This window comes from Pseudoalteromonas sp. 1_2015MBL_MicDiv (assembly GCF_002407505.1).
Taxonomy (GTDB): Bacteria; Pseudomonadota; Gammaproteobacteria; order Enterobacterales; family Alteromonadaceae; genus Pseudoalteromonas; species Pseudoalteromonas fuliginea.
The window spans coordinates 1,384,117-1,499,459 of record NZ_CP012737.1; the positions used below are offsets into that span (position 1 = coordinate 1,384,117).

103 protein-coding genes, 2 tRNA genes and 2 pseudogenes (2 of these 107 only partly in view) are annotated in these 115,343 nt (G+C 37.8%); 60 read left to right on the plus strand and 47 right to left on the minus strand.

Translation table 11 applies throughout. The features are described 5' to 3' along the window. Window positions 1–567, plus strand: the 3' portion of a protein-coding gene (locus AOR04_RS06355; protein WP_096792800.1) for an IS110 family transposase. It extends 471 nt beyond the left edge of the window; the window shows 567 of its 1,038 coding nt (coding positions 472–1,038); its start codon lies beyond the left edge, outside the window; the stop codon is at window positions 565–567. A gap of 448 nt (window positions 568–1,015) precedes the next feature. On the opposite strand, the gene AOR04_RS06360 is transcribed toward AOR04_RS06355, so the two are convergent. Beyond that, on the minus strand, window positions 1,016–1,642 hold the full coding sequence (locus tag AOR04_RS06360) for a hypothetical protein (protein ID WP_096792801.1): 627 nt from the start codon (window positions 1,640–1,642) through the stop codon (window positions 1,016–1,018). Between the two features lie 296 nt (window positions 1,643–1,938). Between AOR04_RS06360 and AOR04_RS06365 the strand changes: the two genes are divergently transcribed. Further along, window positions 1,939–2,457 carry a GNAT family N-acetyltransferase gene (locus AOR04_RS06365; RefSeq protein ID WP_096792802.1) on the plus strand — a complete coding sequence of 173 codons (519 nt, stop codon included), beginning with the start codon at window positions 1,939–1,941 and terminating at the stop codon, window positions 2,455–2,457. 346 nt (window positions 2,458–2,803) lie between these two features. Here AOR04_RS06365 and AOR04_RS06370 read toward each other — a convergent pair. Next, a pseudogene (locus AOR04_RS06370) lies at window positions 2,804–2,914 on the minus strand (thioredoxin-dependent thiol peroxidase); the annotation flags it as partial. Window positions 2,915–3,193: 279 nt separating this feature from the next. On the opposite strand from AOR04_RS06370, the gene AOR04_RS06375 reads away from it, so the two are divergent. From AOR04_RS06375 to AOR04_RS06385, 3 genes are read left to right on the plus strand one after another with little or no spacing between them, the layout of a single operon-like run. After that, the gene (locus AOR04_RS06375) at window positions 3,194–4,399 is read left to right on the plus strand and encodes an ABC-three component system protein (protein ID WP_096792803.1); all 1,206 of its coding nucleotides are present in this window, start codon (window positions 3,194–3,196) and stop codon (window positions 4,397–4,399) included. Next, a complete protein-coding gene (locus tag AOR04_RS06380) occupies window positions 4,389–4,865 on the plus strand; it encodes a three component ABC system middle component (protein WP_096792804.1) in 477 nt (158 codons plus the stop codon). The genes AOR04_RS06375 and AOR04_RS06380 overlap by 11 nt, the downstream gene beginning before the upstream one ends. After that, window positions 4,865–6,793: a DUF3732 domain-containing protein gene (locus tag AOR04_RS06385; RefSeq protein ID WP_096792805.1), complete on the plus strand. Its 1,929-nt coding sequence runs from the start codon at window positions 4,865–4,867 to the stop codon at window positions 6,791–6,793. The genes AOR04_RS06380 and AOR04_RS06385 overlap by 1 nt, the downstream gene beginning before the upstream one ends. A gap of 304 nt (window positions 6,794–7,097) precedes the next feature. Here AOR04_RS06385 and AOR04_RS06390 read toward each other — a convergent pair whose 3' ends face one another. Further along, window positions 7,098–7,400: a helix-turn-helix domain-containing protein gene (locus tag AOR04_RS06390; protein ID WP_096794094.1), complete on the minus strand. Its 303-nt coding sequence runs from the start codon at window positions 7,398–7,400 to the stop codon at window positions 7,098–7,100. 121 nt (window positions 7,401–7,521) lie between these two features. Between AOR04_RS06390 and AOR04_RS06395 the strand changes: the two genes are divergently transcribed. From AOR04_RS06395 to AOR04_RS06410, 3 genes are all read left to right on the plus strand, one after another. Continuing rightward, entirely contained in the window at window positions 7,522–8,061 is a 540-nt protein-coding gene (locus AOR04_RS06395) for a hypothetical protein (protein WP_096792806.1), read from the plus strand. Window positions 8,062–8,670: 609 nt separating this feature from the next. Beyond that, window positions 8,671–9,588: a hypothetical protein gene (locus tag AOR04_RS06405; protein WP_096792808.1), complete on the plus strand. Its 918-nt coding sequence runs from the start codon at window positions 8,671–8,673 to the stop codon at window positions 9,586–9,588. Window positions 9,589–9,659: 71 nt separating this feature from the next. Next, window positions 9,660–10,016 carry a hypothetical protein gene (locus tag AOR04_RS06410; RefSeq protein ID WP_096792809.1) on the plus strand — a complete coding sequence of 119 codons (357 nt, stop codon included), beginning with the start codon at window positions 9,660–9,662 and terminating at the stop codon, window positions 10,014–10,016. Window positions 10,017–10,591: 575 nt separating this feature from the next. Here the strand turns inward: AOR04_RS06410 and bcp (AOR04_RS06415) are convergent. From bcp (AOR04_RS06415) to AOR04_RS06460, 10 genes and pseudogenes are all read right to left on the minus strand, one after another. Beyond that, on the minus strand, window positions 10,592–11,050 hold the full coding sequence (bcp, locus tag AOR04_RS06415; RefSeq protein ID WP_096792810.1) for a thioredoxin-dependent thiol peroxidase: 459 nt from the start codon (window positions 11,048–11,050) through the stop codon (window positions 10,592–10,594). A gap of 54 nt (window positions 11,051–11,104) precedes the next feature. Further along, window positions 11,105–12,301, minus strand: a complete 1,197-nt coding sequence (locus AOR04_RS06420; protein ID WP_232525519.1) for a reverse transcriptase family protein — start codon at window positions 12,299–12,301, stop codon at window positions 11,105–11,107. A gap of 121 nt (window positions 12,302–12,422) precedes the next feature. Beyond that, complete coding sequence (locus tag AOR04_RS06425; RefSeq protein ID WP_096792811.1) at window positions 12,423–14,591, minus strand: retron Eco8 family effector endonuclease; 2,169 nt, start codon at window positions 14,589–14,591, stop codon at window positions 12,423–12,425. Window positions 14,592–14,611: 20 nt separating this feature from the next. Beyond that, entirely contained in the window at window positions 14,612–15,871 is a 1,260-nt protein-coding gene (locus tag AOR04_RS06430) for an IS4 family transposase (protein WP_157770536.1), read from the minus strand. A 244-nt stretch (window positions 15,872–16,115) separates the two neighbouring features. Beyond that, window positions 16,116–16,586 (minus strand): hypothetical protein, encoded by a 471-nt coding sequence (locus AOR04_RS06435; RefSeq protein WP_096792812.1) that lies wholly within the window; start codon window positions 16,584–16,586, stop codon window positions 16,116–16,118. After that, window positions 16,579–18,633, minus strand: coding sequence for a site-specific integrase (locus tag AOR04_RS06440; protein ID WP_096792813.1), 2,055 nt, complete (start codon window positions 18,631–18,633; stop codon window positions 16,579–16,581). The genes AOR04_RS06435 and AOR04_RS06440 overlap by 8 nt, the downstream gene beginning before the upstream one ends. A 9-nt stretch (window positions 18,634–18,642) precedes the next feature. Beyond that, complete coding sequence (locus AOR04_RS06445; RefSeq protein WP_096792814.1) at window positions 18,643–20,466, minus strand: tyrosine-type recombinase/integrase; 1,824 nt, start codon at window positions 20,464–20,466, stop codon at window positions 18,643–18,645. Beyond that, a complete protein-coding gene (locus AOR04_RS06450) occupies window positions 20,463–21,707 on the minus strand; it encodes a tyrosine-type recombinase/integrase (RefSeq protein WP_096792815.1) in 1,245 nt (414 codons plus the stop codon). The genes AOR04_RS06445 and AOR04_RS06450 overlap by 4 nt, the downstream gene beginning before the upstream one ends. A 120-nt stretch (window positions 21,708–21,827) precedes the next feature. Continuing rightward, window positions 21,828–22,199, minus strand: a pseudogene (gene bcp / locus AOR04_RS06455) (thioredoxin-dependent thiol peroxidase); the annotation flags it as partial. Between the two features lie 11 nt (window positions 22,200–22,210). After that, a complete protein-coding gene (locus tag AOR04_RS06460; protein ID WP_007375924.1) occupies window positions 22,211–22,744 on the minus strand; it encodes a glycine cleavage system protein R in 534 nt (177 codons plus the stop codon). A 360-nt stretch (window positions 22,745–23,104) separates the two neighbouring features. Here AOR04_RS06460 and bamC point away from each other — a divergent pair, with 360 nt between their 5' ends. Together bamC and AOR04_RS06475 are read left to right on the plus strand one after the other, a co-directional pair. Further along, window positions 23,105–24,163: an outer membrane protein assembly factor BamC gene (bamC, locus tag AOR04_RS06470; RefSeq protein ID WP_033038476.1), complete on the plus strand. Its 1,059-nt coding sequence runs from the start codon at window positions 23,105–23,107 to the stop codon at window positions 24,161–24,163. Window positions 24,164–24,229: 66 nt separating this feature from the next. Then, a complete protein-coding gene (locus AOR04_RS06475) occupies window positions 24,230–25,600 on the plus strand; it encodes a YjiH family protein (RefSeq protein WP_008136465.1) in 1,371 nt (456 codons plus the stop codon). 36 nt (window positions 25,601–25,636) lie between these two features. On the opposite strand, the gene AOR04_RS06480 is transcribed toward AOR04_RS06475, so the two are convergent. Together AOR04_RS06480 and AOR04_RS06485 are read right to left on the minus strand one after the other, a co-directional pair. Further along, complete coding sequence (locus AOR04_RS06480; RefSeq protein WP_081824590.1) at window positions 25,637–25,783, minus strand: DUF2897 family protein; 147 nt, start codon at window positions 25,781–25,783, stop codon at window positions 25,637–25,639. A gap of 94 nt (window positions 25,784–25,877) precedes the next feature. Beyond that, entirely contained in the window at window positions 25,878–26,414 is a 537-nt protein-coding gene (locus AOR04_RS06485; RefSeq protein ID WP_096792816.1) for an acyloxyacyl hydrolase, read from the minus strand. A gap of 243 nt (window positions 26,415–26,657) precedes the next feature. Between AOR04_RS06485 and AOR04_RS06490 the strand changes: the two genes are divergently transcribed. Then, window positions 26,658–27,251: an MlaC/ttg2D family ABC transporter substrate-binding protein gene (locus AOR04_RS06490; RefSeq protein ID WP_096792817.1), complete on the plus strand. Its 594-nt coding sequence runs from the start codon at window positions 26,658–26,660 to the stop codon at window positions 27,249–27,251. Window positions 27,252–27,469: 218 nt separating this feature from the next. Continuing rightward, the gene (locus tag AOR04_RS06495; RefSeq protein ID WP_096792818.1) at window positions 27,470–28,807 is read left to right on the plus strand and encodes an ankyrin repeat domain-containing protein; all 1,338 of its coding nucleotides are present in this window, start codon (window positions 27,470–27,472) and stop codon (window positions 28,805–28,807) included. Between the two features lie 140 nt (window positions 28,808–28,947). Here the strand turns inward: AOR04_RS06495 and AOR04_RS06500 are convergent, their stop codons facing one another. From AOR04_RS06500 to AOR04_RS06520, 5 genes are read right to left on the minus strand one after another with little or no spacing between them, the layout of a single operon-like run. Continuing rightward, on the minus strand, window positions 28,948–29,391 hold the full coding sequence (locus AOR04_RS06500; protein WP_007375917.1) for a DUF2069 domain-containing protein: 444 nt from the start codon (window positions 29,389–29,391) through the stop codon (window positions 28,948–28,950). Further along, window positions 29,388–29,942, minus strand: coding sequence for an NAD(P)H:quinone oxidoreductase (gene wrbA, locus AOR04_RS06505; RefSeq protein ID WP_033031320.1), 555 nt, complete (start codon window positions 29,940–29,942; stop codon window positions 29,388–29,390). Before wrbA ends, AOR04_RS06500 begins: the two co-directional genes overlap by 4 nt. Beyond that, window positions 29,942–30,289 (minus strand): arsenate reductase (glutaredoxin), encoded by a 348-nt coding sequence (arsC, locus tag AOR04_RS06510; protein WP_096792819.1) that lies wholly within the window; start codon window positions 30,287–30,289, stop codon window positions 29,942–29,944. Before arsC ends, wrbA begins: the two co-directional genes overlap by 1 nt. Before the next feature lie 53 nt (window positions 30,290–30,342). Next, a complete protein-coding gene (locus tag AOR04_RS06515) occupies window positions 30,343–31,800 on the minus strand; it encodes a M48 family metalloprotease (protein ID WP_096792820.1) in 1,458 nt (485 codons plus the stop codon). A 1-nt stretch (window position 31,801) separates the two neighbouring features. Then, window positions 31,802–32,467 (minus strand): hypothetical protein, encoded by a 666-nt coding sequence (locus AOR04_RS06520; protein WP_033031327.1) that lies wholly within the window; start codon window positions 32,465–32,467, stop codon window positions 31,802–31,804. A 147-nt stretch (window positions 32,468–32,614) separates the two neighbouring features. Here AOR04_RS06520 and AOR04_RS06525 point away from each other — a divergent pair, with 147 nt between their 5' ends. The 11 genes from AOR04_RS06525 to AOR04_RS06575 all read left to right on the plus strand — a co-directional run bounded on the left by AOR04_RS06525 (window position 32,615) and on the right by AOR04_RS06575 (window position 48,003). After that, complete coding sequence (locus AOR04_RS06525) at window positions 32,615–32,833, plus strand: hypothetical protein (protein WP_007375912.1); 219 nt, start codon at window positions 32,615–32,617, stop codon at window positions 32,831–32,833. Then, window positions 32,826–33,896 carry an AI-2E family transporter gene (locus tag AOR04_RS06530; RefSeq protein WP_008135569.1) on the plus strand — a complete coding sequence of 357 codons (1,071 nt, stop codon included), beginning with the start codon at window positions 32,826–32,828 and terminating at the stop codon, window positions 33,894–33,896. The genes AOR04_RS06525 and AOR04_RS06530 overlap by 8 nt, the downstream gene beginning before the upstream one ends. 137 nt (window positions 33,897–34,033) lie before the next feature. Beyond that, a complete protein-coding gene (locus AOR04_RS06535) occupies window positions 34,034–36,289 on the plus strand; it encodes an aminotransferase class V-fold PLP-dependent enzyme (RefSeq protein ID WP_096792821.1) in 2,256 nt (751 codons plus the stop codon). Window positions 36,290–36,689: 400 nt separating this feature from the next. Beyond that, window positions 36,690–38,336, plus strand: a complete 1,647-nt coding sequence (pgi, locus tag AOR04_RS06540; RefSeq protein WP_096792822.1) for a glucose-6-phosphate isomerase — start codon at window positions 36,690–36,692, stop codon at window positions 38,334–38,336. Window positions 38,337–38,608: 272 nt separating this feature from the next. Continuing rightward, entirely contained in the window at window positions 38,609–40,081 is a 1,473-nt protein-coding gene (zwf, locus tag AOR04_RS06545; protein ID WP_007375908.1) for a glucose-6-phosphate dehydrogenase, read from the plus strand. Window positions 40,082–40,083: 2 nt separating this feature from the next. After that, complete coding sequence (gene pgl / locus AOR04_RS06550) at window positions 40,084–40,794, plus strand: 6-phosphogluconolactonase (protein ID WP_096792823.1); 711 nt, start codon at window positions 40,084–40,086, stop codon at window positions 40,792–40,794. A 338-nt stretch (window positions 40,795–41,132) separates the two neighbouring features. Next, complete coding sequence (locus AOR04_RS06555) at window positions 41,133–41,837, plus strand: SapC family protein (RefSeq protein WP_007375906.1); 705 nt, start codon at window positions 41,133–41,135, stop codon at window positions 41,835–41,837. Between the two features lie 291 nt (window positions 41,838–42,128). Next, window positions 42,129–43,160, plus strand: a complete 1,032-nt coding sequence (locus AOR04_RS06560) for an isoaspartyl peptidase/L-asparaginase family protein (protein ID WP_033038482.1) — start codon at window positions 42,129–42,131, stop codon at window positions 43,158–43,160. Between the two features lie 194 nt (window positions 43,161–43,354). Continuing rightward, window positions 43,355–47,242, plus strand: coding sequence for an ATP-dependent RNA helicase HrpA (hrpA, locus tag AOR04_RS06565; RefSeq protein ID WP_198403010.1), 3,888 nt, complete (start codon window positions 43,355–43,357; stop codon window positions 47,240–47,242). Between the two features lie 75 nt (window positions 47,243–47,317). Further along, window positions 47,318–47,698: a response regulator gene (locus AOR04_RS06570; RefSeq protein WP_007375903.1), complete on the plus strand. Its 381-nt coding sequence runs from the start codon at window positions 47,318–47,320 to the stop codon at window positions 47,696–47,698. Window positions 47,699–47,706: 8 nt separating this feature from the next. Continuing rightward, on the plus strand, window positions 47,707–48,003 hold the full coding sequence (locus AOR04_RS06575) for a PilZ domain-containing protein (RefSeq protein ID WP_008135574.1): 297 nt from the start codon (window positions 47,707–47,709) through the stop codon (window positions 48,001–48,003). Between the two features lie 20 nt (window positions 48,004–48,023). Here AOR04_RS06575 and AOR04_RS06580 read toward each other — a convergent pair whose 3' ends face one another. After that, window positions 48,024–49,214 carry a class I SAM-dependent methyltransferase gene (locus AOR04_RS06580; protein WP_007375901.1) on the minus strand — a complete coding sequence of 397 codons (1,191 nt, stop codon included), beginning with the start codon at window positions 49,212–49,214 and terminating at the stop codon, window positions 48,024–48,026. Window positions 49,215–49,278: 64 nt separating this feature from the next. On the opposite strand from AOR04_RS06580, the gene AOR04_RS06585 reads away from it, so the two are divergent. The 3 genes from AOR04_RS06585 (at window position 49,279) to AOR04_RS06595 (ending at window position 51,692) form a co-directional block, all read left to right on the plus strand. Beyond that, entirely contained in the window at window positions 49,279–50,010 is a 732-nt protein-coding gene (locus AOR04_RS06585; RefSeq protein WP_442960146.1) for an HD domain-containing protein, read from the plus strand. 16 nt (window positions 50,011–50,026) lie between these two features. Further along, a complete protein-coding gene (locus AOR04_RS06590; RefSeq protein ID WP_442960152.1) occupies window positions 50,027–50,452 on the plus strand; it encodes a VOC family protein in 426 nt (141 codons plus the stop codon). Between the two features lie 541 nt (window positions 50,453–50,993). Continuing rightward, window positions 50,994–51,692 (plus strand): M48 family metallopeptidase, encoded by a 699-nt coding sequence (locus AOR04_RS06595; RefSeq protein WP_096792826.1) that lies wholly within the window; start codon window positions 50,994–50,996, stop codon window positions 51,690–51,692. A gap of 43 nt (window positions 51,693–51,735) precedes the next feature. On the opposite strand, the gene AOR04_RS06600 is transcribed toward AOR04_RS06595, so the two are convergent. Together AOR04_RS06600 and AOR04_RS06605 are read right to left on the minus strand one after the other, a co-directional pair. Beyond that, window positions 51,736–51,820, minus strand: a tRNA-Tyr gene (locus AOR04_RS06600). Between the two features lie 49 nt (window positions 51,821–51,869). Next, window positions 51,870–51,954: transfer RNA gene (locus AOR04_RS06605), tRNA-Tyr, on the minus strand. 112 nt (window positions 51,955–52,066) lie between these two features. Here AOR04_RS06605 and AOR04_RS06610 point away from each other — a divergent pair. Both AOR04_RS06610 and AOR04_RS06615 read left to right on the plus strand, forming a co-directional pair. Continuing rightward, window positions 52,067–52,594 carry a VC2046/SO_2500 family protein gene (locus AOR04_RS06610; RefSeq protein WP_033023203.1) on the plus strand — a complete coding sequence of 176 codons (528 nt, stop codon included), beginning with the start codon at window positions 52,067–52,069 and terminating at the stop codon, window positions 52,592–52,594. Window positions 52,595–52,852: 258 nt separating this feature from the next. Continuing rightward, window positions 52,853–53,155, plus strand: a complete 303-nt coding sequence (locus AOR04_RS06615; RefSeq protein WP_007375896.1) for a DUF6172 family protein — start codon at window positions 52,853–52,855, stop codon at window positions 53,153–53,155. Between the two features lie 605 nt (window positions 53,156–53,760). Here AOR04_RS06615 and AOR04_RS06620 read toward each other — a convergent pair. From AOR04_RS06620 to AOR04_RS06630, 3 genes are all read right to left on the minus strand, one after another. After that, entirely contained in the window at window positions 53,761–54,240 is a 480-nt protein-coding gene (locus AOR04_RS06620) for a YchJ family protein (protein ID WP_096792827.1), read from the minus strand. A gap of 37 nt (window positions 54,241–54,277) precedes the next feature. Next, window positions 54,278–54,712: a SulA-like leucine-rich domain-containing protein gene (locus AOR04_RS06625; RefSeq protein WP_007375894.1), complete on the minus strand. Its 435-nt coding sequence runs from the start codon at window positions 54,710–54,712 to the stop codon at window positions 54,278–54,280. Window positions 54,713–55,002: 290 nt separating this feature from the next. Further along, window positions 55,003–55,467, minus strand: a complete 465-nt coding sequence (locus AOR04_RS06630) for a tetratricopeptide repeat protein (protein WP_007375893.1) — start codon at window positions 55,465–55,467, stop codon at window positions 55,003–55,005. Between the two features lie 117 nt (window positions 55,468–55,584). Between AOR04_RS06630 and AOR04_RS06635 the strand changes: the two genes are divergently transcribed. After that, window positions 55,585–56,877, plus strand: a complete 1,293-nt coding sequence (locus AOR04_RS06635; protein ID WP_045984411.1) for an NCS2 family permease — start codon at window positions 55,585–55,587, stop codon at window positions 56,875–56,877. 58 nt (window positions 56,878–56,935) lie between these two features. Here AOR04_RS06635 and AOR04_RS06640 read toward each other — a convergent pair whose 3' ends face one another. From AOR04_RS06640 to pabB, 3 genes are all read right to left on the minus strand, one after another. Beyond that, a complete protein-coding gene (locus AOR04_RS06640) occupies window positions 56,936–58,312 on the minus strand; it encodes an L-serine ammonia-lyase (protein ID WP_007375891.1) in 1,377 nt (458 codons plus the stop codon). A gap of 101 nt (window positions 58,313–58,413) precedes the next feature. Then, window positions 58,414–58,989 carry an NUDIX hydrolase gene (locus tag AOR04_RS06645; RefSeq protein WP_033037769.1) on the minus strand — a complete coding sequence of 192 codons (576 nt, stop codon included), beginning with the start codon at window positions 58,987–58,989 and terminating at the stop codon, window positions 58,414–58,416. A gap of 6 nt (window positions 58,990–58,995) precedes the next feature. Next, on the minus strand, window positions 58,996–60,354 hold the full coding sequence (gene pabB, locus AOR04_RS06650) for an aminodeoxychorismate synthase component I (protein ID WP_096792828.1): 1,359 nt from the start codon (window positions 60,352–60,354) through the stop codon (window positions 58,996–58,998). 155 nt (window positions 60,355–60,509) lie between these two features. Between pabB and AOR04_RS06655 the strand changes: the two genes are divergently transcribed. From AOR04_RS06655 to AOR04_RS06675, 5 genes are all read left to right on the plus strand, one after another. Continuing rightward, window positions 60,510–62,036 carry a fumarate hydratase gene (locus AOR04_RS06655; protein ID WP_007375888.1) on the plus strand — a complete coding sequence of 509 codons (1,527 nt, stop codon included), beginning with the start codon at window positions 60,510–60,512 and terminating at the stop codon, window positions 62,034–62,036. 431 nt (window positions 62,037–62,467) lie between these two features. Beyond that, window positions 62,468–63,508, plus strand: coding sequence for a Leu/Phe/Val dehydrogenase (locus AOR04_RS06660; RefSeq protein ID WP_096792829.1), 1,041 nt, complete (start codon window positions 62,468–62,470; stop codon window positions 63,506–63,508). 185 nt (window positions 63,509–63,693) lie between these two features. Then, entirely contained in the window at window positions 63,694–64,332 is a 639-nt protein-coding gene (locus AOR04_RS06665; protein ID WP_096792830.1) for a CatA-like O-acetyltransferase, read from the plus strand. A 176-nt stretch (window positions 64,333–64,508) separates the two neighbouring features. Next, on the plus strand, window positions 64,509–65,333 hold the full coding sequence (locus AOR04_RS06670; RefSeq protein WP_096792831.1) for a M90 family metallopeptidase: 825 nt from the start codon (window positions 64,509–64,511) through the stop codon (window positions 65,331–65,333). Window positions 65,334–65,438: 105 nt separating this feature from the next. Further along, window positions 65,439–68,618, plus strand: coding sequence for an amidohydrolase family protein (locus tag AOR04_RS06675; protein ID WP_096792832.1), 3,180 nt, complete (start codon window positions 65,439–65,441; stop codon window positions 68,616–68,618). Window positions 68,619–68,658: 40 nt separating this feature from the next. Here AOR04_RS06675 and AOR04_RS06680 read toward each other — a convergent pair whose 3' ends face one another. Continuing rightward, window positions 68,659–69,231 (minus strand): TetR/AcrR family transcriptional regulator, encoded by a 573-nt coding sequence (locus AOR04_RS06680; protein WP_096792833.1) that lies wholly within the window; start codon window positions 69,229–69,231, stop codon window positions 68,659–68,661. 96 nt (window positions 69,232–69,327) lie between these two features. On the opposite strand from AOR04_RS06680, the gene AOR04_RS06685 reads away from it, so the two are divergent. Continuing rightward, window positions 69,328–69,804 carry an HPP family protein gene (locus AOR04_RS06685; protein WP_007375881.1) on the plus strand — a complete coding sequence of 159 codons (477 nt, stop codon included), beginning with the start codon at window positions 69,328–69,330 and terminating at the stop codon, window positions 69,802–69,804. 31 nt (window positions 69,805–69,835) lie between these two features. Here AOR04_RS06685 and AOR04_RS06690 read toward each other — a convergent pair whose 3' ends face one another. Further along, the gene (locus AOR04_RS06690) at window positions 69,836–70,192 is read right to left on the minus strand and encodes a hypothetical protein (RefSeq protein ID WP_096792834.1); all 357 of its coding nucleotides are present in this window, start codon (window positions 70,190–70,192) and stop codon (window positions 69,836–69,838) included. Between the two features lie 150 nt (window positions 70,193–70,342). Between AOR04_RS06690 and AOR04_RS06695 the strand changes: the two genes are divergently transcribed. Continuing rightward, window positions 70,343–71,095 carry a Nif3-like dinuclear metal center hexameric protein gene (locus AOR04_RS06695; protein WP_096792835.1) on the plus strand — a complete coding sequence of 251 codons (753 nt, stop codon included), beginning with the start codon at window positions 70,343–70,345 and terminating at the stop codon, window positions 71,093–71,095. Window positions 71,096–71,173: 78 nt separating this feature from the next. Here AOR04_RS06695 and AOR04_RS06700 read toward each other — a convergent pair whose 3' ends face one another. The 3 genes from AOR04_RS06700 to AOR04_RS06710 form a co-directional block, all read right to left on the minus strand. Further along, on the minus strand, window positions 71,174–71,938 hold the full coding sequence (locus AOR04_RS06700) for a YdcF family protein (protein ID WP_198403011.1): 765 nt from the start codon (window positions 71,936–71,938) through the stop codon (window positions 71,174–71,176). Between the two features lie 54 nt (window positions 71,939–71,992). Next, window positions 71,993–72,880: a LysR family transcriptional regulator gene (locus tag AOR04_RS06705; RefSeq protein WP_007375877.1), complete on the minus strand. Its 888-nt coding sequence runs from the start codon at window positions 72,878–72,880 to the stop codon at window positions 71,993–71,995. Window positions 72,881–73,302: 422 nt separating this feature from the next. Further along, window positions 73,303–75,672: a bifunctional diguanylate cyclase/phosphodiesterase gene (locus AOR04_RS06710; protein WP_096792837.1), complete on the minus strand. Its 2,370-nt coding sequence runs from the start codon at window positions 75,670–75,672 to the stop codon at window positions 73,303–73,305. Between the two features lie 207 nt (window positions 75,673–75,879). On the opposite strand from AOR04_RS06710, the gene pyrC reads away from it, so the two are divergent. From pyrC to AOR04_RS06755, 9 genes are all read left to right on the plus strand, one after another. Next, window positions 75,880–76,932 (plus strand): dihydroorotase, encoded by a 1,053-nt coding sequence (pyrC, locus tag AOR04_RS06715; protein ID WP_007375875.1) that lies wholly within the window; start codon window positions 75,880–75,882, stop codon window positions 76,930–76,932. A 423-nt stretch (window positions 76,933–77,355) separates the two neighbouring features. After that, a complete protein-coding gene (locus AOR04_RS06720) occupies window positions 77,356–77,559 on the plus strand; it encodes a cold-shock protein (RefSeq protein ID WP_002961702.1) in 204 nt (67 codons plus the stop codon). 1,627 nt (window positions 77,560–79,186) lie between these two features. Beyond that, a complete protein-coding gene (locus AOR04_RS06725) occupies window positions 79,187–79,957 on the plus strand; it encodes a DUF3450 domain-containing protein (RefSeq protein ID WP_033016274.1) in 771 nt (256 codons plus the stop codon). A 6-nt stretch (window positions 79,958–79,963) separates the two neighbouring features. Further along, window positions 79,964–81,328, plus strand: coding sequence for a MotA/TolQ/ExbB proton channel family protein (locus AOR04_RS06730; RefSeq protein WP_033037762.1), 1,365 nt, complete (start codon window positions 79,964–79,966; stop codon window positions 81,326–81,328). Further along, window positions 81,328–81,852 (plus strand): MotA/TolQ/ExbB proton channel family protein, encoded by a 525-nt coding sequence (locus AOR04_RS06735; RefSeq protein WP_002961709.1) that lies wholly within the window; start codon window positions 81,328–81,330, stop codon window positions 81,850–81,852. Before AOR04_RS06730 ends, AOR04_RS06735 begins: the two co-directional genes overlap by 1 nt. Before the next feature lie 14 nt (window positions 81,853–81,866). Continuing rightward, complete coding sequence (locus AOR04_RS06740) at window positions 81,867–82,271, plus strand: ExbD/TolR family protein (RefSeq protein WP_002961710.1); 405 nt, start codon at window positions 81,867–81,869, stop codon at window positions 82,269–82,271. Then, entirely contained in the window at window positions 82,271–82,888 is a 618-nt protein-coding gene (locus AOR04_RS06745) for an energy transducer TonB (protein WP_033016273.1), read from the plus strand. The genes AOR04_RS06740 and AOR04_RS06745 overlap by 1 nt, the downstream gene beginning before the upstream one ends. A gap of 11 nt (window positions 82,889–82,899) precedes the next feature. Next, entirely contained in the window at window positions 82,900–84,159 is a 1,260-nt protein-coding gene (locus AOR04_RS06750) for a tetratricopeptide repeat protein (protein WP_007375869.1), read from the plus strand. A 61-nt stretch (window positions 84,160–84,220) separates the two neighbouring features. Next, window positions 84,221–85,264, plus strand: a complete 1,044-nt coding sequence (locus AOR04_RS06755; RefSeq protein WP_096792838.1) for a hypothetical protein — start codon at window positions 84,221–84,223, stop codon at window positions 85,262–85,264. A 16-nt stretch (window positions 85,265–85,280) separates the two neighbouring features. Here AOR04_RS06755 and AOR04_RS06760 read toward each other — a convergent pair whose 3' ends face one another. Then, window positions 85,281–85,607 (minus strand): TraR/DksA family transcriptional regulator, encoded by a 327-nt coding sequence (locus tag AOR04_RS06760; protein WP_007375867.1) that lies wholly within the window; start codon window positions 85,605–85,607, stop codon window positions 85,281–85,283. A gap of 61 nt (window positions 85,608–85,668) precedes the next feature. Further along, window positions 85,669–86,649, minus strand: a complete 981-nt coding sequence (locus AOR04_RS06765) for a tRNA-dihydrouridine synthase (protein WP_008138430.1) — start codon at window positions 86,647–86,649, stop codon at window positions 85,669–85,671. Between the two features lie 225 nt (window positions 86,650–86,874). On the opposite strand from AOR04_RS06765, the gene AOR04_RS06770 reads away from it, so the two are divergent. The 12 genes from AOR04_RS06770 (at window position 86,875) to adk (ending at window position 99,323) form a co-directional block, all read left to right on the plus strand. Further along, window positions 86,875–87,309 carry an HvfA family oxazolone/thioamide-modified RiPP metallophore gene (locus AOR04_RS06770; RefSeq protein WP_007375865.1) on the plus strand — a complete coding sequence of 145 codons (435 nt, stop codon included), beginning with the start codon at window positions 86,875–86,877 and terminating at the stop codon, window positions 87,307–87,309. Between the two features lie 67 nt (window positions 87,310–87,376). Continuing rightward, window positions 87,377–88,234, plus strand: a complete 858-nt coding sequence (locus tag AOR04_RS06775; RefSeq protein ID WP_033016272.1) for an HvfB family MNIO-type RiPP peptide maturase — start codon at window positions 87,377–87,379, stop codon at window positions 88,232–88,234. A 36-nt stretch (window positions 88,235–88,270) separates the two neighbouring features. Continuing rightward, window positions 88,271–89,023 carry an HvfC family RiPP maturation protein gene (locus tag AOR04_RS06780; RefSeq protein WP_007375863.1) on the plus strand — a complete coding sequence of 251 codons (753 nt, stop codon included), beginning with the start codon at window positions 88,271–88,273 and terminating at the stop codon, window positions 89,021–89,023. Between the two features lie 72 nt (window positions 89,024–89,095). Beyond that, the gene (locus AOR04_RS22015) at window positions 89,096–89,218 is read left to right on the plus strand and encodes a hypothetical protein (RefSeq protein ID WP_007375862.1); all 123 of its coding nucleotides are present in this window, start codon (window positions 89,096–89,098) and stop codon (window positions 89,216–89,218) included. 159 nt (window positions 89,219–89,377) lie between these two features. Beyond that, window positions 89,378–89,923, plus strand: coding sequence for an adenine phosphoribosyltransferase (apt, locus tag AOR04_RS06785; RefSeq protein ID WP_007375861.1), 546 nt, complete (start codon window positions 89,378–89,380; stop codon window positions 89,921–89,923). A gap of 3 nt (window positions 89,924–89,926) precedes the next feature. Continuing rightward, a complete protein-coding gene (dnaX, locus tag AOR04_RS06790) occupies window positions 89,927–92,515 on the plus strand; it encodes a DNA polymerase III subunit gamma/tau (RefSeq protein ID WP_096792839.1) in 2,589 nt (862 codons plus the stop codon). Window positions 92,516–92,575: 60 nt separating this feature from the next. Then, window positions 92,576–92,902, plus strand: a complete 327-nt coding sequence (locus AOR04_RS06795; RefSeq protein ID WP_002962306.1) for a YbaB/EbfC family nucleoid-associated protein — start codon at window positions 92,576–92,578, stop codon at window positions 92,900–92,902. A gap of 7 nt (window positions 92,903–92,909) precedes the next feature. After that, the gene (gene recR, locus AOR04_RS06800) at window positions 92,910–93,518 is read left to right on the plus strand and encodes a recombination mediator RecR (protein ID WP_007375859.1); all 609 of its coding nucleotides are present in this window, start codon (window positions 92,910–92,912) and stop codon (window positions 93,516–93,518) included. A 293-nt stretch (window positions 93,519–93,811) separates the two neighbouring features. After that, window positions 93,812–95,713, plus strand: a complete 1,902-nt coding sequence (locus AOR04_RS06805; RefSeq protein WP_096792840.1) for an MFS transporter — start codon at window positions 93,812–93,814, stop codon at window positions 95,711–95,713. 4 nt (window positions 95,714–95,717) lie between these two features. Beyond that, complete coding sequence (locus AOR04_RS06810; RefSeq protein ID WP_096792841.1) at window positions 95,718–96,455, plus strand: RluA family pseudouridine synthase; 738 nt, start codon at window positions 95,718–95,720, stop codon at window positions 96,453–96,455. A gap of 118 nt (window positions 96,456–96,573) precedes the next feature. Continuing rightward, on the plus strand, window positions 96,574–98,487 hold the full coding sequence (gene htpG / locus AOR04_RS06815) for a molecular chaperone HtpG (protein WP_096792842.1): 1,914 nt from the start codon (window positions 96,574–96,576) through the stop codon (window positions 98,485–98,487). Between the two features lie 191 nt (window positions 98,488–98,678). Further along, window positions 98,679–99,323 carry an adenylate kinase gene (gene adk / locus AOR04_RS06820; protein WP_007375855.1) on the plus strand — a complete coding sequence of 215 codons (645 nt, stop codon included), beginning with the start codon at window positions 98,679–98,681 and terminating at the stop codon, window positions 99,321–99,323. An 88-nt stretch (window positions 99,324–99,411) separates the two neighbouring features. Here the strand turns inward: adk and tpx are convergent, their stop codons facing one another. Further along, complete coding sequence (gene tpx, locus AOR04_RS06825) at window positions 99,412–99,993, minus strand: thiol peroxidase (RefSeq protein WP_096792843.1); 582 nt, start codon at window positions 99,991–99,993, stop codon at window positions 99,412–99,414. Window positions 99,994–100,219: 226 nt separating this feature from the next. On the opposite strand from tpx, the gene AOR04_RS06830 reads away from it, so the two are divergent. Together AOR04_RS06830 and AOR04_RS06835 are read left to right on the plus strand one after the other, a co-directional pair. Then, a complete protein-coding gene (locus tag AOR04_RS06830; RefSeq protein ID WP_007375853.1) occupies window positions 100,220–101,224 on the plus strand; it encodes a response regulator in 1,005 nt (334 codons plus the stop codon). 3 nt (window positions 101,225–101,227) lie between these two features. Further along, window positions 101,228–102,199, plus strand: coding sequence for a sensor domain-containing diguanylate cyclase (locus AOR04_RS06835; RefSeq protein ID WP_033028617.1), 972 nt, complete (start codon window positions 101,228–101,230; stop codon window positions 102,197–102,199). 232 nt (window positions 102,200–102,431) lie between these two features. On the opposite strand, the gene AOR04_RS06840 is transcribed toward AOR04_RS06835, so the two are convergent. The 5 genes from AOR04_RS06840 to AOR04_RS06860 form a co-directional block, all read right to left on the minus strand. After that, the gene (locus tag AOR04_RS06840) at window positions 102,432–103,319 is read right to left on the minus strand and encodes a universal stress protein (protein ID WP_096792844.1); all 888 of its coding nucleotides are present in this window, start codon (window positions 103,317–103,319) and stop codon (window positions 102,432–102,434) included. Window positions 103,320–103,324: 5 nt separating this feature from the next. Beyond that, window positions 103,325–104,839 (minus strand): SpoVR family protein, encoded by a 1,515-nt coding sequence (locus AOR04_RS06845; RefSeq protein WP_096792845.1) that lies wholly within the window; start codon window positions 104,837–104,839, stop codon window positions 103,325–103,327. 19 nt (window positions 104,840–104,858) lie between these two features. Next, entirely contained in the window at window positions 104,859–106,142 is a 1,284-nt protein-coding gene (locus AOR04_RS06850; RefSeq protein ID WP_096792846.1) for a YeaH/YhbH family protein, read from the minus strand. Between the two features lie 31 nt (window positions 106,143–106,173). Next, window positions 106,174–108,096: a PrkA family serine protein kinase gene (locus tag AOR04_RS06855; protein ID WP_096792847.1), complete on the minus strand. Its 1,923-nt coding sequence runs from the start codon at window positions 108,094–108,096 to the stop codon at window positions 106,174–106,176. Between the two features lie 210 nt (window positions 108,097–108,306). Further along, complete coding sequence (locus AOR04_RS06860; protein ID WP_024611616.1) at window positions 108,307–108,888, minus strand: superoxide dismutase; 582 nt, start codon at window positions 108,886–108,888, stop codon at window positions 108,307–108,309. A 266-nt stretch (window positions 108,889–109,154) separates the two neighbouring features. Here AOR04_RS06860 and AOR04_RS06865 point away from each other — a divergent pair, with 266 nt between their 5' ends. Next, window positions 109,155–109,493 (plus strand): Grx4 family monothiol glutaredoxin, encoded by a 339-nt coding sequence (locus AOR04_RS06865; protein WP_004335359.1) that lies wholly within the window; start codon window positions 109,155–109,157, stop codon window positions 109,491–109,493. 89 nt (window positions 109,494–109,582) lie between these two features. Here AOR04_RS06865 and AOR04_RS06870 read toward each other — a convergent pair whose 3' ends face one another. The 5 genes from AOR04_RS06870 to AOR04_RS06890 form a co-directional block, all read right to left on the minus strand. Next, the gene (locus tag AOR04_RS06870) at window positions 109,583–110,896 is read right to left on the minus strand and encodes a sensor histidine kinase (RefSeq protein WP_096792848.1); all 1,314 of its coding nucleotides are present in this window, start codon (window positions 110,894–110,896) and stop codon (window positions 109,583–109,585) included. Continuing rightward, a complete protein-coding gene (locus AOR04_RS06875) occupies window positions 110,896–112,221 on the minus strand; it encodes a sigma-54-dependent transcriptional regulator (protein WP_096792849.1) in 1,326 nt (441 codons plus the stop codon). The genes AOR04_RS06870 and AOR04_RS06875 overlap by 1 nt, the downstream gene beginning before the upstream one ends. Before the next feature lie 71 nt (window positions 112,222–112,292). After that, entirely contained in the window at window positions 112,293–113,501 is a 1,209-nt protein-coding gene (locus tag AOR04_RS06880; RefSeq protein ID WP_096792850.1) for an ABC transporter permease, read from the minus strand. Window positions 113,502–113,512: 11 nt separating this feature from the next. Next, the gene (locus AOR04_RS06885) at window positions 113,513–114,826 is read right to left on the minus strand and encodes an ABC transporter permease (protein ID WP_096792851.1); all 1,314 of its coding nucleotides are present in this window, start codon (window positions 114,824–114,826) and stop codon (window positions 113,513–113,515) included. A gap of 3 nt (window positions 114,827–114,829) precedes the next feature. Beyond that, window positions 114,830–115,343, minus strand: partial view of an ABC transporter ATP-binding protein gene (locus AOR04_RS06890; protein ID WP_008138399.1) — the 3' portion only. 197 nt of this gene lie beyond the right edge of the window; 514 of the gene's 711 nt are visible here — the last part of the coding sequence; its start codon lies off the right edge, out of view; its stop codon occupies window positions 114,830–114,832.

A 115,343-nucleotide genomic window follows, 5' to 3' on the forward strand; every position in this document is an offset into this window, starting at 1 on the left:
AACAAAATAAAGCAAATGGCTGCTATCAGAAAAGGCGTTGATACTGAGCAGGTACATGCAGACTTTAGCTCAATGAATACAGCACTGTCAGTCATTTCTAACCTCTCATTAATACGCTGTGCTCAACAGCAAATTAATGCGATAGAGGGCGCTATTTTAAAACAAACATCACTCTCCCCTGAATTTATAAACCTATCCAGTATTGATGGAATTGGGAATACTTTAGCACTGACTATTATGTTAGAAACCGGCACGATTAAACGTTTTGATAGCCCAGGTAATTTCTCATCGTATTGTCGCTGTGTTAAAGGGGCAAGGTACAGTAATGGAAAGAAAAAAGGCGCGACGAATCAGAAGAATGGTAATCGTTATTTAGCGTGGGCCTTTACTGAGGCTGCTAATTTTGCAATTCGCTATAACCCAACAGTTAAAAAATATTATCAACGAAAACTGGCTAAAACAAACAAGGTAGTTGCGATTAAAACGGTTGCACATAAGCTCGCAAGAGCGTGTTATCACGTGCTTAAAGACAATGTACCATTCGATGAACACAAGGCGTTTGCTTAGCGCCTATTAAATAAATTAGGTTAACGTGTTGAGCTAGTAATATGGGGTTGGTAAAACCATTAGATTTGATTGAGCCTGTACGTTAACCGCTCATATTTTAAATACTGGATATGCCCAATGTTTGAGCCACACGGGGTTGGTTATGTGTAAGCATAAACCACAGACTTGTTATAGCGCAGTGTGTAAACACAGCTAGAAACTGGACTGACATTGGTACTAAACGATGACTGAGGCGAAAGCCAAGGGCCTTAATTAATCATCAATAATGCTTAATTAAACTGCCTAAATTCATATGGGTGACTGGTGCATATTCACACCAATCGACGTCATTACTAGGTGCGTACTCATATTTAAATTGAGTTTAAATAATAAGAACACTTGGTTTTTGAATAAAAAGATCAAGAAAACACAGCTGCCTGCTTGACCGGAATTTTCTAATGGGTGACCCCTATGGCTCTTTAGAAATATTATCTTCCTTAGCTACCCAAATTGAAACAAGCTCTTGAGCATTGACGTATTCTGGATTTTCAGCTAAAGAGGAAATAGCAATTTTAGCTTCTTCAATAGAAGTTAGCTTTAAATGGCTTCTGTTAAAATACGCAGTAAGTTTTTGTTCTTGTGTTTTAGTCATATTATCGTAGTTGTTTGCAACCCAATATACGATGTGAATCAATGCTTCTGTATGTTTATTTTCCATACGCAGTATATTAGCTAAATCTACATGCACTGTGGCATCTAGCGCAAGTACTTGTTTGGCAGTGAAACCTGCATTATTTGCATGTTTCATATATGACATTTTTTGTTTTTGAAGTAACTTCCATGCATCATCAAATAACTTGTTTTTTATAGCAACTTTTGCATTTTTTTTCAGTTCTGCGGCTTTGCCTAAATGATCCTCAGTAGTAGTGCTACCACTAAACAATTCCCCTGTATATTTAGATTCTCTTAGTCCACTACGAGAAACTATCTTTGTATCAGGTTTTCTTATCTGCTTATTAATATCTCTTTTTTGCTTTAAAGCTATGAAATACAACAATAGAAAAGCCCCGAGTAGAACTAAAATAAAAATCACCATAATCTATCTTCCTTATATAAATATTATGTTGTTATATTGAATATGAAATCAAAGCGGTCAAATATTGACCTCATAAATCAAAATTATTGTTTGCTTATTTATCCCTCGATCATGCTTTTATTTAATCAAAGTTTGAGTAAATAACATAAAAAAGCGTTGCTCTAGAGTAATGCCTTTCTGTATATTTTTAATAGCTCAAAGGCTATTCAGCCGTTAAATAAGTTTGGGGCTACTTAATAGTGATCTTTAGTTTTAAACTTACAACTATAAAAATCAATACTTACAAGGAAGAACACTTGCATATCCAAATTGCAGAACACATTAAGCTAGCTCCTTTAGTGGAAAGCGATGCTGCGGACATTTTAAAGACTGTTAATTTAAGTCGGGCAAGTTTAGGTAAGTTTTTGCCTTGGGTAGAAGGGGTAAAGAATATTGAATCAGCTAAAAAGTACATACTCGACAGAGTCAACAGCGGGCTAAATGGTTCGCGGTGGTTTAAAATTTATTATAAAGATAATCTGAGTGGTATTTTTGCAGTTAAGTCTATTTGTCCTGAGTTGAATGTAGCGGAGCTTGGTTACTGGTTAAGTAGTGACGCACAAGGAAATGGTATTATCAGTCAAGTAATCGCAAGAGTGCCAAGCATACTCAAAAATACAAGCGCTAAAGTAATTGAGTTTAGATGCTTAGAACAAAATGTAGCTAGTATTAAAATTGCTTTAAAATCAGGTGCAAGTTTAGTTGGTACTATTCCAAACTTTGTATCGGTTGATAATACAATACAACAACTTAATATATACCAAGTGGATTTGTGAATAACCCTGAATACCAGACCCTCAAGGAATAACTCCGTCTATTTAATGACTTTTCTCATCAATCTCTTTCCCACAATTATAACAATCGTTAGTGGGGAGCTTATAACTAGAAATAGAGCGCATTACTTGGTTTTTCTTACAGGCAGGGCAGGCGTAATTAATTACAGAAACCAAAGGGGCCAAACCTTGACTTCATACGTTAAAATTATTAATCATTTGTTTGTCGTTTGATCTAGCTCTTACTTAATCGAAATATTTAATAACTAGCATAAAAAAAGCGTTGCTCTTGAGCAACGCTTTTCTGTATTTGTCTAATAGCTGGTAGTTAACTTACTCAGCCGCTAGCTTATCCTGCTGCAAGATAATCCAACACTACTTGATGGTGATCTTTGGTTTTAAACTTATCAAATAGGTGTTTTATTTTACCGTCTTGGCCTACTAAAAACGTTAGGCGGTGTTGCTTTATACCCCAATTAAAGTGCACATTATCTTTAAAAACAAAAGGATGAGGGGCTTTTTTGAGTGTGCATTTTTATTTTTGCACAGTTATATGATACGTATACTCAGGTGAGTTATTTAAATTTGCGAGAGAACACCTGTTCAGTTTAAGTGGGCACCTTTAATCCATCTATACATTATTAAGTTAACAAATGTAGCGATTATACTTTTTATAATTTGAATGTTGATTAATATATAAGATAAGATAATTGAATTCGCGTGTTGAAGGACTATCAAGGTGAGTAACCATCAAGCAGGTTTTGCAAAACTGGGGTACCTTTATCAAATTAGGTACGCGCTGTATAGGGCAATTGAAGATACTGAGGCCTATTATGTAAAGCTAGAAGCTTTAGATGATGTCGAGGTTAAGAAAAAAGATGAGCATGAACTTTTTCAACTAAAGCATCATATTAATAAGGACAATCTAAACGATAAGTCAGTTGATCTCTGGAAAACAATTGGAATTTGGGCTGAGCAAATTTTGAAAGGTAATGTTAGCCATGAGGGACTAAAGTATTACCTCGCTACGACTTCAACAATAACAGAGAATTCGATCGCTAGTTTACTCACCAAAAACGGAAGAGATGAAGCTGAAGCATTAAGAATGTTGGATAAAGCAGCTGACGAAATAAAAAATAAAAAATTGCTCAAATCTATCTCTAATTATCTCAAGCTATCACCTAAACAAAAAAAAGTAATGTGTGAATCCATGATAATTATTGCCAATGAAGATAATAGTGAGGAGATCGTTGGAAAAATTAAAAATAGGTTAGAGCTAACTGTACAAAGTACTTTTATTGATAGCTTGTATGAAAAGCTAGAAGGGTGGTGGTTTAATAATGTCATAGCTTTTTTATTAGGTAGTAAAGACAAACTATGGCGGAATGAAGTAGTTCAAAAAGTCCTTGATCTTTCATATGAATATCACCCAGACACTCTCCCTATAGACTTCGAAGATTTGGAAATGTCAAATAATGAGAAGGAAGGGTTTTTAGGGTACCAATTTGTAAAACAGCTAGAGCTTGTCGGTGTAGGAACTGAAAGAATTCATAATGCAATTCTTGATTATTATCGAGCTTACAATCAACGTACTAAATGGGTAGTAGATGATCTGTCTATAGATTATGACATAAGTAATTATGAGCGGAGATTAAAGGATGATTGGACAAGGTTCAGACTCTCTGTAATTGATGAATTAGAAGATGCTGAAGAAAAAGAAATAAAAAAAGCTGGTAGAAAAATCTTTAATTGGGTAGAAACACAAGCTGATATTAGGATACGTAGAAAAGTGTCCCAACGATTTATTATGGTTGGAAGTTACCATATTCTAGCTAATAAAACTCCGCCCTCACTTGGGTGGCACCCTGACTTTGTTGAAAAACTCAAGGAAATAATAGAGCCCAAGGAAATAATAGAGCCCAAGGAAATAAAGCATGCAAAATAATGAAATAAGTGAGTTGTTGAATCCTGCTTTTTGCGCTTTGTTATATTCATCTATAGTTGATGGGTATAACTCTAAGGCTTTAAAAAAAATTCCGTTATATCTGCCTTATATACTTATACCTATAATATTACACAAAGAGTCAAGACTAGTATTACCAAAAACCGCAGCATCAAAGTTTCATTTATGGCTACAGAACGAACCTCAGATAGTTGTTGGGCTTACTGAGAGAGTAAACAGTCTTGAGCCTTATATTTCAAAATCAAGCTTGCTCTTACGTGGTCAAGGAATAATTGATTTAGATGAAGATTTTCGAGTTTCTCTAATTGATAATAAAAAAATTAATAAGATGATAAAAAATGCTGAGTATATATCCGAATATACCTTTGCAGCCAAAAAACTTGGAGCCATCTGTGGAAGGTTTAATTGTGAGTCTACAATGCTAGCACTGTTAGGGATTAAATTATAATGCAAGTATTAAATATTGTTTTATATAGTAACAAGGGTGAAACCCGAGAAGTTAAGTTCAAAACCAACTCATTAAACGTAATCACAGGTAAGTCTAGAACTGGTAAGTCAGCAATTATAAGTATAATTGATTACTGTATGGGTCGTTCTGATTTTGAGATATTTGATGGTGTGAATCGAGATGTTGTTAGTTGGTATGCAGTAACTTATCAATTGAAAGGGAAACAAATATTTGTAGCAAAACAACCTCCTAAAAATGGTAAAGCTTCAAATTCAGAAGTGTGCTTATTAATTGGCGCAAATCTTAAAATACCATGTAAGTCAGAGTTGGTTATAAACTCCAATGATGATGGGGTGCTTTACGAAATTGATAGAGAGCTAGGCTTAGATGATAACGTTACTTTTAGAAAAGAGAAAACAGATGGCGCTTACAGAGCAAACTTAAAGCATGCCAAAAGTTTTATTTTTCAAGAGCAAGGTGAAATAGCAAATAAAAAAACATTATTCCACAGACAAGATGAGCCATTCTTAGCACAATCAATAAAAGATACATTTCCTTACTTTTTAGGTGCGGTCACGAATAAAAGACTCCAAGATATGGAGTTATTAAAGAATGCAAAACGAACCTTAAAAGATAAATTATCGTTATTAAAGCAATATACTGACGTTAGCTCACAGAGTACAAAGGTAGCATTACAGTTATTATATGAAGCATCTACCGTAGGGTTAATAAGTAAAGAGTTGATTAATTCTGACTTATCATTTTTTGAGTGTATAAGTTTCCTTAAGAGCATATCTGCCTGGGAGCCCCACCATGAATTAAAAGAATCTAGTGATGAGTTATATAAATTACAAACTGAATTAATCGAAACTAAGAATGCACAAATCGAACTCCAGGAAAAGATATCTAAAACTAGGATATTTAAGCAACATCATAATTCTCATCTTGGGAATATGTTAGAGAGGAAAGCTCGCTTAAATGCGATAGATCTATTTGATTCATCTAAGGAACTAGAGTGCCCAGTATGTGGTACTAAGAGCCAAGATGATGAAACTATCAAAAGCCTACATTACTCATTAAATAGTGTTCGCGAAGAGATTAAAACAATTACACATAGCTCCCCAAAACTACAGGAATATATTCAGAAGCTTTCAAGTAAGGAAAATGATACTCAAATTATAATCGATGACCTCCAACAAAAAATTCGCTCTTTAATTACACAAAAGAAAGAAAGTAAATTACTAAAAGATAGAAATGCATACATATCTAAAATAATAGGTAGAATTTCTCTTTTTTTAGAAAGCGTCAAAGAAACTGCACCTAATTCAGATCTAACGGCCGAGATTGAAGAATTGCAACATAAGGTGTCCATACTGGAGGATGAGCTTGATGATGATACTGTGTTAGATCGGCTTTCATCATCTTTAAATATCGTTGGTAATTACATGTCTAATTATGCAAAGGATTTAAAACTTGAATATGCAGATAACCCCTATCGATTAGATATATCTAGATTAACGGTTTTTGCTGATAACCCTCACGGTTCAACACCAATGAAAAGACAAGGAAGTGCTGAGAATTGGTTGGGCTGTCATGTAATTACTTATTTGTCTCTTCACAAGTACTTTAGGATGAAGGATTTACCAGTACCCTCTATATTTGTACTTGATCAACCATCTCAAGTACATTTCCCAGATATCACTAGATATCAAAGTCTGGAAGGAGAACTTATGCAGTCTGGTGATGCTGATATCGAGGAAGTAACTAGACTATTCAAGTTATTTTATGATTACTGTCAGTTTGACAACCGTAGTTTTCAAATTATTGTTACTGAGCATGCTAATTTAGAGGAAGATTGGTTCCAAGACTCTTTAGTTGAGCCTCCCTGGAGAGGCGAGAGGGCTTTGATACCTAAATCTTGGATTTAAGTCTATTTTTGGAATATGGTAGTGTTTAAGTGCATCAGCTTTGTTCGTGAAATTTACATATTTGAAGGTGGGGACGTAGGCTGTGGTTAATAGCTTTATTTAGATTTGAGTTTTTGTATTGGTGGCTTATTCCCTTATAAATATAAGTCACTGTGTGACATAATTATATTAGAAGTTATTAGATAAACAATTACTCATTTAGAGCTAGATTAAAGACTTAAATTACCTATATAAACCCGCAGTTATTGGGTTCTGCTAATAAATTTATATCATGAGATTGCTTTTTAAATTTGGGCTAGTACAGCTATTGTTTATTTAGTTTTAGTATTAGTTCAGCTTTCTCTTTTTCACTCAAATTATCAATTAAGCAATTCAGCTTTGCTGATAGGTCTGATTCACAAAAAAAATAAGCTAAAGGGACTCCTAATTCATCCGCTACTCTTTTAAGAGTTGGAATGTCAGGGGTGTGCCTACCTTTCTCATAATGGTTCATACGACTACTCGCAGAACTTTGGTCAAGCCCAATTCTAATGCCGAGCTCTTTTTGAGAGATCCCCTTAGAAACTCGTGCCTGTTTAATTCGGACTGGGACTGGGTTAATCGCAATTTCCAAGAATTCATCTTAATTCACAATATCAATACTTAGATTCTCTAAGTTTATGCTAATGTTGTATACTTAGGAATACTAAGCTTAAAATTTTTAACTTTAATATCGGTCATCTTTAATTATGAAAAATTTAAATGAAGCCATGTACTTACTTTTAGTGGAAAAAAGAATTGATAATTTTTTGGTTTCTGAATTAGTCGAAACTTATATGCATTTATATAGTTCTTATAAAAATGAAATTAAAGCAAGAGTTTTTATACATCGACAGCTTTATCGACTTGTTAATCAAGGGTATTTACTAAAGAATGGAAAGAAAAACACGCAAAAAATTAGATATATTCATACGGCAAAGTTTAAACAACATTTTTATAATTTAAATAATCCGAAGACTGGAAATTACTTCATGCCTGAAGAGGAATTTAAGGCTATGCTAAATGACAGGCTTATAAAGTATAGATATAGCCTACTTATTAGCACATCTGAGATGGAAGAGTACCAAAGTTATATGGAGGAATACCCAGCAATTATTGTTTTACTCAAATCGAAATTTGATTTGGCCAAAGAGAAAAAGTATCGATGTTTAGGTCGTATAACAGCGGTACAGAATATTTTAGGGGAGTGTCATGATACTAGGGAAGGGGAAAATGCGGTTGGGTACTAATTTTTGCTGTCAGTTATTGGACTTCCCATAGTTTGCTAGACACCCAATGAGCCTTTGGTGAAAGCAACCGAAGTGAGTCCCCCAAGTGAGCAGTTATTGATTCCTTTATAGTATAAGCTCTGAGTGAACAGTATTTGCTCGCCAATTCTGAGTCTTACATGAAACTTATCGCCATTGATATTGAACTTTAATTGCTCTCCATGCTCATTGACAGCCCCCTTAATTTGATTATTAATTCCTTGATACAGTTTTTTAGTCGGTGTCATAACACGGTTATTGTAAGGTTCAACTCTGGTAATTGACTTTGAGAAACACACCGATTGTAAACATGCAGAGCACTTAATTTAAATAGGGGTTTACAAGTCGGGGGAAATAGTTAATTATTATATGGTCTTTAGAAAAACCGCATGCCTCATATGATGGCATGTCGTTTAAAGATAGGTAATGTTGATTTCCTGCGTATTATCTTGGGTCTATCTATCGGTAGATGTCGGTAAAATTCAACTCTTCAAATTAAAAAATTTTTCTTTTTGAGCATTATGTTTGAAATAAAACCAAGAAAATTCGAACATTAATCTACCCAATATATGGGTTAAACAGAGAGAAAAAATGAAATCAATATTTCCATCCTCTTACAGTGAGTTCAAGAGTTTTGTTACCAGACTAAACAGTAACTTACGCGAAAAATCAAATAACCAGTTCAGACAGAAAGATAATGTTTTGTCTCATTTAGTTGCTAAATCTTTGAAAGAAGGTTCTGAAGCAATGAATATTAATAGCTTGAAGGCTGCTTTAGAGCGTCAGAATATGAACGCAGATACAAAGCCATATGAAACATGTATTGTTAATGGCCTTTGGCTATATAGAATAGTGAATGAAGTATTTGACTCTTCTAATTTTAGAAGTGAAGAGGGGTACATCAGAAGCCAATTTTATAGCTTATGCGAAAAATACAGGATTACTAATCCTTCTGAGTATTATGATGCATCGAAAATACCCTCTACCCCTGACACTATAATGAGGATAGTAACCCAATCGTTAGTATTCGATATACATGTGATTGTAGGCTACTGCCTCGAAATAACTGGTTATAAGATGGACTCAGACTCAAAATATCATAAAGTTGGTTCGGTTGAGTTCGGTCGGAGCACATCTTTTATACTAGATAAAGAAAGCAATAAAATTTACCTCGGAAAGTATAACTCTGAAATTAGGATCCCCCTTGAATCTCTAAATGAAAGTGAAATCGAAATACTAAGGTATCTTTTGCTATTTGGTATTAATACAAGTAGAAACTGGCCAGGATTAGATAAAACAGATACATACCTTTTTAATTTTTTGCTTGAGTGGTCTTTGTTATGCCGCGAAGAAGCGAAAAAAACGTTTACGAGCTCATCAAATGGCTGGGGTGAAGTTTATGGGATGTTATTAGATGGACTCAGGGCTAATTCTATCTGCTCAAAAAGTGAGTTTTTTGACCGCTATCCAAAAAACATCTTACTAATGGATGATAAAGGCTTAGGTTAGGTTATTGAGCAAACCTAGCACCAACATCAATTTTCAACATTAGAAACTTTTATTTTATGGAAATAGCTATTATGAGTAAACAACTAACAACACCTAATAACCAAGCTTCAGATCTTAATAAATTTGTTGAGACGGCAAAATTAATGGATGAACACCTTAGGTCATTAAAATTAAAAAGTGCTACCTTTGAAACAGGAACAACTTTTGACATTGACCCATCAACAAATACTAGCAGGATCGTAAGTAACGGAGCAGTGATTGAATTCGCAGAGCACACAACATCTGTTACTATAAGAAATCGAGAAAGTTCCGTTGAAGCTGCCAGTAAAAGTTTACAAAGCAGAAAATTTATGACCCAGAGACAGTTAGGGTCTTTCGCTGGAAAATCCCAACCATGGGCATCAGATAAGTTAAACAATAAGTCTTAAAGTTCACAAGTATGCAATGTATACAAAAGTTCAATTAGTCTGGTAATATGTACTAGCTCAGACTTGATCTGACAGTTACCCTTTTTTTAATCGGTGACTGTCAGTCAAAGCTAGAACTCGAATATTTTCAACATACCTACTTATATTTGTACTTCGTTCAGAACCAAGCCTTTACCTTTTGTTGTCCATTTGTCACATCCAAACTAAGTTGGAAAGGAGCTATTTAGGTAAATGGTATCAAAAGCCTAAAAGTCATACCTATGTCTCATTACTGAAAGGCTTTGGCGGATCTTCTGAGTTATGGCAACGTTCCTCCTTAATAAGGATAGAGTTGCACTCACCTGTTGAGCTCACAGCACATGTGCGACTATCAGATTTGATTGAAATCTGTTAGTTGAATCTTACGAACCAAGTTATGACTTATTCAAATATATCTAAAGAAAGATAACTCTCATATTGCATTTAAAGTAAGTAACTTTGATGGCTTTTATCTTAAAGGTCAAACTCAGTGGTACTCTAGTTAGGTAAAGGAAATGTAGTGAGCCTTTTGAGCTCACTACATTGCTTTTTAAAATTTATTTTTTTAAATAGTTTAAAACTACTTCATGGTGATCTTTAGTTTTGAATTTATTGAAGATATGTTCTATTTCGCCATTTTCATTAACTAAAAATGAAGTACGAACTACGCCCATACTTTCACGGCCCATGAACTTCTTCAGTTGCCAAACACCGTAAGCCTCACAAACAACATGCTCTTCATCGGCAAGCAAAGTAAAGTTAAGATCTTGCTTGTTAGTGAAATTAGTAAGCTTCTTTGGTGTGTCAGGGCTAATTCCTAAAACCACAACGTTTAATTTGTCAAGCTCTGATTTAGAGTCTCTTAATGCACATGCTTGAACTGTGCAGCCAGGAGTCGATGCTCTTGGGTAAAAATACACTAATACCTTTTTGCCTTTAAAAGAGGCAAGTGATACTGATTCATCGTTTTGATCTTGTAACGTAAAATCAGGGGCTTTTTGACCTTCTTTTAACATTTTACAGTTCCTACTATTGTTTGTAAGGACATTATCCTACCATTTTAAGTTATGCTACTTAACTCTTTTAGAAATAATTGTACTGAGTTCATTTATAATTTTACTGTATTTATTAATAGACTCATTACTTAGACAGTTATGGTCATCGTGATAATAAATAATAGACTTTAGATATGATACGTAACCAATTAGCTTGTTGTTAATCTGGTTAATACAAAATGTTTCTATAAATTGCCCTGCATTTTTTTTATATTTGGGTTTTGGGAATTCGTGCCTAAAACAAAGCTTGAAAATCTCCACATCTGTTTTTGGTTCCTCAGAATTTAGCTCATGTATCAGCTGCGATATTAACTTAGTCTTTTTATTTGATATTCTAATTGTTCCATTTATATCAGGAAAGTTACTTCCAGAAATTGTATAGCCATTTAGGGATAAAGTGTTCACAGCTTTCGTTGTCTTTTTTCTGTTTAATTTGAACCCATCTAAATTTAAAAGTATGGATATTTCCTCTAAAAATCTTTCGGAATGAATAAAGTGAGGTTTATAGCTTTTTGTTACTGCTTTTAGACCCATGACTATGGGCTCAAATATTGGCTTTGGAAGCAAAGAGCCTTTAGAAGAGAAGAGCATATCATCAGCATATCGAGTATATTTGATGTGATGAATATCACAGAATTTTTCTATAAGAATATCTATTTTTCTGAATATGATATTTGATACCACCGGTGATAATGGAAAACCCATAGGTAGTATTTCTTCGTTCATGAAAGTTTTATTTTTGCTATTTTCATCAAGTTTCAATGTGATCAAATTATACACTAGTTTTGCGTGAGACTGAGGGCAAGACTCTGATATTGGGTCATCAGAAAAGTGATTTAGGAAATTAGATTTTATAATAGCTGGTGATATTGAATGAAAAAAGTTCTTTAGATCAATGCGTATAAAAAAGTAGTTATTCCTATGTGGCTCAATAAAATCAAAGTATGACTTTTTAGTTTGGTATGCGACAGAAGATTGGTTAAGAGGTATATGTGATAGATAGTTATTAAGAATAAAACGAGATAATTTTTGGTGGAGTGGTTTTAAATTGCTTTCTGGCGTGTATGTAAATTTCTTACCAATTTTAAATTCATTTACATTTTCGAAGCTAAGGGGCGTGAGCCCCTTAGCTTTATCGAAAAATGAATAATCATCTAATATATCAAATACAGTTTTAGATAAAGTAATCTTTTTCATTTCTATTTCTTCCATGACACAAAGAACATCTTTTCACGTTTACGTGCTTTAAAAGCGGCAACAGGAGATACAAGGCGCCAAGCAAGTAAATAAAGGAGCTAGAAAGCACTAGGCTTTATTCTAAATGTAGAATCCCCTAATCTATCGAAGAAGAAACATCTTCAATGATACGGGATATTTGAGGGAATGTAAAAGTGAATGCTTTTTCAAGCTCTGCTAGGCTTGTAGCAGTTCCTCTTAACTCCTCAATCGAAAAGTTAAGGAAGTTAGATACCCAACCACCAGTCTTCGAATTACATGAAGGAATAAACTTAATCACATTTTTATCTAAAAATTTGATTAATACTTTAGTCTCTTTACTAATATAGTTGTAATTATTGTTTTCAATACTACATAGTGTGTCAGATTTACCTTTTAATAACATTCTAAAAATAATTAAGCGTTCAGACTTTGTTATTTGGCTTTCTTTAAACTTACTGACGATATGATTTAGCATCATAGCTCTGATCTTATGAGCAAATATCATATTATCTTGGGATATTTCTTTGCTGCTGTTCCAACCAGTAAATATTGATAGGAAGCATCTTTCTAAGTTACTTTTATCTAAAATTGTGTTTTTATACTTCTCGATTATTACATTTACATCACCTTTGGAGCCAGGGGTTGAGTTTTTTAAAAACTCTATTTTTATCCACTTAATAAAAATTCTTTGGCTGCGAGAACTTATCAGAAACCCTTCGATTGTGTTAGGTGCTAAAAGAATACGTTCTTTTTCGAGAAGAATTGAATTTATTTTCTCAATAAGATCTGAAATATTCCTTTTCTTAAATGCTAATTTGTTATCGGTTAAGTGATTCTTAACTCCGTTAAGTTTTAATATGCTTCCCAACCTTTTATGTAAGTAAGCATTTTTTGAGCCCCAGAAGCTGTATTTAAGACTATTTCTTATTTTAAATATATCTACTTCTTTTGATAAAAAGTTTATGGCGCCATTTTTAAGGTCTATATTAATCATCTTGTCAGCATCATATAAAACTAGGAATGGTATTGCTACATTTGACTTTGTTGGGTTTATTGCTTTCAGCATCACTTCATTTGTTTTGTATACATCGATCTTATTTAATGCTGGGAAAATTCTTTTTAACGATAGGTTTCCAAAAAGCTCTAGTTCAGTCTCACCTTCTACAAATAGTATAAAATTACTAAAGAAAAGTTTAGCCTCATTATCGTCAAAAACATTTACAAATCTGTCATCTTCAAAGTATGAGTTCATTGTAGAACATGAAGTTACAGCATGGCGTTTATTTTTTTTGCATGTCAAATGGTAAACTTTATGTTCATCCTTTTTATTAAAAAGCTTAACAGTCGTTTTTAGTATTGAAGGGTTATGTGTACTAAATATGAATTTAGGGTTGGGGGTTTTATATTTACCTTTTTCCCATTTTTCACTAGTGCTTTTAAAATTTGAGTATATTATGTGTAGGCTATCAATTAGTTGTTCAGCTTTTTTTGGATGTAAACCTATTTCTGGTTCATCAATAAAGACTGTTGGGGTTATAAACTCACGCCTAGTTAACGAAATAACCAGATGAAGGAATATCTCAATGAATTTGTAAGAATTAGTTCCATCGGACTGTTTCGTGAGATCAAATCCATCAATAAGAAAAGTGTGGCCCTTTAAGCCTACTTTGATGTAATTAAGTAACATCTCTTGATAATCGTACTGGCTTGTATCAGTAATATCATTAATTTTTTCTACATACTCTTTATACGAATTACTCTTTGACGATATCTTACTATCAATAAAACTTATGAGCTCTTCTCTAGGTAGGTTTGATGTGTTAAGAAACTTTAGCTTAGTAATTATGTTCCATAGATACTTCCAGTCATATAGGTCTATTCTACGTGTATCAATAGAAAAGAATGGATAAATTCGATGAATAATTTCTCTAATATCTTTATCTTGGTTAGACCATGATATGGAATTATTTTTATGAATTTTAAGTGTCAGGGTATATTGTTTTTTATTGTCACTTTTTTTATACAAATATTCCCACTCGCTTAATTCACTCTTGAACATTGTCTTATACATATGTTTTTGGTAAGAACTATTTTCTTTTTTTGTCCTAATGACATCTTCCAGTCTATTTGTATCAAAAGTTATTTCTATCTCTCCATGATTCGAGTAGCTGGATAGTAAGTTTAAGTTGTTTACTGGTTCATCATTGAGAGATTTATAATAAAAATCTATAGCTTTTAATAAGTTGGATTTCCCTGAGTTGTTTTTCCCAATTAAACAGTTTATGTCTGCTCATAGCTTAGTTCTTAAGGAACACAGACCGTGTGACTTCCTATCTTAAAACGGCAAATATCATTGTTTTTCTCAATGCTTTGCCGCTTACAATTTACCGCTAGTAGCTCAAATACACGATGTATCTTATGGCTGCACCGTGTTTGTTCTATGCAATCCAGAATATCATCCAACCAAAGATAACTGCACTTACTCGCTCTAAATGTCGAGATCGCACACTTAAACATACCCGCTGCACTATGGCAGATAAAACGCTTGATAAGTGTTTGCAGTATGCTCAGCCAAACCAATGATTCGGCAATATGAGGATCTCGTGTGATGAACCCTTTAAGGTTATTCCATGACTTTAGTTCTTTGAAAAACAACTCAATTTGCCAACGAGTTGCATATATATCGAGTAGTTCGTCAAAGCTAAACTGTGCCTCTTTTAAATTAGTAACAAGGAAAACGGGGCGCTTTTCATTCGGTAAATAGATAAGCCTGTACTCGGGCCCATTTTTCTTCCAACGTACTGTTAATTCAAGTGGTTGGCTTGCGAATTTATCGAGTAACGTTTTGATTTTAATGTTCTTTTCTTTAAGTTCTATACCCGCGCAATAAGCTGATGTAACGATTGGGTTAATGTTTTTATTTGCTCTGATCAAAAAATATCCGCCATCTTGAGCTACTTGCTCAAAGTAATCTAAGTCAAAATACCCAGCATCAGCAAGTAATAACGTATCTTCAAGTGTGTGGCTACCTGGTAAAAAGGCGCGCTCAGTTTCAACATCAGGACGAATATCTATTTCGCAGGGTTGTTCATTAAATAGGTCATAGGTAACGTGCAACTCAATTGCGGCAGGACTTACAGCAGTAAAACGACCAGCAAAAACCTGCGCTAATTCATCATGTAGAGCAAATGAAGAACCATCTTGCAATAACACTCGCTGTACTCCTCGCTGGGTAAAAAAGGTTTTATCCAGCGTGTTTACAGTCAATTTAGACATCGCTTGAATAACGAGCTCACGGACAAGCTCAGTCAAGGCTGGTTTTCGAATTTGATTATGAAAGGGTTTATAACTTATCGTGCAATTAGCCTGCGTTCGCAAGTTTTGATGGATATCTGACAAGTTAGCGTCTTGCAGGCAAGATAAGCTTTTAAACACGGCTTTGAGCAGAGAAACGATCGACAGGCAACGGTGTCGAACTTGAAATCCAGAGGTTTTTGCAAGCTCAATGAGGTGTTTTTCTGAGATAAGGGCTTTTAATTGGTTTGAAACTTGGTTAATCTGCATGTGAACTCTGTTTTTAGTCATGTTTTTATTGGCGTAACTATTTGATCATTAACAGAGTTCAACTTCAAGTTTTCTTAAGATCCAACCTATGTATGTCTGCTAGGTTTTGAAGTTTAAAGTCTCTGAAAGAAAGTATGTTTTTTATTCTTATTGACTTGATGGCCATATTGCAATTTCAATCCGTAAAAGTGTAATCATTATAAAGGTATGGGAAACGATAAGTTATCGCTAGATTATTGGAGATTTATGATATTAAATTTTTTAGTTGTTCTAATTGTTTAGTTAGCTCCATACTTTTAATCCTCTCATTTTTAAGCATCGTTTCATAGTCATTACGCGCTAATGACATTCGCTCTAAATTTATTTCTAGTTGCTTAATTTGCTTCTCATTATCAAGGTTTCTATTGAACCAATACACAAGCTCATTTTTTGCATTGTCTAATCTTTCTTCCAAAACTTTTATAGGGTTTTTATTTATAGTTGGTTTGGTTTCAGCCTGTTTTTGGGCTTTTCTTTTTTCTTTTATAAGCTTAAGTTTTTGATTTGGCCAGCCTCTATTACTTATAGCATTCCGGTGAAGGCCTGTTAATCTCGAAAGCTCAGCTATAGTTGCAGGTAGGGAAGGCGTATTATTTATTTTATCTATTGCAGCAACTAGCTTTTGCGTATTTTCATCAAAGGTACGTTGATTTTTGATGTCAAAGGGATTACTCATCAGGCACTCCATGACCAAGTAATGCTAAAACACCTTTAGCTTCATTGATGACTTCTTTGATTTGCTCTTTATTGTCTGCAAAACTAGGGTTGTTAAGGTTAGCCAAATTGGTTGAATAAACCTCTCTCCAGTATGGTGCGTTTGCTTCACTGACTATGGCGTTTGAACACCTTATAGGGTTACATTTTAGTGAGCCTATACAGGGAAGGCTATCATTTGTACTTTCTGAACCATAACAGTAACCTAATCCAACATTTATTACACCGAGTCCTTGCTCAGCCATCGCTTCAAAAATTTCTTCTTTTGAATATCCGCTTGCCATGTAACCTTTAAATGCTAATTTTAATCGCTCTTTATGTTCATTAGCCTTACCACCAAGATAATTACCGTCTGGATCTGCTGTTGCTTTAATAACTTCAATCTCTGATTGTTTTCTAAGGCTTTGCGCCGTTTGGCTTTCCACAAGGATGTCAGCAATTCCACCATAACCCATTGTTACATCACTTGTTGAACCTCTAGACAAAAACTTGTCTACAGTATTGACTAAATGCTTAAGCTGAAATGAGATTAATGGTAAGCCAGCTTCTAATCTATAAAGTTGATATGCAAGCGTGTGACGCATCATATAATTGCTAAATTCAAGGTTATTATCTGGCAAAGCGAACTTTATAAATATTCTTAACTGATGACTTATCATAACCGAGGTTTGCTGGATTTCTTTCTCGTTTGTTTTCTTTGTATGAACAGAGCTAAACATTAAACTTCTTTGTGTTATTGAGCTTAAAATCTTTAATGCTCTTATTGCATCTTCAATTATTGGAATAGCGACCCACTTATCATCGAAAAGGCCTTTCGAAAAAGTACCTTTACCTTTGAAAACATGAGAGCGCAAAAGCTTTATGCCATTCTCTTCGATGAGACAAGTATTTAAATCTATCACTGATAATTCAGAAGGGCGCATTCCGGTATACTGACCTATTAAGTATTTAGCCGCATAACTTATAATTGCGGTTTGATTATTGATATTCGTCAGTGAGATTTTTTTGTCTTTTCCTTTATTGACGAATGCTGTCATGTCTTTTAGGTTATATTTATTTTTAGAGTTAATTAGTTCTTCTGGTATACCGTATTTGGATTCGATATATACTTCTGAATAATTTGCGCTTAAAAGACGGTGAGCTCTATAAAGTTCAAATGTATCTTTGGTAATCCCGGCTTTGCTACAGTATTGAGTTTCACTTTGTGATTCATATCTGCTCACATAAGAGTCCAATACTTCTTCTTCCATTGTTTTTAGGAAGTCGTGTACTAGCAAAGAAGCGGTTCTAATGAGTTTCTCAAAAGCCCAATTCGGCATTACTTGACTTGAGATTTTCTTTTCATAACGCTCTTTCCAACTAAACTGGTAGGGATCAAAGGCTGAAATATTTTCACCAAATATATGCTCTGAAGTATATGGGTTTTGGATATAGGAAAAAAATTGTTTCAAGTCATCATTATACGTATTGGTATGGACTTTTGCGGTTTCTTTGTAATCGATAGTTTGGATTTGAGTAAGGGACAAATATATTTTTTCAATATGCTCTTTCCCTAACTTAACTTCCAAAACAGTAAAAAGAGTGTCTAAAAATCGGAGTCCAGACTTAACATGGGCCAAGACTGTACTGGTAGCAAGCCTAGTAGTTGACTTTTTTTTTGCTTTTTTACGATTGTTAATGAATACCTCAGGAGTTAGCAGAATACTCAGGAGCAAACACTTTATTTCAATAATAACCTCTTCAGGAATGCTTTTATATTTTTTGAAATTTATTTTTAGTTTACTACCTCTGATATTTGCAGATACATTAGGATTTTCTGAGTTAAAATCCCATTCAGTGTCAGAAAAAACAGAGCTAATAGAGGCTGGAAGGCTTAGCAGTTTGGTCAAATATGTCGTGCTTTCATTAGTTGCCACCTTTTTGTGTTCAGCATTTGAGAGGTCTAACTTATATTTTTTGAGATCAGCAATAGTATTTAGCACACTGTAATGTTTTGGTAATCTTTCCATTTTATCTTCCTAAATAAGCTCAGTAGTTTCTATATAGAGAGATAACCCTTCAGCATCGTCAAGCTCACTGAAGCTGAACTCTGAGATTTCAGGATCTAGGATCGAGTTCAACAGCGTTAGGTTACTTTTTATAACATGTCCAAATGGAGTATCTAAGATCCTGCTATTTTGAATTTTGACGAGGTAATCACGTTTCATCGCAAAGAGTTTCGGTAAATCTGTTTTGGTTATGATCACATTTGGACAACTGAGACACATATTATAAGTACTACACGGCTTGCCTGACGTGTAGTTAGGGAGGGCTTTCACAGATTCTGGTGGATCAAAAATATTCTTACAAGTTGCTAATGGAGTTGATATGGGAAGTGATTCTTGGCTATTTACCTGGTTTACTTTTTTACGACTTTTTTTACCCACCGAAGAACTTAAATTGCTATGAATTTCTAGCAATTTATCTCTTATTTTTTTTCTTGCTGTCTGCCCAAAATCATGAATATCTAGGTAGCGCATTGTTGTATATAAATTTCTATGACCCATTAATAACTGTATTTCTCTAATTGAAACCCCTTCTTCTACTAGGTCGCTTACAAATGTAGGTCTAAACCTAGTTGTCTCTAATATTTTTTCGCCGTTTGTCTGGTCCAATAGTTGATGCTTTTCTCTAAAAGCCTTTAAAGCTTTTGTTACATGACCTTTATTAGGGAGGCTTTTTATTAGTCCATTGTAAGTTTCAAACAACCAAAGTTTGTTTTTATGTTCGGGAGTTGCTTTATCTCGAATTGTAGATGTAAGTTTAGTAACAGTACTAAAAATATCTTTTACATGAGTGCCTTGGCTATGGGTTAGCCATTGAAGATTAGCTTTAAAGATATCTAAGTGATATAAATTTTGACCATCAGAACGTTCTTTCCAATATCTAAGATAAGGTTTGCCAGTTGCGGGGTGCTTATCTACCAGATCATCCAGTTCAAGAGCATAAATTGACTCTACATTCATACCTGTTATTTGCATGAGTTTGAGCAAAAATGGAAGTAAGTGGTTCATCGTAATTTTGGGTAAAATACCCCAAGACTCATATACATCCTGATAATTTTCATCGTTACTATTGATTATTTTGTAGAGAATACTACCTGCACGCGTAAGGCGAAAATCATATGAGGTAGTTAGGGGGGTACAAGCCATCTTGTTTTCAAAAATCCAACGAGCATCTTCTAATGTAAGATTGTCGCAGTTCTCTACAAGAAGCTTATCGTTTTCATCAAGAATTTCTCTACCTTTTCCTGATTTTTTATAAGGTTGGAGAAAATTAGAAACTTGGTTAATTTCACTTTCTATTGCTTTTGTGATTTTTTCTTTATCACCTTTATTGTAGGGTTTGTAGCGTTCTGTGACTCTTGTGTAATAACAAAATGGGCTGGGTAAGTAAAACCTTTCAAAATTTGGAGTATTAATATCAATAGCTTTATTTAAAACGTTCTTGTATGTACTTTGTAAAACGTTTGCATAACGATTATGTATTTTTTCTTCTAACATGCAGTGTTTTAAATAAGCATGAAACTCATCTAATGAAAACTCATTCAACACTTTGGAAAGACATATAGGCTGTTCCCCCAGCTTTTCGCTAATCTGTTTTGAAACATGTTTAAAAGTGGACTTTATATCATTACGATAAGAGTCACTTATTTTAACTTTAAACACTGATGTGAATAAGTGCATTAATTGTCGGTGTGGAGAAGCTTTAGTTGGCTGAACTAAGTCATTAAAGCTATTTAATGGTATGGCGAGTAACTCATCCCACTCTTCGTTAAACCACAAATCATAGGCGCGGTTCATTTTTTGTCCTTAATAGATATTTTGAGTTGTGTTTTCTTTACTAGATGTTCCATTTTTTCCGCTTTCGTAAGTAATTCACCATCGCTATCGGTCATTGTCTTATAAAGCTCTAAAGGTATTTTTGTGTAAATCTCAGTACTGCTTAAGAACGCATGCCCAAGTGACTTTTGTACAACAGCAAGCCTGTCCACATAGGTCGGTCCAATGTCCGGTGATTGAAGCAAATCATAGGCATAACCATGCCTTAATTTGTGCGGCGACATAGCCTTCGATAGCATACCTCTTTTTAATGCGCGCTCTGATAGTCTATCCAATAGTTTAGACAGGCCTTTGGGTGTAATAGGGCGTCCTTCAGCATTAAAGAATGCAGGGGTTTCTGATAAGGATGAGTATTTTCTTGAATACTTTTTGTATAGGGGGGAGGCATGATACTTTATTATACGGTTTAAAACGGCTCGACTTACCAAGGTCATTCTTTGCTTTGTATTGTTATGCCGACCTTTCACACCTTGTATCGAAAGAGGGGCGTAGGGAGATAATACTGGCATATCAGTGGTGTGATATATCAATTTTTGACTATTAAATTCTATAGCATCTTCTATATCTTGTTTAGTTATGTTTTGTAATTCTGATCTTCTAATCCCAGAGTCAAAAATAAACTGAAGAATTAGTCTTTCACGCTCTGAGCTACTTTGTAAAATTAGTTTAGTTAACTCATCTAGCGAACATGATATAACAAGTTTTTGCTTTACGGGGCCACTGATCAACCCATTTTCATACGGGCTTTGTTCAATGTATGCGCCTCGAAATTCTTGTTCTTGGTATAGAAATTTGTGGATGAATGCTTGAAATGTTGCATCTCTATTTCTAATTGTTGCCGTAGACAAGTTATATGTAGTTCTTAATTCAGCTAAATATTCTTCAATAACAAATTTTGAAACTGAGAGGAATGCTTCATCAAGGGATGTATTTTGAAATTCTGGGCGTTTTTTCAGATAAGCCAAAAAGTAAGTCAGATTCTTAGCATATGTTTTTGCTGTGTGCCGGCTTATTTTGTTATTTCTCAGGCCATAAGACAGAAACTCAGAGATTAATGGGAGTATTCTCATTCGTTTATTTAATGCAACGACACCAGTATGAAGCTTGTTTATAGACAAACAAACACCTTCATCTTCATTTAACAAAGACTTTGATAGGTCAACGGTTTCGTCAGCAGAAACATAAGAACTGAATTGATCCATAAAAACATGCTTTACTTATTAGGGCTGTGCAGTTTTTAAGCGTAGTAGTAAAATGAGGTTTTGAAAAGGAGGGAGTAACTTATTTAAAATGTAGTGTGCAAAGTCTTAATGGGGGTATAAATGAATACCATCGTACTCTTTACCCATAAACTTTTTGTAGCCCCATACACCAAACGCTTCAGCAATGGCGCGATCTTCATCGGCTAATAAATCAAAGTTAAGCTCTTTTTTAGTTTCAAAGTTTTTAAGGCGCTTAATTGGATCTGGGCTAATACCTACAACACGGGTGTTAAATTTAGCAAGCTGGGCTTGCTCATCGCGTAGGTTTTCGGCTTGTACAGTACAGCCAGGCGTTGACGCTTTAGGGTAAAAGTACACAAGCACTTGTTGCTCTTTTAACAGCTCGCTTAATGTTACTGTTTCGTCGTTTTGGTTTTGTAGGCTAAAAGCGGGTGCTGTATCGCCAGCTTGTAATGGACTAATTGTGTTCATGTTTAGCATCCTTAACGAATTCGTTTAAAAATATAATCTACGTTTAGCGTGTGAGAAAGGCTCTCAAAACTAATTTTAAATTGATCTATATCTACATCAACCGGTATGTTGAATTCAAGTTCACAACGCATTTTAATGTCGTCCTCTTGAGAGTAGGTATCTGATTTTAGTGAGCAAATGCTAATGTTGCTGTCGGCAAAAAAGCGCGTTACTTTACTTAGAGTCCCCGGTGTGTCGATCCCTGTGTACTCGAGGGTATAACCGGCACAAAATTCACTGGGTGTATGACTGGCGGTGCGCTTCATCATGGTAAGCAGGCCAAGTTCCATGGCTTTAGTAGGGAGTACGTGTTCAATACGGCTAATAGCTGACATGTCGCCATTGAGTAACATTATAAAGGTAAATTCGCAGCCTAAAATAGCGATACGGCTATCTATAATATTACAGTGGCAGTCGCTAACTAATTGTGTAAGTTCGCTCACAATACCCGGCCTATCTTCGCCAATAGCAGTTAACACAATTTGATGATTTGAAAATGCAGTCATGGGTTAAAATACCTAAGTTACTTGGATTATAACAACGCAATGGGCAACGCAACTAAATACACTTGAGAAGTTGCACGGCGGCGAAGTTTAACACAAAACACTCTATAAACTACAATGCGGGCTAATTAAGCGCTTTTAAAGTGCGGTGTTTCTTGTTTTTACTGGCACAGGAAAGTACCATAGCTAAAATTTGCTTATTTGCACTTAGATTTTTTCTAAGTTGAAGTGCTGAACTTTATTGCAATTAGGCAGCCAAATAATAAATGTAAAGTTAATATTGATTTTACACTGAACCAAATCGGCATAACCCACTCATATACTTGTTAAAACAATTAAAGGGTATGCTAAGGAGAAATATCTGTGCAGTATTGGATCCCAAAAGCACTTGCTGTAAGTGTATTGGTAAGTTTATCAGGGTGTAGTGTATTTACTAACGATGCACATAATGAGCGTAATTACCGCACGCATGAGCCAGTTAAAGCGCCAGCGTCTCTATCGCAACCAGCCCAAGATCCCGTTTATAAAATGGATATAGGTCAATACGATAATAACCCTGTGGCTACAAACTATCGTCCACCTGCTCAGGTTCTTACGGTAGCTAAGGGCAGCTGGGTTGAAGAAACAGATAAACTGGCTCGTGTTTATTTTGATAAAAATGATGGCATTGACGATTTAGATGAATTTGTTTGGGATTCAATTAAAGCCGTTTTAGCTGACAATAACGTAAGTGCAACCAAAGAAGATAAACTGTTAGGTGTTATTGAAACTGATTGGTATTCAATTATTAAAACAGAAGAAAGCTGGCTTTGGGGCAGTGACGAGAATGCTGATTTAGAAAAATTCAAGTTTACTATTGAAGAAAAATCACATCAGCGAACTGCGTCTTTACGTGTTGATTTAATTGATTTTAAAGGTGATAACGCATTAACCGATTTACTTAAGCAGCAATTAGAAGTGCGCGCGCTTAACCAAGTAGTGAGTGAATTTGATTACCGTTACCGTCAGTTAGAAGTCGATTTACGTAAACGCCAAGGTATTATTTCACTTGAAATGGGCTTTGATAATAAAGGCAATGCGGCACTGGTTACTGAGCAATCTTACGATGCAGTATTTGACCGTTTCTCTGGCTTTTTAGAGCGTTTGTCATTCACTATTGTTGAAATTAACCAAGATACAGGTTTAATCACAGCTGATTATAAAACACCAGAGAGCAGCGTTTGGGATTCTATTTGGGGCGACGAAGTTACTCAATTACCTATTGATGAAGGGCAATACCAAATTTTAGTGAGTAAAACTAAAGAAGGTGGTACAAGCTTAACGTGGATGGATGATAAAGGCGAAACGCTTGAACCAGGTACTATGAACGGTTTACAACAAGCATTAGAAGCGGCACTCATTCAGCGCGGCATTAAAATTTAAATAAGAATAAATTTTTACTACAAAAAGAGCGCTAAGCTCTTTTTGTGGTTTTTATAGGTTAAAAATATGTCTCAATTACCGACTTCTACGCAGTACGATTGGCGTACTTGGTTTACGTTTTTAGTACCTTCACTAATTGGTGTTTTTTTGTTTATGACACCGGTTTCTACCGGTGAAGTAATGACCATTCCTATCGCTATGATGGCTAAAGCAATGCAAGTTTTTTTTGCAGATTCAGCACAGGCTATTATTACGCTAATTATTTGCGCTACAGGCTTACTTTCATTCGTTGTAAGTGTATTTAAACCGCAAGTTATTTGTAAAATTCCACTTTTAAATCATTTATTCAACGTTAGTTGGATTTGGCTGGTTACGCGTTTATTTGGTACTGTGTTTGTGTTAATGACGCATTTAAAAGTAGGGCCACATGCCGTTATTTCTGAAAATACAGGGGCATTGGTGTTAAACGATTTACTGCCTGTATTGTTTTCGGTATTTATACTTGCTGGCCTGTTACTGCCTTTATTACTTAATTTTGGTTTGCTTGAGCTAGTTGGGACTTTATTAACGAAAGTTATGCGACCTTTGTTCGGTGTACCAGGGCGCAGCGCTGTTAACTGTGTGGCATCGTGGTTAGGTGATGGTAGCGTAGGTATTTTAATGACGGCTCGCCAATACGAAGATAAGTACTACACACAGCGCGAAGCCGCTATTATCGGCACTACTTTTTCCGCTGTATCTATTACTTTTTGTTTAGTAGTTATTGGCCAAGTTAAACTTGAGTACTTATTTGCACCGTTTTATTTAACGGTATGTTTAGCGGGTGTTGTGGCTGCTATTATTGTGCCTCGTTTACCTCCATTACGCTTTAAAAAGGATGTATTAATTGATGGCTCAAAGCCTGATGCTAACGCGGAGTTAGTTCCAACGGGTAAAACACTGTTTGGCCATTCTTTAGATGTTGCACTCGCTAAAGCAGATAAAGCCCCAGGTTTTGTCGGTACTGTTAAAGAGGGCGTACATAATGCACTGGATATGGTTTTTGCTGTGTTGCCAGTGGTTATGGCTGTGGGTACTTTTGCGTTAATTATTGCTGAATACACGCCAATTTTTCAGTATTTGGGGATGCCATTCATTCCGTTTTTAGAATTACTGCAAGTGCCAGAGGCTGAAGCAGCTGCACAAACTATTATGGTCGGTTTTGCTGATATGTTTATTCCGTCAATATTAGCAGCTGGTACTATTGAGAGCGATGTAACGCGTTTTATTATTGCAGCTATGAGTGTTACTCAACTTATTTATATGTCTGAAGTTGGTGCGTTGCTGTTAGGCAGCAAAATACCGGTTAATATATTTGAATTGTTTGTGATATTTATTTTGAGAACGTTAATTACTCTACCAATTATTGCTTTTATGGCGCATTGGTTAGTTGGTTAAATAGAACGATTTAATGAATTAAAAAGCCCTGATTAATCAGGGCTTTTTTGTATCTGTTGTATTTTTTATATTGGCGTTGGGCTTTTTAAACTCCTGTTTTGCAGAGAGTCTAATCAGCGCAATATTACCAATGATAATGGTAAAAACAACGGCGACAATAATTACAATATGCCAAGTTTGCATCGCAGTATCACTTAATATTTAGTACGTTTAAGTGTGACCGTTTCACGCTATAACATCAATAAAATAACTAAAAAATACAACCAATAAATTGCTTTTAAAAACGCCTAGCGATCGAAAGCGTTAAAAAATTAAGGCCTGGGTTTGGCTCTTTAAATCCTGCGTTTGAATAGTGAATAACTCTAAGTGCCACGTTGGTTTTTCCAAGGTCGGCAACAAGGCCAATACGGTCTTCAAACTGGTAGTGGGTGCTGATGTTTTTACCTGCAAATTGAGTTTCATCAATCAATGACACACCAATACCAGCTTCAACGTAAAATGGTGTGTTATTGAAACTAAACGCCGGAAACTGTAATACAGGCGACATGGCTAAAACTATGTTCGATTGTGTTTCATCGCCGTGCCGATATTCCCACATATTTACACTTGTCTCAAAATAAAATCGCGCATCACCAATGAGGCTTTGCATACTAGGCGCATGGTATTGGTAGGCTATTTTTACGCCATTGACATTACCTTCGCCTTTAAGAAAGTCTACAGCGAAACCGTGATCCGATTGGGCAAAAGCAAGTTTGCCAAAAAACGAAATTACTAATAAAAAAGAGATAAAAAATATTTTAAGTGACGTTTTCATAGATACCAATTCTGTTTAATTCAAAGTGATATCCAAATGATAAGGGCGAGCAGTTAACAAATTCAATGAGGACAAAATGCCGGTTGTTTATGAGGTGTTAATATAAAATAGTAACTACTTGAATTATATTTAGTTATTTTATTGGTGCTGTTTAGGCACTAATAAGTTGCTTATTTGCTTCTTTTTTATTGCGTATAGTTCGCGTAAATTACAATCATCTTAAGCACACAGACAAAACTTATTATGAAACTAATTAAACTATTACTGCTAGGCACTGCATTTTTAAGCAGTTCTCTTTTTGCACAAGAACAGCAATCCCCAGATCGACTTTTAGAATCAGTTGCTAATACGTTATTCGCCGATATAGGCAAAGTAAATGCAAAAGGGAATGCAAGTAAAGAAGCAATGTCTGAGGTTGTTGAAAAACGTTTAATGCCACATATTGATGTTAAGTTTGTCTCGTTTAAATTATTAGGTAAACACATTAAAGGGATTGAGCGCGAGCAAGCAGTTCAATTTATAGATGCAGTAGAGCATTATTTAACGGGTACTTATGCTGGTGCATTGATGAAATACACGGGTCAAAAGGTTGTATTTGAACGTAATAATGCAATAAGCGATTCTGAGTATGCAACGGTTAATACACAAATTATAGAGCCTAATGCACCAACAATAGATTTAAGCTTTAAGCTTCGATTAGGTAAAAACAATGAGTGGAAAGTATACGATATTGTTGCTGAGGGTATTTCGTTATTAAGCGCTAAGCAAAAAGAGATTATCCAACGTATTTCAGATGTAGGTTTAGAGCAAGTTACTAAAGAGTTAAAAAATAAATAACGATTTTGTCTGGCTCTGATTAAGCCCAACTCCAACCTCAAAAACAGCCAAGTACTTATGTACTTGGTTGTTTTTATAATTTCATTTATTCATCGACTTTGCTCTAGCGTGGCGATCAAGGTGTGGTAGAATATCAGTTCTTTGATTAAGCGTGGTGTCAGCTAAAAACTGTTATAACTGACCACTTACCCGAGCTACACTGGAGTTGTGTTGTTTTAATGGAAAATGTACTGATTTGGCCAAAGGAATACCCGTTACTGATTAAAGGACTTGTAGAACAAAACGGTGCCTTTATTTTAGATGCGTTAGAAGCTTGGCCTGCTTGTCGTTCTACTAATGAAGATGATGGTGTTTGCACCACTGTTTTGCCGCCTATTTATTATTTGGCGTGGCTAACTCCACTTGAACCTTTTGAAGAGTGCTTTTTTCAACATATTTCTGAATATGACGAAGATGCGCAAGCGTATATTAGTGCAGTTAAAAGCCACTACTACGATAATGAATATACCCCTGAAAGTTTAGTGCTAATGCTTTGCGAGCGATTAGAGCAGTACGCAAGTATTGCCACGCAAAATGATATTAGTACGCCTCTGTCGTTACTCGGTTTGTTTTTTAGTAAGCGTTATTTTACGTTAATTGAACATGCCTTAAATAATGGCAGTAAACTCTCTGCTGTTGACACGCTATCACTCTGGGAAGAAGTTGATTTTAGAGAACGCTTAAGTGCATTTATTCCAGAGTCTATTGCTGATTTAAATGTGCTTTGTGAACTTGCTAGCGAAAAAGTGGCAACGGGTAAAGACTATTTTACGTTGCTTACGCAGGTATCTCCTGACGTTGATTCTGTTGTTCTTTTAGAGAAAGCTTTATTAACTCACTTGCGTAAAAAAACAGCCAAACAAACCATGGCTATGCGCTTTATTGAACAAGGCGCTACAGGTGTTCTTGCCGATGAAAATAATAAAACAGCATTTATGTGGGCAGCTGAAAAAGGCTTTGTAAATGTTGTTGAAACATTACTTTCAAAGCAAGATAAAAAAGCGGCTGACAATTTAGGGAATACAGCATTACATTATGCTGTACTTGCTAAAAATGAATCATTAATGGTGTTGTTACTTAAAAGTGGCTACGACTTTAGAGCGCGTAACAACGAAGGGTTAAGCTGCTACCGTTTGGCCGTTAATATTAAGGCTAATAACTTAGTTAAATGCTTAGAACGTGACTTTGGAATTAAAGAGTTGTCGCCTGAAGGTCAATTTGATCGTATTAAAAAGGTGCATGCTTTACATGCTATTGTGACGTTGTTTTTACCGTTACAATTGTTTTTCTTTTTTGATGAAACAATTACTATAAAAAGCGAACTAACGCTTACGTTAACCATGATTGCAGTGGTGTGTTTTTTCTTTGCAACCACTCTAAAGCGTTGTGCTTTATATCCTCATATAAAACACCCTTGGGGTTTGTTTATACTTAGGGTATTTTCTTTGGTTAGTTTAGTTGCTCAGCTGGGTTTAGCTGGTATTGTGACCCTCACTGCTTTGAGTGATTTAGTTTAGCTAATGCCAACCTATAAAATATTTGAATAAATTGACCTTATATAAGCAGGTTTTTGTAAGTGTAAAAACAGTCAAATTATTTATAAAAAAAACCGTGTTTAATTAACTTTAAACACGGTTTTTTTTGCTTATGGTTTACGCTATTTATTGTGCTCGTTTGCCGCTTTTTCTTCTGCAAGTTCTTCTTTAAGTTTACGGATTTTTAAACCAAGTTCTTGACCGCGATGCCGTGCATAATATGTACAACCAATAAACATGGCGGATGCAAATACAAGCTCCAATAATACCCATATCAGTTCAGCTGGCGCTGCCCAGAGCATGGTAAGCCCGTGAATAAAATACAGCATTACAATAAAGTTAGCCCACGCATAGGTGTAAGTGTTGTCTTTAATAATGCCTCTTAGTGGCAGCAGTAACGGAATGATGGGCAAAAATAAAGATACTAAGCTCGCATTACCGTTTAGAGGGGGTACAAAATACATCCACAATGGAATTAGAACAAGCAAACCTACATAGCCAAATAGTGCGGCACGTTGAAATTTTATTGTAATTGGCTTTTTAGCTGGGTTGTCAGCTGTATTCATTTAAGTTTTCTCGCAATGTGAGTAAGGCGTTTACCAACGCTTTGGCATATTTTAATTTCGTCTTTGCTTAGCTGTGCACTGTTAGCGCTGCCAGCGACGTGTGTTGCACCGTATGGTGTTCCACCGGTTTGTGTTGCAAGTAGTTCGGGCACATCGTATGGCACGCCCAGTAGCATCATGCCGTGGTGTAATAATGGCAGAGATAAGTTAAGTAAGGTTGCTTCATTTCCACCATGCATACTACTTGATGACGAAAATACACACGCTGGCTTATCGATTAGTTGGCCTTTTAGCCACAAGTCGCTGGTGGTTTCCCAAAAGCTTTTTGCTTGAGAGGCCATCATGCCAAATCGGGTTGGCGTGCCAAATGCAAGGCCATCGCAATTAATTAAATCATCTTTGGTTATTACGATATCGTGTGTGTTTTTAGCTACAAACGTGCGAAGCAGTGCAGTTGCGCCTTGTTGCTCTACTGACTCCGCTATTTCATGTGCCATAGCTTCAACTGAACCGTGGCTAGAGTGATAAAGTACCACTATGGTTGTGCTCATTATAAAACGCTTAATACGTTTTCGGGTGGACGACCAATAGCAGCTTTACCGTTGTTAACAACAATAGGGCGCTCAATCAGTTTAGGGTTTTTTACCATGGCATCAATAAGTGCATTTTCGCGCGTTTCATCTTTTAGGTTAAGCGCTTTGTAGTCATCTTCTTTGGTACGCATTAGTTCACGTGCCGATGAAAAACCAAGTTGGCTTACAAGGGTTGAAATTTGCTCGTGAGTCAGTGGTGTTTTTAGGTATTCGACAATAGTTGGCTCTACAGATTTACTTTGTAATAAGGCAAGTGTTTCGCGTGATTTAGAACAGCGCGAATTATGGTAAAGAGTAACAGACATAAAATGTATCCAAATATTAAGTTTCGCCTATTTTAGGGCAAGCGCTTGCAGACTTAAAGCCTTGCAAGCTCTTTTTGTAAACGACGATATTGGGTAAGCAAGGCTTTTAATCGTTGCTGCTTTACAAGTTCTGTTGATTCTACGAAGTTAAGTGCTTTTTGGATTTCGTCAGCGGCTTTTAAATAAGCACCATATTGCGATAATACATCGGCATTAGCCTCGTGGTAGGCTGCTAGTTTATCTTGTTTTTTATAAGTGTCGGCAAGTAATTGTTTACCTAGGCTATGATCTGGCTTTTCAAGTAAAAAACTCTTAAGTATGGTCTCTGCTAATTCATATTGTTTAGCTTCCAGTGCCGAATTAGCATAATTAAGGGTAATTACTTGGTTATTAGGGCGGTAATTGTTTAACTCGGCTAAAAATTTAACCGCTTCATCGGCTTTTTCTTGCGCGATGAGTAAGTCGGTCTTTGTATCTATGTAAAATAGGTTTTTAGGATCACTTTGTAACAGTTCATCTAATATAGGTTGTGCTTCATCAAGTTTTTTCTGATCGAGCAAACTTATAGCTAGGCCATATTTTAATGCTGTATTATCGTAATTTTTTTCACGCATTAATTTTCTAAACAGTGCTTCAGCGTTTTCAGGCTTATTGTCGTAGCGAGCTAGTACTCTGCTTTTTGCTAAGTTAAAATTAAGACTCGGTGTTAGGTAACGCACCGGAAATTGCTCAGCACGCAAGCGCACATCAGATACTCGACTTTCAGGCAATGGGTGAGTTAATAAAAATGCAGGTGGCTTATATTTGTAACGAATTTGCGCGGCTAGCTTGGTTAAAAATTCACTTGATGCACGGGCATCAAAGCCTGCATTGTTTAGTGTTTGCATGCCTATACGATCAGCTTCTTGCTCGGCTGAGCGGCTATGGGTTAGCTGGCTAAAAGCTGATTGTGTTTGGCTCGCTGAAATAATAGCAATACCTGCATCAGGTGCAACAACCGTTGCCAATATACCGGCAATCATACCAGCAATGGTCAAGGCACTGTTATCTTGTTGCTGCTGTATTCTACGTGCTAAGTGGCGCTGTGTTACGTGAGCAATTTCGTGCCCGAGTACCGAGGCAAACTGGCTCTCGTTATCGGCTTGAGCAATTAAGCCTGTGTGTACGCCAACGTGTCCGCCATAAAATGCAAACGCATTAATTTCAGGGTTGTTTATCCAAAAAAATGAAAATGGAAAGCGTACGCCATTAGCATTTGCTACAAGTTTGCGGCCAATCGTAGTTAGGTACTCATCAAGTACAGGATCGTTAATTACTGGCGATGAGCCTCTTATTTGCATCATCATTACTTCGCCAATCGCTTGTTCTTTTTCGAGTGGAAGTGCTTGTAATGCTGACGTTCCTAAATCAGGAAGTGTAAAGTTGGTTTGCGCCTTTAAAGGCTCACCTACTAATAGGCCAAATGTAAGTGCGGCACTGCATAAAGTCATAAAGGCTGATTTTAGCTGCATTTTATTCCTTGTTTATTGGTTCACCAATAGCAATTTTGGCAATGTCTATTTCGTCACTACTTGCACGGCTGTCTTTTTCGCACAATTGGTATAGTTCTTTTATTGTGACTCCATCAAGCTTTACAACGTTCAATTCGCGCTGCAAAAAAGTAATAATTTTATGAACTACTTTGTGTGCATGTAATATAAGTGCTTTATCAGCTTTGTCGCCACTTTCAAAATAAAAGCCAACAAATTTATGTAATTGGTTTATTCTGATCAGGCTTTTCATTGAAATAGGATCCCATACTTTAAATTCAACAAAGCGGTTTCCTTTTATATACTGATCTATGACTACGTCTTTTGCATAAGGTTGCGCCCAAAGTTCAAAACCGCGGTCGGTAAACACTTGATGAAGTGCTATTCGAGGCTTATTCTTGGTATGGATTTCACCTAAGTTATCTTCATAGCCTTCTAATAAGTCTAAATTCCAGTTGCGTTTATTAATAAGCTGTTTAACAGCGTTGTCAAAACCATGCTCTAATATCCCCTCAGATTCGCTGACTGAGGAAGCAACTAAATGATAAAAAGGAGGTAACTCCCCCCAATTTATTTGCTTTTTAAACCAATTAATCTCTTTGAGTGTTGGATTACTTGGTAGTTGCGCTTTATTATGCGTGCCAGACATTAACTTATCCTTACTACTAACTATGGTATACAGGATAAACCATTGCAGGGGTTGTTTTAAGAAAAAGTTACATTTGTTCACGTGTTAGAAAAATAAGACCGTGATTATGTGACTTATTATTCATTTTAATAAATTGGTAAAGCGAGTATGTTACAACAAGATTTGCGAATTTATAGGTGTCCTCAACAGTTTATTCAGTTTAAATTGGGCTTGCGTAAAGCATCATCATTACAACAAAGTATCACTTTTAGTTTAAATAACGATGAAAACGTTGATGATATAGAACGATTTTTGAAAAAATATGCTTATAGTTACAATTTAAATAAACAACAAGGGTTGTTATTAGTGGAGCCATTACGTGTTTGAATATGTAAAAACATGGTACGAAAGAAAGTTTTCGGATCCTCATTCGGTTACCTTATTATTTTTATTATTGGCATCGGTTGCCTTACTTTATTTTTTTGGCTCTTTAATAGTGCCAGTACTGGTTGCTCTTGTAATCGCTTATTTACTTGACTGGCCTGTACTTCATTTAGAGCGCTTTGGTTTAAAGCGTTTTACAGCAACGGTTATTGTGATGTTGGTATTTACCGGCATTATGCTGACGCTTATTTTAGTTATAGGTCCGGTACTTTGGCAACAAACAAGTAATTTAGTACAAGAAACCCCACACATGGTAGAGCAGGGGAAGTCTTACTTGTTGGCTTTACCCGAACAATACCCTAGTTTGATTAATACTGAGCAAGTACAAGCAATTGTTGCAACAGTAGAGGCTAAAGTTATTGAGTTTGGCCAAGTGGTGTTGTCGTTTTCGCTTACTTCTTTAAAAGATGTGGTCGCTTGGTTAATTTATTTGGTACTTGTACCGTTACTTGTATTTTTTATGCTTAAAGATAAGTTAGAGCTTACAGGAAGCGTAGCTAAACTCATTCCCCAACAACGACGCTTAATTTTGCAAGTATGGAACGAAATGAATCAGCAAATCATGAATTATATTCGCGGTAAAGTGTTTGAAATTTTGATTGTTGGTGGTGTGTCGTTTATTGCATTTACCGTTTTAGATTTACGTTATGCGGCGTTACTAGGTGTGTTAGTTGGTTTTTCTGTGTTAATTCCGTTTGTGGGTGCTGCTCTTGTGACTATACCCGTAGCGGCCGTGGCGCTATTTCAATTTGGCCTAGAAACGCAGTTTTGGACTATTTTAATTATTTACGGAATTATTCAGGCGCTTGATGGCAACGTACTTGTGCCACTGTTATTTTCTGAGGCGGTTGATTTGAATCCGGTGTTTATAATTGTCGCAGTATTATTTTTTGGTGGCTTATGGGGATTTTGGGGAGTGTTTTTTGCCATCCCATTGGCTTCATTAGTAAAAGCGCTAATAACAGCCTGGTCGTCAACCCATGAAGAGTTAAGTAACCAGAGTTAAGGTTAGGTAAACAGACTTTTAGTTTAAAAAAGAATAGTAAACGCACCTCTAGTGCTAATTGATTATTACTCATTACCTGTAAAGTTATGTACTATTGGTAATAAGATATATTTTTTAGTAATAAGGTGCGTTTTTTAATGTCTGATTTTTTATTGCACGATGAGCCAGTAAAACAAGTTTACCTTGATGCAAACGCAACCACTCCTGTGTTGCCTTGTATTGCTGATGTTGTTTCTCATACTATGCAAATTTGTTTTGGTAATCCTTCAAGTCCCCATATTACAGGCATTCAAGCCAAGCATTTATTAGAACAAACACGTCAAAAAGCACGCACTGTTATCGGCGCAAGTAATGGCGATATTTTATTTACGTCTGGCGCGACAGAAGGCATTCAAACAGCAGTAGTTTCTACGCTTATTAATGCTAAAAAATACCCAGTTAAAAACCCAGTATTATTATATGGCGCAACTGAGCATAAAGCGGTGCCAAATACACTTAAACATTGGAATAGCGTACTTGACATTAACGCTGAAGTGCTTGCTATTCCAGTGGATAGTAACGGTATTTTAGACTTAGATTTTATTGCAGAGCATATTAATAATGCATTGATGATTTGCACCATGGCCGTTAATAACGAGACCGGTGTATATCAAGATTTACCCGCTATTGAGCAGGTAATTCGTAGCCGCAATAAAAATGTATCGTGGATGGTGGATTGCGTGCAAGCGCTTGGTAAACAGGCACTCGCGCTGAGTGACACAACAATAGATTACGCCCCTTTTTCGGGGCATAAGCTTTATGCACCCAAGGGTATTGGCTTTTTATATATTCGTAGTGACAGTGCGTATACACCTTTTATAGCGGGTGGCGGTCAAGAGAGTGGAATGCGTTCAGGCACCGAAAATCTACCCGGTATTGCAGGGCTAAATAAGCTATTTAGTCTGTTGCTCGATAAATCAGACGGTACATTTAAATCAGTTGATGTACTTAATTCCTATCGCAGTCAATTACAAAGTGCAATTGTAGATACCTTTGGCAATATTACATTTAATCACGACTTTGCTTATAGCGTGCCCACTACACTTAATTTTGCTGTTAACGATTTAACAAGCAAAGAGGTGATTGATTTATTTGATGCGGCGGGCATACGCGTAAGTGGAGGCTCGGCTTGTAGTACGGGGGCATCAACAAGTTTTGTTTTAGATGCAATGGGTGCAAGCAAGTGGCAAAGCGAAAACGCAATTAGACTTTCGTTTGGACCTGCGGCAACACAGCAAGATATTGATAATGCTTGTGGTCGTATTCGCGCTCTAAGAACAATATTACAAGCAAACTGTTTAATCGTGTCTGACAGTACGACACCACAGCAAGAAGTGTGCGCACTGGGCCTTACTCAATTTAGGCACCAAGGTGCATGTAGTTGGCTTTATGTGAGCGATGATAAACACGCAGTTATAATAGACCCGATTATTGAGCTTATTCCGCGTTTTGAAAAAATAGCCAATACACAAAACTTAACTATTTCAGCGGTGCTTAATACTCATCTTCATCAAGAGCGAGAGTCAGCGACTAATTTGTTAACCAGCGTTCTTGCATCAAGAGTTGTAAAAGGTGAGGTTGATTCGCTAGGTTGGCCCGTAGGCGCAGCAAATATTAGCTTAGCAAATGACGCACTTGAAAAAGTTGCTACACCTGGGCATAGCAAAGATAGCGTAAGTTATTTATTAAAAAACAGTAGTGGCGAAACGCGTTATTGTTTTTGTGGTGATTTAATTCTGCCTGCAGGACTTGGCAATACTTCCCTTATGGGTGGGGATGCAAAAGCTATGGCTCGCTCTATTTTAGCAATAAGCGAGCAACTAAATAACATTAGTATTATTTGCTCAGGGCACGACTACCAACAATGTTTTGCTATGAACTGGGCCGTTCAGCAAAGCCAAACGCCATTACTCAATGCGTTAGTGAGCGGCAGTATTTCAGTTGATGAATTTGTAATTGAAAAGCAGCAGTACGATGCTTCAAAACAAGTGAATAACACACAACTGTGCGGTTATGTAAATGCGCTACCTGAAGTAGATACACTGCAATTAAATTTTGATGACGCTAAAATAATGTTAAACACCAGCGATGTATATTTAATTGATACACGCGAGCCATACGAACACGGCGCAAATAATGTTGCCCAGTTATTTAATATACTCGATGAAAAAACATTAAATATACCGCTTAGCAGAATGGCGAATGCGGTATTTGAAGGACAGTTGAATAAAAATAACAAATACATTTTATTATGCCGCAGTGGTAACCGCTCAAAAATTGCTGCGAGTAATTTAATGCAGCTGGGTTATAAAGCTGTTTATAATTTAAATGGTGGGTTAGCGCTTAGCAATTAAACAAAGATTGTAATTTATACAAAATCGGCTTTATGGCCGATTTTTTGTTTTTAAGGTCGATTTGATCGCAAGGCAAGCAAGTACAGTACTTAGTGAATAACTATATAAAGTAATTATTGTGCTTATGAAAATTCATCAATATTTCATTTTAATCAATTAAGCTATGGCAGGTGCCTTTAAAATTACAGGTAAATTAATTTATAAAATCTTTATGATACCGGTGTCAAAAGCTAAAAATTGCGTTATCATCTGCATCTAAAATTATAAAAACAGCACCTTTTTTGCATTTTTAGTTATACTATCGGCGTTTTATTTTAGTGTGAATAAGCAAATTTTATCGTTTTTATTTTATAAAAAGCATTTTTAAATCAATTGGTTGAAAAATTTAGAGGGTATTCTCATGTCTAACCGAACGCAACTAGCAAGTTGGCAAGCACTCGAACAAAGTGCAGCTAAGATGAAACAAACACATCTGAAAACGTTATTTGCACAAGATGACACGCGTTTTTCTCAGTTTTCTACTCAAGTACCTGGCGTATTATTCGACTATTCTAAGCAACTTATTGATAACGATGTTTTTGCTAACTTAATGTCGCTTGCTAAAGATTGCGATATTGCATCGTGGCGCGATAAAATGTTCAGTGGTGAAAAAATTAATATCACTGAAAATCGCTCAGTACTGCATACGGCACTTCGCAATCGTGCTCATACACCACTCATTGTTGATGGTGAAAACGTGACACAAGCAGTAGATAACGAATTAGCTAAAATTAAAGTGTTTGTTGAAAAAGTTCGTAGCGGAAAATGGCTAGGCTATACCGGCAAAGCGGTAAAAGATGTTGTAAGTATTGGTGTTGGTGGCTCTAACCTTGGTCCGCAAATGGCAACCGAGGCATTAAAAGCACTGGCAGATGATACATTGAATGTTCATTACGTATCTAATGCTGACGGTGTACAAATTTCGTCTGTTTTAAAAGCCATTGATCCTGAAACAACATTATTTGTTATTTCGTCAAAAACATTTACTACGTCAGAAACCATGACAAACGCTAAAACAGCCGTTGATTGGTTTTTACAAACAGCAAAAGATGAAAGTACAATTGCAAAGCATTTTGTTGCAGTAAGTACAAATTTAGAGAAAACGGCAGCCTTTGGTATCAGCGACGAAAACGTATTCACTATGTGGGATTGGGTTGGCGGTCGCTTTTCACTTTGGAGTGCGATAGGCTTACCCATTGCTTTATATTTAGGCTACGACGCCTTTGAAGCAATTTTAGAAGGTGCGTTTGAAATAGATGAACATTTTAAGTCTGCGCCGTTTGAGCAAAATATACCATTAATTATGGCATTACTTAGTGTATGGAATACCAGCTTTTTGGGCTACACAGCGCAAGCTATATTACCGTACGACCAAGCTCTGCATATGTTACCAGCTTATTTACAGCAAGGCGAAATGGAAAGTAATGGTAAGCACGTTAACTTTGCGGGCGAAACGGTACCTTACAGCACGGTTCCAATTATTTGGGGCATGACGGGTATTAATGGTCAGCATGCCTTTTATCAGTGCTTACACCAAGGTAATGTAATTGTACCTGCAGATTTTATTGCATCAGTTAAACCACAAGTGAATGTTGATAAACATCACGATATTTTATTATCGAACTTCTTTGCACAAACAGAAGCGATGATGAGTGGTGTAGATGCAGCGCAAGTGACAGCTGATTTAACCGCTAAGGGTAAATCGCAAGCAGAGATTGATGAGTTATTAAATCATAAAATTCATCAAGGCAATCGTCCTACAACATCTATGTTATTAGATACTGTAGATGCTAAAACAGTGGGTCGTTTAATTGCACTGTATGAACATAAGATATTCTGCCAAGGCATTATTTTAGAAATATGCTCGTTTGATCAATGGGGTGTAGAGCTAGGTAAAGGGTTAGCATCTAAAATTGAAAGTGAACTCACTGATGAAAGCGTAAAACACGCCCATGATAGTTCGACAAACGGCTTAATGGCGTACTACAAGCAAAACCGTACGCAGTAAAAAATTCGCTTACGTAAGTAAGTAAACCGAGTACCTTTGAACGGGTAGCGCTGGAGTGCTTAGGGTCTGTATTTTTGTGAGAGGAGATACAGGGCCCCTAAGGCTCATTTAATAAGCGTAAATGATAAAATAAATAATAATAAATCATCAATACAGAACAATTCAGCAGGCTTTTATTTGAATACAGTTATAAAAGCCATCTAATCTAGCAATAAATAGGCATACCCGCGCATTTATAAAATGTACTGGGTATCACAACGTAGAGAGTAACTATGCTTAATCCTTTTGATATTATAATTTTTGGGGGCGGTGGTGATCTTGCGTTACGCAAATTACTACCTGCAATGTACAGAGCATATCAAGAAGGTAATTTACCTGAAGGCTCACGTATCCTACCAACAGTGCGCGAAGAATCTAAACGTGCTGAATACGTAGAAACAGCGCATAAAGCATTACAAGAATTTTTAAGCAAAGGTGAGTTTAACGCTAAAGATTGGAAAGCGTTTTCTACTTTTTTAGTGCCAGTAGTAAGTAATGTTACAGAAGCGGATGATAATTGGGATGTGCTAAAAGGCATTTTAGATGAGCACGAAAGCACTAAATCGCGTGTGTTTTATTTATCTCTTCCGCCAGCTGTATACGGCACTTGCTGTGAAATACTTTCTACGAAAGGTTTAATTACCCCTACATCACGTGTTGTTGTTGAAAAACCAATTGGCTATTGCGGTGATTCTGCTGAAGCAATTAACGGAAAAATTGCAGAGTTTTTTAATGAAGAGCAAATTTTCCGAATTGATCATTACTTAGGTAAAGAAACAGTACAAAACTTAATGGCGCTGCGTTTTTCAAACTCATTGTTTGAAAATATGTGGGATGCTAAATCTATTGATAACATCCAAATTAGCTTATCAGAAACGGTTGGCCTTGAAAGCCGCGCTGGTTTTTATGATAAAGCCGGTGCACTTCGTGACATGGTTCAAAACCACTTGTTACAGCTACTGTGTTTAGTTGCAATGGAAGCGCCCAATAAACTTAACGCCAGCAGTATCCGAAATGAAAAGCTAAAGGTATTAGAAGCACTTCGCCCATTGAATGGTAGCGATGTTGATGAAAATATTGTGCGCGGTCAATATGTGCCTGGTGACTTAAATGGTAAAATTGTACCCGGTTATCTTGAAGAACTAAAAGAAGGCTCTAGCAAAACAGAAACCTTTGTTGCGATTCGTGCACACATTGATAACTGGCGTTGGGCTGGTGTTCCATTTTATCTTCGTACAGGTAAACGTATGGCTAAGCGCTGTGCAGAAATTGTGGTTGAATACAAAAAAGTATCTCATAATATTTACGAAGATAACGTAGGTAATATTGAGCCAAATCGCCTTGTTATTCGCTTGCAACCAGAGGAAACAATTCAACTAACGCTTATGTCTAAGCGCCTCGATAATTTGGAAATGCAACTTGAACCAGTAACGATGAATATTGAGCTTTCACAAGCTTACAGTAACGGTTTTCACTCAGATGCATACAAGCGTTTAATGCTTGATGCGGCTGCCGATAACCCATCGTTATTTATTCATCGTGATGAAGTACGTCAAGCGTGGAAATGGATTGATCCAATTATTGACAGATGGCAAGAAAAAGGCAAACCGGCACTTTATCGTGCAGGTAGCTGGGGTCCTGATGATGCCGATGAGTTATTGGCAGAGAAGAGCCATGTATGGTTTAACGCGGGCGATAAGGCATAAATATGGCAACATTAGTTGAGAAATTTTTTGATAATAAAGATGCGTTGACGAAAGAGCTTTCAGCAACGCTTGAGCAATCACTGCGTGATGGTATTAAAAATGATGGACGTGCTGTATTGATGGTATCAGGCGGTTCATCACCAGCACCTGCTTATAAGCATTTATCAACCCTTGATTTAGATTGGCAACATGTTGATGTTGCTATGGTTGATGAGCGTTGGGTAGACTCAAGCCATGAAAAAAGTAATGAAGCATTTATTAAAAGTACATTATTACAAAATCATGGTAGTGCTGCTAACTTTATTACTATGAAGAACACTGCTGCAACGGCCCAACAGGGCACACAAGAGTGTGAAACGGCTTATAGCGAACTAAAAATACCATATGATGTGACTATTTTAGGTATGGGCCCTGATGGCCATACAGCGTCGTTATTCCCAAATGCAAACGGTTTAAAGCATGGTTTAACAACCACACAATCAGTGTGTGCTATTAACGCGATTGAAAGTGAAGTAACAGGTAGTATTACTGAGAGAATGACACTAACTTTAAATGCCATTGCGCAATCTAAAGTAGTTAAGCTTTTAATTAGCGGTGAAGAAAAACTCGCTGTTTATAAGCAAGCAAAAGCGGGGGGCGATGTTAATGATATGCCACTTCGCGCTGTACTTAACCACCCAAGCATAAATATTGAAGTGTATTGGGCGCCTTAAATTAAAGTACCAATGTGATTTTTAAAGGCAGCTTATATAAGCTGCCTTTTTTATTTGCTCAAATTTAAGTCTAAACACTATAAATAAACGCACTCTGACTGTTAATCAATGTGAATGAGTATCCGTAACTTGTATTAAAAACAATCATTAAGTGTATTGTTTTTAATCTGATTTTATGTGTTTTGGTTGTGTGTTTTTTAGCAACGCTTGGATTTAGTTAAATTTTATTTTTTGATGACGACTGTCATAAAAGTTTCCCTTCCTTTTTGGTTTCAAAAGCATTAGCCTTAAGGTATTAAAAATGAAACACATAAACTAAAAATAAACGGAGCAGTAACATGGCGGAGCAACAAGTACAGCCTTTACACAACGAAAAACATGCCAACATTAAAATTAAAAATGGCATCAATGTAGAATTCATGAAAACTCAACATTTAGTGCCAGTAGTTGCACATGAGTTTGCACGTGTAGCAAACGAGTTTCCAATGTCATTCGTTAAAAATAACGAAAATGACACTTACCAAGCTGTCGCTATGTTTGGTCTTGAGCCAGGCGAAAACCTTTTTGTAGAAGATGGTAAATGGACAGCAGCATTTGCACCAATGGCATCTACTCGTTACCCACTGGGTCTAGTTAAGCACCCAGAGCAAGATCAATTCGGCATTGTAATTGATGAAGCAAGTGCGCTTGTTGGTGAAGATGAAGGCAACGCATTATTCGAAAATGGCGAAGAGACTGATTACCTAAAACGTCGTAAAGAAGCGCTTGTATCTTTTATTGAGTTTTCTCAAGTAACTGAAGCGTTCACTAAATTCCTTGCTGATAAAGAGCTACTCATTGCGCAAACGCTTACAGTAGACATTAAAGGCGAGAAAAAAGACATCAACGGTATTTACCTTATCGATGAGAAAAAGCTAAACGAGCTAAGCGATGCTGATTTCCTAGAGCTTCGTAAACGTGGTTACTTAGCACCAATTTATTCTTTCTTAACGTCTACTCATCAAGTAGCACGTTTAGCGCGTTTAAAAGCTCAACAAGCTTAATTATACCAATTGCATTAAATTAGTGTTCTATTATAGCGATAAGAAAATAGCTCAATAACAAGGCTAAAATTATGATACATAGTTGTTCTATATAAATAATTTTCAACGTAGTTAGTGAGCTATTTAATACGCTAGAATAATCATGTTTTTAATAAAATTGGTATTACAAACACGTTAAATTTTGAAAAAGCGCCTTAAGGCGCTTTTTTTATGTCATTAAACTCACTTTGGTTGAAATTAAGCCCGCAACCATTCACATTGGTTTATAACTTCCCCATAAAAGAATTCATTATGAAAACACCATTATTAGCATTTTTTGCGAGCAGCTTTTTTGCTTTAAGTAATAGCGTAGTAGCTGCAGAGACTCCTTTTGCCATTGCGATTCATGGTGGGGCAGGGACAATAGAAAAAGCACGATTTACACCCGCTCAAGAAAAAGAGTATCGGGCAAAATTAACGCAAGCAGTAGAGACAGGTTATAAAGTATTACATCAAGGCGGCGAAAGCTTAGATGCGGTGACTGCAGCAATTGCAGTATTAGAGCAATCCCCTTATTTTAATGCAGGGCGTGGAGCGGTATACACTTACGATGGCGGACATGAGCTTGATGCATCAATAATGGATGGTCGAAACCGTGAAGCAGGTGCAGTTGCGGGTGTAAAGCATATTGAGAGCCCAATTAATTTAGCGCGTTTGGTAATGGATAACTCTGTACACGTAATGCTCAGTGGGCAAGGCGCTGAGGAGTTTGCTAAAGAGCAAGGTGTTGAGCTTATCGAAAATAACTTGTTTGATACCGAATCTCGTTACAAAGCACTTTTAAAAGCAAAACAAAAATTAGATAAAGCCAAAGCAACCAGTAAAGAGTACCAAGCCGCGCACAAAGCATTACCTAACTCTTACAAAATGGGCACGGTTGGCGCAGTGGCGCTTGATAAAAATGGTAATTTAGCAGCAGGTACATCAACCGGTGGTATGACGGCAAAACGTTATGGCCGCGTGGGGGATGCGCCGGTAATTGGGGCCGGAACATTTGCTGAAAATGAATCGTGCGCGGTATCAGCAACAGGACACGGTGAATACTTTATTCGCTATAACGTAGCGAGCGATATATGTGCGCGCGTTAAGTACCAAGGTAAAACCATAGCCGAAGCAGGGGATGAAGTTATAAACGGTGTGCTTAAGCCCATTGGTGGCACTGGCGGCGTCATTATTATTGATACTAAGGGTAATATTAGCTTGCCGTTTAATACCTCTGGCATGTATCGAGCTAGTAAATCGAATACGCAAGCGACCTACGTGGGCATTTTTAACGACGAATAAGCCAACGTCATTTAATTTATTCAATGTAGTTAGCGCTGAAAATAACTGCTTAAAATAAATTTATTATTCACCGTTTAGTTCAATAACAGCGTTTATATAACAAACAACCCCGCGTTATGCATTTTGTAGGATTAACCCCAGCCGTTTAATTTGATACAATTACGGCTCTTTAACTAATTTTATAAGGTATGCGGGTGGTAAACCTAGGTCAGTTGTTTGGCGAGCTAAAAACGTGCTTAAAAAAAGATCAATTCATTTTCAAAAAACGCTTACATGGCGTAAAAAAAATAACCGATGAAAACAAGCATGCCAACGCGCTTGAAAAAATAGCGGCTGATATAACCCGTAGCCAAGAATTACGCGATAAGCGCTTAGCTGGCCTCCCTAAAGTGACTTACCCTGAGCAATTGCCAGTAAGTCAAAAAAAGGAATTAATTAAAGACGCCATTGTAAATAACCAAGTGGTTATTATTGCCGGTGAGACGGGCTCAGGTAAAACAACTCAAATACCTAAAATGTGTTTAGAGCTTGGTCGTGGTGTTGATGGTTTAATAGGGCATACGCAACCACGCCGATTAGCAGCGCGTACCGTGGCTAATCGTATTGCTGAAGAAATGAAGTGTGAACTTGGTCAGCAAGTTGGCTTTAAAATACGTTTTAGCGATCAGGTTTCTAATAATACGTATGTAAAACTGATGACTGACGGTATTTTACTGGCAGAAATTCAGCAAGACCGCTTTTTAAATCAATACGACACTATTATTATTGATGAAGCGCATGAGCGTAGTTTAAACATCGACTTTATTCTAGGCTACTTAAAAAACCTACTTCCAAAACGCCCTGATTTAAAAATAATAATTACTTCAGCGACTATTGATCCTGAGCGTTTTTCAAAGCATTTTGATGATGCGCCTATTATAGAAGTATCGGGTCGTACTTTCCCAGTTGATGTGCGCTACAACCCTATTACTGATATTAATAAAGATGATATGGAAGCGGAGGGCGATCAGCTACAAGGTATTTTTGATGCCGTTGATGAGCTGTGCGCTGAAGGTCCAGGCGATATTCTTATATTTTTAAATGGTGAGCGTGAAATACGCGATACCGCTGATGCACTTAGCAAGCGTAATTTAAAACACACCGATGTATTGCCACTTTATTCGCGTTTATCTAACGCAGAGCAAAACCGTATATTTGCGCCGCATTCTCGTCGCCATATTATTTTATCGACTAACGTAGCCGAAACATCGCTCACTGTGCCGGGTATTCGTTATGTAATAGACCCAGGTACTGCGCGTATAAGTCGCTATAGTTATCGTACAAAAGTACAGCGCTTACCAATAGAGCCTATATCACAAGCAAGCGCTAATCAGCGTATGGGTCGTTGTGGACGTATTGAAGCGGGTATTTGTATTAGGTTGTACTCTGAGGATGATTTTTTATCACGTCCAGAGTTTACCGACCCTGAAATACTGCGTACTAATCTTGCTTCAGTTATTTTGCAAATGTTGGCACTCGGGCTTGGTGATATGGCGCAATTTCCGTTTGTGCAAGCGCCAGATAGCCGTAATATAAGTGATGGTTTATCGTTATTAGAAGAACTACAAGCAGTAAAACCAGACAAACGTGATAACAAAACAAGTTTAACCGCTTCAGGTAGAGAGCTCAGCCGATTACCCGTTGACCCACGTTTAGCAAAAATGGTGCTAACAGCCCATAAACTTGGCGCATTGCGTGAAGTGATTATTATTGTAGCGGCGCTTTCTATTCAAGACCCACGTGAACGCCCACAGGAAAAACGTGCTGCGGCCAATGAAAAGCACGGTCGTTTTGACGACCCAGATTCAGATTTTATTGCTTTTTTAAACTTATGGAATTACCTAGAAGAGCAGCAAAGCGAGCTGACTAACGGCCAATTTAGAAAGCTGTGTCAAAAAGACTTTTTGGCCTATATGCGTCTGCGTGAATGGCAAGATATTGTTTATCAAATAAGTACTGTGTGTAACGAAATGGGCATGAAAGCAACCAGCCAAGCGGCTGATGGCGAGCTTGTGCACAAGGCGTTATTAAGCGGGATGCTAAGCCACATTGGCTTTAAAGATGAAAAACAAATATACAAAGGCGCACGTAATAGTCAGTTTCATATTTTTCCGGGTTCAGGTTTATTTAAAAAGAGCCCTAAATGGATCATGTCAGCAGAGCTGGTAGAAACCAGTAAATTATATGCCCGCACAAATGCAAAAATAGACATTAACTGGGTAGAGCCATTAGCACAACACCTAGTAAAACGTAGTTACACAGAACCTCATTGGGAGAAAAAGCCAGGTGCGGTAATTGCGTTTGAGCAGCAAACTTTGTACGGCCTACTCGTTGTAAACAAACGCCGCTGTGTTTATAGCAACATTGATCCTAAAGTGAGTCGAGAGCTTTTTGTACGCACTGCATTAGTTGAGCAAGAACTGGGCTTAAACGAGCGCTTTTTAGCATTTAACAGTGAGCTAATAGAAGATATTCAAGTTCTGGAAAATAAGTCACGTCGTCGTGATATTTTAGTTGATGAGCAAACGTTATTTGAATTTTACGATAAAAAAATACCCAAAGAAATTAATAACCGCGCTGCATTTTTAAAATGGTATAAAACACAAAAACAACAAAATAAGCATTACTTACACATGACTCGTGAAGAGTTAATGCAGCATGGTGCAAGTAATATAACCGAGTTTGACTACCCTGATACATGGCAGCAAGGCAATATTATATTGCCGCTTGCTTATCATTTTGATCCAGGCCAAGCAGTTGATGGCGTTGCGGTACAAATACCGGTCGCGCTGTTGAATCAAGTACAAGAAAGTGGTTTTGACTGGCACATACCAGCATTTAGGCATGAGCTAATAAGTGGACTTATAAAGTCATTGCCTAAATCGCTTCGTCGTAATTTTGTGCCAGCACCAAACTATGCTGATGCAGTGCTGGCAGCTATTGAGCCAATGCAAGGGAGCTTAATTGATGCATTAACGACGCGTTTATTGAGAATGACAGGTGTAAAAGTTGAACCAGAGGCATGGGATTTAACCGCGCTTGCACCGCATTTAAGATTGCAGTTTGAAGTACGTGATGAACGCGATAAGTTACTTGCTCGTGGACTTGATTTAGCCAAACTTAAAGCAGAGCTGCAAGGTGAAGTAACCGAAACACTCTCTAAAGTAGCCGATAAAGGCATTGAAAAATCAGACCTAACACAATGGGATTTTGGTGAGCTGCCATCTTCATATGTTAAAAAACAAGGTCAATATGAGATAAAAGCATACCCTGCGCTGGTGGATAAAAAATCAGCCGCTGCAGTGGAGCTGTTTGATAACGAAGCAAAAGCACAGCAAGCACATCAACAAGGTTTACGCCGTTTAGTGTTATTAAATGTGCCTTCACCTATTAAGTATTTACAACAAAATTTACCAAATAAAGCAAAGCTGGGTTTGTACTTTAACCCGTTTGGAAAAATAGCCGATTTAATCGATGACTGTATAGCCGCAGGCGTTGATAGCTTATTAGTAAAACACGGCGATATACGCGATGAAAAAGCATTTGAAACAGTAAAAGAGCAAATACGTGGTGAGCTCGGTGATGCTGTCGTATCGATTGCAACACAAGTTGAGCAAGTATTAAGTATTGCTCACGCGCTGCATAAAAAAATGAAAGGACGCGTTGATTTAACCATGATAACGGCGCACGGAGATATAAAATCACAGCTTGAGTCACTTATATTTAAAGGTTTTGTGAGCGCGCATGGCGCAGATAAAATAACGGATTTAATCCGTTACCTAAAAGCTATTCAAAAACGCTTAGAAAAATTACCAGTTGATCCAAACAGAGATAGGTTATGCGTACTTGAACTTGATAAAGTGGCAATTGAATATAAGAAATTAACTAATAAAACACCTAAAGGGTTGCCAATTCCGCAAGAAGTAACCGATATTTTTTGGATGCAGCAAGAACTAAGAGTCTCTTTGTTTGCCCAAACATTAGGAACTCCTTACCCTATTTCATCAAAACGCATTTTAAATGCAATAAAAGAAATAGAATAAAACTTGCATTTTCCATTAAGCTTAGTACCTTAATGGGAGGACTTATTTTTGCTTTGAGAAGGAAACGGCATACCCATGTCCTCATTGATCGAACCTAAAACACGACGGCTGCTAGTCGTCGACGACGAGTATTTTAATTATGAAATTCTTAAAGCAGCACTCACTGCTAAATTTGATGTGAGCTATGCTGATTCAGGTAAAAGTTGTTTAGCATCAGCGGTTGCTAATCCACCTGATATAATTTTACTTGATGTGTGCATGCCAGGACTTGATGGTTACGATACATGTCGTATGCTAAAACATACCCCGGAGACAAAAAATATACCTATTGTTATGGTATCTGGCCTTGAGTCGGAGTTGGAGAAAAAAGCCGGATTTGACGCAGGATGCGACGCTTATGTAGTAAAACCATTTTCAATGAGTGTATTGTTAGAGCAAATTAATACAATAGTGTAGAGGGATTTATGTTCACAGATGACAAACGAAACTTTAGACGTATGCAGGTAAATGCGACTGCAAATTTAACAACAGTGGAGCCAGTAGCTGGCTTGAATTATACGGCAGAGTGTGTTGATTTGAGCGCGACAGGGTTATCATTGCATTTGGATGATTTACTTGAGCCAGATACTATTTTAACAGTTGATATAGCGTCTACTCACCCTAGCATTGCACCGTTAAAAGCAACGGCTAAGGTAATACGTGCCAGCAAAGAAGATGATGGCACAATAACAGCAGGCCTTGAAATCATTCAGTTTAACTAATTAAATTGAATGATTAGATATTAAAAAACCTTACAAATTAAGCCTTTTAAGTAAAAGCCTTCAGGGTAGCTACCCGCAATTGGGTGATCGGCTGCTTGATTTAATCGTTCCATTATAAGTAGATCTTTGCCCGCATCAAGAGCCGCATCAGCAACAACTTTTTGAAATAGGTTTTGCTCCATTAAGCCAGAGCAAGAGAATGTCAGTAATGTTCCACCTGGTTTTAGTATTTGCATGGCAATCATGTTGATGTCTTTATAACCACGACACGCGCCCGTTAGCTGCGCTTTATTATCAGCAAACTTTGGTGGATCCATTACGATGGTATCAAACTGTCTGCCTTCGTCGCGGTATTGACGCAGTAACTTAAAGACATCTTGCTTCACAAAATCAACTTTATTTAAGTCTAAGTTATTATGCTCAACATTACGTTTAGCAGTATCTAACGCTGGTTGCGATACATCAACGTTAGTGACATGCTCACACCCGCCACGCAAAGCGTACAACGAAAATGTACCTGTGTAACTAAAACAGTTAAGTACCGTTTTGTCTTTTGAAAAACGCTCAAGTGCAGCACGGCTATCGCGTTGATCTAAGTAAAATCCGGTTTTATGACCTTCAATTATATCGACTTCAATTTTTAAGCCGTTTTCTTCAATAAGTACAGGTTGTGTTGGCTCATTACCCCAAAGAACACCTTTAATTGGCTCCAAACCTTCTTTTGTACGTACTTCTACGTCTGAGCGCTCGTATATGCTAGAACCTGGAAAAATAGCCATTAACGCGCCAACAATCTCGCCTTTATGACGCTCGGCACCCGCACTTAGTAACTGACAAACTAGTACATTATCAAATTTATCGATTGTAACGCCTGGTAAGTAATCAGACTCAGCTGCACATAATCTAAAGCCTGTTAATCCGCCTTCTTCTATTACTTGGCTCCGTGCTTCTAATGAGCGACGTAAACGGCGTTCAAAAAAGTTTTGATCGATGATTTCTTTTTCGTCAAAGCTCCAAACACGTGCACGAATTTGCGAATGAGGGCTATAAGCAGCAGTTGCTAAAAACTTACCTTCGCTATCGTGAATCGTTACTGTGTCGCCTAATCCAGGTTTACCTTTAATTTTTTTGATGGCTTTTGAAAATAACCAAGGGTGTTTTCTTTTTAATGATTTATCGCGACCAGCTTGTAGGTAAACGGCAGATGACATAAGGCTTCTCAGTAGTAATAAATAAGCGCTGTATTTTAGTCAAGCAGCGGGCAACATACAATGAATGTTTTGCAAGAGGGCTATAAAGCACGGTAAAGTACTAATAATTCACTTATTAATTAGCTTTTGGAACCTGAAAGTGCCTGACGCCGTTTTAAGCCCCGATTTACAAATACTTAATTCACAATGCAGAGAATTTATAACCTCTTTAGTGCATGCCGATGTGGCTCACGATATTACGCATATAGAGCGAGTGGTGCTCGTTGCAATAAAACTATGTAATGCAGAGCAGGCTAATATGTCAGTTGTATTACCTGCAGCGTGGATGCATGACTGTGTGGCGGTGGCTAAAAACCACCCTGATCGTGCAAAAGCCTCTACTATGGCAGCAGATAAGGCACTGGAATTTTTAAAATCGATTGATTATGACGAGTCACTTTTTGATGATATTCATCATGCTATTGCGGCTCATAGCTTTAGCGCAAATATAGAAATTAAAACAGTTGAGGCGCAAATAGTACAAGATGCTGACAGAATGGATGCACTAGGTGCGATTGGGGTGAGTCGATGTATGAAAGTTGGCGGCTCAATTTCTCGGTTATTGTATAACCCAGAAGACCCTTTTTGTATTGAACGAGAAGCTGATGATAAAAAATATACACTTGATCATTTTTTTATAAAACTATTACATATTGCTCAAAGCATGAATACCCCATCAGCTAAAGCAGAAGCGAATAGGCGTACAGTTTACATGCATGAGTTTTTAGAGCAATTAAAGTCAGAAATTGGTGAGTAACGTGGATAATAAAAATATGCCTAAATTGTCAGGTATTGATCATTGCCATTTGAATGTTGAAAATTTATCGAATGCAGTTAAATGGTATGAGCGCGTTTTAGGTTTTAGTATAGTATCCGAACTTGCTTTTTGGAATGAGGACGGACGAGGACCTTTAACGCTCGAGGATGCTAGTTCAACGACTCGTTTAGCACTTTTTGAAGGTGAGGGGCGCAGTAAAGGAATTGCATTTTTGGCAACAGGGGAGCAATTTATACAGTGGCTTAGTCATCTTGAAAGTTTAAATATAAAAGCGGTTCTTGCTGATCATGGTGTAACGTTTTCAATGTATTTTAAAGATGACAGTGGTAATAGCCATGAGATCACATCTCATGATTACTCGTATATAAAACTTTACTATCCATCGGTTAACTTAGGTTCGCATTCATCTAAAAAAAGCTAATGTAGTTAATCCTATAATTCCCATTATATGAATTTATGTGTAAGTTTTTATCATACTGCTATCACTTTGAATAATATCTAATTGGGGTTTATTCGCTGCTTTTTTGTTTCAAGTGAAACTGTATTTTTTAGCAATTATTTGTGCTTGTACAGTTAACATAAGTGCCAGACATGCGCTGTTTTTAGGATTCAACCTAAAGGTAATTTACGTTTTGTCGCTGCACAAATATAGGTGAAAATCGTGATCAGGACGCAGAAGCTTTGCTAGGTTTTTACTTGTTTTCACATGGATGTAAGTCAGTAAGGTAACGCATGAAAAGTTACCGACCCCACTAGGTGACACACCTCACGCAGCGATTAAATCGCTCTTAGATAAAATGAACTTTAATATTGTAAGGTCAGCAAGGCTTGGTCTTCTATTATCGTTTGAAGCAGTTAGATATAAAGTTTTCACTTAGTTATAGACCTGTTTTTTATTATTAATTAGATCCCATACTTAAGCCTATTGGTATAAAATATTAGAAATTTCGTGTTGGTTAAATGTGGTAGAACTGTTGTTTGAGTATCAATTAAAGCGAAGTGCCCGACGTAAGACTGTTGCTATTAAAGTGCACCAACGGTCAATAACCGTTTATGCGCCTCATTATGTTCCTAAAAAACAGTTGGATTTATGGTTGGTTGAGAAACGAGATTGGGTAAATAGCCAACTTGATAAACAGATTAATATTGCAGACTCAAAGCAATATCCACTCGAAACACATAAAATTCTAATTTTCTCAAATCTTATAGACATAACGTTTGAACACGCTTTGCATTCTCAAGTTATAGAGCATGAGAATACATTAAGCGTATTGTGTTCTTCTCGAGTGAGCCATAAAAAATTGAAGTATAAAACATTACTTGAGGCGTATTTAACTGAAAAATTAGGATTATATATTGATATGCGTCTTGCCCACTTTTGTAAACTAATGGAGGAACCTTTACCGAATGATTTACGAATACGTATCTATAAACGTAAATGGGGGAGTTGTAATAGTAAACGTGAGCTTTCGTTTAACTTACTCTTGATTGGAGCCAAAAAATCAATTATAGACTACGTCATAGTCCACGAGTTGGCGCATTTACGTCACTTAGACCACAGTCGTGTATTTTGGCAACGTGTAGCTAAGTTTTATCCGGATCATAAGATAGCATCAGATTGGTTAAAGAATAATGGACAAAGTTTACAGTGGGAATTTTAAAAAATTATTGAAGTTTAAAATATAAGGTATTTTAGAAGAAAAGTGGTGGAGGGAGCTGGATTCGAACCAGCGAAGGCTGAGCCGTCAGATTTACAGTCTGATCCCTTTGGCCGCTCGGGAACCCCTCCACACTAATTTTGTTACACTTGGCCCCACTTAACTTAGCGGTAAGAAAAGTGGTGGAGGGAGCTGGATTCGAACCAGCGAAGGCTGAGCCGTCAGATTTACAGTCTGATCCCTTTGGCCGCTCGGGAACCCCTCCAGTGCAACGGCGCTGATAATAGCAAAACTTATATTTAAGTAAAGAAAAAAGCTAAAGAAAAATGAAATAAAGCCGATAAATATCTATTACCTACAATAATCGGCTAAAGTCTATGCAAATCGACGATTTGTTAATCACAGAGAGTCAACTAAGTACACGGTTGAATAAAAGTGTACACGAACAACGTCGAGGAGAGTTTTCTCTTTTATTGGCAATGTTATCCCACGATGCGCTTGATTTTAGTCAGTTCCATTTTCCAAAAACAGATATTGAAAACCCTATTGTTGAAGAAGAGACACTTCGTAAGCAATTTGGTTCGGGTCCGAAGCAGCCTTTAGCACCTGATGAATTTAATATGTTGATTGGGCAACACAACGCCGCTTTATTATCAAATGTGGGAGAGCATGCAGGTATGAGCGATATTAAGTTACGACACTGCTTAAACCCTGAACCACTTTCAATAAGAAATGATTTAGCTCATATTCCACTCAATGTGCTTGATAATTGTGAGCTAGCTGTGCGCAGACGTATTAAGAACAAAGAGACTCAGCTATCGCATCCGCAAATGGACGTAGCTTCATTCTATGATGGTCTTAATGATGAATCATTACATCAACCGCTTCACTTAGCTACAGCATAATATTGACCTACAAAATAATTTATCTATCTACGATTTCAAATCAGCTTATGTCAGGCCCAGTAAAACAAGCTTTAAATGGTCATTTTTATAATAATGATGGCTAAAAAGAGAGGCTTTGTAGCTATTTATAATGTTAATTGCCTAAAAATTGATTTAGTTTAAAAAAACCATCCAAAAATTTAATGCAATTGCTATAATGATGTCAAATGGTATGACATGAAATGCCGTTATCATTAAACCAAGGTAATTAGGAACGTAATGAAGAAAACATTCACGCTGAATCACGAGAAAATCAAATACCCTCGTATGGTCGATGCTGCAAAGCACGAAGTGAAAAAATATTTGAAAAGAGAACGTAATAAAACGCTACCTGAAGATGCTGATTACTGGGCATTTGACTGTAAGTTTGGTAATACAGCTGAAGATGCTCAAGTAGTGCACGTTGCAGAGATTAGCAATCATATCAGCGACATCGAAAAGCAAGATTTAAAGTCTTTCTACGTAGAGATTTTAGCAAAGCCGGCACAGCGTCAACAAGCTGATTTAGATGACGACGAGTAACTCTTAAATTTTAAGTACTCGTAAAGTAGAGATGGACCCAAGTGGTCCATTTTTGTTATGTGGGTTTTAATATCAATCTGAATAATACTAACCAACCAATCCGCAATCATGCTTAATCAGTTTGAGGGATTAAATCTGACGCTAACGGCGTTAAAAATTTCTGATATAGGACAATTAAATAACGATTTTTTGTCTTGTTATCGACACGATTCTGTTATCTAAAAATAGATCACTTAATTAAAAGAGTTGGTATAAGTATTTGAACAATATAAATTATCTAATAACCCTATAATACCAACCTGCATAAATCTTTGATCAATTTAACGAATTAAATTGCACTATAACGTCGTTAAAATTTTTTATTTAGAACAACTAGATACAAAAACTTTTGCCTAGTTCTAGCGTAATTTTCTTAACGTTAAATAGACCCCATACATAAGCAGATTGGTATAAAATTTTATTTAGAGACGCTGAGTTTTTTGGAAATAAATAACTTTTCGTGTGTATGCGCCACATTAAGTTAAATAATATGTACAAAACTAGAGTACATATCATTTAACTAATTAGTGTGTTTCAAAATACCTGATGCCTGGGTAAGTTGAGGTTTATAGGCTATGGCACTTTTTATACTTTTTAGTACTGCCACATGGGCAATCATCGTTCCTGCCAATTTTTATATCTGCAACAGGTAATATAACGCCGTCAGAATATTTCCACTGATTTTTTTCTTTAATGAATTTTGATTGTTCGTGCAATTCACAGTATAAATTATCATAAAAGTAGTGCGCTTTAAATTCTACAAAACCCTGACTATCATCGTGCCCTGAGTCTATAATTGTCAGTTTTATAAAGCGGCAACCATCTGCAAATTCTTTAATTTCTTTAACGGGGTTTTCGGGCTGTTTATCTGGTGTATATGTTTGATAAATATACTTAGCATTTTTGAGTGCATAAGCACTATAACGAGAGCGCATAAGTAGCTCTGGTGTTTGAGGATGCTGTATTGCCAAATGAAAAGGTTCGCAGCAGTCAACATAATTTTGTTGGCTGCCACAAAGACATAATGTTTTATTCAGTGAGGTCATAATTTTGGTGTAAAGCTAAAATGTTAGTTTAACAAGATTATTGAGCTAGTAATATCTCTGTGGTTTGTTTGTTTTTCGTGAAGCAATATAACTTTGTATTTGTTTTACTCATATCCAGAGATAAGCTAGTTAATAGCTGGTTATTAACTATATCAGTCCAAGTAATTACAGCTGCAAAATTACCGTTGTGTAAAGCCGAATTTAATACGTACTCTAGATTCACTAAGTGTTTTTGTCTAATAACGAGTAATTTACTCGTATCGATAGAGCACGAATCAAGTAGCGCTTTACTAGGGACGTGATCGGGTGCGATTAATAATGTCCAAGCATTTAAGCTATTGTATTGATGTAATACTTTTAATAGCTCAAATGTTGCCGAAATTTCATCTTCAATTTCAATTAAATTAACACAATCGCTTTTATTGTCTTGTTGGTAGCTTTTAACTGTTCGTACGGTAATTGGTTGTAACATATCGCTTCACTCACTGGGTTTTTATACAGTATTTACATACAGTAGTTTATACAGTGTTTGTGTGCAAGTGTTTTTTGCTATTTTTTTGTACGATAATTTAAGATTTAGACTTTTTTTAAATTGTCATTTTTTTAAGTTATTAATATTTAATGATTTAAATTTACCTTTATGTTGTTGTTTCCAACTGTGCATTATTGTGTTGAATACTGTATACACCTGTTGAAGGTTGATATGGCAGCTTTAAATAATGATTTCATGTGTAAATTACAGCATAGTTTCGTATGTGTAATTTACTCTTCGTTAGCGTTATTTGGTATTAGGTGAGAAAACTGCAATTGGTGAATTTGTTCATATAAACTTGCAGCGTAGCATTGGGCATCTTTAAAGCGTTTAGTTTCAATGTGTTTACGCAAGTCAGTTAATGCAGTAGTTGCTGGCTCGTGACCTTGACTACTTGATAAGCTTAGCCATGCAACTGCATGAAATACACTTTGCGGAACACCTTGGCCTTTTACAAAAAATAGTCCTAAGTAAAATTGTGCTCGAAGTTCTCCAGACATCGCAGCTAAACGCATCCACTTCGCAGCAAGTGCATTTTGATTGTTTTTTAAATAATACAGTGCTTTGTTCAGTGTATTTTGCTGACTATTTTCGTTAGTTGGCGTTGAGTTAGTGTCGCTAGGTTGCGTGACAAAGGACAGTATATTGTCTAACTGCTGCTCTAAATCTTGGCCTGTCGGTGTTGTTTTTATCATGCTCACTCATTCGTTATGTAACTAAGTCAATAGTTTAGTATATCGCAAGGTAAAATGTCCTGTAAAAGATGATTTTTATGTTAAAATATTGCCACTTTTTACAACCATAAGTCTATTATGCTCGAAGCTTTATTTAAAATTAGTGAGAATGGCTCATCAGTCCGCCGTGAATGCATTGCGGGTATTACTACATTTATCACAATGGTTTACATTGTATTTGTTAACCCTGCCATGTTAGCAGAGGCTGGAATGGATCAGGGAGCTGCTTTTGTAGCAACTTGTATTGCAGCTGCTATTGGTTGTTTTATTATGGGATTGTGGGCTAATTATCCTTTAGCATTAGCGCCTGGAATGGGGTTAAATGCATTTTTTACATATGGTGTTGTATTAGGGATGGGTTACACATGGCAGGCGGCATTAGGTGCTGTTTTTATGTCTGGGTGTATATTTTTACTTCTAAGCCTGTTTAAAGTTCGTGAGTGGATTATTAATGCCATTCCTTTGGTTTTAAAGCGGGCCATTGCAACGGGTATTGGCGCATTTTTAGCTTTAATTGCTCTTAAAAATGCGGGCATCATCGTTGCCAGCCCTGCAACGTTAGTACAATTAGGTGATATAACTTCAGCTGGCCCATTATTAGCTATTTTCAGCTTTTTTATTATTGCTGCGCTTTTATATCGTAACTTTAAAAGTGGTGTATTAATTAGTATTTTATTAGTGACCTGTATCGCACTGGCTTTAGGGCTTGTTGAATACCATGGAATTGTTGCTACGCCTCCTTCTATTTTACCTACTTTTATGCAGCTTGATTTTGGTGCTGCACTTGAATTATCTATGTTGAGCGTTATTTTCGCATTTTTGTTTGTGGATTTATTTGATACCTCGGGTACTTTAGTTGCAGTTACTCAAAAAGCAGGGCTTGCTGATGAAAAAGGAAATATGCCTCGGCTAGGAAGAGCGCTAAGTGCTGACAGTACAGCAACAATTGCAGGCGCTATGTTGGGCACTTCTACTACAACATCTTATATAGAGTCTGTTGCAGGTGTATCTGTAGGTGGGCGTACTGGTTTAACAGCAGTTGTGGTAGGTATTTGCTTTTTACTTATGATGTTTTTTGCACCACTTGCGCAAATGGTACCAGCTTACGCAACCGCTGGAGCCATTTTATATGTTGCAGTTTTAATGCTACAAAATCTGAAGTTTGTTAATTGGGATGATATGACCGATGCCATTCCCGTTACAGTCGTTTTACTGATGACGCCATTAACGTTTTCAATTGCTCATGGTATAGCACTTGGTTTTATATCTTATACTGTAGTAAAAGTGTTGTGTGGTAAGCAAGACGAAGTCACAATTAGCGTATGGATTTTAACGGCACTGTTTATTATTAAATTTGCATTTTTGTCTTAAATTGATACAGCTAGATAAAAAAGGCCATACAAATTTGTATGGCCTTTTTTAGTTATTTTTAACATTCAATAATATTAACAGCCAATCCACCGCGAGCGGTTTCTTTGTATTTGGTTTTCATATCGTTGCCGGTTTCAAGCATGGTTTTAATCACTTTATCAAGTGATACCTTTTGCTCGCCACTGCCACGAATAGCTAAACGTGAGGCATTAATTGCTTTAATCGCGCCCATTGCATTACGTTCAATACACGGTACTTGTACTAAGCCACCAACAGGGTCGCACGTGAGGCCTAAATTATGTTCCATACCAATTTCTGCTGCGTTCTCTACTTGCACAACATTGCCACCTACAATTTCTGTTAATGCGCCTGCAGCCATAGAGCATGCAACACCAACTTCACCTTGGCAACCTACTTCAGCACCCGATATAGAGGCATTCTTTTTATATAAAATACCAATAGCAGCAGCCGTTAATAAATAACGTGTGGCTATATCGCGGTCTACTTCTTTCACAAATGTGTGATAGTACATAAGCACAGCCGGTAAAATACCCGCAGCACCATTAGTTGGTGCGGTAACTACACGACCACCTGCCGCATTTTCTTCGTTTACGGCAAGGGCAAATAAATCAACCCAGTCCATTGCACGAAGTGGGTCGTTACTGACTTCTATATTTAGTTTTAAGTATAAGCTAGGCGCACGGCGCTTTACTTTTAAGCCGCCAGGTAAAATACCTTCTGTACGCATACCACGGTCAATACAGGCCATCATTACTTTCCAGATATGAAACAGCGTGTCTTTTATTTCATCTTCAGTGCGCAGTGTTTTTTCGTTCTTCATCATCAAGCTTGAAACACTAAGCCCTGACTCTTTACACATTTCTAGTAACTCTTTTGCGCTACCAAATGGGAATGGGGCTGGGTTTTCTTCTCTAATATCGAGGGCTGCTTGTTTTTCGTTTTCAAACTCTTCGTCAGTAACAATAAAGCCACCGCCAATAGAGTAATATACTTTGCTGTAAACTTTTTCGCCGTTGTTTGAGGCGATAATTTCCATTGCATTAGAGTGCTTAGGCAGCGTTTTGCGACGATGAAAAACAATAGCGCCTTGTTTTGGAAACTTAGCTTTGTGTGTTTTGTTTAAATAAATAACCTGATCTTGTTCGATGGTCGCTAAAATGTCGTCGACTAAATCGGCATCTATAGTTTCAGGGTCGTAACCGGCTAAACCAAGAATTACGGCTTTACCCGAACCATGGCCAACACCTGTTTGACCCAAAGAGCCATAAAGCTCTACTTTAATATCGGTAACATTTGCTAATAATTGTTGTTCTTGTAGGTCATTAACAAATAAGCGTGATGCGCGCATTGGGCCAACGGTGTGTGATGACGAAGGGCCAATACCAATGCTAAACATATCAAATGCACTGATCATAATGTGTGTCTCTACTTTGTTTTATCAGCACGAAGCTGCTCTTTGAACGGTCGAGCATGATAACGTGGAATTGTGATTGTGTAACTACTAATAACGAAGATTTAAACTGGTAAGGCGAGTTGTTTTGTAAAGTTTTTTATAATGTTTGCAGTCGCACCCCAAAGTAAACCATGCGGCGTTTTAAAACCTTGCAAAATAACCGTTTTCCCAAATCGTTGAAAAGGTAAGGGTTGCCAATTAGCTTCGTTATTTAACTCAGTGACAGAGAGTAAAAAGCTCGCTTGTACTTCATTATAGTCATTTTCCCATGTGGTGCCTTTATTAAGTAAACCTACATAGGGGCTAATACTAAAACCCGTTAATGTTGAATACTCAGGTAAGTGACCTATTACATTAACGTTGTTTTGGGCAATATTTAGCTCTTCTTTTAGTTCGCGAAGGGCTGTGGTGCGAAGGGTAATGTCGCTTACTTCAAACTTACCCCCTGGCAAACAAATCTCTCCAGGGTGATGGTGTAAATAAGTAGGGCGTTTACACAGTAAAATATGTGCATGGTTATCTATATCAATAATTGGCAGCATAACAGCGCTAGCGCGTTTTTTACGCGTGTCTTTTAACTGGTTTGGCGCAGCTGTAGGGCTTAACAGAAACCGCGCCATAATGTGTTCACTATTCAAAGCGACCTACTGTTTTAATAAAGGGAGGATTTTATTTACTTTATCGTAAGTTTCTTGATATTCCAATTCGACTTTAGAATCAGCGACTATTCCGCCACCTGCCCAGCAGTAAATTTGCGCTTTGTGGCACACCAAGGTGCGAATAGTGATACTCGTATCCATATTTCCACACGCACTTAAATAACCAATTGAGCCACAATAAATGCTGCGGCGATGTGGTTCTAATTCTTCAATTATTTCCATTGCTCTAATTTTGGGCGCACCGGTGATTGAGCCACCCGGAAAAGCCGCTTTTAGCTGATCGACGGCTGTTTTACCTTCATCAAGTTCAGAGGTTACCGTGCTTACTAAATGATGCACTGCCGGAAAGCTTTCAATAGCAAAAAGAGAAGGGACGTGAACGCTGCCAGGTTTTGCCACTTTGCCTAAGTCGTTACGCAGTAAATCAACAATCATGACATTTTCAGCGCGATCTTTATCTGATGCTGCGAGTATTTGGGCTTGGCGTTGATCTTCCAGCGCATCCGCTTTTCGCGGCAGTGTGCCTTTAATAGGTTTGGTTTCTACAACGTTATTATTTACTGATATAAAGCGCTCAGGGGAAATTGATAAAATTGCCCCTTGAGGGTGATTTATAAAGCTCGAAAATGGCGCTTTATTTGCCTCACGCAGTTTAATATAAGCTGCCCAAGGGGAGCCTTCAAACTGAGCGTTAAAGCGCTGTGCTAAATTAATTTGGTAACAATCGCCACTTTTTAGATACTCCTCAATTTGGGCAAACTTTGCAGCGTACTCCGTTTCGCTCATATTTGATTGCCAGTCGCTGTTTAGGGCAAAGGACTGCGTATTAACTTGGGAGTTAGCGTGCGTATTTAAATATTGCTCATAAAGCGCTAATCGATCGGTGTTTGGCTGCGATATATAAAACCAGCTTTGTTGCTGTTTGTCGTAAATAAGGGCATCTAAGTAAAGGCCAATAGCCATTTGGGGAAGATTAATGTCTTCAATAGCATGAGTGGGGATGTTTTCAATTGTACGCCCTAAGTCGTAGCCAAAGTAGCCAAGCCAGCCGCCATTAAAGGGTAAATCGTAATCGGCTTTTGTTTTAGCAAGATGCGAAAGCTCATTATTCATAATTTCAAAGCAGTTATCACTACTTTCTATATTATTTAAAAAGCTTTTATTATTTTTTACTTCAAGGGTACTTTGCGGCTCAATAGCAACAATATCAAAACGGCTGTTTATATGATTACTATTTGCAGAATCTAATAGAATTGCATAAGGCAAATGTGAAAAATGCGCAAAAACGTCAATGCAGTTTTGTGTTATGCCTAATTTAATACAATTTTTTTTATTGTTTAGCATTTACTGCCCCTTTAAGAACTGGCTCGAAACGGGCTGGGAGGGTATCATAAGTCAAATTTTTTGGCAGCACTAAGCTGCAAAAAACAGTGCAAACCACCGTCACCGGTTTGATTTAGATTACGCGACAACGCGTAACGGTAACTTAAGGAACCACTATGAGTACAATTTGTCAGCAAGACTTTATTGATAGCATTGAAGATGCATTGCAATATATTTCGTTCTATCACCCACTTGATTTTGTTCAAGCACTCGAAAAAGCGTACAACAAAGAACAAAGTAAAGCGGCTAAAGACGCCATTGCACAAATTTTAATTAACTCACGCATGTCGGCTGAAGGCAAGCGTCCACTTTGCCAAGACACCGGTATTATTACCTGTTTTGTTAAAGTAGGTATGGATGTTAAGTGGGATAAAACAGATTTAACCGTTCAACAAATGGTTGATGAAGGTACTCGTCGTGCATATTTAAATCCAGATAACCCTTTACGTGCATCTATTGTTGCAGACCCTGCTGGCACACGTAAAAACACTAAAGATAATACACCTTCGGTTGTGCATATTGATTTAGTAGCGGGTGGAAAAGTAGAAGTAATGGTTGCGGCTAAAGGCGGCGGCTCTGAAAACAAAAGTAAAATGGTTATGTTAAACCCGTCAGATGATGTTGCTGCATGGGTAGAAAAAACACTACCAACAATGGGTGCTGGTTGGTGTCCGCCAGGCATGCTAGGTATAGGTATTGGTGGTACGGCTGAAAAAGCAGCAGTAATGGCTAAAGAGTCGTTAATGGATCCGGTTGATATCCATGAACTAATGGAACGCGGCGCAGAGACAACTGAAGAAAAACTGCGTTTAGAAATTTTTGATCGTGCTAATAAATTAGGTATTGGCGCACAAGGCTTAGGCGGTTTAACAACGGTTGTTGATGTTAAAATTAAAACAGCACCAACGCATGCAGCTTCAAAACCTGTAGTAATGATCCCAAATTGTGCGGCAACTCGCCATGTACATTTTACACTTGACGGTTCTGGCCCTGCTAATTTAAAAGCACCTAAGCTAGAAGATTGGCCACAAGTAACATTTGAAGTGGGCGAAGGCACACGTCGCGTTGACTTAAATACACTGACTAAAAAAGATGTTCAAGAATGGAAAATGGGTGAAACCGTTTTACTTTCGGGCACTATTTTAACAGGTCGTGATGCAGCGCATAAACGTTTGCAAGATATGATCAATTCAGGTGAAGGTTTACCTGAGGGCGTAGACTTTGATAATAAATTTATTTATTACGTAGGCCCTGTGGATGCGGTACGTGATGAAGCAGTTGGTCCTGCTGGCCCTACAACAGCCACTCGCATGGATAAATTTACCGATATGATGCTAGAAAAAACAGGCATTGTAGGCATGATTGGTAAAGCTGAACGTGGCCCTGCAACGGTTGAATCTATTAAAGAGCATAAATCTGTTTATTTAATGGCTGTAGGCGGCGCAGCTTACTTAGTATCTAAAGCGATTAAAAAAGCACGCGTAGTTGCTTTTGAAGATTTAGGTATGGAAGCTATTTACGAATTTGAAGTAGAAGATATGCCAGTGACTGTTGCAGTAGACAGTGAAGGCGCCAATGCGCATACACAAGGCCCTGCAATCTGGAAAGCTAAAATTGAAGAGCTTGATAGCAAGTTAAAATAACGTACGTTTTGGTCTTTTTAAAAAGCGAGCCTGGTGCTCGCTTTTTTGTTTTTTTAAATAGAGTTATTAGCAAGTTTATAGCTCTGACCAGTTTGCGGAAAAGCTTACTTTTTACTGAAAACCTATAGGCAGCGGTACGTAGCGGCCAAGTAGCACTTGTATATTAAACTTTACATGCAACAAGTTCGTTACGTTCACGTAAACGTAAGTTGGTGAGGTTTTTATATTTATAGTATTTAAAACTTACAAATGACGGTTTTGTGAATTTTTTATCTATATAAAAGTTTTAATTAGGTTATTTAATTTAAGCTTAATATTTTCATTGGTTTTATCATCTGTGAGTATAGCGAACACGTATATGAAGTGATAAAGTCTCGGCAATTTCCAGCGCGCATACCCTCTCAGGGGTTAACTATTTCGGAGTATTTTAAGTGGCTGTGTTTAATCGAGTTGAATTTGATAACCATGAACAAGTGGTTTTTTGTTCTGATGAAGAGTCGGGTTTAAAAGCAATTATTGCTGTACATAATACCAACCTAGGTCCTGCAGTTGGCGGATGTAGAATGTGGGATTATGCAAACGACGAAGATGCTGTTTACGACGTGCTACGTTTATCAAAGGGCATGACTTATAAAAATGCAGTTGCGCGCTTACCCTTTGGTGGCGGTAAATCTGTAATTATAGGTAATGCGAAAGAAATTAAATCTGAGCAATTATTCCGTGCATTTGGTCGTCAGTTAGAGCGATTAAATGGCAGCTATTACTCAGCAGAAGATGTAAACATCACATGTGCTGATGTAGCTATCATGAATAAAGAAACTAATTACGTACTGGGTCTTGAAGGTAAAAGCGGTAACCCATCGCCATTTACAGCATACGGTACTTTTTTAGGAATTAAAGCAGCGCTACAGCATCAACGTGGCCATCAAAATTTTGCAGGTGTGAAAGTGGCTGTTCAAGGTTTAGGTGCTGTTGCTTATGGTTTGTGTAAACATTTACATGATGCGGGCGCTGAGTTGTTTGTAACTGATATTAACCAAGCTGCCATTGATCGTGTAGCAAGTGATTTTGGCGCAACTGCGGTTGGCATTGATGACATTTACGACTTAGATGTTGATGTTTATGCACCTTGTGCATTAGGCGCAACTATTAACGATTTAACGATACCGCGTTTAAAAGCGACTATTATTGCAGGCTGTGCTAATAATCAGCTGGCAGAATCTCGCCACGGTGAAGTTATTCGTGAAAGAGGCATTTTATATGCACCAGATTACGTAATTAACGCCGGTGGTATTATTAATGTTTATTACGAAACAGCGCCAGAAGGTTACAGTGCAGCAGCGTCTAATAAACATGTTGAAGGTATTTTTAATACGTTAACTGAAATTTTTGCTCGCAGCGAAAAAGAGCAAAAATCAACGCATTTAATTGCTGACGAATTAGCGCAAGAGATCATTAAAAACGGTCTGTAATTTAAGTTCTAATTTACATAAAGGTGTGCAATTGCACACCTTTTGTTTATCTGTAAGTTAAGGGGTGTTGATCTTTGCGGATTTAACCTTGAAAGATTAATAGACCCTAATGCAATTGTTACTGAACAGCGGTACACTTTATTTTTAATTTTGTGCGGCAAATTATGACTCCCTCAACTTCTCTCATGCAGCCTATCGATTTAGATAATTGGCCTAGAAAGCAACACTTTGAATTATTTAAACACTTTTCTCAGCCTTATTTTAATGTGTGTGTGCGTTTAGATGCTCAAGCACTTTACGACTATTGCAAAACCAATCAATTTTCTTTTTTTCAAGCGTATGTATATTGCACCTTAAAAGCGTGCCATGAGTACGATTCAATAATGCTACGTATAATAGATAATCAACCATGGTTACTTAATAGTGTTCGCGCAAGTGTGGTTGAGTTGTCTGAAAACGATACGTTTGTTTTTAGTTATTTTAACAGCGCAAGCGATTTTAAAGAGTTTGCAAATCATGCAAGTGACGTAAGCAAAAAAGCGAAATTACAGCCGTTATTTTCTGATGCATTTTCTCAAACAGAAGGGCAGGCAGATTTAATTCATATATCTGTTTTGCCGTGGCTGAATTTTAGTGCGTTTTCGCATGCATTTAGTGAAGGGCAGAGTTTAGGCATTCCTAAATTTGTATTTGGTCAGTTTGATAAACACACAGGCACAATGCCTTTAGCTATCGATGTACACCATTCATTAATGGATGGTTTGCACGTAGCGAAATTTATAAGCACATTGCAGGGTACATTTGATACCTTTTGCAAAGGTTGACTTTAAACACATCAGTAACGGCAGTGCAAAGCAGTAAACAATTTATAAGTAATCTATAAGTAATCTATAAGCAATGCGATGTGAATTACTTTATATTCAAATACATAACCTTGTATGTTTGAAAAGCACGTGTGCTGGACATATTTATATACCATACCTTAGCTCAGGAAATCCCCATGATAAATGGACTGTTAATTGTTGTTTTAATTCTTTTTGTGGTGATTTTCTGGCGTTGGCCATCAATTCAAAACCGATTATGGCGCAGTAAATATAAAGACTTTGCTTTAAATTCACAGCAAAAAGATATTTTACTGCGTTGCATGCCCATCTATAAAAAAATGACCGATGCCGACAGAGAAAAGTTAGAGCGACATATTACGTGGTTTTTAAACGAAAAACGATTTGTCGGTTGTGATGGCTTAAGGCTAACATCTGCAATGAAGTTAATTGTTGCCGCCGATGCGTGTGTATTAGTACTCAATAAACCGTGGCCGTTATATAGAAATGTAAAAGAAATTTTATTATACCCAAGTGCTTATTATGCTCCACAATCAACTCGCGATAGTGCAGGACTTGTGAGTTACCACAATACGGTAAGACTAGGCGAGTCATGGCCTGGCGGCACACTTGTTTTAAGCTGGCATGATGTACTTGAGGGTAATCGTTTACCAAGCGATGGACATAACTTGGTATTTCATGAGTTTGCGCATCAACTCGATCAAGAAACAGGTAAAACAACGGGCACACCACTTTTAAAAAGCTCAGCAGATTACAAAGAGTGGGGCCGAGTATTTAGCCGCGCGTTTACGCAGTTGAAAAGTCATGTTGCCTATAGCATGCCGCATGTTATTCACAGCTATGGTGCGACTAACGAAGCTGAGTTTTTTGCTGTACTCACGGAAACCTTCCTCGAAAAACCCGCAGAGCTTCGCCGATACGATCCTGAAATTTACAGTATGCTAGTTAATTACTATCAATTTGACCCTATTGTTTGGCATTAAACCTACATAAACCGCGCTTTATCATATAACGCTGGCAAGTTGCGTTTGTTTTTGTTGCAATCATGTGAAATAGTTTTTACTGCAACAATAACAAGCGAGAAACGCATGAAAAAAATGCTTCATACAGTATTGGCGCTGTCGGTGTCTTTAGCGATAGGGCAGGTAAATGCCGCTGAAAAAGACGAACAAAAATGGCAAGTAGATTCACCTAAGGGGCAATTTGTTGACGCTGCAATTAGCGTTGAGCAGGGCACATGGATGAATATAGATATTAGCCCTGATGGTAAAACCGTGGTGTTTGACTTACTTGGCGATATTTACACTATGCCAATGAGTGGTGGTACAGCTACAAAGCTCACCTCTGATATTGCATGGCAAATGCAACCGCGCTTTAGTCCTAACGGCAAAAGTATTGCGTTTACCTCCGATCAAGGTGGTGGCGATAACATTTGGATAATGGACTTAAATGGTGAAAATCAACACGCTGTTACCGATGAAACCTTTAGATTACTAAATAGTCCTGCATGGAGTCCTGATGGCGACTACTTAGTTGCGCGTAAACACTTTACAGCTAGCCGCTCATTGGGAGCAGGTGAAGTGTGGTTGTATCACAAAGCGGGTGGTAAGGGCGTACAGCTTACAAAACGCGAGAACGATCAAAAAGATTTAGGTGAGCCAATGTTTTCACCTGATGGTCGTTATGTATACTTTTCGCATGATGCAACACCCGGTAAAACCTTTCATTATTCAAAGGATTCTGTAGCGGGCATTTATAAAATTAAGCGCTACGACCGTGAAACGGGTGAAATTGAAACCATAATCGATACGATGGGCGGTGCCATTAGGCCTACACCGTCACCTGATGGTAAAAAACTGGCGTATATAAAGCGTGATGATTTTCAAACTAGTCTTTATTTATATGACTTAACCAGCGGTGAGCACACTAAGCTTTACGATAAGCTTGAGCGAGATATGCAAGAAACCTGGGCTATTCATGGTGTATACCCAACCATTGCATGGACACCCGATAATGAAGAACTGGTATTTTGGGCTGGTGGTACAATTCACAAGCTAGATGTTGCAGACAAATCTGTTAAAACCATACCTTTTAAAGTGCAAACAAGTAAAAAAATTCAAAAAGCGGTGCGCTTTACACAAAACTTAGATACTGATGAGTTTGATGTAAAAATGCTGCGTAATGTGCAAGTAAGCCCAGATGGCGAAACTGCAATTTTTGAAGCGCTTGGGCATATTTATAAACGTGATTTAGAGTCAGGTAAAATTAAGCGTTTAACAAAGCAAACTGATCATTACGAATTATTTCCACAGTACTCTCGCGATGGTAAAAAAATAGTTTACACCACATGGGATGATAACAAACAAGGGTCTGTAAGAGTGGTTTCTGCGCGTAGTGGTCGTGGCGATATAATTACTAAAGAGCCCGGGAAATATGTAGAGCCTACGTTTAGCCCAGATGGAAAGACGGTTGTTTATCGAAAAGCTACTGGCGGCAGTATTTTAAACCCTAAATGGTCACTTAATCCGGGGGTTTATAGCGTAAGCGCTAAAGGCGGTAAAAGTGAGCTTATTTCAAAAAGTGGTTATCAGCCTCAATTTGGAGATGCAAACGATCGTGTTTTCATTATGAGTCCTTGGCCAAAACCAACGTTAAGTGTAGTAGAGCTTGAAAGTAAAAAAGTTAGCAAACTATACGAGTCAGAGCATGCGACAGAATTTAGAGTATCACCAGATGGCAAATATTTAGCGTTTGCAGAGCGATTTAAAGTATTTGTAACCCCGTTTGTACAAAGTGGTAAAACAATTAATATTGGGCCTAAAGACAGTCAATTTCCAATAGAGCAGTTATCGGTACGTGCTGGTGAAAACATTAGCTGGAGTGCTAAGAGCAACAAACTTTATTGGACATTAGGGCCTGAGCTTTATCATGCAAGCCTTGAGGGGATGTTTGCCATTAACAAAGCCGAAGATGCCGACTTTAAAGTGAAAAGTGGCGATAATATTGGTTTCAGTAAAAAAATGGCAGAGCCTAAAGGCATGATTGCGCTCACTGGTGCAAAAATTATAACGATGGACGGCGAAAAGGTTATTGAAAATGGTGTAATTATCACTGATGGCAAGCATATTAAAGCAATTGGTACAGCCAGTGAGATAAGCATCCCTAAAGGTGCTGAGGTTATTGATGTAACAGGCAAAACAATTATGCCTGGTATTGTTGATGCTCATGCACATGGCTCGCAAGCAAGTGACGAAATTATACCTGAGCAAAACTGGAAAAACTTTGCAGGTTTAGCGCTGGGTGTAACTACAATTCACGATCCATCAAACGATACCTCTGAAATATTTACCGCAAGCGAAATGCAAAAGGCAGGCATGATTGTTGGCCCGCGTATTTTCTCAACGGGTACTATTTTATATGGCGCAAATATGCCAGGTTATACGTCGCATATTGACTCGTTAGACGATGCAAAGTTTCATTTAGAGCGCCTTAAAAAAGTAGGGGCGTTTAGTGTTAAATCGTATAACCAGCCTCGCCGTGAGCAGCGCCAACAAGTTATTGAAGCAGGCCGGATGCTTGAAATGATGGTAGTACCTGAAGGCGGCTCATTATTACAACATAACTTAAGTATGATTGTAGATGGACACACAGGTATTGAGCATTCAATCCCTGTAGAGCACATATACGACGATATAAAGCAGTTATGGTCGCAAAGTGATGTTGGTTATACACCAACACTTGTAGTGGCTTATGGTGGCATTTGGGGTGAAAATTACTGGTATGATAAAACTGATGTGTGGAATCATCCACGTTTAAGTAAATTTGTGCCTAAAAATCAATTATTACCACGCTCTATGCGCCGCATTAAAGCGCCCGATCATCACTATAATCACTTTAATAACGCACGCGTTGCTGCTGAGCTGCAAGACCTAGGTGTATTAGTTAACTTAGGTGCTCACGGTCAGCGTGAAGGCTTAGGTGCACACTGGGAGATGTGGATGTTTGCACAAGGCGGAATGACACCGCTTGAGGCAATACGTGCATCGACACTCGATCCGGCTAAGTATTTAGGGCTTGATAAAAACGTAGGCTCGCTTGAAGTGGGCAAACTGGCGGATTTAATGGTTATAGATGGCGATCCGCTTAAAAATATTCGAGATTCGGATAAAGTAGATTACACCATGATCAATGGTCGATTATTCAATGCAGAGACAATGAATGAAGTGGGTAAAAAAGAGCGCGAACCACTTTATTTTGAAAAACTGTAATTTATTTTGATCTTTTGGAAGCGGCTATTAGCCGCTTTTTTTAGCTTTGTGTTATGTGTTTTAGCAAAGTAATACTTGGCATAACGAAAGATTGGCTACGCGTTACACGTGCTTGGGATATTAATCCCTCTTTGAGAGTAAGTAAGGTATGTGCAATTTCTAGCGCTTTAACTTTATTATTTTTGAGTTCGGGTGTAGCAAGTAATGCAGTTAAAATGATGTCTAATATGGTTTGTTTATGTTGCATACATTGCTTTGCTATAGGGTGTTGAGCATTAGGATACTCTGCTGCAGCATTTATAAAAAAACAGCCATTGAAATGCCCAAGCTTTGGTACTTGGTTGGCAAACCATAGTTTTAACCCAGTAAATAACGAAATAGCGACTTCAATAGCTAGTGGTTTATTACAGATCTCTTCAAACCAGCTATTAAACTGTGTATCTCTTTTGGCTAAGCACGCGCAAATTAACTCATCTTTACTGGCAAAATGATTATAAAGTGTTTTTTTTGCCACGTTAGATTCTGCTAGAATTTCATTAATGCCAACAGCATGTAAGCCTTTGGTGTAAAACAAAGTAAGTGCAGTATTTACAATATGTTCTTGTTTAGTCATTTAGTCTCCTCAAAAACAAAGGTTGACACAAGTAGACTGAGTTGTCTACCCTACGTGTGTAGACAAGTCGGTCTACTTTTAATGTAAGAGATTAAAATGAATTTAAGTGATATCAAATTAGCCTGTGTTGCCGGTGTTTTTTCAGCGCTTGTGCTTGGATTTCTAGCGTGGTTGAACAACATGGGTGATTATGGGATATGGTTAATGGCACCCTTTGGTGCAACAGCAGTACTTGTATTTGGTATTCCAAATAGCCCATTAGCACAGCCAAAAAATGTGATTTTTGGTCATCTTTTAACTGCATTTGTGGGTATCGTTTTTGTAACTTATGTTGGCGATGGCAGTGCATCAATTGCATTGGCCGTTGGCATTGCAATTACACTAATGATGCTCACTAAAACAGTACATCCGGCGGCAGGTGCTAATCCTATTCTGATTATTGCATCAGGGCAGAGTTGGGACTTTTTGATTATGCCTGTATTAGCCGGGACGATGTTTATTGTTATTTGTGGCTTTGCTGCAAAATGGTTACTGGCTTTCTCGGTAAATAGCAGGCATAAAAAAACCGCTTAACGCGGTTTTTTTTAAAAATCATAAATGTTGATTAAACAACACCGCGCGGTAAGCGACAATCATGATCTTTACGAGCTAAAATTACAATCCAAAGCTCTTCCGCTGTGTAGCCTTCTTCATTTTCGGTAACAACAGTGAATGGGGCTTTTTTCTGTGCTTTTACAGGCGCAGCCGCTTTGGTTTTAGTTTTTTTAGCAGGCGCTTTTGGTGTCGTTTTACCAGAGCTTAATTCTTCAGTCAGCTCTACTAAATCAGCTAGGCGTAAGTTTTTACCGCCATCGATGCTGTACCAGCCAGGTTTGGTTGTGATTTCAGGTTTTTTACCATTGGCAGCTTCGTACGCTGCTTCAAAGGCAGATAACACTTCTGTTTTGTCTAGTTTGCTCATCAGAGACCCTATACGTTGTGAACACAGATAAAGAAGACGTATTTATACCTATTTTGAATCAGTTTTTCAATTTTTTGCGATTTTCCTTTCATTTTTACGCCATAAACGCCAAAATTTGCACAAAATTCAGTGCTTAGTAAGGTAAGTTATATGCAACGTCGAGAATTTAACCAACTATTAAACGACATTTTGAAACCTCATACAATTAAAGATTTTTGCCCAAATGGTTTGCAAGTTGAAGGTAAAAATGAAATTAAAAAAATTGTGACGGGTGTAACCGCGAGTCAAGCATTAATAGATGCTGCTATTGAGCAACAAGCAGATGCTATTTTGGTTCACCATGGTTTTTTTTGGAAGGGGGAATCCCAACCTATAACGGGAATGAAAAAGCGTCGTATAGGGGCGCTACTAGCTAATGATATTAATTTATTTGGCTATCACTTACCACTCGATATTCACCCGGCAATAGGCAATAACGCGCAACTGGCAAAGTTATTAGATATTGAAATAGAGGCTGGGCTTGAGCCAGTTTCAAATAGCGTAGCAATGAAAGGACGTTTAAAAACGCCTCTAAATGGTGAAGATTTTGCAAATAAAATAGCAAAAGTACTTAATCGGGCCCCACTCACAAGCTTAGTACGCTCAGCTAAAATTGAAACTATTGCACTGTGCACCGGTGGAGGGCAAGGGTATATTGATTTAGCTGCAGAGCAAGGTATTGACGCGTATTTAACCGGTGAGGCATCAGAGCAAACAATTCATAGCTCTCGTGAGCAAAATATTGATTTTTTTGCAGCAGGGCATCATGCAACAGAGCGCTATGGTGTAAAAGCTTTGGGTGAGTTATTAGCGCAAGAGCATGGTTTTGAGGTGATATTTATAGATATAGATAACCCAGTTTAACTAGGCTATCTATTAGCTAACCTGAACTTTGGTTGAAATAGATTTTATTGTCCAGAGTTCAGGTTAGGACTATATAAGTTACAGCGCCTCTGGATCTATCCAGCGGCGCAAACTTATCCATGTATTTCCTACTACTTCGTGACTATATTGCGTAACCACAAGTAAGGCTTGAGCATTTGGAATAAACTGCTTGCTCCACGGCAGCGCTGCAAAATTATGGTAATCAGTGGCTGCGGTTATGACTTTAATGCCTTGAGCATTAAATAAGTCTTTGGCACGGGGCATGTGCAGTACAGATGTTACTAGTGCAACTTTAAAGTCGACTAATTTTGATGCGAGTAACTTAGCTTCTTCACCGGTATCCATTGCTTTTGGGTTTTGGAATATACGGCTTTTATTAATTCCTAAACTCACCGCTGTTTGATACATAAGCCCGCTATTAGTGGTATTTTGATAGCCCCCGCCTGAAACTATAAGCTCTGCATTAGGGTAGTACTTGGCAAGTTTTACACCTTCGACTAAGCGCGTTAGCGCACAATTACCTAATTGATTATTTGAACTTAAAGCCGAATTTGGGTTTATGTCGCAACCTAGCACGACTATTTTGTCTATTTTAGAGTGCTTTAGGGCATTAAATGCAAGCGACGCAGGTTCATTATTTTGGATAATTAAATTGGCGATAAAGGGTGTACTCAATGCAAGTAATACAATTAAGCTTAAAGTAGATAAGAAGAGGGCTGATTTGCGGCCTTTAAATGCGAGTAGGAGCATTAGACACGCAAATAAACCAAATAGAGGTAGTGGCATAAGTAAACCACCAATCATTTTTTTAATAACAAACATAATAAGCAACATAAAAACAAGAGTATTGCTTTATGTTACTCATTAGATTGCGATTTATCGACCGTTATTTAGCTTACAGGTATTTAAAAAATGGCGATAAACAGGGTTATCTTTCATATCTTTTTTCATTGCTAAGTACATCGGTCGAGTAAGCCCAAGCGCACCTAGCGGGATGGACTTTATTAAACCTTGGCTTTCATAAGGGGTAACTAGCCAATCAGGTAATGCAGCAACACCCATACCAGCACTCACTAATTGAAAAATAAGGAGTCCTTGATCAACTGTTTTTAAGGTGCCATCGAAACGTGCATTTTGAATAAAGTATTTAAAAATATCTTGGCGTTCGCGCGGGATAGGGTATGAAATAATGGTTTCGTTTTTCAAATCAAGTGCTGTTACATATGCTTTTTTAGCAAGTTCATGATCAGGCGCCACAATAAGCTTCAGTTTAAAATCAAACAAGTGCGCGTATTCTAATGTGTCGGGTTCACGTATATCAGACGTCAAAACTAAGTCGAGTTCATCGTTTAGTAGGTCAGGAATAGCGTCATAACTAAAACCACGCTCGTAATCAATTTTTATATCAGGCCAAAAGTTATTAAATTCTTTGATCGTAGGCAATAACCAATGAAAACATGCATGGCATTCCACACTTAAACGCAGTTGAGAAATAGGCTGGTTTAAGCTTTCTTTTAAACGGCATTTAGTCGCTTCCATTTTTGGTAATATTTCGTGAGCTAACTCAAGTAATAACATTCCTTGGGGCGTAAAGCGGACTGGCTGAGTTTTACGTTCGAATAATTGGCAATCTAATTTATTCTCTAAATCTTTGATTTGATGAGATAAAGCAGACTGTGTTAAAAATAATTCTCGTGCTGTATTAACCAAAGATCCTGTTTCTTTTAGGGTTGCTATGGTTTTTAAATGTTTAATACCAATCATCTTTAAAAATTCTCATGGAAAAAGTGAGTTTAGCTCAGATTAATTACATACTACGCCTATATAAAAAACGTTTCAACGTCTAGATGGCTAAAGCTTTGCTGTTTATTGTCATAAATTTATTAAAAATTTAAATTTCTAATGATAGAAGTCATTTAATACTGACTTTACAAGTTTTATATGAGTTTGCTTCATGTTGAATCAGAGGAAGGAAAAATAATATATATTTTAACTGGACGTGATTTTTAGCGTCGAAAATAACTGCTCGAGATAGATTTATTATCCATAGTTCAGGTTATCTAAGGATGATTTAATCATGGCGTGAAGTGTGTAGTGGGCTCGATAACTACTTCTGCGTTACTTTAGAGGCTTACATCCATGTAAGAATAAGTAAAACCGATTAACAAAGAGTAAAATCGGCTATATTATAGGGGGTTATTTATTAATAATATGGCTTCGTTTGCGCTGACAGGTTTTGATTTTAAAAACCCTTGCCCAAAATCGCATTGCGTCGATTGTAATATAGTTAGTTGTTCTACAGTTTCTATCCCTTCAGCTACGACAGCAAATTTTAATGATTGCGCCAGAGATAAAATAGCCTCAACCAACGGGTTAGTTGAATCTTGAAGGTGGTCAATAAAACTCTTATCAATTTTTAAAACATGAATCGGAAGTTGATGTAAATAGCCTAATGCAGAGTATCCGGTGCCAAAATCATCTAAACAGAGCTTAACTTTTAGAGGGGATAGGCCTTCTATAATTTGCGTTGCTAGATCTAAATTCTCTATTAAACCTGATTCTGTAATTTCTAGGCATAAAGAACCCAAAGGCAATTGATATTTGTTGTAAATAGCATGAATTTGCGCAACAAAATCAAGACTAGCAAAATGCCGAGATGATACATTAACTGTAATTTTTAAGAATCGATGACCTTGCTGGTGCCAGTCTGAAATTTGTTGGGCAGCTAAATCGAGCAAGTGCAAATCAAGGTTTATAATCTGCCCAGTGGTTTCAGCAATAGGAATAAAGTCATTCGGTGAAACAAAGCCTTTTTTAGGGTGATGCCAACGAACTAAGGCTTCAAAACCAATGACTTCACTTTCAGCGATGGTAAAAATTGGTTGAAAATAGAGTTCAAATTCGTTGTGCTCAATACCGTGTTGCAAATCGTTTTCGATATCAGCATGAGTCTTAAGCTTTTTACGCATGGTATTATTAAAAAACTTAACTTGCCCACGACCTGTCGATTTAGCCTCGTACATAGCGGCGTCAGCTTGTTGAAGTAATATATAAGCTTTATCATTTATATTATCACTATATGCAATACCGATACTGGTTGAAGCTTGTAATAAATGACCATCAACATCGATTGGTTTTGAAAGTACAGTTTGAATCCGTTTAAGCGCTTCGTTGACTTGGTTTCGATGCGTAATATTTTCCATGAAAATAGCAAACTCATCGCCACCTAAACGGGCAAAGGTATCGGTATTACGAACGGTGGCTTTAATTAAGTCACATATTCGAATTAAGAAGTGGTCACCAACTTCATGGCCTAGAGAATCATTAATACTCTTAAATCGGTCAAAATCTAAATATAACAACGCATGGCTGGTGCCTTTTTTGGCACGTGTTAGCCTTAATATAGCGTGCTTCGCACGTTCTATTAATAGTGAACGATTAGCTAGCCCAGTCAATTCATCGTGTAAAGCACGGTGTTCAAGCTCCTGGCGAGCAAGTTGCCTATCTATTGCCATGCTAATTTGACGGCTCACATACGTTAATAATGAGCTGTCATGCTCACTGTAATGTAAAGACTTATCATAACTTTGAACAACAATAACACCACTGATACGTTCATTTGCTTTAAATGGTACGCCCAACCAAGACTCGGATTGTCGGCCTATCATTTTGAAGTGGCCATCTGCTATTTGTTGTTTGTAATCTTTTTTTGTAAAAAGTAATGGCTGATCTTTTTGTAGTAAATAATATGAGGCAGTGTCTTTAAGTTGCTCTTTTGAAAATTTTTGATGGGTGCTTGTTTGAATACCCTCTTCAACAATGTAGACAATGTCGAGTATATCTACTTGTTTATCGTAAAGTGCAATAAAAAAATTATCTGCACGTAACAAGCTATTAATTATACCGTGAAGAGATTCAAAAAAAGTATCTAGGTCACTGGCTTTATAAGTTAAGTTAGCTATTTGTAAAAGACTATTTTCAAGTTTTTGCGCATTATTTAATTGCTCAACAGTTTGTTGTAAATTGTTGACAGTATTAACTTGGTTTATTTTGGCACTAAGTAAATGTGCGACAGTGGTGAGTATTTCAAGATGGGCATTAGTAAAATAGTTCTTAATGGGATGTTCACAATCAATTACCCCTAAAATTTGCTCTTTATATATAAGAGGAACACATAATTCTGACTGAGCAGGGCGTTCATCTGCTATATAGCGGCTATCAGTACTTACATCACCAAGCATCACTGCTTCACCGGTGCGTGCAACAAAGCCCGAAATTCCTTCACTAAACTGTATTACCTTTCGTTGCGCTCTATATTTGTAGCGTTGATGGGGGATCCCCATAGATGCAACTTGGTTTAATATAGAAGCTGAGTCATCGGCAAGGTAGATAACACAATCAACAAAGCCAAGTCTATTAACGACTTGAGTTGTTACGTATTCTAGTAACTCTTCTAGAGTATCAAGCTGTAATAAACTAGATGAAAACTGATTAATGATACTAAGCTGTTCAGTTTTTATTTCCAGAGCTTCATTGGTATCGACTTTGTTCGACATAGGCAGCTAATTTTATTCTTTATATTTATAAACACAGCGACTAAGTTAACGTAAACTTTATCTTTCTACAAAATAAAACGATGAATGCTTTTTATGAGCTGTAAAGTTTTATTTAATAGTGGAGCTGAGTCCATTATTTTTAATAAGGTCTTTACTCGAAAACCTCCTATGCCTATGATCGGATAAATTCAGCCGTGGAATAAAAAAATGATTAGTAAAACTAAAGATGCAATCACAACACTCACTATAACTCGACCAGATGACTGGCATGTACACTTACGTGATGGCGATCAGCTAAAAGATACCGTTCGCGATATTAGTCGTTATATGGGTCGTGCGATTATTATGCCTAACTTGGTTCCTCCGGCAACATGTACTGATACAGCACTTGAATACCGTGCACGTATTATGGCGGCAGGTCCTCAAGGTGATTTTGAGCCATTAATGGTTTTGTATCTTACTGATAAAACAACACCTGAAGAAATTAAAAAAGCTAAAGAAACAGGTAAAATAGTTGCGGCTAAACTTTACCCAGCAGGCGCTACAACAAATTCTGACTCTGGTGTGACTTCCGTTAAAAATATTTACTCAGTATTAAAAGCAATGCAAGAAGTGGGGATGCTTTTATTGGTTCACGGTGAAGTTACTGATTCGTCGATAGATATTTTTGATCGAGAAAAGGTATTTTTAGATACAATTTTAGGTGATGTTGTTAGCGATTTCCCTGAACTTAAAATTGTACTAGAGCATATTACAACGAAAGATGCGGTAGAGTTCGTAGTAAACGCACCGGATAATGTAGCGGCTACTATTACAGCTCATCATTTACTTTATAATCGTAATCATATGTTAGCAGGGGGGATACGTCCCCATTATTACTGTTTACCAATATTAAAACGTAATACACACCAACAAGCATTAATGGCTGCAGCAATAAGTGGCAATAAAAAATTCTTTTTAGGAACTGATTCGGCTCCGCATTATAAAGACAAAAAAGAAGCTGCTTGCGGTTGTGCTGGGGCATACACAGCTCACGCTGCGATTGAATTATACGCCGAGGCATTTGAAGAAGCTGGTGCACTGGATAAATTAGAAGGTTTTGCTAGTCACTTTGGCCCTGATTTTTATGGTGTTATGCGTAATCAAGATACAATAACACTACAAAGAAATCCTTGGAGAGTTCCCGCTAGCTACTCGCTAGGTGATTCGCATGTTGTTCCCATTAAAGCCGAAGACATGATTGAATGGGAAGTGAGTTAATCATTCAGTAAATCAGCTTAAACTTTATAAATTTTTATGTGATTTTTACTTGCGCTGATCATTGTACAATTTTTGTTTTGATCAAATATTTCGCATTTAAAATACGCGACTGATTCTAAAAAGAGTAACCGAATAGTATTTTTTTGTATTAAAATTAGCCGTTTAGACATTTTTTAATAAAAAAATATATTTTTAATAAATAATGTCTAATTAATAGAGCGAAATAAAAAATAATGTGTTAATCTTAACTTGCTTTGAGTTTTTGCGTATTGAATTTACGGATATTGTGCTGCGTTTAAGGTTACCGGTTAGGTTATTACTTCTTCCTGTACTATACCTCCATTTTGTGGGCATTGACTCGGGGAGGATATTGCCATAATAATATGGCTGAATTTTAATTATTGACTTACAGGAAAATTTAGTATGTCGGTTACTGGTAAAGTAAAGTTTTTCAACGAAGCTAAAGGCTTTGGTTTCATTGAACAAGAAAATGGTCCTGACGTGTTTGTACATTTCAGCGCAATCACTGGTTCTGGTTTTCGCACTCTTAGCGAAGGTCAAGCAGTGACATTCAGCATCAAGCAAGGTCAAAAAGGCCCTGAAGCTGAGAACGTAGAAGCAGCATAATTTATTATGTGAACCTTCGTTCAACGTGGTGAAACAGTTATCTGTTTCACCATAATTCCTTTGTTAATACTATTAAATCTTCCTCACTATCTCCTATAAAGCTATCAATTATTACACTGCATACTTAAATTAATTAATTTTAAAGCGCTGATATTTGTTAAATGCATCTTTATTGTTCAAGTAGCAATATTCTTTGAGCATTTGGTTGATCAAGTCGTCAAGCGAAATACCACGTGTATTAAATAACAGGATTATCTTTTTGCTATTAAAGTTTATTATTTTTCTGAGTTAAATTTTATTCTTAGAGATTTTTTTGCGACACGATTTTTTATCTAGTGCTCTCGTTAGCGGCTAAAGCCTTACATTCCTTATAGTCATATCGATCTACATAAGCACTTTATCAATTCAACGAATAAAATAACCATTTAACCTATTTGAAGTTTATTCTTTTTGTCGACACGATTTTCTTATATCAAAATAGAACACTTAATTAAGCGAATTGCTATTATGCAATTTTCTTGGCGTTAAATTGACCCCATTTCTAAGCAGACTTTTATCATAAATCGAACAAGTAAAGCTTCATGTCCTACTTTCAGCCCTTATCTATTTATACAACAAAGAGTCAATTACCTCTAGCAAGACCCTTTGAATAGAATGTATTTGGCATTTATGCATTGTTATCGCCTTTATGAGCACAACGGCACTACAGTAAGCATTGCTGTGTGTGATTGAGCTACGATATTAAAATTAAAAAATTAAACTTCAACAGCTTTTAGTTATTATAAGACTACCTTAAAGCATAGTAGCGAGCTATGTAACGAGGTGAAATGATATAGTTTTCAAAGAGCCTACCATAAAAATTGTAATTGAATTAAATAGATCATATTCAAGATAGGTGACTAACGTTGATTGTAGTAACAACTTCAAGCTGCTCAGATTGGAGTATGGTATTTCATTGAAAGCTTGTTCCTAAAATTAGCCATCCCTGATACATGCCCAGCAAAAGATAAATTCAAATATTTGGACAACTTCTGAGAGTAATAAATTAATAACTAATTGCACACTGTGCATCATTTGGTTTGTAACCAACCACTTTACTCTCCATTAATATTGGGTAATGGAAATATTAATATGCGATATTCGAAGTGAATATTAATTCAATATAAAGGCATTTTGTGATGTTTTCTTGTGCGATAAACGGTTTGTTTTTTCAGATGAAGCGTTTAAAACCAGTTAAAAAGGCATAAAGTTGGCCAAAAAAAAACTTATATGAGAAATAAGTATATTTTTTTTTGTTTTTTTTCAGGGCGAATTCATTTTCAATTGAATGTTGCATTTTTGTTGTTTTTATAAGGGCGACACCCAATAAACATACCCCTTAAAAGGCTTTGATAGAAATATTAAGAATAAGACTGGTTACAATATTGTTAACATTTGGTATGCAGTCCTTTAGTGTAAGCTTTGAACAGGCTATTTATTTACTGAGATAAGCAAACATCAAGTTGACAGCGCTTATTGCATTTAGCATTATTGGAAGGTTGATATCTATTAAAAGATATCAGGGTTGTCTTCCTTATGGGTTGATAATTAAATTATAAAAGTAACATTACTTAATTGGTTGGGAACTATGTCTGTTAAAATCAGAAAGAGTCTTGTAGCAACTGCGTTGGTTGGCGCATTTGCATTTGCAAGCAGCAATGTGATTGCAGATCCTTTGAATGACGTGCAAAAAGCAGGTCAACAAATTCAAAAGGCTGCTGTTAAGTCTCAAACTAAAATTGACAATGTATATGGTCAAACTCAAGAGCTAATCGCTGAGTACCGTAGCATCGTTGATGAGACTGAACTTATGAAAGTGTATAACGATCATGTATCACGCTTGGTTGATAGCCAAAATGCGTCTATTGAATCGTTTGATCGTCAAATCGCTACTATTGATAACACTAAACAAAACGTTGTGCCTTTGATGTATCGCATGATCGATACGCTTGAGCAATTCATCAAAGCGGACGTTCCATTTAATCTTGAAACGCGTTTAGGACGTGTTGAAAGACTACGTGAAATCATGGTTTCTGCGTCTGTAACGACGTCTGAAAAATTCCGTCAAGTACTTGAAGCTTACACTATTGAAACAGCATACAGTTCACTTGTATCTGCTTCACAAGGTACATTAGAAGTTGATGGTAAGAGCATTAACGTTGATATCGGTCAATTAGGTCGTATCACGTACGTTGCTCAATCTTTTGACTTGAAACATGCTTGGGTGTGGGATAACAACACTAAACAGTGGAAAGAATTAGGTGAAGAATACCTAAAACCTGTTAAAGAAGTTATTCGTATGGCGCGTAAGCAAGCGACATTAGAACTTGTTAAACTACCTATCTTTGGCGCGGAGTAATCAATAATGAAGAAACTATTTAAAGGTTTTGCTGTTGCAGCAGTACTAACTGTTTCTGCAGGTACCGCGCTTAATGCACATGCAAATACTGGAGCTCTAGATAAAATCCTTGAGCAAGTAAAGCAAGAGCGTATCTCTGAAGGTAAAATTAATAAGCAACGTGAGCAAGAGTTCTTATCTGAACGTGCTGACAAGCAATCATTACTTAACAAAGCTAAAAGCCAACTTGCTTCTGAAAAAGCACGTGGCGTTAGTTTAGCTAAGCAATATGCACAAAATGAAAATACTTTAGCAGAGAAAGAGCAAGCTCTTCAAAGCGCACAAGGTACTTTAGGTGAAATGTTTGGTGTTGTACGTCGTGCAGCTCAAGACGCTATCGGCTCGATCGAAGCATCACTTGTTAGTGCTGAAAAGCCAGGTCGTGCTGAAATATTACGTTCATTAGCTGCTGCTAAAGAACTTCCAACTGTTCGTGAATTAGAAGAACTTTGGATTTCACTACAAACAGAAATGACTGAATCAGCTAAAGTTTCAACATTCGAAACTGAAGTTGCTGGCCTTGATGGTAACCCGTCAATGAAGAAAGTAACGCGTATCGGTAACTTTAACTTAGTTACAGACGATGGTTACTTAATTTATTCACCAGAGACTAAGTCTATCCAGCCTCTAGGTAAGCAACCAGATGGTTACATTTTAGACGGTATCACAGCGCTTGAAAATACATCTCCAGATAACTACGCTGGTGTTTATATTGACCCGACTCGTGGTGCTATCTTACGTATCAATACTCAAAAAGCGACCCTTATGGAATACTTCCATCAAGGTGGCGTAGTTGGTTATATCATCACAGCCTTACTAGGCCTAGGTATGCTAATTACTCTAATTCGCTTTGTTGACCTTACGCTTACTACTAGTAAGATTAAGAGCCAACTTAAAAATGTTGCTACACCGAATACAAATAACCCACTGGGTCGTATTCTTAAAGTGTACCATGACAACAAGAACCAAGATGTTGAAAACCTTGAGCTTAAACTTGATGAAGCGATTCTACGTGAAACGCCACGCATCGAAGCTGGTATCAATATAATCAAGATTCTTGCTGCAATCGCACCATTACTAGGTCTACTAGGTACTGTAATCGGTATGATCTTAACGTTCCAAACAATCACATTGTTCGGTACGGGTGATCCGAAGATCATGGCAGGTAACATCTCTCTAGCACTTGTAACTACAGCGCTAGGTCTAATTGCTGCATTACCACTAATTCTACTTCATGCTCTAGTAGCTGGTCGTAGTAAGTCGGTATTACACATCCTTGATGAGCAAAGCGCGGGTATCGTTGCTACTCACGCGGAGAAGGAGAAAGCCTAATGCTAGTCCTGATGGAGATATGGGAATCTATCAGGGATTTTGTTGGCACAGGCGGCCAGGTTTTATACGTGGTCGCGATAGCACTCTTTCTGATGTGGGTTTTAATGATTGAGCGCTATTGGTTCTTACTTGCAGAGTTTCCTCGCACAGCGAAAGAAATTGTAGCAAAGTGGGATGCCCGCCAAGACACTACGTCTTGGTACGCACACAGAATCCGTGAAGCATGGATTTCTGAAGCGTCTGAAAAATTAGATCAGCGTATGTTGTTGATTAAGACATTAGTAGCTGTTTGTCCTTTAATAGGCTTACTTGGTACTGTTACTGGTATGATCTCGGTTTTCGAAACCATGGCCAACCAGGGTACAGGTAACGCAAGATTAATGGCATCAGGTATTTCAATGGCAACAATCCCGACAATGGCTGGAATGGTTGCGGCACTATCTGGAGTATTTTTTAGCTCACGTCTTGAGACAAAAGCTAAAATGGTGAAAGCCAAACTTATTGATAGTATGCCTCATCACTAGAGAGAGAATTAAATATGGCACGTAAACAACGTTTTCGTGAAGAAGAAGAAGCAGCGGTTGATATGACGCCAATGCTTGACATCGTATTTATCATGCTTATTTTCTTTATCGTAACTACATCGTTCGTTAAAGAGGCTGGTATCGAGGTCAATAAACCAAAAGCTGCCCAAGCTACTAAGCAAAAAAATGCTAACATTTTTATTGCTATCCGTAGTAACGGCGAAATCTGGATTGATAAACAGCAGGTTGATGTTGAACGTATTTCAGCAAAAATCGAAAGTTTATTAGCAGAACAACCTACTGAAGTTGTGATTTTGCAAGCTGATAAAGAAGCAAAACATGGCGTAGTGGTTAAAGTTATGGACCAGATTAAAGCGACGGGTGATAACCTGAGAATTTCAATAGCTGGAGATCAGTAATGATTCGTTTTCTGTTTTCACTGATTGCAGGTGGGGCAGTTACTTTCGGCTTGTTCTACTTCATGGCTTTCCTCATCTCTGGTGGGGCTGACCGTAATACGGAACAAAAAGAGCAGATCATAGTCGAAATAATGACGAATCCGCCTGAATCTAAGGTGCAGGAGAGGAAGCGTGTACCGCCTCCGCCTCCTCCGCCACCAAAGCAGCCGCCTAAACCGCAGCCGCCACAGCCGGAAAATAACAGTCCAACACCTGGTGCTATGTCATTTAATATGGGAAGCATTGATGTTGGTAGTTCGGCAGGTGGACTAAGTGGCCCTGGTGCATTTGGACGTGATGGTGATGCGACACCTATCGTTCGTATAGAACCAAAATATCCAACGCAAGCAGCACGTGATGGTAAAGAAGGTTGGGTTCAACTTTCGTTCACAATTGATGAGTTAGGTGGAGTGACTGACGTTGAAGTAATTGACGCCGATCCAAAACGTATCTTTGACCGTGAAGCTAAGCGCGCATTGCGTAAGTGGAAGTACCGTCCTAAGATCATTGACGGAAAACCTCAAATACAACCGGGTTTACAAGTTCAATTAGACTTTAAACTTAACCAAGGCAATTAAGGAGGCGAGTAATGAGAAATTTTTCTAAAGTAACTGCTCTTGCGATTCTTATGTCTGTGTCAGGTGCTACATTAACAGCATCTGTTTTAGCGGCGCCAGACTACGCAAAGATTGAAGAGCGTAAGAAAGCAAAAACTAAAATCATGGGCGAGCGTACTGGTAAAAAGGTAATTAAAGCGTTTGATTTGTACGGTGAAGAAAAAGTTGAAGAAGCAATTGTTCTGCTAAAAGATATTGATCCATCTAATGACTTTGATAAGGCGACTGTAAATCGTTACTTAGGTAGCATGTACGCGCAGGTAGAAAAGTATGATGAAGCGATTAAATATACTAAGCAGGCGGTTGCGCCAGATGTTTTAAACTTTGCTGATCAGGAACAATCCCTTAAGTTATTAGGCGATTTACTTATTGGTACTCAAAAGTATCAAGAAGCTAAAAAAGCATATTTAGCATGGATTGATTTTACGGGCGATGAAGATCCGAAAGTTTACACACGTATTGCGCAAGCTAACTACGAGTTAAAACAATTTCGTGATGTTTTCGGTCCAGCAGACAAAGCAATTTCGCTTCAAAAGGAGCCGAACAAAGCTCCTTACCAATTAAAGTTAGGCTCTTATTTCGAGCTTAAAGACTATAATAATATGGTCAAAGTTGGTGAAGAAATTGTTCGTGTTTGGCCTGATGATAAAAAAGCTTGGGTTAGTTTAGGTAAATATTACCTACAAACTGAAAACTACAAAAAAGGTCTTTCGACCATGGAAGTAGCATTCAACCAAGGTTTTTTTGAAGCTGAAGTCGATTACAAAGTATTGTCTAACTTCTATTCTTTAAATGAAATTCCTTTTAAAGCGGCTGTTACGCTTGAGAAGGCTATTAAAGAAAAGAATGTTAAACGTACTAAGCAAAACGTTAGCGCGATTGCTAGTAATTACCATCGTTCTAAAGATCTCGTTAAAGCTGCTAAGTATTATGAAGAAGCTGCTAAATTTGATGAAGACGCTGAGCTTTACCGCAAAGCAGGTTCATTACTTTTACAGTCTGAAAAATTTAGTGCTGCTGTTGTTCGTTTGAACAAAGCATTAGAGCTAGGCTCTGATAAAAAGGGCACTATTTACTCAGATTTAGCTGAAGCATATTATTACCAAGGCAAGTACAAGCAAGCTCATGCTGCTATTACTAAAGCCATGGATGACCCACGCACTCGCAAGTTTGCAAAGGGTTGGGCTACATACATTAAAGATAAAGCCGCTCGCAACGGTGTTAAAATTTAATTTTTATTAGCTAAAGCAACTTTTAAAAAGCCCCTCTGGGGCTTTTTTTATTGGAATTACTATGTATAAAAAGCTCTCTTTTTCATTACTACTGTGCCTATTTTTAGCCGCATGTTCAAAGCAGCCTCAACCTTATGAGTCATTTGAAGATGCACAAGTCGGTTTAAAAACTTTAAACATGGCGCTTGTACTATCAGGCGCTAATAAAACAGATAATATTACTAAAGAGCAATTGGTCTTTTCTGATGCATATTTAGCTAAACGCCATACTATTTATCAGAACTTAATGGGCATGGAGCTTAATCTCAATCAAATAGCACAAGTAAATTACTTGGTTATTGCCGAGCGTTTTCCTGAGCGCTATTTTAATTGGCCGGCTCAAGTAGATGTATTAAAGAACATGCTTGCTTTTGAAGGCACAAAAAACACACCGGATAATGTTATTACCTGGCTTAAGTTAACCCAAGAAACGTTAGACAGTGCTAAACAAAGCAATTTAAAACTGAATAAAGTTGAACTTGCATTGTTACAAAGTTATGTATTGAGTGCGATAGGCACTAACGACGTTCAACCAGCGCTTAAAAGCCATATAAGGGCTTTTAGCGATTATTTAGCTAGTTACAGGCCCAGGGGGAGTGTTGGTCTAAGAGGCCTGCCAAATGGAACCCAGTGGTATCAGAGCAAACTTAATTACTTTAGTGGCGAAGTACATTCACCATTAGAATGGGTTACTCTTTTAAATGAAAAAATAAAAGTATTAGATCGTGTTGCATTCGACAGTAAACAGCCAACTTCTCACCAGAAATCGTTTTTAGTTCAGTATTTATCTGATGAAAAATTAATAGAAGGCTTGGATTGGCAGGCTAACTATCAAGACTTACCTGCAATGGCGAGCAATATGGACATGTCTGATAAAGATAAAACATTGATGCTTGCGATGATGGAATCAGATATAGGTATTCACTATCATGCGTGGACTTTGCCTCAAGCAAAGGTGAACCTTGTAAAGCGCCTAAAAATGAGTCCAGAAGAGGCTCAGTATTTAGTTGAAGATATAATTCTCTACCCTGGGCAATCATTTAGTTTTATAAAGCAAATGATGTAATGATGTGAAAGTGCGCTTATGGTGCGCACTTTATACATCGTTGAGTTGCAGGGTCTTGCTCAAGTAACTTTGCTGATATTTTTTCTTCGCAGTCACAACAGTAACCATATTGGCCAATCTCTATTTGGCTAACGGCAGCTTCTAATTTAGTCATGCGACTAATTAAAATAGCATACTCCGGACCTAACTTTTCTGCCGCACAGTCTAACCATTCATTGTTGGCTTTATTATCTAAAATTTGTATTAAATGGTGATGTGCAGGGTAGGCTGATTTAGAAAGCATAGTTAATATATTTAATTTAACTTGCGCTATTTCATCGTTCAGTCTTTGTTGATGATGCATTATCAGTACAACCTTATTAAATTGGCTTTACGTTATACTGATATTATCTATAGGCTTTAAGTTAGCTGTTATGATTTGAATCAAGTTGCGGTGCTTTGGCGTATTTATTTAATACGCTTGCCACATCTTCTTTACTTTTTAAACGTCTGATTTCATCAAATAAATCGATAGCTTGTGGGTATTGGCGTTTTAGGTAACCAAGCCATTGTTTAGTACGTGACGCAAAATATTTTTCATCCTTTGCAGGGTCTTGATGGATAGCAGAGTGGATTAAGTGATAAATAATATGCTCCCACTCAAGTCCATCGTATTGTTCATTATTTACATGAGCTTTAATTTTTTTTGCTAAATCAGGGTGCGAAAGGGCGCCACGACCAAGCATTAAATCAGTACATCCACTTCGTTTTTGGCAAAGCATTGCGTCTTCTACTTGCCAAATTTCACCATTGGCAACAACGGCAATATTTTTATCTTTTGTTATTGGTGGAATTTTTTCCCAATAAGCAGGCGGATTATAGCCATCACGTTTGGTGCGAGCATGTATTGCAATGCTATTTGCTCCAGCACTGACAACCGCATCTACAATTTCTTGGCTGTTACTATCATCATCAAATCCTAAGCGGATTTTTGCACTAACTTCATGCTGATCATCTACAGCGTCTCGGACTGCTTTAATAATCGTATACATGTGGTCAGGATCTTTAAGCAGCACAGCCCCGCCTCGACTACGGTTAACCGTTTTTGCTGGACAGCCAAAATTAAGATCAACACCGTGAGAACCTAATGCTATAGCTCTAATCGCATTTTCTGCTAAAGGGTTCGCTTCTTGTCCGAGTAGTTGGATACGCACAGGCGTTCCTGCTCGCGTAAAACCATTATTATGTAATTCAGGGCAATAGCGGTGAAAAACTTTATCGGGTAAACATGTTTCAACCACTCTTACAAACTCGGTAACGCATAAATCGAACCCACCGATGTCGGTGAGTAATTGACGCATTTTAAAATCGACAACACCTTCCATAGGCGCTAAAACAAGTTTCATAAGGTGATTATTTCTGAGAAAAACAGGACGCATAGTTTACCTGTAAATCTTACATTGATAAATCTGTAATTACCGACCATATTTAATGAAGTAAGTGCAAAAGCAAATATTATGAAAATAATTGAAAGTTTTTATTTTTGTGCGGGTCTACTTAAGCATACAAGCAATTTAAAAATACATTTATATTGCTGAGATTTACAATCCTTGATTAAAGAGAGTCATAAAATGAATACAGTTAGAAAAAATACAATCGCGTTAACTTTAGGTGCAGTAGTTGTTGGCTCTGCAAGTTTTGTATCTGCTGATGTACAAGCTAACCCATTTGAGTTTCAACAGTTAGTGACAGGTTATCAACTAGATGCTGCTGAAGGTAAATGTGGTGAAGGTAAATGTGGCGGCGATGCCAAAGGTAAAAAAGAAGGCAAGTGCGGCGAAGGCAAATGTGGCGGCGATGCTAAAGGCAAAAAAGAAGGCAAGTGCGGCGAAGGCAAATGTGGCGGCGATGCTAAAGGCAAAAAAGAAGGCAAGTGCGGCGAAGGCAAATGTGGCGGCGATGCCAAAGGTAAAAAAGAAGGCAAGTGCGGCGAAGGTAAATGTGGCGGCGACGCAAAAGGTAAAAAAGAAGGTAAGTGCGGCGAAGGTAAATGTGGTGGCCGTTAATATCTTATTTTAAATAAGGTATGCTAAAAGGGCCTTAAGGCCCTTTTTTGTTAAGTTAGAGGTAGTTATGACACAAACTAAAAGTATAGATTTCGGAATGGTTGGTCTTGGCCTCCGACGAGAAATGCTTAATGAACTGCTTGAACACGTACCTAATCAAGTAGATTTTTTAGAAGTTGCACCAGAGAATTGGCTAAAATTAGGTGGGCGCTTTAAGAAACAGTTTAAAACATTAACAGATGCAAATAATTTTGTGTGCCATGGATTGTCACTTTCTATCGGCTCGCCCGAGCCACTGGATGTTGAATTTGTTAAATCTTTAAAAGTTTTTTTTAAAGAGCACAATATAAAATTTTTTAGTGAGCACTTAAGTTACTGCTCTGGCGCGGGCCATATGTATGACTTAATGCCAATTCCGTTTACTCAAGATGCGATAGCACACGTTGTACCACGTATTAAGCAAGTTCAAGATATACTTGAGCAACAAATTGCGATAGAAAATGTTTCTTATTATGGTGCTCCTGGGCAGCAATTATCAGAGCTTGAATTTACGAATACTATTTTAGAGCAAGCTGACTGTAAGCTTTTACTCGATGTGAATAACATTTACGTTAATTCGATAAATCATGGCTATAACGCGCAAGCATTTTTAACAGGGTTACCTTCTGAGCGTATTGCTTATGGACACGTTGCAGGGCACTACAATGAGGCTGATGACTTAATAGTTGATACACATGGCGCAGATGTCATTGATCCTGTGTGGAAGCTACTTGATAAGGCGTACGAAGTACATGGTGTGTTTCCAACTTTGCTTGAGCGTGACTTTAATATCCCTACTATGAATGTGTTAACCAAAGAGTTGGATATAATTCATGGGCTGCAAGCTAAATACCTTAATTCAAGTGTTTCAAAACAACGAGCTTAATATAAGCCTTTATAAACATTAAAAGAGTGCCTAGTGATGAGCTTTATTGAAATACAAAACGAATTTATGGCGCATATTCGCGAGCCTAAAAAAAATAAACGGCCCAGCGGTATTGAAGATAGACGTATGGCCATTTATCGCGATCTATTTTTTAATAATATTGAAGGTTTTGTATCATCAGGTTTTCCGGTGTTAAAAACCTTATACACAGACAAACAATGGCATTCCCTCGTACGTCAGTTCTTTAGCGAATATGATTGTCATTCGCCGTACTTTTTAGATATAGCAGGGGAGTTTATTAATTACTTATCAAGTGATTATAAAATGAAAAAACACGACCCCGTGTTTATGCTAGAGCTTGCTCATTACGAATGGGTAGAGCTAGATGTATCGATTGCACATGAAGATGAGCAAGCGCAAAAATTACAAACAACAGCACTCACTAGTTCTGCTTTGTATTTATCTAACGCTGCAAGAAATTTAAGTTATCAATTTCCGGTTCAAAATATCAGCACAGAGTTTATACCTAAAGAGCCATCAACTCAGCCTAATTACTTTGTTGTATATAGAGACGAAAATGATGATGTGCAGTTTTTAGCAACAAATGCGATGACAGCTTTGCTATTGTCAATCATAGAGGTAAGTGAAGGTGCGACATTTGACAACGTTTGCCAACAGGTATTAGCTCACGCTCCACAATTTAATGCAGAGCAAATTGCTCAAGGTGCGTTGGTTACCCTTAATGCAATGGTTGAACGCGGTGTCATTGTGACAAAAAATCAAGATTAAGGTCTTTATTGATAATTTTACATCGTCTATTATGACAGCCTTATTTGCCGTGCTTAATAAAAGGTTGTACCAATGTCAGATGATAAAGACTTTAAAGATCCGTTCAACGCTACTTACTTTCTTGCATTTTTAGCTATATTTGCAGGAATTGGTTGTTTAAATGCAATTTTAGGTTGGATCACTAGCTTAACCTAAAATGCATAGCGTTTATTAAGGCTGTTGTTTACTTCAGCCTTGAACCTCTTTATTTTTAATTACCCCGCTTAAACTATAATAACGTCAAACTCGCATTTAAAGGTCAGTTAAGGTTATAATCACCTGCTTTGTAATATAAATAATTGAGCAGTTAAAATTATGACTCAAGTAACACCAGCAATTATCAAAAACAGCATCACTACAATTGCTGATTATCCAAAAGCGGGCATTATGTTTCGCGATGTAACTACTTTAATGGCAAATCCAGAAGCCTTTAAAGCCACAATTGACGCTTTTATCGCTGAATATAAAGATCAAGGTTTTACTAAAATAATTGGCACAGAATCGCGTGGCTTTATTTTTGGTGCGCCGTTATCTTACGCGTTAGGCATTCCCTTTATTCCAGTACGTAAACCAGGTAAGTTGCCGCGCGAAGTTATTCGTCAAGATTACTTGCTAGAATACGGTGAAGATACATTAGAGCTGCATGTAGATGCAATTGTACCTGGCGATAAAGTATTGTTAGTGGATGATTTATTAGCTACTGGCGGTACAATTGAAGCCACTGCTAAATTAGTTCATAAACTAGGTGGCGAAGCTACAGATGCAGCATTTGTTGTGTCATTACCAGAACTAGGTGGCGAGCAGCGCATCAAGAAAATGGGTATTAAAATCCTAAAATTGGTTGAATTCGAAGGCGAGTAATCGATGAGTTATCAGGTTCTAGCGAGAAAATGGCGTCCTCAAACCTTTCATGAATTGGTTGGGCAGTCTCATGTTAAGCAAGCGCTTGTAAATGCGCTTACACAAAATAGACTGCATCACGCTTATTTATTCACTGGAACCCGCGGTGTGGGTAAAACGACCATTGCGCGTATTTTTGCTAAAAGCTTAAATTGCGACGAAGGTATATCTGCAAATCCGTGTGGTCAATGTAGCAGCTGTTTAGATATAGAAGCAGGACGCTATATTGACTTACTCGAAATAGATGCGGCTTCTCGAACTAAAGTAGAGGACACCCGCGAAATACTCGATAACGTTCAATATGCGCCAACGCGTGGACGTTATAAAGTATATCTAATCGATGAAGTTCACATGCTCTCAAAGCACAGTTTTAATGCACTTTTAAAAACGCTTGAAGAACCACCAGAGCATGTGAAATTTTTATTAGCGACGACCGATCCACAAAAGTTACCAGTTACTATTTTATCTCGTTGTTTACAATTTAACTTAAATGCCTTGTCGCAAAGTGAAATTAAAGCACAGCTTGAGCACGTACTTACTCAAGAACAGCTCAGCTATGACAATGATGCACTTAGTATTATTGCAAAAGCCGCTGACGGCAGTATGCGTGACGCACTGAGCTTAACCGATCAAGCTATAGCACAAACAAATGGTGATATTAATAATCAAGCAGTACAAACAATGCTTGGTTTGATGGATACACATTATAGCCAAAGCCTATTAGCTGCACTACTTGCCCAAGATGGCACAGCTTTAATGGGCGAAATAGCACACGTTGCGAGCAGAAACCCAAACTATATTGCCTTACTTGATGATTTAATTGCGTTAACACATTTAACTCAACTGACTCAATTAGTACCACAGGCAGCAGGGCTTGATGAAACGAACGCTGATTACATAACGCACGTTGCACAGCATACGAGTCCGCAACAAATACAAATTTATTACCAGTTACTTTTAAACGGTAAAAAAGATTTACAATGGGCACCAGAGCCTCGATTAGGTTTTGAAATGCTTATGCTAAGATTATTAGCATTTAAGCCTACAGATGCCCAACAAGTTGTACACACAGCCAACGAAGAGCCCGTCCAAAATAAACAAGGCCGAACAAATGTACTGCGAGATATATTAAATAAAAACAAAACATCGCAAGACACCGTAGCTAGCCAAAGCAGTGCTCCAGTAAATAATACTAAGCCAGTTAGCAATACAGAACAGCCTAGAGCCGTTGAGATAGAGCCTTTACCTAATGCTGCCGCTCAGACATCAAATAATGACGTCGTGCAAAGTAATAATGAGCCAGCCCAAGTTGCAGTAGTTCAACCAGTTCAACAAAGTGAAAACGCTTCAAAGCAACAGGCTTCAGCTAATGAGCCACCGCAAACCAATGTTGTTTCGGATGCTCAAACACAGCGTCAAAGTGAAGATGAAGCTTACATGCAACACAGTGATGTAGAGCAAACATTGGCCGCGCAGTTTGATGATGTGATGAGTAGCGCTGTTGATCAGGGGTTTAATCCACAAAAAGATATAAGTGCTAATCAGCAAAATCATTTGCCGGAACACTCAACAAGTATTGAAAAAAATAGTTTTGACCCGCAATCAGACTTGCAAAACCAGCAACAACACGATGAAAATGCTTCGATAGTTGAACGCGAGGCAAAAGCGCAATCGGCTATTGCGCGAATATTGCGTGATCGTAATATATCAGGCTCAGGAAAGCTTTCTGGGACAAACTTAAATACGGCAAAGGCTAGTTCATCAAACGTATCTAACAGTACTGTTACTAGCCGTACTCATAATGTCGGTGCAGTGCCAAAAAATGAAAATACAGTGGCTCAGTCAGCTGAGCGGCCAAATAGCGCTGTATCACAAAACCATAAGTCAGTACCTACACAGTCAGACAACCCGCCTTGGGCTACTGATACAGTAGGTGAAAGTGAAAAAAAGCCACCGCTCCCAGTAACGGGGAGCCAAACACCGGCTAATAATCAAGGTTTTGACAAACCTGAAAAAATTGATTTTAAAGCAAAGCACCAAACAATTACTGAAAATCTAGCGCCAGAGCTGCTTGAGCAAATAAACCCTCAAAAAGTACCTGAAGCAGCGCCCGAGGAAATTAGCATTCCCGTGCCTGATGATTTTCAAAGTCCAATTAGTGAAATTAGGTTTGCACACCAACAAGATGAGTGGGCTTATTTAATTAAACGTATGGGACTGGGCGGTCGTATGCGCCAATTTGCGTTGCATTCAATATTTACCAAGCAAGGCAACAGTTTACATATAGATGTTGATGAATCTCAAAAGCATTTAGATACACCGATGCTTCGCCAAAGGTTAGATGCCGCATTGTCGAGTATTTATGAGCATAACGTGTCGTTAAGTATTAATTTTGCTAAGGGAGTTATTGATTCCCCTTATCTTATTCAGCAAAAAATTGATGCAGGTCGTCATCAACAAGCAATCGATGTGATCACATCGGATGAAAACATAGTACAATTTCAGCAAGTATTTAGCGCCGAAATTGACGAAAACAGTATTCAGGCATTGTAATTACTTACAATCGCCCTTATGTTCATGTTAATTAATGTATTAAAAGAAAGAGAGAAAGTTATGTTTAAAGGTGGAATGGGCAACATGATGAAGCAAGCGCAGCAAATGCAAGATCGCATGCAAAAAGCCCAAGACGAAATCGCAACTCTTGAAGTTGTTGGTGAAGCCGGTGCAGGTTTAGTTAAAGTAACTATGCTTGGTAACCACAATGTACGTCGTGTTCAGCTTGATGAGAGCTTGATGGAAGACGACAAAGACATGATTGAAGACTTACTTGCAGCAGCATGTAACGATGCTGTACGCCGTGTTGCAGAAGAAACACAAGAGCGAATGGGTAAAGTAACTGGCGGTATGCAATTACCACCAGGTATGAAAATGCCGTTTTAAGTAAATAATGCAACTTTCAGATAGTTTAAATCAGCTTATAGAAGCACTGCGCTGTCAACCGGGCATTGGTCCAAAGTCAGCGCAACGTATTGCTTTTCACCTGCTTGAGCGCGACCGAAAGGGAGGCACTCAGCTTGGCAATGCATTGACTAAAGCAATGACCGCCATAGGGCATTGTCAGTCTTGTCGCACCTTTTGCGAACAAACGCAATGTGATATTTGTTTAAGTACAAAGCGCCAAGACAGCGGCATATTATGTGTTGTTGAATCGCCTACTGATGTGCTTGCTATTGAGCAAACTGGTCAGTACTTAGGGCTATATTTTGTCTTAATGGGTCATTTATCGCCAATTGACGGTATCGGCCCTAAAGAAATTGGCTTAGACGTTTTAGAGCAAAAACTTGCTCAAGGCGGTATTAATGAGGTTATTTTAGCGACTAACCCTACTGTTGAAGGTGAAACTACTGCTCATTATATTGCGCAGCTTTGTCATAAATATAAAGTAGATGCCTCGCGTATTGCTCACGGTATTCCTGTGGGGGGCGAGCTTGATTTGGTTGATGGTAGAACGCTGATGCATGCCTTTAGTGGCAGACGCGCTGTTACTCAAGACTAACTTAAAGTCACTATTTGAAAACATATTGTAAAAGCCTACATGATTAACTTATGTAGGCTTTTTGTTTTTAAGGTAAGCTTAGAAGCAGTCTAATACCAATCCGCAATAATACTTAATCATTTTGCGGGCTAAACGTGTCGCTACCTGCGTTAAAAAGTTCTCATTTAGAACAACTCAATAGCGAATTTTTGCCTAGCTATCAACACGTTTTTCCGCCCTAAAAATAGATCATTTAATTAAACGAATTGGTATAATATATTTTTGGGCTATGTCTCTAATTAGTAAGGAATACAATGAAAGATAATCAACCCTACCAAGGTACATTACTGGGTAGTAAGCGTTTTTTACCGCTTTTTATTACGCAGTTTTTCTCAGCAATAAACGATAATGTGTATAAGCAATCAGTGCTTATTCTATTGATATTTCAGGCTGCAACGCTTGCAGATGGCGCACTTTATTCTAATATTGCTGCAGGATTATTTATTCTACCTTTCTTTTTATTTTCAGGGATGGCGGGGCAGCTTGCTGAAAAAACAGAAAAATCCAAACTTATCCGAATCGTAAAACTATGTGAAATCCCTATTATGGTTGTAGGGGCAGTCTCTATTTTAACTCAGTACGTTTGGCTGATGTTAGCCACCGTATTTTTAATGGGTGTACAAAGTACGTTTTTTGGGCCATTAAAATACTCTATTTTACCCCAGCACGTAGCACCTAGCGAATTAACAAAAGCGAATGCCTTGGTTGAATCGGGCACGTTTGTAGCAATACTGATTGGTACAATTTTTGGCACTTACTATATTACTCAATCGCTAGGTCCTACGGCTATAAGTATTGCGGTATTAGTGCTGGCTGTTATGGGTTATGTAAGCAGTCGTTTTATACCCGTTAGTGAGGCGAACGAGCCAAACTTAAAATTTACCTATAATATATTTTCATCCACAAAAAACGTATTTACAGCACTTAATTCGCAAACAGAATCGGTTGGTAAGTCAGTGCTCGGGATCAGCTGGTTTTGGTTAATTGGCGCCATCGTTTTAACGTCCCTACCAAATTATGTAAAACATGTAATGGGCGCCGATGAATTGGTGGTAACCAGTGCACTGGTTGTGTTTTCATTGAGTATTGCTATTGGTTCATTACTGTGTGAAAAGTTATCTCGCTCTCGTATTGAGCTAGGCATTGTGCCCTTTGGCGCTATTTTAATTACCTTGTTTTTATATTTACTGAGCCAAGAGCCCGCTATTAGTACCTATAAACCTCAAAATACTGAATTATTAACACTCGAACAGGTATTGAAAACAGGCGATATGATGTGGCATTTCATATGGATGGCAGGCATAGGCATTGGCGCCGGTTTTTACACTGTACCGCTATATGCGCTTATTCAACAACGGACTGAAGAAGCGAGTCGATCACGAGTAATAGCGGCTAACAATGTATTAAATGCCTTGTTTATGGTCGGTAGTGCTGTTTTAAGTATTGTCACGTTGTCTGTTTTTCAGTGGAGTATTTCAGAGCTATTATTGCTACTTGCGGGGCTAAATTTACTTATTTCTGCTTATATTTATACTAAAGTACCTGAATTCTTTTTACGCTTTGTTATTTATATTTTGGCCATTTGTATGTACAGAGTGCGTACAAAAGGTGAAAGTAATATACCTGATGAAGGCGCTGCTGTTATTGTGTGCAACCACGTGAGTTTTGTTGATTGGATGTTTATTTTAGCCGCCTCACCAAGGCCTATTCGATTTATGGTATTTGCCCCTATTTATTATTCGTCAGCTCTGCATTGGTTATTTAAAATGGCTAAAGCTATTCCCATTGATAGTGAAAAAACCAATCCTGAAGCGTTTAAAAAAGCCTTTGACGAAGTGGCTGCTTCGCTTGAAAAAGGCGAGCTTGTTGGTATTTTCCCTGAAGGAAAACTAACCAGTGATGGCTCTATCGATATCTTTCGCCGTGGAATAGAGCGTATTATTGAGCGCTCACCTGTGCCCGTTATTCCTGTGCATTTAGGGGGCTTGTGGGGGAGTATGTTTAGCCGTAAAGCTAAGTGGCAATTACCGCGATTAAAATGGTCTTTGGTGTCGGTTGCAGTGGGTGGCCCGATTGCAGCTGACAAAGTAGTAGCAGACGATTTACGTGAGCATGTTTTAGCTTTGAAAGCGCTTCACTCTAAAGGTGTTGATTAATTTAATGATTAATTTAATAGATAACTCAACATCGCATACACCTTCAGAACCACACATTATAGTTGATGATTTTGTAGCGCCTAAATGCGACGGGTTTATTGAAATATTATATCAAGATGACGATATTTTACTGATCAATAAACCCAGTGGGTTATTAAGTTTGTCGGGCAAAAATACGCTTAATTGGGATTCAGTGCATTACCGTTTAGTACATGGTCAAAAAGGGTTAACAGCCGCTTTTGCTGAGGCTAAGTTACCGCATCGATTAGATTTGGGTACATCGGGTATTATGATTGTTGGATTAAACGCGATTGCGTCAAAGCATCTTAATAAACAGTTTCAGGCACGTACTATTCAAAAGCGTTATGTAGCGATGCTTGAAGGGTGCTTGGCTGTTAGTGAGGGGGAAATTACTGCACCAATAGCAAAAGATAAGCTGCTTTTTCCGCGAGTTAAAATTTGCCAATCGACTGGCAAAACCGCAGTCAGTGAATATAAAGTACTGGAACGGCTAAAACAACCATACAGAACCTTAGTGCAATTTACGCCAGTTACTGGGCGTACTCATCAGTTACGAATACACAGCCAGTTTATAGGCCACCCTATTTTAGGTTGCGATTTATATAAAAGTGCGCAAAGTGAAAATATGGCTGGGCGCTTACAATTACATGCAAGCGATTTATATTTTGAGCACCCCGTCAGCGGCGAGAAAATTCATATTAATTGCCCGCACTCGTTTTAAATAATTTTACTGTTCTTTGTTTTCGTTTCACCTTTTTTAAATTTTTCCCTTGAAGTTCTAACACCTCACCCCATATTAAGTGCATAACGCAGACACTTTGCAAATTGGAGATATATAAATGACTGCAGCTCAAAAAGAAACATTAGGCTTTCAAACAGAAGTAAAACAATTATTAAACTTAATGATTCATTCTCTTTATTCTAATAAAGAAATATTTTTACGTGAACTTGTGTCAAACGCATCAGATGCGGCAGACAAGTTACGCTTTTTAGCACTATCTCAAGGCGATCTATACCAAGGCGACGCTGATTTACGTGTGCGTATTAGCGCAGATAAAGAAGCAAACACAATTACCATTTCAGATAATGGTATTGGTATGACGCGCGATGAAATCATTAGCTCATTAGGGACTATTGCAAAGTCAGGCACTGCTGAGTTTTTCAAAAACTTAACAGGGGATCAAAGTAAAGATTCACAATTAATTGGTCAATTTGGTGTTGGTTTTTACTCAGCATTTATTGTTGCCGATTTAGTAACTGTTCGTACACGTAAAGCGGGTGAAACAACAGCTTACGAGTGGGAATCTCAAGGTGAAGGCGAATACACACTTCAAGAAATTGAAAAAGAAGGCCGTGGTACCGATATTATTTTACATCTTCGTGATGAAGAAAAAGAATTTGCTGACGATTACCGCCTACGTGGCATCGTAACTAAATACTCAGACCATATTTCAACGCCGGTACAAATGTTTAAAGCAGAAGTACCAGAGTCTGAAGGCGAAGACGGCGAAAAAATTCCAGCAGTACCAGGTGAATGGGAAAGCATTAACCGCGCAACTGCATTGTGGACACGTGATAAGTCAGAGCTTTCTGATGAAGAATACAAAGAGTTTTACAAGCATGTAAGCCATGATTGGGAAGAGCCACTTAGCTGGGCACATAATAAGGTTGAAGGTAAGACTGAATACACTAGCCTTTTATATATTCCTAAAAAAGCACCTTTCGACTTATGGAACCGTGAACGTCAAAGTGGTTTAAAACTTTACGTACAACGTGTTTTTGTAATGGATGATGCTGAGCAATTCATGCCAAGCTACCTTCGCTTTGTGAAAGGTTTACTAGATTCAAACGATTTACCACTGAACGTATCTCGTGAAATTCTACAAGACAACAAAGTAACGCAAGCTATTCGTAAAGGGTGTACATCGCGCATTATTAAAATGCTTGAGCGTATGGCTAAAAACAAAGCTGACGATTACCAAGTATTTTGGAATGAGTTTGGCCAAGTAATGAAAGAAGGCCCAGCTGAAGATGCGGCAAATAAAGAAGCCGTATGTAAGCTACTACGTTTTTCGTCTACTCATACTGATTCAGAAACACAAGATGTGTCGCTTGAGCAATATGTTGAGCGCATGAACGAAGGCCAAGACAAAATTTACTATGTAGTGGCTGATACATTTACCTCTGCGAAAAACTCACCGCATTTAGAGATTTTCCGCAAAAAAGGCATTGAAGTATTACTACTAAGTGACCGTGTTGACGAGTGGATGATGAGCCACTTAACTGAATTTGCTGATAAGCAACTACAGTCAATTACACGTGGTGACTTAGATTTAGGTAAGCTTGACGACGAAGAAACTAAAAAAGCGCAAGAAGAGTCTGAAAAAGAGATGGCTGGCCTTGTTGAGCGTATTAAAACAGCACTAGGTGATGACGTTAAAGAAGTACGCTTTACGCACCGCTTAACAGATTCTCCAGCATGTGTTGTAAGCGACGACAACGACATGAGCTCACAAATGCAAAAGCTAATGGAATCTGTTGGTCAAGCAGCCCCAGAAGCAAAACCTGTGTTTGAGCTAAACCCAGAGCACCAACTTGTTAAGCATTTAAATGATGAACAAGATGAAGATAAGTTTTCACAGTGGTCACATGTTTTATTAGACCAAGCATTACTTGCAGAACGCGGTACACTTAAAGATCCAACAGGGTTTGTTACTCGCTTAAATAAACTAATGCTTGAACTAAGCAAATAAGCAAATAGCTATTTACTCAGTTAATAAAGTATAAATTATATACTTTAAATAAAAGGGAACGTGTGTTCCCTTTTTTAATGCGCTGTAAATACACCTGCGACTCATCAATTAGTATAAGTTGCTTGAGTATCTGCGGCGCTTGTGGAAGAATTCAGGCTTTAAAATAAATATCCATACTAGGGGACAATAATATGCGCATTATTCTTTTGGGCGCGCCGGGTGCAGGTAAAGGTACTCAAGCTCAGTTTTTAATGGACAAATACGGTATTCCACAAATTTCTACTGGCGATATGTTACGTGCAGCAATTAAAGAGGGCACGCCATTAGGCTTAGAAGCAAAAAAAGTAATGGATGCTGGTCAACTAATTTCTGATGATATTATTATTGGTTTAGTAAAAGAGCGTATTACTAAAGCGGATTGTGAGAAAGGCTTTTTACTTGATGGTTTCCCGCGCACAATTCCTCAAGCCGATGCAATGAAAGAAAATGGCGTAGTGGTTGATCACGTTATTGAATTTGACGTGGCTGACGAAGTGATTGTTGAGCGTATGGGCGGACGTCGTGTTCATCCTGGTTCTGGTCGTGTTTACCATGTTGTTTATAATCCACCAAAAGTGGAAGGTAAAGATAACGAAACTGGGGATGACTTAATTGTTCGCGCAGACGATACTGAAGAAACAGTACGTAAACGTTTAGGTATTTACCACGAGCAAACTATGCCATTAGTTGATTACTACCAAGCAGAAGCGGCGGCTGGTAACACTCAATACCACAAACTAGATGGTACGCAAGCTGTTGAGGCTGTAAGTTCACAACTTGGTGAGCTTTTAGGTTAAATTTAAAAGCCTATTAAAAAACCGCCAATTGGCGGTTTTTTGTTTTAAGGTTGTTTAGCATTGCTTAATCAGTGCTATTTAATCGGCTTTAAAGCGTTTTAAGTTTCTCAATTACGCTGTTGTATTCTGGTTCAGTTGAAAGGCTACTAACGAGTTGTTTATAAATAATGTTGTGGTTTTCGTCTAATATTATTACTGAGCGAGTTAGTAACCCCATATCTTTAATAATTAACCCATATTTTTGGCCAAAATCGCGCCAAACAGAATCAGATAATGTAGTTATTTTGTCTATGTTCTCAGCTTTGCAAAATCTTTTTTGAGCGAATGGCAAATCGGCACTAATAGTAAGCATTACAACTGCAGGAAATTGCGTCGCAACTTTTTCGTTAAAGTGTTTTGTTTGTAGACTACAAATACCAGTGTCTAAACTTGGTACTACACTAATTAAAATAGCTCGGCCCTTATAATTATCCAGTGTGACAGGTGTAAAGTTTCCATCGACAACTTTAAAATTAGGTGCGTTATCACCAACGGATACACCTTTACCGAGTAAAGTAACCGTCTTACCCTGTGCAGAGACTTTACCTATATCGAGAGTGTTTTCTGGGATATCAGAAGCGAAAGCCATAGAACAAAAAATACTTAAGGCAAAAGTTAATGAGCGGAGCATAGGAGTTTCCTTTTTAAATTAACGCAATAGGCGTCAGTGTATTATACTGCGTTGGAGTAACCAAGGTATTATCTGTGCCTCTATAAAATTGGTAATGATTCAGTCATATAAAAAAACTGTAAATAGGCTATACTTTGATTAACATGCAGTTACAAAAATATCTTCTATAATAAAAATGCGTGTATCACTTTTGGTATGTATAACTGGTTAAAAATAGAGAGATAGTATGTCAACATCTGTATTAATATGTGATGATTCAAAATTAGCGAGGCGTCAATTAGCCCGTTCTCTACCTGATGATTGGGATATTAAAGTTGAATTTGCGATAGATGGTGTTGATTGCATCAAACAAATAAAATCAACTGAACCTGAAATCCTTTTCCTTGATTTAAACATGCCAGAAATGGATGGCTATGAAGTTTTAATGGCCATGAAAGAGCTTGGGCTCAATATACTTACAGTTGTAGTTTCAGGTGACATACAACCTAATGCTCATCAAAGAGTGCTTGAACTGGGGGCTATCGATTTCATCCAAAAACCATGTTCCCCTCAAAAATTAGCCGATATTATTGAACACCATGGCATTAAAGATAAAGCCATGCGTGAACGTCTTTCTCATTCTCTAGGTGAGCAAGTAGACCCAGATGTGCGAGATATATACCAAGAGCTAACTAATGTTGCTATGGGTCAAGCCGGTGATTTACTTGCGCGATTACTTAATGTGTTTGTTGAGCTGCCAATCCCAAATGTGAATATCTTAGAGGTTAGTGAACTCGATATGGCGCTACGCTCTATTGATAATAATGCAACCACTTCTGGAGTTTGTCAGGGGTTTATTGGAGGAGGTGTATCTGGAGAAGCATTATTATTACTTAATGACTCTAGCTTTAAAGAGATAGCCTCACTGATGAATTACGATGGTGAGCTTAATGACAAAGTGGAACTTGAGTTACTTATGGATATAAGTAATATTTTAATCGGGGCTATTTTGACTGGTCTTTCAAAACAACTCGATATGTCGTTTAGCCAAGGTCATCCTATCGTACTTGGCCAGCACAGAGATGTATCTGAATTAGTGAAAGCGAATAAGTCGCGCTGGCAGCGTACGCTTGCTATAGAAATTAGCTATGGTATTGAAAATCACGATATTAACTGTGACCTTATGCTGTTATTTACTGAAGATTCACTTAAAACTTTGAAATACAAAGTTGCTTACCTATTAGAAGACTAAGTTATGGCTGCTGATTTAGATATGAATGAAATCCATTGGTTAATGGATATGTTTAACACCGTTGATGTAGGTTTAGTTGTACTTGACAGGGAGTATAAGGTGTGTGTGTGGAATGGTTTTATGGAAAACCATTCGGGGTTATTACCAAGTGCTGTAAAAAATAAAGATTTATTTGATTTATTTCCAGCTATAGATGAAAAGTGGTTTAGAAGTAAATCAGAGCCAGTATTTGTACTAAAAAATCGCTCGTTTACCATTTGGGAACAACAACCCTATATATTTCGCTTTAAAAACTATCGCCCAATTACTGGCAAAGCTGAGTATATGTATCAAAATGCGACATTTATACCGCTTACTAATATACGAGCAGAAGTTAGCCATATTTGTATCATTCTTTATGATGTAACTGATATTGCAGTTAACAAAAAAGAGTTAGAAGAGCTAAATAAAAGACTTGAGCAAGTAAGCCAAACCGATGGCTTAACGACGTTATACAATCGTGGTTATTGGGAAAGTATGCTTAAGCAAGAGTATTTACGAACAAAACGTAATGCAGGGTGTAGCTCTCTGTTAATGTTTGATATTGATCACTTTAAAAAGGTGAATGATAAGCATGGTCATAGTTGTGGTGATGAGGCGTTACGCCATATTGCAAAGTTATTACGTACCACATTACGTGAAACAGATATTGCTGGACGTTACGGTGGTGAAGAGTTTGTATTAACTCTACTTGATACCGATAAGCAAGGGGCTGAAATATTTGCTGAGCGCTTAAGGGTGTTGATTGAATCAAGCCCTGCCTTTTATAAAAATGTTGAAATCAAGATGACAATAAGTATCGGAGTTGCGTGCTTTAGTAATGAATTTAAAGATCATGAACGTTGGATTGAAGCCGCTGACAGGGCTCTTTACTTTTCTAAAAATAATGGACGCAATAAAGTCACTGTTTTTGATGATATAAAAAATGACGCTTAAGCATCATTTTTATTAATCACTCTTTATACCAATGCGCAATAATATTTAATTAATTTGAGTGATTAAATCTGACGTTAACTGCGTTAAAAACTTCTGATATACGACTGCATGGATGCAGAAGGTAGAGCAATGTAAGAGTAATTAGCGATAACAACTAAATAACGAATTCTTGCCTTGTTATTGATACGATTTTATTACCTCAAAATAAAGCACTTAATTAAGAAAATTGGTATTAAATTGAGTGGGGGGGTAAAATAAGTAAATCGGTTTTAAGTAAGCGCATTATTTTTTCTGCTGTGTTGCCAATAAGCTTTCCCTTAATACCCACGTTGCCTACTGAGCCAATAATCACTAACTCAGCATCAAGTTTTGCTGCCAAGCTTGGTATGACTTGCTCCGCTAAGCCCGCTTTAATGTGTAATTTATCACGCAAGTTGTATTCATTAATCAGATCACGTTGCAGTGCCGGTAATTTTTCGAATGCATTGAGTACTTGTTCATCTGAAAATACAATGCCTAAGTCTCTCAAAATAGGTGAGACGTGCACGGTATAACATGCATAAAATTCGCAGCCCTCTGAGTTAGCATAATCTAAGCCACAGTTAATAATAGCTTTATTTAACTGATGCTTAGATGCCTTTTCGCTGCCTAAATCAAGAGCAGCTAACACATTACAGTTATTTCTCCATTTATTATCTGCGGCCAAATAAAGTGGTATTGGTGAAAATCGAATAAGCTGCCAGTCAAGTTCGCTAAATTGAGTTTGAGCATCAATATGCCTAGTTTTTATTGCCATATCATAATTAGTTGCGTTTATTTCGTTATTTAACCATTGCTCTGGTGATTCATGCCAAACCGTTTGAAATGTATACTCACAATCAGTTAGCTCTTTTTTTAATAGAGGTTCTAATGTTGCTCTGAGTAATGAAAGTTGTTTGTCTTGAATCGCAAGTACTTGCTCTGGTGATAATGAAAATAATATATTACCAGTGTCTTCATAGCTAAACGCAACAATATCAATATGTTTACTGTCTTGTAGTGCTTTTTGTTTTGCGTGTAATAATGCTGTTTTTGCACAATTTACTGAGTCGATCAGTACGAGAAGCTTTTTCTTATCCATTATATTCACTCTGTTGTATGACGAGTGTCATCTGTTGGACATTGACCAATAGTTGAAATCTCACCAGAATTAGACTCTTCTTCCAGTTTTACCTTAAAGCCCCATAGCCTGTAAAGATGTTTTAGCACTTCTTCATGTGAGTTTGCCAATGGAATGCAATTATGAGGTACATAGCGAAGTGTAAGTGCTCTATCACCTCTAATATCAACATCATATACTTGAATGTTAGGTTCATGATTACTTAAATTATATTGCGCGGAGAGCACTTCTCTAACTGTTTTATAGCCGCTATCATCGTGTATCGCACCAATCTCTAAATGGGGATTATTAGTATGGTCAATAATAGTAAATAATTTGAAATCACGAATTAACTTCGGCGATAAAAACTGGCTAATAAAGCTTTCATCTTTAAAGTTTTCCATGGCAAAGTGCAATGTATCTAGCCAATTACTGCCTGCATACTCAGGAAACCATTTTTTATCTTCTTCAGTTGGATGTTCACATATTCTGCGAATATCAACCATCATGTTAAAACCTAAAGCATATGGATTAATGCCTGAATAATACTTACTGTTATAAGGTGGCTGATAAACTACGTTGGTATGACTTTGTAAAAACTCTAACATGAATGAGTCGGTGAGCTTCCCTTCATCATATAAGTGATTAAGGATGGTGTAGTGCCAAAATGTTGCCCAACCTTCGTTCATTACTTGAGTTTGTTTTTGCGGGTAAAAGTATTGCGATATTTTACGGACAATACGTATCACTTCACGCTGCCAAGAGTCGAGTAATGGGGCATTTTTTTCAATAAAATACAAAATATTTTCTTGAGGCTCAGTAGGAAAATGGCGTTCTTTCTTTTTAGTTTCGTGTTGCTGTTCGGGAATCGTACGCCACAATTCGTTTACTTGTGATTGTAAGTATTCTTCACGTTCTTGTTGGCGTTTTTGCTCTTCAAAGAGTGATATTTGCTGTGGACGTTTATAGCGATCGACCCCGTAATTCATTAACGCATGACAAGAGTCGAGTAAGCTCTCTACCTGAGTAATACCATATTTTTCTTCACAGCGGCTTATGTAGTTTTTAGCAAATACTAAGTAATCAATAATTGAGCCAGCATCGGTCCAGGTTTTAAATAAGTAATTACCTTTAAAAAATGAGTTATGTCCGTAACATGCATGCGCCATTACAAGCGCTTGCATAGGTAGGGTATTTTCTTCCATTAAGTACGCAATACAAGGGTCTGAATTTATCACTATTTCGTAAGCGAGGCCCATTTGCCCGCGCTTATAATTTTGCTCTGTTTGGATAAACTTCTTACCGTAAGACCAATGACTGTAGCCAATAGGCATGCCAACGCTTGAATAAGCATCCATCATTTGCTCAGCCGTTATCACTTCAATTTGATTAGGGTAGGTGTCTAATCTGTAATGAGCAGCAACGCGAGCAATTTCACCTTGGTACTCATCTAATAAATCAAAGGTCCAATCTGGGCCATCACTCAATCGTTTATCATTCATAATGCTACCTCGCTTTTGGCTATGCAGAGTTTTGCTGTTGACGACCTTTTTTAAATAGCTCCCTAAAAATTGGGTAAATATCTTCAACGCTTTGAATATGCTGTATGGCGAAATTATTATGGCTGTGTGTTATAGATTCATATTCGCGCCATAGGCTTTGATGAGCACGAGTGGTTATTTCAATATAAGCAAAATAACGTACTGCGCTTAAGAGCTTATTACGCAAAATTTCACCACATTGCGGCGTGTCGTCCGCCCAGTTATCGCCATCAGAGGCTTGTGCGGCGTATACATTCCACTCATCTGCGTGATAACGTTCTTTTATTATTTCATTCATTAATTTAAGAGCACTCGAAACAATAGTGCCGCCAGTTTCTTGGGAATAAAAAAACTCTTGTTCATCTACTTCTTTAGCTTGTGTGTGGTGACGTATATAAACAACTTCTATGTCTTTATAGCTGCGCGTTAAAAACTGATAAAGTAAAATATAAAAACGCTTAGCCATGTCTTTTGTTGGCTGATCCATTGAGCCTGACACATCCATAATACAAAACATCACCGCTTTGCTGGTGGGATGAGGGCGCTTTTCGTAATTACGAAAACGTAAATCGTAGTTATCAATAAACGGAACCGACTTAATTTGCATTTTTAATGCTGCAATTTCTTTTTGTAATAAAGCAATTGCCGCTTTATCGCTATGTGGCTCACTAAGTAACAGAGTAAGCTGTTTTTCAAGCTCGACTAGTCGGCGTTTTTTACCTGCACTCATGGCCACACGGCGCGCAAGCGAGCCTTGAAGTGATCGAACAATGTCAATATTACTTGGCATACCGTCGCTACAAAATCCTGCGCGATGGGTTTTCATTTGCACTAACTTATCAAGTTGGTTTTCTTGTAAGTTAGGAAGTTCTAGATCTTCAAACAGTAAATCAAGGTATTCATCTTTTGAAATAGAAAATACAAACTCATCTTGTCCCTCGCCTGAATCGCTGGCGTCTCCTTCACCGGCACCGCCGCCTTGTCCGCCTTTAGGGCGCTCAACTTTATCACCGGTAGAAAACTGATCGTTACCAGGGTGAATTTGTTCTCTATTCCCGCCTTTTCCCTGATGAAATGTAGGTTCGCTGATATCGCGTTGTGGAATAGAAATACTCTCACCAGAGCTAGAATCAGTGACGCTGCGTTTGTTAATCGCATCTGAAACCGCTTCTTTAATTTGTTTTTTATAGCGCCTAATAAAGCGCTGGCGATTAAGCGTACTTTTATTTTTTCCGTTTAAACGCCTATCTATAAAATGCGCCATAATGACCTCCTATATACTACGACTATGAAGGTTATTGCGATTTTCTAACCCGTAAATACCACTCAGAAAGCAAGCGAACTTGTTTTTGTGTATAGCCTTTTTCGACCATACGGTTCACAAAGTCTTCGTGCTTTTGCTGATCCTCTGCAGACGTTTTGGTATTAAACGAAATAACGGGGAGTAAATCTTCGGTATTAGAGAACATTTTTTTCTCAATTACCGTGCGTAGTTTTTCGTAGCTTGTCCATAGTGGATTTTTACCGTTGTTATGCGCACGGGCACGCAGTACAAAGTTCACTATTTCATTACGAAAATCTTTAGGATTAGAAATACCCGCAGGTTTCTCTATTTTTTCAAGCTCGGCATTAAGCGCGGCTCGGTCAAATAGTTGTCCCGTATCTGGGTCGCGATACTCTTGGTCTTGTATCCAAAAGTCAGCATAAATAACATAGCGGTCAAAAATATTTTGGCCGTATTCTGAATACGATTCTAAATAAGCGGTTTGCAGTTCTTTACCTATAAAATCTACATATTGAGGAATTAAATAGCCTTTCAAAAAGCTTAAGTAACGCTCTTCTATTTCACTTGAAAATTGCTCGCGCTCTATTTGTTGTTCAAGCACATAGAATAAATGTACCGGGTTTGCTGCAACCTCAGTGGTATCAAAGTTAAATACACGAGATAAAATTTTAAACGCAAAGCGAGTAGATAGCCCCATCATGCCTTCATCAACACCTGCGTAATCACGATACTCTTGATACGATTTAGCTTTAGGGTCTGTGTCTTTAAGGGTTTCGCCATCGTATACCCGCATCTTTGAATAAATACTGGAATTTTCTGGCTCTTTTAAACGTGATAATGTTGTAAATTGCGCTAATGTTTTAAGTGTCCCAGGCGCACATGGCGCATTGTATAGCTCGCTGTGCTCAAGTAATTTGTCGTAAATTTTAACTTCTTCAGTTACACGTAAACAGTAAGGCACTTTAACAATATAAACACGGTCTAAAAATGCTTCATTGTTTTTATTGTTTTTAAAAGTTTGCCACTCAGATTCATTAGAATGTGCGAGGATCATGCCATTAAATGGAAGAGCACTAATACCTTCTGTGCCGTTATAGTTACCTTCTTGGGTGGCGGTAAGTAAAGGATGCAGCACTTTAATCGGTGCTTTAAACATTTCTACAAACTCCATCAGCCCTTGGTTAGCTAAACATAAAGAGCCAGAGTAGGCGTATGCATCAGGATCGTTTTGGGCAAAGTGCTCAAGCTGGCGAATATCGACTTTACCTACTAGCGCTGAAATATCTTGGTTGTTTTCATCCCCAGGCTCAGTTTTGGCAATGCCTATTTGGTTTAAAATAGAAGGGTAGCGTTTGACCACTTTAAACTGGCTAATATCACCATTGAACTCTTTTAAGCGTTTGCCAGCCCAAGGCGACATAATGGTTTTTAAGTAGCGCGGTTTAATACCATATTCTTTGCTGAGTACGTCTGCATCTTCGATAGGATCAAACAAGGACAGAGGATGGTCGTTTACAGGAGAACCTTTAATTGAATAAATAGGCACTTGTTGCATTAAATACTTTAGTTTTTCTGCAATGGATGATTTACCCCCACCTACAGGCCCGAGTAAATAGAGTACTTGTTTGCATTCTTCAAGCCCTTGGGCTGCGTGTTTTAAATAAGAGACTATTTGCTCAATGGCGTCTTCCATACCATAAAAGTCAGCAAAGGCAGGGTAGCGCGCAACCACTCTATTAGAAAATAACCGGCTTAGTCTTGCATCGGTTGCGGTGTCTACCATGTTTGGTTCGCCAATTGCCATAAGTAGACGTTCTGGTGCGCTGGCATAGGCAGACTTATCTGTTTTACAAATTTCAAGAAATTCAGCGATACTGTATTCTTCTTCCTGTGCCGCTTCGTATCGTGCTTGGTAATGCTCAAAAATCGTCATAATAACCTCCGAAACCCGCTGTAAAAAGGTGCTTACCTTTTAAAGTCTAGTCACGAATTGGTATTTTTGTGCAATAAAATTAAAAATTTAAGTGAAAAAAGATCATGATGAACTAATGAACACAACAACACGTATAAACGAAAAAGTAAAAGAATAACATACAAAAAAAGACGCCTAAGCGTCTTTTTAAAATTAGCGTTTAAAGGCTAATTAAGCGAAGTTAGCGTTCGCGAATTCCCAGTTAACAAGCGACCAAAAACCTTTAAGGTAATCTGGACGAACGTTACGGTAATCAATGTAGTAAGCGTGTTCCCATAAATCCACTGTAAGGATTGGAGTAACGCCATCATCAGTTAATGGTGTAGCAGCGTTAGATGTATTAACGATGTCTAGTGAACCATCAGCAAGCTTAACTAACCACGTCCAGCTTGAACCAAAGTTATTTACTGCTTTATCGTTTAATGCCGCTTTAAACGCATCAAAAGAACCCCATTTAGCGTTGATTGCATCAGCAACTGCGCCAGTAGGCTCGCCGCCGCCGTTTGGAGATAAGCTGTTCCAGTAAAAAGTATGGTTCCAGATTTGTGCTGCGTTGTTAAATACGCCGCCTTCTGATGAACATACGATCTCTTCTAGAGATTTGTTTTCAAACTCAGTACCAGGGATTAAACCATTAAGCTTAACCACGTAAGTGTTGTGGTGTTTGCCATGGTGAAACTCTAGTGTTTCTTTTGAAATATGTGGCTCAAGTGCGTCGATTGCATATGGTAGTGACGGTAGTTCAAATGCCATTTTTTTATCTCCATCTTCTTTGGTTGATAGTCCATTTGGTAATACGTAATGCCTGTTGAAACAGACCAGTTACCTATACCAAGCGGTAATATAGTGTTACTATAATTGTTGAGTATTTTACTCAAGTTTAAGCAAACAGCAATGCTATTGCGAAAGACTATTTCAATTGCGGCTTTATTTGCCCATTTTAAGTTATATATTTGTGGTCACGATGAGTTATTTTCAAGACCAAAATATATTTAGCTATCGTTACTTTGAGGTTGTAGATGGAAACCATTGATAAAATTAAACAGCAAATTTCAGAAAACCCAATAATCCTTTTCATGAAAGGGTCACCAAAATTACCAAATTGTGGTTTTTCTTCACAAGCATCGCAAGCGTTAATGTCATGTGGTGAACCATTTGCATACGTTGATATTTTACTTAATCCAGACATTCGTGCTGAGCTTCCAGCATATGCTAATTGGCCAACATTCCCACAACTTTGGGTAGATGGCGAATTAGTTGGTGGTTGTGACATTATTATCGAAATGTTTCAACGCGGTGAATTACAGCCGTTAATTACAGAAACTGCTGCTAAATACAAAGAAGCTGACGCAGAGTAATTTATTACTCAACCTGAACTCAGGTTATTAAGCTCTTTAAACACAAAGCCACTTTAAAAGTGGCTTTGTTGTTTTTAATTTGTGTGAATTTATAAATAAGGAAGGCTCACTTGCACGTTTAAGCCGCCCTCTATTTTGTTATGTAAACTTATATGCCCTTGGTGCGCTTCTGCTATTTCTCTGCATAAGGCTAACCCTAAACCACTCCCCGTACTTTTTGTAGAATAGAAGGGCACTAAAGCATTTGCCATTACTTGCTCGCTCATTCCTTTGCCGCAGTCGCTCACATTTATAACACATGCTTGGGGTACAAACTCGACCTGAATATGTATTTCATTGGCGTTGGAGCCTGACTCGTGTGAATTTTTTAATAAGTTTATCAGCAGCTGCTCGAGTTGTGTTTGATCAGCTTGTAATTCATTGTGTGAATTTTTTATTTCGTAGCTAAATTGCCAGTGGTTTTTTAAATTATTGAGTGTGTTTTGCCAGTTAACCCGCGTTTTTTGTGGCTGAGGTAGCTTAGCAAACTTGCCATAGCCTTGTACAAATTCAGTTAAATGACTAATTCGCTCATCAATAGTTGCAAATACACGGGCAAGGCGAGGCTCATCAACTTTATTTGCGAGCAATTGTGCGCTGTGTAGCATGGATGACATGGGGCCGAGTGAATTATTTAATTCGTGGCTAATAATGCGTATTACTTTTTTCCACACTGCAACTTCTTGGCGACTAAGTTCACGGGTTAACTGTTTAAATATATATAAATGATGCTTTTGATTATTAAGTAAAAACTCCCCAGTGGCTAAATGCCAAGTTTGTGAGTCTTGATTCTCTATTTCTATATTAAAGAGGCCATCAATACCGTGCTCTATAGCTGCTATTAATTGCAGAGGCGAATTTTCGAGTAACTTGCTTAGTTGCATACCTTCAAGGCGAGATGCGCTATTAAATAAGCTACGGCTAATTAAATTACTAAATACCACCGTATTATTATCATTGACCAGCAGTAGCGCTTGCGGCGAGCTTTGCAATACTTTATCAAGCATTAACTCGCGCTGGTAAATCCATTGTTTTTCTTGGCGAAGCTGTTTTGCGGTTTGATTATAAAGTTGGCATAGCTTTCCAAGTTCATCATTACTTTTATACGCAAGCAAACTGGAGAGCTCACCATCTTTAAAATTAAGTAATCCGGTTTCGAGCGATTGCATGCCAAGCTTTATTGGCTTGGTGATGGCTCTTGAAAGCAAGGTGCTAAATGTAAGCGTTAGTAATATTAAAAACAGAGTGTAGTACATATCAAAACCACTAAGTGCGGCAATAATAAAAACAGGCAGCGCGCTACAAAGCCCGCAAATTAATACAATCTTTTGGCTTAGGGTAAAGTTGCTAATAATGTTTGGCATTAATAATCAATACCCATTTTTTGTAACCGCCTGTAAAGTGCTTGTCGGCTTAAACCAAATTCACGGGCCACTTTGGCTATAACACCTTGATGAGTGCGCATTGCGTGTTCTATTTCCTGTTTGGTCGGCTCTGCTTTTTGTTGGGAAGAGACCGGTGACGAAAGAGCAAAGTCATCGACTGTAAGCGCACCTGTAGGTTTTAGTACCGCTACACGCTTACAAGCGTTTTCTAGCTCTCGAACGTTACCTGGCCATTTGTAGTGTTGAAGTGCTTGCTCTGTGTTTATAGTCAGCTCTCGGTGAGGTAAAAAGTGGCTAATAAGCGCTAAAACATCATCTTGTCTTTCGCACAGGGCAGGCACATTGAGCTCAATTACGTTAAGGCGATAATATAAGTCTTCCCTAAATCGACCTTGTTCAATTGCTTGTAGTAAGTTTTCGTTAGTGGCCGATATAACGCGCACATTTACTTTTCGTGTTTGTGTTGAGCCTAAACGTTCAAACTCGCCGGTTTGTAGTACGCGTAGTAATTTTATTTGTCCTGAAAGTGGTAAATTACCAATTTCATCTAAAAATAACGTACCGCCATCAGCTGCTTCAAATCGACCAATACGTTGTTTAGTTATCCCCGTGTATGCGCCAGCTTCAGCGCCAAAAAGTTCGGCCTCTATAAGTTCTTGCGGTAATGCACCTGCGTTTACCTTAATAAAAGGTTGTGATACAAGTGGGGAGTTTTTTTGAATAATATGCGCAATACACTCTTTGCCACTCCCATTAGGGCCTGTAATTAATGCAGATATATCAGATTTAGCCACTTGTAGCGCCATAGTAACCAGTCGTTCCATCGCAGTACTTTTAAATATTAGCCCAGCAAGGTCTGCGCTTTTAAATGTACCTTCACGTTCTTGTTGATGGCGATTATGTGTCGCCACTATTTTTTTAGCACTGCCTAGCTCTATTAAGTTACCGATACAAACTAGTAGTTTTGCATCATCCCAGGGTTTTGGTAAGTAATCGGCAGCACCTGCTTTTACAAGCTCAATGGCGGTGGCAAGTTCGGTCCAGGCTGTAATAAGTATAATAGGGAGGTGTGGGTTCATTTCTCGTAGTTCATAAAACAAGGCTTTACCTTCTTCACCAGAGGTCGTGTCACTGGTAAAGTTCATGTCTTGAATTACAAGCTCAATGCGTTGATAGCGAACTATTTGCAGAGCATCAAACGGATTTGTTGCAGTGACTACCGAAAAGTCGTGGATCTCGAGCAATAACGAAAGTGCGTCGAGTACTGCTTGGTTATCATCAACAATGAGTATTTTATGAGTCATAGGTTATTTTTATAATTTTTTAATGGCTACACTGCCTTACTAAGCAGTGTAGCATAGTGATTTACATATTATTAAATAGTGCGAGTTGCGATACTGGGCGAAATATTGGCAGCGCGTTTAGCCGGCGCTAACACCGCAAGTAAACTCATTAAAAATACGGCAATGGCGGTAACGGCTATATAGCTTGGCGGTAGTGCGGCGACAGAAAAAGACTGCATTAACATTTTCCCAAGCAGTATTGCTGTTATTGCACCTAAGGCTAAACCTAGGCTACAAATTAGTGCGTTTTCTACTAAGAAGTAGCTAACAATAGCGGACTTTCTTGCGCCAAGTGCTCTGCGTGTACCAATTTGCTTAGTGCGTTTGCTGATATTAAATAAGGTTAAGCCAAAAATACCGAGAGCGGTTATAAGCACTAAAATAGTGATTAATACTATGAGCATGCGCATCATGAGGCGATCTTGAGCGGTATACTCATTTTTTAATTCATCAAGTTCTTTAATGTTATTAATAACGCGCTTACTGTAATTTGCAAGCATGGCATTTTCTATTTCTTTCATTACAGTTGCTCGCTGACCTGGCTCTGTACGAACGGCAACTTGTGTATAACTTTCTGCTTTAATATAAGGAATAAATGCAAAATTATCTGGTTTACTGTCTTTGAGCCACGGGCCTTTCATTTTTCCGATCACGCCAATAACTTTAAGTGGTAGGTCACCAAAATAAACTATTTTCCCTAAACCATCTCCATCAGGATAGAGCTCATCAAGTAGGGCTTTAGTGACTATAGTGACGTTGGTGCGCTTTTGTGTAATTTCGTTTGTAACGAGCACTTCATTTTCGGTAAAGTTTCGCCCTGCAATTAAGTTAACGCCGTAGGTATTAATAGCATGATCGTCTATAAAAATATAAGCGGCCCTGACACTAAGGCCTTCTTGTGGGGCAGGTTTTAAATTAAAGCTCGAAGCGCTGCCACTCCCTGATAGTGGAATACTACTGCTTAATGCGGCATCGACCACGCCTGGCATTTTTCTAAGCATGCTTTCATCAAGCTCAAACTGCTGACTTAAGTTAATATCAGTACCAAAGGTCATTACATTAAACTTAAATATATCTTGTTCAGGGTAGCCCGTTTCTTGGTTTAAATAACTAATTCTATCTTGAATGATAAATGCAGCATTACTGACTATGGCTGTGGTAATTGCAATTTGAATTAGCAGTAATACAGCGCCCACCTTTGAGCGGCATAAGGCGTTAAATATAGGTTTTATTTCTAACATTGTGACATTCCTTATTGGCTCTTAAGATAAATAGCAGGGTTGGTTTTACACACTAGCCAAGCAGGGTACAAACCAGCCAAAATGCAGGTTGTAATTGCAATCAATGGGGCGCTCAATAGCATGGTTAAATCCATTGTCGCTAAATTTTCATAGTAGTCATAGCTTTGCCCTACGCCCATTAAGCCAAGTTGTGCTAGTGCAATTCCTAGCATGCCACCTATAAAGCCAAGCATGGCGACCTCAACTAAGTGCTGTAAAAATATTTGCCTTTTACTAGCGCCTAATGCGCGTCTTACACCTACTTCTGGCGCTCTGCGTAAAAACTTGGCTAAAAGTAAACCTAAAATATTGGCTAAGCAGACACCTAAAAACATAAAGCTCAGGCCCACTAAAATTTTATTGTCTTCGGTGACGACGTTATTGTATTGCATCCATTGGTTTACATCGCGAAGTTTATACTCAAGTTCTTTACGATTAAATCGCCCACGTTTTTGTTGTTCCTGCATATAGGCTAATAAGTAATTTTGATAGGCTTGTTTTTGTTCAAGCGTATTTAGCTCTGCCCAAAACTGGATCCATACTTGCTCAGATTGCAGTTTATCTGCAAAGGTTGGTGTGTTTTCGTGCTTCCATCCATTGCTATTGCCCCAACTTACGAGCTCTTTTGTCTTTATTAAGCTAAAGGGCATAAATAACTCTTCTACTTGATTAAATGCACCGTTATTTAAATCATAATATTTAATATTGAGAGGCCAATGGTTAATAACACCCACTACTTGATAGCTTGCATCATCTAAGTAAATCAGTTCTCCGACAGAGTTTTTTCCTGCAAATAGTTTATCGTTTATCTCTTGGGTAATAACAACCACAGGTGCAGCCGAGTTTTCTTGCTCTTTGCTCCAAGCCCCACCGTACAAAAATGACAAATTAAACATGCTAAAAAAGTCAGGCGTTGTCATCCGTGCACTGCCAATAAAAGGTTTTATTTTGTCAGAATCTAAATAAACTGAAAAGCCGGTACGCATCATAGCCACTTTTTTCTCTGACGTGGGTGCGTTTAATAAGTTCTCAGCATCTTGATAGGTCAGTTGTAGTGGTGTGTTATCTTCTGTCCACCACGTACTACCATCGTCCATTGTTTGTAATTGCACACTGTAAAGTTGGCTGCTTTTTTCTGGGATAGGATCGGCCGACATCATGTGATAAACACTAAGGCTGGTCATTGTTATGCCTATACCTATCGCAATGGCAAGTACCATTAAAAAGCTAACCAGTGGGGTGCGCTTGAAGCTACGCCAACTTAAATCTAAATAATGAATAAACATTAGTTAAACCCCCGATGCTGTTTTTATAGTTTGTGCGCCCTGATAAAGCGTAAAGTCGGCAAGTTGCCCATCAACTACTTGAATATTACGCGGAGCACGGCGGGCTAATTCGCTATCATGCGTTACCATTACAATAGTGGCACCGTCGCGATTTATTTGCTCAAGTAACTCCATAACTTGGCGAGCCATTAAGCTGTCAAGGTTACCTGTTGGCTCATCGGCAAGTAAAAAACGAGGTTCACCGGCAAGCGCACGAGCTATTGCCACTCTTTGTTGCTGTCCGCCAGAGAGTTGCTGTGGCAAATGTTTTGCCCGAGAGGCAAGGCCAACTTGTTCTAAGCATTTTTCAATGCGACGTTTACGCTCTGCGGCTTTAATACCTCTATAACGTAGCGGTACTTCAATATTTTCATATAAGTTTAAGTCAGGTATTAAATTGAACCCTTGGAAGATAAAACCAATTTTTTGATTACGTAAATCAGCACGTTGGTTATCGTTTAGGCTGCCAACATTAACA

Excerpts from the sequence above, each read along its gene's own strand:
- AOR04_RS06360 (WP_096792801.1), bottom strand. The coding sequence starts at position 1,642 with ATGGTGATTTTTATTTTAGTTCTACTCGGGGCTTTTCTATTGTTGTAT.
- AOR04_RS06380 (WP_096792804.1), top strand. The coding sequence starts at position 4,389 with ATGCAAAATAATGAAATAAGTGAGTTGTTGAATCCTGCTTTTTGCGCT.
- AOR04_RS06385 (WP_096792805.1), top strand. The coding sequence starts at position 4,865 with ATGCAAGTATTAAATATTGTTTTATATAGTAACAAGGGTGAAACCCGA.
- AOR04_RS06395 (WP_096792806.1), top strand. The coding sequence starts at position 7,522 with ATGAAAAATTTAAATGAAGCCATGTACTTACTTTTAGTGGAAAAAAGA.
- AOR04_RS06405 (WP_096792808.1), top strand. The coding sequence starts at position 8,671 with ATGAAATCAATATTTCCATCCTCTTACAGTGAGTTCAAGAGTTTTGTT.
- AOR04_RS06410 (WP_096792809.1), top strand. The coding sequence starts at position 9,660 with ATGAGTAAACAACTAACAACACCTAATAACCAAGCTTCAGATCTTAAT.
- bcp (WP_096792810.1), bottom strand. The coding sequence starts at position 11,050 with ATGTTAAAAGAAGGTCAAAAAGCCCCTGATTTTACGTTACAAGATCAA.
- AOR04_RS06420 (WP_232525519.1), bottom strand. The coding sequence starts at position 12,301 with ATGGAAGAAATAGAAATGAAAAAGATTACTTTATCTAAAACTGTATTT.
- AOR04_RS06430 (WP_157770536.1), bottom strand. The coding sequence starts at position 15,871 with ATGCAGATTAACCAAGTTTCAAACCAATTAAAAGCCCTTATCTCAGAA.
- AOR04_RS06435 (WP_096792812.1), bottom strand. The coding sequence starts at position 16,586 with ATGAGTAATCCCTTTGACATCAAAAATCAACGTACCTTTGATGAAAAT.
- AOR04_RS06440 (WP_096792813.1), bottom strand. The coding sequence starts at position 18,633 with ATGGAAAGATTACCAAAACATTACAGTGTGCTAAATACTATTGCTGAT.
- AOR04_RS06445 (WP_096792814.1), bottom strand. The coding sequence starts at position 20,466 with ATGAACCGCGCCTATGATTTGTGGTTTAACGAAGAGTGGGATGAGTTA.
- AOR04_RS06450 (WP_096792815.1), bottom strand. The coding sequence starts at position 21,707 with ATGGATCAATTCAGTTCTTATGTTTCTGCTGACGAAACCGTTGACCTA.
- AOR04_RS06460 (WP_007375924.1), bottom strand. The coding sequence starts at position 22,744 with ATGACTGCATTTTCAAATCATCAAATTGTGTTAACTGCTATTGGCGAA.
- AOR04_RS06475 (WP_008136465.1), top strand. The coding sequence starts at position 24,230 with ATGTCTCAATTACCGACTTCTACGCAGTACGATTGGCGTACTTGGTTT.
- AOR04_RS06480 (WP_081824590.1), bottom strand. The coding sequence starts at position 25,783 with ATGCAAACTTGGCATATTGTAATTATTGTCGCCGTTGTTTTTACCATT.
- AOR04_RS06485 (WP_096792816.1), bottom strand. The coding sequence starts at position 26,414 with ATGAAAACGTCACTTAAAATATTTTTTATCTCTTTTTTATTAGTAATT.
- AOR04_RS06490 (WP_096792817.1), top strand. The coding sequence starts at position 26,658 with ATGAAACTAATTAAACTATTACTGCTAGGCACTGCATTTTTAAGCAGT.
- AOR04_RS06495 (WP_096792818.1), top strand. The coding sequence starts at position 27,470 with ATGGAAAATGTACTGATTTGGCCAAAGGAATACCCGTTACTGATTAAA.
- AOR04_RS06500 (WP_007375917.1), bottom strand. The coding sequence starts at position 29,391 with ATGAATACAGCTGACAACCCAGCTAAAAAGCCAATTACAATAAAATTT.
- wrbA (WP_033031320.1), bottom strand. The coding sequence starts at position 29,942 with ATGAGCACAACCATAGTGGTACTTTATCACTCTAGCCACGGTTCAGTT.
- arsC (WP_096792819.1), bottom strand. The coding sequence starts at position 30,289 with ATGTCTGTTACTCTTTACCATAATTCGCGCTGTTCTAAATCACGCGAA.
- AOR04_RS06515 (WP_096792820.1), bottom strand. The coding sequence starts at position 31,800 with ATGCAGCTAAAATCAGCCTTTATGACTTTATGCAGTGCCGCACTTACA.
- AOR04_RS06520 (WP_033031327.1), bottom strand. The coding sequence starts at position 32,467 with ATGTCTGGCACGCATAATAAAGCGCAACTACCAAGTAATCCAACACTC.
- AOR04_RS06525 (WP_007375912.1), top strand. The coding sequence starts at position 32,615 with ATGTTACAACAAGATTTGCGAATTTATAGGTGTCCTCAACAGTTTATT.
- AOR04_RS06535 (WP_096792821.1), top strand. The coding sequence starts at position 34,034 with ATGTCTGATTTTTTATTGCACGATGAGCCAGTAAAACAAGTTTACCTT.
- pgi (WP_096792822.1), top strand. The coding sequence starts at position 36,690 with ATGTCTAACCGAACGCAACTAGCAAGTTGGCAAGCACTCGAACAAAGT.
- zwf (WP_007375908.1), top strand. The coding sequence starts at position 38,609 with ATGCTTAATCCTTTTGATATTATAATTTTTGGGGGCGGTGGTGATCTT.
- pgl (WP_096792823.1), top strand. The coding sequence starts at position 40,084 with ATGGCAACATTAGTTGAGAAATTTTTTGATAATAAAGATGCGTTGACG.
- AOR04_RS06555 (WP_007375906.1), top strand. The coding sequence starts at position 41,133 with ATGGCGGAGCAACAAGTACAGCCTTTACACAACGAAAAACATGCCAAC.
- AOR04_RS06560 (WP_033038482.1), top strand. The coding sequence starts at position 42,129 with ATGAAAACACCATTATTAGCATTTTTTGCGAGCAGCTTTTTTGCTTTA.
- AOR04_RS06570 (WP_007375903.1), top strand. The coding sequence starts at position 47,318 with ATGTCCTCATTGATCGAACCTAAAACACGACGGCTGCTAGTCGTCGAC.
- AOR04_RS06575 (WP_008135574.1), top strand. The coding sequence starts at position 47,707 with ATGTTCACAGATGACAAACGAAACTTTAGACGTATGCAGGTAAATGCG.
- AOR04_RS06580 (WP_007375901.1), bottom strand. The coding sequence starts at position 49,214 with ATGTCATCTGCCGTTTACCTACAAGCTGGTCGCGATAAATCATTAAAA.
- AOR04_RS06585 (WP_442960146.1), top strand. The coding sequence starts at position 49,279 with ATGTTTTGCAAGAGGGCTATAAAGCACGGTAAAGTACTAATAATTCAC.
- AOR04_RS06590 (WP_442960152.1), top strand. The coding sequence starts at position 50,027 with ATGCCTAAATTGTCAGGTATTGATCATTGCCATTTGAATGTTGAAAAT.
- AOR04_RS06610 (WP_033023203.1), top strand. The coding sequence starts at position 52,067 with ATGCAAATCGACGATTTGTTAATCACAGAGAGTCAACTAAGTACACGG.
- AOR04_RS06615 (WP_007375896.1), top strand. The coding sequence starts at position 52,853 with ATGAAGAAAACATTCACGCTGAATCACGAGAAAATCAAATACCCTCGT.
- AOR04_RS06620 (WP_096792827.1), bottom strand. The coding sequence starts at position 54,240 with ATGACCTCACTGAATAAAACATTATGTCTTTGTGGCAGCCAACAAAAT.
- AOR04_RS06625 (WP_007375894.1), bottom strand. The coding sequence starts at position 54,712 with ATGTTACAACCAATTACCGTACGAACAGTTAAAAGCTACCAACAAGAC.
- AOR04_RS06630 (WP_007375893.1), bottom strand. The coding sequence starts at position 55,467 with ATGATAAAAACAACACCGACAGGCCAAGATTTAGAGCAGCAGTTAGAC.
- AOR04_RS06635 (WP_045984411.1), top strand. The coding sequence starts at position 55,585 with ATGCTCGAAGCTTTATTTAAAATTAGTGAGAATGGCTCATCAGTCCGC.
- AOR04_RS06640 (WP_007375891.1), bottom strand. The coding sequence starts at position 58,312 with ATGATCAGTGCATTTGATATGTTTAGCATTGGTATTGGCCCTTCGTCA.
- pabB (WP_096792828.1), bottom strand. The coding sequence starts at position 60,354 with ATGCTAAACAATAAAAAAAATTGTATTAAATTAGGCATAACACAAAAC.
- AOR04_RS06655 (WP_007375888.1), top strand. The coding sequence starts at position 60,510 with ATGAGTACAATTTGTCAGCAAGACTTTATTGATAGCATTGAAGATGCA.
- AOR04_RS06665 (WP_096792830.1), top strand. The coding sequence starts at position 63,694 with ATGCAGCCTATCGATTTAGATAATTGGCCTAGAAAGCAACACTTTGAA.
- AOR04_RS06670 (WP_096792831.1), top strand. The coding sequence starts at position 64,509 with ATGATAAATGGACTGTTAATTGTTGTTTTAATTCTTTTTGTGGTGATT.
- AOR04_RS06675 (WP_096792832.1), top strand. The coding sequence starts at position 65,439 with ATGAAAAAAATGCTTCATACAGTATTGGCGCTGTCGGTGTCTTTAGCG.
- AOR04_RS06680 (WP_096792833.1), bottom strand. The coding sequence starts at position 69,231 with ATGACTAAACAAGAACATATTGTAAATACTGCACTTACTTTGTTTTAC.
- AOR04_RS06685 (WP_007375881.1), top strand. The coding sequence starts at position 69,328 with ATGAATTTAAGTGATATCAAATTAGCCTGTGTTGCCGGTGTTTTTTCA.
- AOR04_RS06690 (WP_096792834.1), bottom strand. The coding sequence starts at position 70,192 with ATGAGCAAACTAGACAAAACAGAAGTGTTATCTGCCTTTGAAGCAGCG.
- AOR04_RS06695 (WP_096792835.1), top strand. The coding sequence starts at position 70,343 with ATGCAACGTCGAGAATTTAACCAACTATTAAACGACATTTTGAAACCT.
- AOR04_RS06700 (WP_198403011.1), bottom strand. The coding sequence starts at position 71,938 with ATGTTTGTTATTAAAAAAATGATTGGTGGTTTACTTATGCCACTACCT.
- AOR04_RS06705 (WP_007375877.1), bottom strand. The coding sequence starts at position 72,880 with ATGATTGGTATTAAACATTTAAAAACCATAGCAACCCTAAAAGAAACA.
- AOR04_RS06710 (WP_096792837.1), bottom strand. The coding sequence starts at position 75,672 with ATGTCGAACAAAGTCGATACCAATGAAGCTCTGGAAATAAAAACTGAA.
- pyrC (WP_007375875.1), top strand. The coding sequence starts at position 75,880 with ATGATTAGTAAAACTAAAGATGCAATCACAACACTCACTATAACTCGA.
- AOR04_RS06720 (WP_002961702.1), top strand. The coding sequence starts at position 77,356 with ATGTCGGTTACTGGTAAAGTAAAGTTTTTCAACGAAGCTAAAGGCTTT.
- AOR04_RS06725 (WP_033016274.1), top strand. The coding sequence starts at position 79,187 with ATGTCTGTTAAAATCAGAAAGAGTCTTGTAGCAACTGCGTTGGTTGGC.
- AOR04_RS06730 (WP_033037762.1), top strand. The coding sequence starts at position 79,964 with ATGAAGAAACTATTTAAAGGTTTTGCTGTTGCAGCAGTACTAACTGTT.
- AOR04_RS06735 (WP_002961709.1), top strand. The coding sequence starts at position 81,328 with ATGCTAGTCCTGATGGAGATATGGGAATCTATCAGGGATTTTGTTGGC.
- AOR04_RS06740 (WP_002961710.1), top strand. The coding sequence starts at position 81,867 with ATGGCACGTAAACAACGTTTTCGTGAAGAAGAAGAAGCAGCGGTTGAT.
- AOR04_RS06745 (WP_033016273.1), top strand. The coding sequence starts at position 82,271 with ATGATTCGTTTTCTGTTTTCACTGATTGCAGGTGGGGCAGTTACTTTC.
- AOR04_RS06750 (WP_007375869.1), top strand. The coding sequence starts at position 82,900 with ATGAGAAATTTTTCTAAAGTAACTGCTCTTGCGATTCTTATGTCTGTG.
- AOR04_RS06755 (WP_096792838.1), top strand. The coding sequence starts at position 84,221 with ATGTATAAAAAGCTCTCTTTTTCATTACTACTGTGCCTATTTTTAGCC.
- AOR04_RS06760 (WP_007375867.1), bottom strand. The coding sequence starts at position 85,607 with ATGCATCATCAACAAAGACTGAACGATGAAATAGCGCAAGTTAAATTA.
- AOR04_RS06765 (WP_008138430.1), bottom strand. The coding sequence starts at position 86,649 with ATGAAACTTGTTTTAGCGCCTATGGAAGGTGTTGTCGATTTTAAAATG.
- AOR04_RS06770 (WP_007375865.1), top strand. The coding sequence starts at position 86,875 with ATGAATACAGTTAGAAAAAATACAATCGCGTTAACTTTAGGTGCAGTA.
- AOR04_RS06775 (WP_033016272.1), top strand. The coding sequence starts at position 87,377 with ATGACACAAACTAAAAGTATAGATTTCGGAATGGTTGGTCTTGGCCTC.
- AOR04_RS06780 (WP_007375863.1), top strand. The coding sequence starts at position 88,271 with ATGAGCTTTATTGAAATACAAAACGAATTTATGGCGCATATTCGCGAG.
- AOR04_RS22015 (WP_007375862.1), top strand. The coding sequence starts at position 89,096 with ATGTCAGATGATAAAGACTTTAAAGATCCGTTCAACGCTACTTACTTT.
- apt (WP_007375861.1), top strand. The coding sequence starts at position 89,378 with ATGACTCAAGTAACACCAGCAATTATCAAAAACAGCATCACTACAATT.
- dnaX (WP_096792839.1), top strand. The coding sequence starts at position 89,927 with ATGAGTTATCAGGTTCTAGCGAGAAAATGGCGTCCTCAAACCTTTCAT.
- AOR04_RS06795 (WP_002962306.1), top strand. The coding sequence starts at position 92,576 with ATGTTTAAAGGTGGAATGGGCAACATGATGAAGCAAGCGCAGCAAATG.
- recR (WP_007375859.1), top strand. The coding sequence starts at position 92,910 with ATGCAACTTTCAGATAGTTTAAATCAGCTTATAGAAGCACTGCGCTGT.
- AOR04_RS06805 (WP_096792840.1), top strand. The coding sequence starts at position 93,812 with ATGAAAGATAATCAACCCTACCAAGGTACATTACTGGGTAGTAAGCGT.
- AOR04_RS06810 (WP_096792841.1), top strand. The coding sequence starts at position 95,718 with ATGATTAATTTAATAGATAACTCAACATCGCATACACCTTCAGAACCA.
- htpG (WP_096792842.1), top strand. The coding sequence starts at position 96,574 with ATGACTGCAGCTCAAAAAGAAACATTAGGCTTTCAAACAGAAGTAAAA.
- adk (WP_007375855.1), top strand. The coding sequence starts at position 98,679 with ATGCGCATTATTCTTTTGGGCGCGCCGGGTGCAGGTAAAGGTACTCAA.
- tpx (WP_096792843.1), bottom strand. The coding sequence starts at position 99,993 with ATGCTCCGCTCATTAACTTTTGCCTTAAGTATTTTTTGTTCTATGGCT.
- AOR04_RS06830 (WP_007375853.1), top strand. The coding sequence starts at position 100,220 with ATGTCAACATCTGTATTAATATGTGATGATTCAAAATTAGCGAGGCGT.
- AOR04_RS06835 (WP_033028617.1), top strand. The coding sequence starts at position 101,228 with ATGGCTGCTGATTTAGATATGAATGAAATCCATTGGTTAATGGATATG.
- AOR04_RS06840 (WP_096792844.1), bottom strand. The coding sequence starts at position 103,319 with ATGGATAAGAAAAAGCTTCTCGTACTGATCGACTCAGTAAATTGTGCA.
- AOR04_RS06845 (WP_096792845.1), bottom strand. The coding sequence starts at position 104,839 with ATGAATGATAAACGATTGAGTGATGGCCCAGATTGGACCTTTGATTTA.
- AOR04_RS06850 (WP_096792846.1), bottom strand. The coding sequence starts at position 106,142 with ATGGCGCATTTTATAGATAGGCGTTTAAACGGAAAAAATAAAAGTACG.
- AOR04_RS06855 (WP_096792847.1), bottom strand. The coding sequence starts at position 108,096 with ATGACGATTTTTGAGCATTACCAAGCACGATACGAAGCGGCACAGGAA.
- AOR04_RS06860 (WP_024611616.1), bottom strand. The coding sequence starts at position 108,888 with ATGGCATTTGAACTACCGTCACTACCATATGCAATCGACGCACTTGAG.
- AOR04_RS06865 (WP_004335359.1), top strand. The coding sequence starts at position 109,155 with ATGGAAACCATTGATAAAATTAAACAGCAAATTTCAGAAAACCCAATA.
- AOR04_RS06870 (WP_096792848.1), bottom strand. The coding sequence starts at position 110,896 with ATGCCAAACATTATTAGCAACTTTACCCTAAGCCAAAAGATTGTATTA.
- AOR04_RS06875 (WP_096792849.1), bottom strand. The coding sequence starts at position 112,221 with ATGACTCATAAAATACTCATTGTTGATGATAACCAAGCAGTACTCGAC.
- AOR04_RS06880 (WP_096792850.1), bottom strand. The coding sequence starts at position 113,501 with ATGTTAGAAATAAAACCTATATTTAACGCCTTATGCCGCTCAAAGGTG.
- AOR04_RS06885 (WP_096792851.1), bottom strand. The coding sequence starts at position 114,826 with ATGTTTATTCATTATTTAGATTTAAGTTGGCGTAGCTTCAAGCGCACC.